The organism is Solirhodobacter olei (assembly GCF_004010155.1).
GTDB classification, from domain to species: domain Bacteria; phylum Pseudomonadota; class Alphaproteobacteria; order Rhodobacterales; family Rhodobacteraceae; genus Solirhodobacter; species Solirhodobacter olei.
The window spans coordinates 1-111,502 of record NZ_RRYH01000009.1 but is presented as its reverse complement, the minus strand read 5'-3'; the positions used below and the strand labels follow the sequence as shown (position 1 = coordinate 111,502).

Genomic DNA, 111,502 nt, shown 5'->3' with positions numbered 1-111,502 from the left:
GCCACGCTTCGCCTCGGTGCTGGGCGAGAAGCTCGCGGCGGAGGCGGTGCCGCTTCTGGGCGCGGTGGCGGGAGCGGGGATCAACTACGCCTTCGTCACCTATTACCAGGAAATGGCACATGTCCGTTTCGGCCTGAAGCGGCTGGCGGAGACCCATGGCGAAGAGGCGGTGCTGGACGCATTCCGCGCGGCGCTGGCCTGAGGCGGAAGGGCCGCTGGCCGGGGGGCTGACTGCCCCCCCTCCCGAGAGTATTTAGGCCAGGAAAAAGAGCGTGGCCTAGGAGCCGTCGCCCTGGCGCGACAGCCAGTCGAGCACGGCGGGGCGCACCGACTGGGCACCGCTGGCGGCGGCTTCCTCGATCACCGCGCGGGCCTCCTTCAGGTCCACGCGGCGGATGAGGGATTTCACCGGGCCGATCGAGGCCGGGCGCATCGAAAGCGAGCGCAGGCCGATGGCGGCGAAGCAGAGCGCCTCCACCGGGCGGCCGGCATCCTCGCCGCAGAACGAAAGCGCGGTGTTGCTGTCCTCGCAGCGCTGCACGATGTGCTGCAGGAAGGACAGGAAGCTTACGTCCAGCGTGTCGTAGCGGCGGCGGACGCGCTCGTTCTCGCGGTCGGCGGCGAAGAAGAACTGCTTCAGATCATTTCCGCCGATGGAGATGAAATCGGCCAGCTCGAAGAAGGCCTTGGGCGCATAGGCGAGGCTGGGGGTTTCCAGCATCGCGCCGATCTCGATCTTCTCGGGCAGGGTATGGCCAAGCTGGCCCTCGCGGTCGATCTCTTCCAGCAGATGCTCGCGCGCTTCGAGGAATTCCTCGAACTGGGCGATGAAGGGGAACATCACCGTCAGCGGCCGGCCATCCGCCGCGCGCAGGAGGGCCTGGAGCTGCATGCGCAGGACGCCCGGCTTCTCCAGCCCGACGCGGATCGCGCGCCAGCCCATGGCCGGGTTCGGCTCGTCCAGGCGCTTCATGAAGGGCAGCACCTTGTCCGATCCGATGTCGAGCGTGCGGAAAGCCACGCGGCGGCCCTTGGCGGCGTCGAGGACGCGCGAATAGAGCGCGGCGAGCTCTCCTCGTTTCGGCACCTTGTTGCGGATCAGGAACTGCAGCTCGGTTCGGAAGAGGCCGACGCCCTCGGCGCCCGAGCCCTCGAGCGAGGGCAGGTCGGCCATTAGCCCGGCGTTCATGTGCAGCCCGACCGTGGTGCCGCATTTCGCCACCGCCGGCAGCATGCGGAGGCCCGCGTAGCGTTCCATCGCCTTCGCCTGCATCGCGATCTTGTCGCGGAAGGCGGCGGCGACGGTTTCGTCGGGGCGCAGGTGGACAAGGCCCTGGTCCCCGTCGACGAGAATGTGATCGCCGTTCAGCGCCTCTGTCGTGATGCGTTCGGCATGGATCACCAGCGGGATCGCCAGCGCGCGGGCGACGATGGCGGCATGGGAGCCGACGGCGCCTTCCTCCAGCACAACGCCCTTCAGCTTGCGGCCGTATTCCAGAAGCTCCCCGGGCCCGATGTTGCGCGCGACCAGCACGGGATCGTCGGGCATGGCGGCACCTGTCTCTGCCCCCTGGCCGGTGAGAATGCGCAGCAGGCGGTTGGAGAGGTCGTCGAGATCGTGCAGCCGCTCGCGCAGGTAGGGATCGGGCACCTGGGCCAGCCGGGCGCGGGTGGCGGATTGTTCCTTCTCGACCGCGGCCTCGGCCGAGAGGCCACGCAGGATGTCCTCTTCCATCCGGTTCAGCCAGCCGCGGGAATTGGCGAACATGCGGTAGGCTTCGAGCACCTGGTGCTGTTCTCCGTCGGCGCTGTCGGCCTGGGTCAGCAGCGTGTCGACCGAAAGCCGCAGCTTCGCGACCCCCTCGCGCAGGCGCTCGCATTCGGCCTGGGGATCGTCGGCGACCGGGTTCGTGACGACGACGCGCGGCTCGTGCAGCCAGACGCGGCCCTCGGCCGTGCCTTCCTGCCCGGTGCCGCCGCGGAAGAGGACGGAATGCTGGTGCGGGGCGGCGAGCGCCTCGCCCTCGCCGGCGAAGGCGCCGAGTTCGGCCATCTCGGCCAGCACCATGGCGACCACTTCGAGCGCGTAGACCTCGTCGTCGGAATATTGCCGCGCGGCTTTCGACTGCACGACGAGGACGCCGAGCATTTCGCCCAGCCGCTGCACCGGCACGCCGAGGAAGGCGGAATAGATCTCCTCCCCCGTCTCGGGCATGTAGCGGAAGCCCTTCTCGGCGGGCGCGTTGGCGGTGTTGATGGCGGTGCCGGAGCGGGCGACGCGGCCGACGAGGCCCTCGCCCAGCCGCAGCCGGGTCATGTGGACGGACTCCGCCTTCAGACCCTCGGTGGCGCAGAGCTCCAGCGTGTCCTCGTCGCGGAAGAGGTAGATCGAGCAGACCTCGCAGCCCATCGAATCCGCGATGAGGTGGGTGATGCGGTCGAGCCGTTCCTGCCCCTCGCCCGGACCGGCGAGGGTGTCGCGCAACCGGCGCAGCAGGCGCCGGCTGTCGCTGTCGGTCCCATCATCATCCGCTGTCTTGGCCATGTCGTCGGCCATATCCCCTCCGGTCGGCGGTCTTCCCGGGGATCAGGAAGGCCTAGGCCGCCGCATCCAAAGCAAAGGCATCATGGAGCGCCTGCACGGCGAGTTCCATATATTTCCGATCGATCAACACCGAAATCTTGATCTCGGAGGTTGTAATCACCTTTATGTTGATTCCTTCAGCGGCGAGTGCCTTAAACATCGCCGCCGCCACGCCGGCGTGGCTGCGCATGCCGATGCCGACGACCGAGACCTTGGCCACGTCGGTATCGCCGACCAGCTCATCATAGCGGATCGAGCCGGAGGTCCTGGCATCCTCCAGCGCCTTCTGGGCGCGGGCGATCTGGTTCACCGGCAGCGAGAAGGTCATGTCGGTCACCGCGGTGGTATGGGTGCCGTAGTTCTTCTCGGAGATGTTCTGCACGATCATGTCGACGTTCACCCCGGCCTCGGCCAGCGGGCCGAAGATGGCGGCGGCGATGCCGGGGCGGTCCTCGACCGAGACCAGCGTCATCTTGGCTTCGTCGCGTGAATAGGCGACGCCAGAGACGGCTTTCGATTCCATGATATCCTCCTCGTCACAAACGAGCGTGCCGGAATTGTCGTCGGTGTCCTCGAAGCTGGAGAGGACCCGCAGTTTCACCTTGTAGCGCATGGCGAGCTCGACCGAGCGGGTCTGCAGCACCTTGGCGCCGAGGGAGGCGAGCTCCAGCATCTCCTCGAAGGCGATCTTCTCGAGCCGGCGGGCCTTGGATGTGATCCGCGGGTCGGTGGTGTAGATGCCGTCGACGTCGGTGTAGATGTCGCAGCGGATGGCGTCGAAGGCAGCCGCGAAGGCCACGGCGGTGGTGTCCGATCCGCCACGGCCGAGCGTGGTGATCCGGCCCTCGGGGCTGATGCCCTGGAAGCCCGCCACGACCGCGACCTTCATGCCCTCGGCGAACTTGGCGTCGATGTTCTCGCGCGGGATGTCGACGAAGCGGGCCGATGCGTGCTGCGACGTGGTCTGGATCGGCACCTGCCAGCCCTGCCAGCTGCGCGCGGGCACGTCCATCTCCTGCAAGGTCAGCGCCATCAGGCCGGCGGTCACGTTCTCGCCCGAGGAGACGACGGCGTCATATTCGCGCGCGTCGTAGAGCGGCGAGGTCTGTTCGACCCAGCCGACGAGTTCGTTGGTCTTGCCGGACATGGCGGAGACGATGACGATGACATCGTGGCCGCGATCGACCTCGCGCTTCACCTTCTCGGCCGCGGCGCGGATGCGGGCCAGGTCGGCCACCGAGGTGCCGCCGAATTTCATCACCAGAACCGGCATCAGGCTCCCCCGTTGCGCCCCGGGCCAAAAAACGTCGGGCGTTTCTTATGCGCGGCGGGGGGCGGGTGCAAGGGGATGCGCGAGCAGAGGCAAAGGAAGCGCGCGGGGTATCGCGGTCAGAACGGGAAGGGGGTGCCGTCCCAGGTTTCGAAGCAGCCGGTGGTGGCCGGGCCGAGGGTGTGGATGCGTTCGATCAGGCCGGCGGCGGACTGAGCCGGCGTGATCGCGGCGGAGGGGCCGCCCATGTCGGTCTGCACCCAGCCGGGGTGATAGATGCCGACGCTGATGCCTTGGCCCTTCAGCTCCACCGCGAGATTGCGGCCGAGGTTCACCGCCGCGGCCTTGGAGGCGCGGTAGATCAGGCTGCCGCCGCTGGCGCGGGTCGAGGAACCCATCTGCGACGAGATGATGGCGATCTTCGCCCCCTTGGCCCGGCGCAGCGCCGGCAGGAGCGCCTGGACGGTTAGGAAGACGCCGGTGACGTTGACGGCGAACATCTCCGCCCAGAGTTCGGGCGGGTAGCCGCTGTCGATGTCCTGGTGGCGGTCCTTCAGAAGTCCGGCGTTGCAGATCAGCGTGTCGACGGCCGTCTCGCCGAGCGAGGGGCCGAGGGCCGCCAGGCTCGCCGCGTCGGTCATGTCGGCTTTCAGCCAGCGTGCGCCGGAGGCGAGCGCTTCGGGCACCGCGCCGCGATGGGTGGCGATGACGGGTTCGCCCGCAGCCGAAAGGTTTTCCACCAGCGCCCGGCCGAGGCCGCGCGCGCCGCCTGTGATCAGTGTCGTCATGGGTCAGTTGGTCTTTCTGGCCGGCAGGAAGGGCAGGGGCGCGACCGGCACGCCCTCTTCGATCAGGGCGCGGGCCTCGTCGGGGCGGGCTTCGCCGAAGATCGAGCGTTCGGGCGCGTCGCCGGCATGGATCGCGCGGGCTTCGGAGACGAAATTCATGCCGACATAATCGGAATTCGCCTCGATCTCCTTGCGCAGGGCGGCAAGCGCCTGCTCCATCGGGTTCTGCGGGGACGTGAGCGGGCCGGGCTGCTTTTCGGCGGGTTTCGGCTTGGGTGCCTCGGTGCCGCCCTGGTTCACGGCCGGGGCCATCAACGATTTCGCGACTCCGGTCGAGCCGCATTCGATGCATGTGATGCGGCCGGTCTCGATCAGCCGGTCGCAGGCCTCCGCCGAGGCGAACCAGCTTTCGAATGCGTGGCCTTTGTCGCAGTGAAGGGCGTAGCGGATCATGCCTGCCTCGATCGGTTTACCCTTTACGAGGTAACGATTTCCGAGGGAGTTTCAAGGCGAAGAGACGGGGCGGGCGGTTCAGCCCCTGCCCGGCGTGAAGCTCAGCAGAAGCTCCGCCAGCTCCGGCTCGTCGACCTTCTGCGCGGCCTTCTCGATCGGGAACCACTTGCGGCGGCGCTGGTCGCATTCGGGAAAAACGTCGCGCAGGCGGCGGACCTCGATCGGGAAGACGGCAACCTCGCAGGGAAAGCCGCGATCCTCGCCCATCACCTTCACGTAGGGGAAGCGGCCGATTTCCGCACTGGCCACCCTGCCGTCCACGCCGGCTTCCTCGAACGCCTCGCGGAGCGCCGAGTTGGCGGCGTCCAAGCCCTTGATCGGCCAGCCTTTCGGCAGGATCCATCGGCCGGTGTCGCGGCTGGTGACAAGGAGAACCTCAAGCTTGCCGCCGCTGGACAGGCGCCAGCAGAGGCCGGCGACCTGGCAGGCCACGGGATCGGCCGCGACCGCCTCGGCGATCGGCATGAGGGGTTTGATCTTTCCTGACATCGACATCGTTTGCTCCCCCGTGCGCCCGGGGTGTTGGAATTTTTTGGAACTGCTCCAATTCAAAGTAACACCGGATCGCATGGACTGCCAGCGGCGGCCTGCAAAAACGCTGTAAACTGTAACGATTTTGACAACTTCGGGAAGACGGACGGGCCGGACGGCGAGGGAGGCGGATGGCGGCAGAGACGCATGCGGCGGGTATCCCCGCCTTCATCGGATCGGAGATCTACCGCCGGTCGAGCTACGGCGCCTGGCATCCGCTCAGGGTGCCGAGGGTCTCGACGGTGATCGATCTCGTCCGGGCGATGGGCTGGCTGGCGCCGGGGCAGTATCGCACCAGCCCGCGCGCCAAGCCGGCCGCCCTGACGCTCTGGCATACGCCGGAGTATGTCGCCGCGCTTCAGCGGGCGGAGGCCGAGGGCGCGGTGAACGATGAGGTGCGGGCGCGCCACGGGCTCGGCACCACCTCGAACCCGGTCTTCCCCGAGATGTTCCGCCGCCCGGCCACCTCCGCCGGGGCGGTGATGCTGGCGGCGGAGCTGGTGCGGGACGGCGGCGTCGTCTATTCGCCCGCGGGCGGCACGCATCACGGGCTGGCCGACCGGGCGAACGGGTTCTGTTACCTGAACGATCCGGTGCTCTGCATGCTCGTGCTGCGCCGCTTCGGCCTGCGCCGGATCGCCTATGTCGACATAGACGCGCATCACTGCGACGGGGTGGAGGCGGCCTTCGCCGGGGATGAGGAGGCGCTTCTGGTGTCCGTCCACGAGGAACGCCGCTGGCCCTTCACCGGCGCGCTGGAGGATGACGGCGGGGGCAACTGCTTCAACCTGCCTGTGTCGCGCGGGTTCAACGATACCGAGATGCGCGCCGCGCTGGAGGGGCTGATCCTGCCCCGCGTCGCGGCCCACCGGCCGGAGGTCGTCATCCTGCAATGCGGGGCGGATGCACTGGCGGAAGATCCGCTGTCGCGGCTTGCGCTGTCAAACAACGCCCATCGTGAGGTCGTCCGGGCGCTCAGGCCGCTTGCGCCCCGGCTGATCGTGCTTGGCGGCGGCGGTTACAACGCCTGGTCGGTCGGGCGCTGCTGGGCCGGGGTCTGGGCGGCGCTGGCGGGGCATGAGGTGCCGGACCGTCTGCCGGCAGAGGCGGAGGCGGTGCTGCGCGGGCTCGACGGCTTCCGCCAGCGGGGCCGCGAGGTGGAAGAGGCGCTTTACACCACCCTTCTCGACCCGCCGCGGGAGGGCGAGGTGCGCGCGGAGCTGCGGGACCGGATCGGGAGGCTCGCGCGAAGATGATCCGGTGCTTCGTCGCCATTGCCCTGCCCGAGGAAGTGCGCGACGCGCTGGCTCTCCTGCAGGCGGGGCTGCCCTTGCCGAGGCCGGTGCCGGCCGCGGGCTTTCACCTGACGCTTTCCTTCCTGGGCGATATCCCCGAGCCGCAGGCGGAGGAGGCGCACCTGGCGCTTTCCGCGATCCGGTCGCCGGGGTTCGAGATGGCGCTTTCGGGCGTTGGCCTCTTCGGCGGCGCGCGGCCGCGGGTGGCCTATGCCGCCGTGGCACCGCAGCCGGCGCTGATGGCGCTTCAGACGAAGGTGGAGACGGCCCTGCGCGACGCCGGGCTCACGCCAGAGGCCCGGCGCTTCACCCCGCATGTGACGCTCGGCCGCCTGAAGGGCGGCCGGGGCGAGGCGGAGCGGATCGAGCGGGCCGCCGCCGGTGCCGCGGGTTTTCGCGCCGGGCCCTGGCCGGTGGCGGCCTTCGGGCTCTGGCGTTCCGACCCGGGGCCGGAGGGCCGGATCTACGAGGAGGTCATGCGCTATCCGCTGACCGCCTGACCGGCTCAGGCGCCGAGGTACTGGGCGTCGGTCACATGTTCCATCCAGTCGACGGTCTTGCCGTCCAGGGCCTCGTGGATCGCGATATGGGTCATCGCGGTTTCGGGCGAGGCGCCGTGCCAGTGCTTCTCGCCCGGGGCGAAGCGGATCACGTCGCCGGGGCGGATCTCCTCCACCGGGCCGCCCCATCGCTGGACGCGGCCGAGGCCGGACGTGACGATCAGCACCTGGCCCAGCGGGTGGGTGTGCCAGGCGGTGCGGGCGCCGGGCTCGAAGGTCACCGCGGCGCTGGCGGCGCGGGCCGGAGGGGCCACGGCGAAGAGCGGGTCGATGCGGACGGTGCCGGTGAACCAGTCCGAAGGGCCCCTGCCCGAGGGCTGGCTGCCGGCGCGGGTAATCTCCATGAGCGATCTCCTGTCGATATGGGCTGCCCCGCTTCTAGCAGGGCAGGGCGGGCGCTGCCATGCCGGGGCGCAGGGCTGGGCCGCCATGCCCGGGTTGCAGGGCCGGGGGGCGCAATTGGACTTGCCATGGCGGCGCATCCCGCTAGGTCCGGGGAGGTCCAGGACGGGGAAGCGGGAATGACGGGTGAGGATCGGCGGCTGCCGGTGCGCAGCATGGCAGTGGCGACGGGTGTCGCGGTGGCGAGCATCTATTACGCCCAGCCGATGCTGGCGCTTCTGGCGCAGGATTTTCCGGGCAACCCGCTGGTGCCGATGATCCCGACCGCGACCCAGGCGGGCTATGCGCTGGGGCTTCTGTTCCTGGTGCCTCTGGGCGACCTGATGGAGCGGCGGCGGCTGATCGTGGTGCAGTTCCTGATCCTGGCGCTGGTCCTGGCGCTGACGGCAGCGGCGCCGGGCGTGGGCGTGCTGCTGGCGGCCTCGGTGCTGCTCGGCGCGGCCTCGACCGTGGCGCAGCAGGTGGTGCCCTTCGCGGCCCATCTGGCGGCGCCGGAGCGGCGGGGGGCGGTGGTCGGTTCTGTCATGGCGGGGCTTCTGGGGGGGATCCTGCTGAGCCGGACGGTGGCGGGCTTCACCGCCGAGGCCTTCGGCTGGCCCGCGATCTTCGCGATCTCGGCGCCGGTCGCGGCGCTGACGGGGCTGTGGCTCGGCCGGGTGCTGCCCGAGGGGCCGGCGGAGAGCCGGCAGAGCTACGGCCGGCTGATGGTGACGCTGATCCACCTCTGGCGCGAGTTCCCGACGCTGAGGCGCGCGGCCTATACGCAGGGGCTGGTCTTTGGCGCCTTCTCGGTCTTCTGGACCATCCTCGCGCTGCAGCTGGCGAGCCCGCAGTACGGGCTGGGCGCGGCGACGGCGGGAAGCTTCGGCCTGCTAGGCATGACGGGCGTGCTGATCGCCCCGGTCGCCGGTCGGGTCGGCGACCGGATCGGGCCGGAACGGGTGGCGGCGCTGGGGGCCGGGGTGGCCTTTCTCGCCTGGCTCGTCTTCGGCTTCTGGGGGTCGTTGATCGGGCTCGGCATCGGCGTCGTGGTGCTCGATTTCGGGGCGCAGGTCTCGATGGTGTCGAACCAGTCGATCATCTACGCGCTCCGGCCCGAGGCGCGGTCCCGCATCAACACGCTCTACATGAGCGTGATGTTTGTCGGCGGGGCGGCGGCCTCGGCCGCGGCGGCGCTGGCCTGGCGGCAGTCGGGGTGGCCCGGCGTCTGCATGCTGGGGGCGGGGCTGACGCTGGCGGCCGTGGCGCTGCAGGCGCATGGCCTGACCCGGACGCGCGGCGCGCGCGGAGTCGCGGGGTAAGGGGCATCGCGGCCTCTTGCCAGTCCCCGTGGCCCGTGCAACCAAATCCGGCAAAAGGAGATCCGCCATGACCGACGCCCGCCGCACCCTCGTTCGCCGCAATCCCTGGCCGGAGGGGGTGAGCCGCCCGGTCGTGCCGCCGCTGCAGATGGCTGTCGTCTATGCCTCCGACAGCCCCGACCAGCTCGACGCGCAATACGCGGGCAAGGTGCCGGGCTATACCTATGCCCGCGAGGGCCATCCGAACGCCGACCACCTTGCGACCATGATCGACGGGCTGGAAGGGGCCGAGGGCGGGCTGATCCTCGGCTCCGGCATGGCGGCGGTCTCGGTCGTGCTGATGGGGCTGCTGAAGGCGGGCGACCATGTGATCGGGGGCGACCAGCTCTACGGCCGCTCGCTGCGGCTTCTGACGCAGGAGATGTCGCGCTACGGGATCGAGACGACGCTGGCCGATTGCACCAGCGCTGCGGCGATCGAGGCGGCGACCCGGCCGGAGACGAAGATGATCCTCGTCGAGGTGATGTCGAACCCGACGCTGCGCCTCGCCGATATGGAGGGGATCACGAAGCTCGCCAATGAGCGCGGCATCCTCCTGGTCGTCGACAACACCTTCACCACCCCGCGCGCTTACCGACCGCTGGAGCATGGCGCGGATATCGTGCTGCATTCGGTGACGAAGCTCCTGGCCGGCCATGCCGACGTGACGCTCGGCTATGTCGCCGCGCGTGACCCGGCGGTGCGCAAGACGATCTACGATTTCGCGGTGACGACCGGCATGACGCCCAGCCCGTTCGACTGCTGGCTGGCAGAACGCGGGCTTTACTCCTTCAACCTGCGCTTCGACCGGGCGCAGGAGAACGCGCGGGCGCTGGCTGATCACCTCGCCGGTCTGAAGGGGATCAAGCGCGTGGTCTACCCGACCCGCCCCGACCACCCCGACCACAACCGCGCTGGCCCCCTGCTGGGCGAGCGCGGCGGCAACATGGTAAGCTTCGAGCTGGAGGGCGGCCGCGCCGCTGCCAACGCCCTGACGCTGGCGATGCCCGAGGTGGCCTTTGCGCCGACGCTGGGCGACGTGGGCACGACACTTTCCCATCCGAACTCCAGCTCGCACCGGGCGGTTCCGGCGGCGGAGCGCGAGGCGGTGGGGATCACCGAGGGGTTCTTCCGCATCTCCGTTGGGGTCGAGGAGATCGAGATCCTGATCGAGGACTTCACCCGTGGCGTGGCCGCGGCGGCCGAAGCGGCGAAGGGCTGAGCCCGGGCGCGGCCCGGTAGGGAGGCCCGGCTAGGAGGGACATGATGCGGATCGGGATGCTCCTTTTTCCGAACCTGACCCAGCTTGACCTGACCGGGCCGCTCGAGGTCTTCACACGGATGGCAGGGGCCGAGGTCTCGCTGATCTGGAAGACCCGCGATCCGGTGCGGTCGGATCGAGGGCTGGCGATGCTGCCCACGCACACGTTCGATGAGGCCGGCTCGCTCGACCTGATCTGCGTGCCCGGCGGGCCGGGGCAGATCGCGCTGATGGAGGACGCCGAGATGCTCGACTACCTGCGCGGGGTGGCGCCGGGCTGCGCCTGGGTGACCTCGGTCTGCACCGGGGCGCTGGTGCTGGGGGCGGCAGGGCTGTTGACGGGGTACCGGGCGACGACGCATTGGGCCTCGCTCGACCAGCTGGCGCTCTTCGGGGCGGAGCCGGTGGAGGCACGGGTGGTGCGCGACCGCAACCGCTTCACCGGGGCGGGCGTGACCTCCGGCATCGACTTCGCGCTGGCGATCGCCGCCGAGGTGCTGGGCGAGGAGGCTGCGCAGGAGATCCAGCTGCAGATCGAATACGACCCGGAGCCGCCGTTCCGCTGCGGCTCGCTCCGGACGGCCTCGCCCGAACTGGTGGCACGGCTGCGCGAGAAGGGGGCGGGGCTGCGGGAGCAGCGCCTGCGGGCCTCCGAGAGGGCGGCGCAGGCGCTGGGCTAGGGCGGCTCAGGCCCCGGCCCAGTTGCCTTCGAAATCGGCCGGGATCAGCAGGTTCTCGCGGCGGAGCGCCTTCACGTCCTTCTCGCCGCAGAGGGCCATCGAGATGTCGAGCTCCTTGCGGATCACCTCCAGGGCCGTTGCGACGCCCTTCTGGCCCATCGCGCCGAGCCCGTAGATGTAGCTGCGGCCGATGAAGGTGCCCTTGGCACCGAGCGCCAGCGCCTTCAGCACGTCCTGGCCGGAGCGGATCCCGCCATCCATGTGGATCTCGACCTGATCGCCCACGGCGCGGACGATGGAGGGGAGCATCCGGATCGAGCTGAGTGCGCCGTCGAGCTGCCGCCCGCCGTGGTTGGAGACGATGATCGCATCGGCACCGAAATCGGCGGCTCGCTTTGCGTCCTCGACGTCGAGGATGCCCTTCAGGATGATCTTGCCGCCCCACATGTCGCGGATGCGCTGGATCTTTCCCCAGTCGAGCTGGGGATCGAACTGCTCGTTGGTCCAGGACGAAAGCGACGAGGCATCGCCCACGCCCTTGGCGTGGCCGACGATATTGCCGAAGAAGCGGCGCTTGGTGCCGAGCATCTCCATCCCCCAGCCCCATTTGGTGGCGAGGTTGAGCATCGTCGGGATGGTCAGCTTCGGCGGCGCGGAGAGGCCGTTCTTGAGGTCCTTGTGGCGCTGGCCGAGGATCTGCAGGTCGAGCGTCAGCACCATGGCGGAGCAGTTCGCCGCCTTGGCGCGGTTGATGATGTTCTCGACGAAGTCCCAGTCCTTCATGACGTAGAGCTGGAACCAGAACGGCTTGCGGGTATGGGCGGCCACATCCTCGATCGAGCAGATCGACATGGTGGAAAGGGTGAAGGGCACGCCGAAGGCTTCGGCCGCCCTGGCGGCCAGGATCTCGCCGTCGGCATGTTGCATTCCGGTCAGCCCGACCGGGGCGAGGGCGACCGGCATCGCCACGCTCTCGCCGATCATATCGGAGGCGGTGGATCGGCCGGACATGTCCACGGCGACCTTTTGGCGAAGGCGCAGGTTCTTGAAATCGCTGGTGTTCTCGCGGAAGGTCTGTTCCGTGTAGCTGCCGCTTTCGGCGTAGTCGTAGAACATCCGCGGGACGCGGCGATGGTAGATCTTTCGCAGATCCTCTATGCAGGTGATGACGGGCATGGGGGCCTCCGCGCGCGACTGGTCAGCCCGGATTACCAATTTGGATCGGGCCGGGCAATGCTGCTCAGGCGCGCTCGAAGCGGCGGTCGGGGATGAACCAGATCGCGGCGACGGTGACGACGCCGAGAAGACCGAGCCAGGAGGAGACGAAGGTCAGCCCGAGGGCCGCGAGATAGATCGCCGGCGAGGCCTTGTCCTTCCACGACCGGCCGAGCGCGCGGGCGAATTCGGAGTCCCGCCCGTGCCGCGCGATCAGGCTGCGTTCGAGCAGGAAATAGGCCATCGCGCAGGCCAGGAGATCCACCAGATAAAGCGCCACGGGGATCTGTGCGAAGTCGTTTTCCCCCATGAATCCAGTGGCAAAGGGCATCAGCGACAGCCAGAACAGCAGGTGCAGGTTGGCCCAGAGCACGCCGCCGCCGACATGTGTGACGCGCTGCAGCATGTGGTGGTGGTTGTTCCAGTAGATGCCGATGTGGACGAAGGAGAGGATGTAGGAGAGGAAGACCGGGACGACCGGCCTCAGGGTCTCCAGCGAGTGGCCGTGGGGGACCTTCATCTCCAGCACCATGATGGTCAGGATGATGGCGATCACGCCGTCGGAGAAGGCTTCCATCCGTCCCTTGGTCACGCGCCGACCCTCCGCTTCGGGGAAGATCAGGCTAGGGGGGAGCGGAGGCGTAATCAAGCGTTCGGTGCTTACCGTGAGAGCACCGCTTTTGCACCGCTTTGGCACCGTGAATGACCGGTGTTGCGGGTGGGCGGCCCGGGGGGGGCGTCAGGCGCGCTCGCGGGCCGAGCGGGGCGGGCCGAAGACCGCGTCGAAGCCCCAGTTGAAGACGAAGGCGTAGAGCGTGAAGCCCAGCGTCATCGTCAGCTGCGCGGCGAAGGCCGTCAGCACCGGCAGCGCCAGCCAGACCGAGAGGAGCGGCGTCAGGATCGTCAGCATCCCGGCCTCCAGCCCCACGGCATAGGCGATGCGGCGGGCGAGGGTGCGGGTGCGGCGGGTCTGGCGGGCCTCCCAAAGCTCGAAGAGGGTGGTGAAGACGAAGCTCCAGCCGGTGGCGATCAGCGTCGAGGCCAGGGCGAAGCTGCCGGCGCGGGGCAGGCTGCTCGCGAAGACCGTGGCGAGGCCGGAGCTGACGAGGACGAGGCCGATCCCCTCGAAGGTGGCGACGTAGAGGCAGCGGCGCAGGAAAGGCGGCATTGGCAGGTCCGGGGGCTGGGGTCGTTCGGCCCGGGGGCGGGCCAGTGGCGACCTTCGCCCGGCAGGCGGGTGGGGTCAAGGCGGGGGGCGGCCTCAGGAGTTGAGCTGGCAGCGGTGCCAGGTTTCGGTGACATCGGGGAAGTGGATCTCTACCGACATCTCGTTCAGCAGGCGCATGTTGACGCGGGTGCCGGCGCCCGGCTCTCCGGCCGGCGCGGTGTAGGAGAAGAAGTGGCGGGAATAGTCCCCCTCTACCGCATGGCCGCCGGGGGTGGTGATCGCCGGGCCGTCGATGTGGAGCGAGCGGGCGCTGCCCGGGGCACACCAGTCGCCGTCGATCTTGTCGGCGAGGGCCGGGGTGGCGAGCGCGAAGGTCGCAGCGAGGATCGGGATTAGGCGGGCGAGGCTGGGCATGGCGGACTGGCTCCCGGCGGGCGAGGGCCAGTCTAGCACTGGTCGAGGGGCTGGCGAAGCGCCTCGCGGCGGGCCGGGGGGACCCGCGCGGGATCAGGCCGAATGCGCGCCTTCGGCGAGGGAGGCGACGAAGGAGGCGACCTCGTCCGGGGTCGCCCCGTCGGCGATGCGCTTGACGATGGCCGAGCCCACGACGCAGCCGTCGGCCACGCCGGCGATGGTGCGTGCGGCCTCCGGCGTGGTGATGCCGAAGCCGACGATGACGGGCAGGTCGGTCGAGGCCTTTATGCGGGCGACCTCGGGGCCGACGTCGGTCGCCTGGGCCGCCGCGGCGCCGGTGATGCCGGTGATCGAGACGTAATAGACGAAGCCCGAGGTGTTCTGCAGCACCTTCGGCAGGCGCTTCGCGTCGGTCGTGGGGGTGGCGAGGCGGATGAAGTTGAGGCCGGCGGCCTGAGCGGGGATGCAGAGTTCGGCGTCCTCCTCGGGCGGCAGGTCGACGACGATCAGCCCGTCGATGCCGGCGGCCTTGGCGTCGGCAACGAAGCGGTCGACCCCGCGCGAGAAGATCGGGTTGTAGTAGCCCATGAGGACGATCGGGGTGGTGTCGTCGGTCTTGCGGAAGGCGGCGACCATGTCGAGGGTCTTCTGCAGCGTCTGGCCACCGGCAAGCGCGCGCTGGCCGGCGAGCTGGATCGTGGGACCGTCAGCCATCGGGTCGGTGAAGGGCATGCCGAGCTCGATGATGTCCACCCCCGCGGCGGGGAGTTTGGCCATGACCGCAGCGGAGGTGGCGATGTCGGGATCCCCCGCCATGAGGTAGGACACGAAAGCCTTGCGGCCCTGGGCCTTCAGCGCGGCGAACTTGGCGTCAATGCGGGTCATGGGCAGTCCTTGGCGGCGGTCCTGGAATAGGCTGGTCCCGATGTGCCGGAAGGGCGGGGGGAAATCAAGGCGGCGCGGGGGGGGCGGGGCGTGGTGCGCAATGAATACGCACGTCTCACGCGGGGTTTCGCGTCAGGTGGGGTTTCGCGGCGAGGAGGGCCCGGGACCGTCCGCGGGTGGGCGCATGTCGCGGTGCGGGTCTGTCCGTTTATGGCGACATCGCTCCCTACCGTTTGCCGAGGCGGCAGACTCACCAGAAGCACCCGCCCCTGGGGGCGGACGGGCGCTGGACCGGCGGTGCTGCGCACCGCTCATTCGGGCCGGGGGCTCCGGTCCCGGTGAGGGCGGCCTCAGCCGCGCTCCGGCTCCACATCCGAGCGGGTGAAGGCGAGATAACCCACCAGGATGAGGATCAGCACCGCAAGGACCGAGCTGACCGGGCCCGTGCCCCAGTCGAGGCCGCCGCGCTGGTGGTTCACGCCCATCCAGTCGGCGAAGGAGGCGCCGAGCGGGCGGGTGATGATATAGGCAAACCAGAAGGCCGGGACCTCCGGCAGGCCGAGAAACCAGTAGGCCAGCGCGGGCAGGGCGATCACCGCGGCGAACATCACCCCGGAGTCGCGGAACCCGAGACCCATGGCCATCGCCGTCATGTCCCCCGCAGCGGTGCCCAGCGCGAAGGTGGCCAGCACGGTCGCCCAGTAGAACGCCTCCCGCCTGCGGCTGTGAATGCTGTGGATGGAGAGCGTGCCCTCGCTGCGGTACCAGAGGGTAAGGATCGCGGCGAGGGACAGGGCGAAGAAGCTGGTCGAGACGGCATAGGGCACGCCGAGCCCGACATGCAGGACATCGGCCGCCATGGTACCGAAGACGCTGACCATGACGAGCGCGAACCAGTAGATCCAGGCATTGTACCTCGGGGCCGCGAATTGCAGCGCCATGGCGGCGAGGAAGCCGAGAAAGCCGATGACGACGGCGATATGCGGATCCATGTGATGGACGAGGAAGTCCGACGTCGTCTCGCCCATGCCGGTGGTCAGGACCTTCACGATCCAGAAGAGCACGGTGATCTCGGGCACTTTCGAGAACGGGCTGCGATGGGGGACGGCGGGCGAGGGGAGCGTGAGGTCGGGCAAGGCCATGCGGTCGGGGGTCCCTTTCTGCAGGACGCCCCGGGCGGGGCGGTCGGGGTCTAGCTAACCCAAACGACCCGGAGGTGCGATGAAAGGGGCGTGAGCTTACGGAATTGTAAGGCCCGGCCTTTCGCCGTCCCGGTGCCGCGCGACGGATCAGCTTGATTGCCGCGCGCGCCTCCCCTAGAAGCGGGCCGCGTCTTCGCCGGAGGGAAACATGGGCTTCAGGATGGGCATCGTCGGGCTGCCGAACGTGGGCAAGTCCACGCTCTTCAACGCGCTGACGCGAACGGCGGCCGCGCAGGCTGCGAATTTCCCGTTCTGCACGATCGAGCCGAACGTCGGCGAGGTGGCCGTGCCGGACGCGCGGCTCGACGTGCTGGCCGAGATCGCCGGCTCCAAGCAGATCATCCCGACGCGGATCACCTTCGTAGATATCGCCGGCCTCGTGCGCGGCGCCTCGAAGGGGGAGGGGCTGGGCAACCAGTTCCTCGCCAATATCCGCGAGGTCGACGCCATCGCCCATGTGCTGCGCTGCTTCGAGGATGACGACGTCACCCATGTCGAGGGCAAGATCGACCCGATCGCCGATGCCGAGACGATCGAGACCGAGCTGATGCTCGCCGATCTCGAATCGATCGAGCGGCGGCTGCCGAACCTCGCCCGCAAGCTGCGCGGCGGCGACAAGGAGGCGGTCGAGCAGGAGCGGCTTTTGAAGCTCGCGCAGGCGGCGCTGGAGGCCGGCAGACCCGCCCGTACCGTCGTGGTGGCCGAGGAGGACCGCAAGCTCTGGTCGCAGCTGCAGCTTCTGACCTCCAAGCCCGTCCTCTACGTCTGCAATGTCGAGGAGGCCTCTGCCGCTTCCGGCAACAGCCTGTCGGCCAGGGTTGCCGAGATGGCCGCGGCGCAGGGCGCAGGATCGGTGGTGATCTCGGCCCGGATCGAGGAGGAGATCAGCCAGCTCGATACCGACGAGCAGGCGATGTTCCTCGAGGAGATGGGCCTTGCCGAGGCCGGGCTCGACCGGCTGATCCGGGCGGGATACGAGCTTCTGGGGCTCGAGACCTTCTTTACCGTCGGCCCGAAGGAGGCCCGCGCCTGGACGATCCGCGAGGGTACGCTGGCGCCGCAGGCCGCCGGTGTCATCCACGGCGATTTCGAGCGCGGTTTCATCCGGGCGGAAACCGTCGCCTATGCCGATTACGTGGCCGGTCGGGGCGAGGCCGGGGCCAAGGAAGCCGGCAAGTTCCGCATCGAGGGCAAGGGCTACGAGGTGCAGGACGGCGACGTGATGCATTTCCTGTTCAACGCCTGACGCCTACCCCCTTGTCCTGCCGCCCGCACGCCGCTAGACACGCCGGCGGAGTGGTGGCCGAGTGGTCGAAGGCACACCCCTGCTAAGGGTGCAGGCGGGAAACCGTCTCGAGGGTTCGAATCCCTTCCACTCCGCCATCCCTTTTGACTTCCTCATCTGTTCCCGGGCCCGCGCTGGTGCAACGTCCGGGCTGACCGGGATCGCGAACGGTAAGGGCGGCGGGCTGTTCCATCACCACGCTCCACCGGACGGCCAAGGGATCGGCTGCCTGCGGTTGTCCGAGCCCGAGGGCTTCCGCGCCGCGCCCATCCCAAACGCCCTCGAAGGTCCTGGTCCGATGTCCGCTCCGCGTCCTTTCGAGCCATTGGCGTCAATCGATTCAGAAAATTCTTGGCGAGATATATCGAGGGTCTGCCGCGTCCATATGCCAGAATTGTCCGGCGCCTTCAGGCAACCTCGTCAGAACTCGCTCGAAGTCCTCTTTGTTCACGTCGCGGCGCAGCGTCGAGGCTGCGGCCTCAATGGCGTTATCAGGCGTCAGGTTGTGGTTCTTGCGGATCTCTGTGACTTCCCGGGTCATGGCACTGCGATCGTCAAACGGAAGAGGCTCCCCCTCGACCCTCCAGGCAGCGACAAATACCGCTCTCTGGACCGAAGGCAGGACGGAGGCAAAATCCAAACCCTGTTGCGCGGTCAGGTGACGCCGGAAAACCTGCAATACGCCGTCCAAGGCCGTATATGCGCTGTTGTCGGAGACGAGCCCCATTCTGCTCTTCAGATCGTCCAGGATCGCCCGCCATTCCTTCGACGCGTGGCGATATGTCCACGGCATAGGCATCGTCATGTCCTTATTCAGTGGCCGGTGGCCTCTTGGGCAATGGTAGGGTTCGATGGCTTCTTTGCCCCGCTGGGCGGACATCTCCCGCCCCACCGTGGCCTTCGCCGTTTCCGGTGTCTCTCGAAGGTACTTTCGGGAGATCTCCGTCGCCGAATACCGGGGGGACAGGTGCCTCGGTCAGGCCGACTTCAACCGTCGGCATTTCGGGCAGGGGGCTGGTGCCCGCTGGGGGAGAGCAGGCGATCTGTGACGGCGACTGGGTCACCTCACTCGACGTCGGGTGGCTGCCGTCGGAGTCGTCCGCCGTGCTTCGGAACGGCGCCCGAGACCGACGAGGCCTGTTCGCCCGCTTGCCTCTCCCGCCTGCCCCTCACCACGGGTTCACGGCCCCTTGACAGTGCCTTGAAGCGCGAGGCTAATTGGCGCGTTCGTCTGGCGGCATGACCGCCGGGCCGTACCAAAATCCAAATCACAGGGGGATGAAATGCTTACCGGAAAGAGCCTCGTTGCCGTGGCCGCCTTCGGCGCGCTCGCGCTCGGTACCGCGGTGCCCGTCGCGGCGGCAACGCCGAAAAACACTCTGGTCGAGGCCTGGACCATCGACGACATGATCTCGCTCGATCCGGCCGAGGTCTACGAGCTTTCCGCCTCCGAAGTGCTGGGCAATACCTACCAGCGGCTGGTTGCCTATGACCTGAAGGACGTCTCCAAGATCTACGGCCAGATCGCCCAGAGCTGGAAGGTCTCGGCGGATGGCAAGACGATCAGCTTCACGATCCGGCCCGGCCTGAAGTTCGCCTCGGGCGATCCGATCACCGCGGCCGATGCGGTCTTCTCGCTGCAGCGCGCGGTCAAGCTCGACAAGTCGCCCGCCTTCATCCTCGACCAGTTCGGCCTGACCAAGGCGAATGTCGACAAGATGGTTGTGCAGACCGGGCCGATGAGCCTCGATTTCCACATGGACAAGGCCTATGCGCCGAGCTTCGTCCTCTACTGCCTGACCTCGACCGTGGGCATGGTGGTCGACAAGAAGCTGGTGATGAGCCACGCCAAGGACGGCGACCTCGGCTACAACTGGCTGAAGACCCATTACGCCGGTTCCGGCCCGTTCGAGATTCGCCAGTGGCAGCCGAACCAGGACGTGGTGCTGGAGCGCAACCCGAACTACTCCGGCAAGAAGCCGGCGATGAAAATGGTGATCTACCGCCATGTGCCGGAGCCCTCGACCCAGCGGCTGCTGCTGCAGAAGGGTGACGTGGACGTGGCCCGCAACCTCGGCGCCGACGACATCAAGACGCTGAAGTCCGATGCGAACGTCAAGTTCGAGAAGGGCACCAAGGGCACGATCTATTACCTCGGGCTCAACCAGAAGAATAAATACCTGTCGAACCCGAAGGTCGACGAGGCGCTGAAGTACCTCGTCCCCTACAAGTCCATTGCCGACACGATCATGGGCGGCCTCGTCAAGGTCCACCAGACCTTCGAGCCGGACGGGATGCTCGGCACGCTCGACAAGAACCCCTATGACCTGAACGTCGCCAAGGCCAAGGAGCTTCTGAAGGAGGCGGGCTATCCCGACGGCTTCAAGGTGACGATGGATGTGCGCAACACCCAAGACATCACCGGCATGGCCACTGCGATCCAGCAGACCATGGCCGAGGCCGGCATCAAGGTGGAACTGATCCCGGGCAGCGGCAAGCAGACGCTGACCAAGTACCGCGCGCGCAACCACGACATCTACATCGGCGTCTGGGGCCCGGACTACCAAGACCCGAACTCGAACGCGCAGGGCTTCGCCTCGAACCCGGACAACGCGGACAACTCGCAGAACAAGACGCTGGCCTGGCGCAACGCCTGGGCGATCCCCGATCTGACCAAGGAGACCGACGCGGCGCTGGTTCAGCCCGATCCGGCCAAGCGGGCCACGATGTATGAGGATCTGCAGCAGAAGGTGCTCGACAAGTCGCCCTACGTGATCATGTTCCAGCAGGTCGAGGTGATGGGCATCCGCAAGAACGTGGATGGCGTGATCGTCGGCCCGAGCTTCGACAACAACCTCGTCTCGGGCGTCGTCAAGCACTGATGACCGAGCTCGCAGATCAGGAGGGGCGCCGCGGCGCCCTTCCGCCCCTTTTCGGACGGATCCTGCGGCTGGCGGTTCAACTTGCCGTCACGCTCTTCGGGCTCCTCTTCGTCACCTTCCTGATCGGCCGCGTGGTGCCGATCGACCCGGTGCTGGCCGCGGTGGGCGACCGCGCCTCCGCCTCGACCTATCACAAGGTCTATATCGAGCTTGGCCTCGACAAGCCGATCTGGGAACAGTTCCTGATCTACGCGGACCATGTGCTGCACGGCGATCTGGGCAAGTCGGTGCTGACCGGGCGGCCGGTTCTCGACGATATCGCCAGTGTCTTCCCGGCGACGCTGGAGCTTTCCACCTTCGCCATCCTGATCGGCACCTGCATCGGCGTGCCGGCCGGGGTCTGGGCCGCGGTGCGCCAGGGCAAGCTGGTCGACCAGCTGGTGCGGGTCCTCGGCCTTGTCGGCTATTCGGCACCGATCTTCTGGCTTGGCCTGCTCGGGCTTCTGTTCTTCTACGCCGATCTCGGCTGGGTCGGGGGGCCGGGCCGGATCGGCATCGCCTACCAGTTCGACGTCACCCGGATCACCGGCCTGATGCTGGTGGATACCGCGCTCGAGGGCCAGTGGGACGCCTTCTGGAACGCGTTTTCCCACATCGTCCTGCCCGGCTCGCTGCTGGGCTATTACTCGATGGCCTATATCAGCCGGATGACCCGCAGCTTCATGCTGGCCGAGCTTGGCCAGGAGTACATCATCACCGCGCGCGTCAAGGGCGTGTCGGAATGGCGGATCGTCTGGGGCCATGCGCTGCGCAACGCGGCGGTGCCGCTCGTTACGGTGATCGCGCTCAGCTACGGGTACCTGCTGCAGGGCGCGGTGCTGACCGAGACGATCTTCGCCTGGCCCGGGATCGGGATGTATCTGACCAACTCGCTGGGGTCGGCCGACATGAATGCGGTGCTCGGCGCAACGCTGGTGATCGGCGCGACCTTCGTCATGCTGAACCTTCTGGCCGACCTTCTTTACACGCTGCTCGACCCGCGGGTCAGGAGGGGCCAATGATGTCCGGTGCCTTCTCCCGCGAATGGCTGCTGACCGACGCCCCCGCCTCGCGCGGGCAGGCGCGGGCCGGGCAGGCCTACCGCAGCTGGCTGGCGCTGAAGTCGAACCGGCTTGCCATGGTCGGGCTCTGCATCATCGCGGCGCTGGTCCTGATGGCGATCTTCGCCGATGTGCTTGCCCCCTACGACCCGATCACCGGCCATCTGAACACCGAGCGGCTGCTGCCGCCATCCTGGAAGCACCTGCTGGGCACGGACGATCTGGGCCGCGACATCTGGAGCCGCATCGTCTACGGCTCGCGGCTGACGCTGATGGTGGTCACCCTCGTTGCGGTGATCGCGACGCCGGTCGGGCTTCTCGTCGGCACGATCTCGGGGTATTTCGGCGGCTTCGTCGATACCGTGCTGATGCGGATCACCGACATCTTCCTGGCCTTCCCGCAGCTCGTGCTTGCGCTGGCCTTCGTCTCTGCGCTGGGGCCGGGGATCGAGAATGCGATCATCGCCATCTCGATCACGTCCTGGCCGCCCTATGCCCGTCTGGCCCGGGCCGAGACGCTGACCATCCGCAATGCCGATTTCATCGCGGCAACGCAGCTTCAGGGCGCCTCGTCCCTGCGCATCATCTGGGGCCATGTGGTGCCGCTGTGCCTGTCATCGGTCGTGATCCGGGTGACGCTCGACATGGCCGGGATCATCCTTGTCGCCGCCGGCCTCGGGTTCCTGGGCCTCGGCGCCCAGCCGCCGCAACCGGAATGGGGCGCGATGATCGCGGAGGGCCGCCAGTTCATCATCGACCACTGGTGGGTCGCCACCATGCCCGGCATCGCCATCTTCCTTGTCGCGCTCGGCTTCAACTTCCTTGGCGACGGATTGCGCGACGTGCTTGACCCGAGGGCCCAGAAATGACGCCCATGTTTTCATCCTGGCAAAACCATTCCCCGCGGAGCGCGCTTCGGCAGCATGCCGGCGCCTTCGGCCGGCCCGTATCGTCGGCGGGGCAGGGCTCCGGGAGGGTGAAATGAGCGCGCTTCTGGACGTCGAGGACCTGCGGGTCAGCTTCCCCTCCCGCTCGGGTCCGGTGGAGGCGGTGCGCGGGGTCAGCTTCACGCTTGGCCGCGAGCGGCTGGGCATCGTCGGCGAGAGCGGCTCGGGCAAGAGCCAGACGGGGCGCGCCATCCTCGGGCTGACGCCGCCTCCGGGCAGGACGGAAGCCAGGCGGCTGACCTTCGACGGCAAGGACCTGCGCCATGCCTCGGCCGCCGAATGGCGGGCGATCCGGGGGAAGCGGATCTCGATGGTCATGCAGGATCCGAAATTCTCGCTCAACCCGGTGATGACCGTCGGCCGGCAGCTGATGGAGGCTGCCGCACGCGGCACCGCGGCGCGGGATGCCAGGGCCCAGGCGCTTGCCATGCTGGAGGCGGTGCAGATCCGCGAGCCGGAGCGCGTCTTCCGCGCCTATCCGCACGAGCTTTCGGGCGGCATGGGCCAGCGGGCGATGATCGCCATGATGCTGATCACCGAGCCGGATCTGCTGATCGCCGACGAGCCGACATCGGCGCTCGACGTCACCGTGCAGATCGAGGTGCTTCGCATCCTCGACCGGCTGGTTCGCGAGCGCGGCATGGGGCTGATCTTCATCAGCCACGACCTGCGGCTTGTCTCGTCCTTCTGCGACCGGGTGCTGGTGATGTATGCCGGCAAGGTGGTGGAAGAGCTGCGTGCCTCGGAGCTGACCAAGGCGCGTCACCCCTACACCCAGGGTCTTTTCAACTGCCTGCCGCGGATCGAGGGCGACCGTCGACCGCTGCCGGTTCTCGAACGCGATGCGGATTGGGCGCGCTGATGGCACTGATCGAGGTCGACAATCTTTCCGTTACCTTCGGGCATGCCGGTAGCCGGGTGCAGGCGGTGCGCGGGGTCTCCTTCGCCGTCGATAAGGGCGAGAGCTACGGGATCGTGGGGGAGTCGGGATCCGGCAAGTCCACCGTGCTGCGTGCGCTGGTCGGGCTGGCGCCGGTGACCGGCGGGCGGCTGACGATCGAGGGGAGGGATCTGGCTGGCAGGAGGCCGGCGGATTTCTATCGCAAGGTGCAGATGGTCTTTCAGGACCCCTATGCGTCCCTCCACCCCCGCCACACGGTGGACCAGGTGCTGGCGGAGCCGCTGTCGATCCACCGCTTCCCCGACCGCGGCGCCCGCATCGCGCGGGCGCTGGAGGATGTCGGCCTCGGCCCTGGATTCCGCTTCCGCTATCCCCATCAGCTTTCGGGCGGCCAGCGCCAGCGCGTCGCCATCGCCCGAGCGCTGATCCTGGAGCCGGAGGTGCTGCTGCTGGACGAGCCGACCTCGGCGCTTGACGCCTCGATCCAGGCGGAGGTGCTGAACCTTCTCGACCGGCTCCGCGCCGAGCGCGGGCTGACCTATATCCTGGTCAGCCATGACCTGGCCGTGGTCGCCCACATGTGCGAGCGGCTTCTGGTCATGCAGCACGGACAGGCGGTCGAGGAGCTGACGCGCGAAGATCTGCGCGGCCGGGCCGCGGCGAAGGAGTATACGAAGGCGCTGCTTACGGCCTCCGAAGGCTATCGGGCGGCGGCGGAGACCGCGACATGAGGCCGGCGTTCGACGGCCACCGCGACCTTCTGCGCCGGCCCTAGCGGGAGGCCGTCTTGCCCGGGGCGAAGGCCCCGCGCCCTCATATTCCACGCGATAGCCCAACTTTTGCCCCAGATCCTAAGGCATGAGGGGGCATGCCCCCTGGTTCGCGGCAGCTCCGGTTCAGTCCCGGTTCTGGCGGGGAGAGGCGGCAGAACCTGGGGCCCCGCGCGTGAAAGTCACATGAAGTCCATAGCCAGACGGACGGTCCTGCAGGGCCTTCTCGGCGCGTCGGCTTCAGGCTGGCTCGTGCCGAGGGCGCTTGCCGCGCAGGTGGCGGGGGGGCGGGATATCCTGATCCTTTCCGGCATCGGACCGGATCTTCCGCTGGCCGAACTGAAGCGCGCCACCGCGCCGCTCCTGCGGGCGCAGATCCCGTTTTCCATCGCGCTGGACCCGGGTCTCTTCCCGCCGCGCAAGCCGGGGGCCGGCCCGATCCTCGTCGCGCTCGCCGCGCTGGCGGGCGAGGGGGTGGAGATCCTGCCCTTTGCCGCCGATCTCGCTGTGCCAGAGCCCTATTTCCAGGCCCGCGCGGCGCGCAAGGCACGCGCGGGGCTGGCGGCGCTGTTTTCCGGAGCCGCCGGGGCGGCGGCGGCCTCTGGCGTCACCATCGTGACGCGGGAGGTGCCGAAGCTCGTCCCCACGGCCGGGCTGCGGGCTGCGGGGTTCCGGCAGCTGCTGCAACTGCCCGCGGGCGCGAAGACCTCGGCACTGAGTGAAGGCGGCGCCGGGGTTCTTGTGTTGTCGGGAGGGCGGACGCTGCCCTATGCCGATGTCAGGACCCGCCTGCTGCCGATGGCGCGGGCCCAGGTCAGCCGCACGGCGCCACAGATCATCGAGATCGACATGAGCGGCCAGCCGGGCCATGACCCCTGGCTGGGGCTGGAACTGCAGCAGACGGATACCGCCAAAGCCGGTGCGGATATCACCTTCACCCCGGCAAGCGCCCTGTCCGGCGGGCTGAGCAAGCGGCGGGAGGCGATGCTGGCCGTGGCGCTGGTTGCGCGCGTGCCGAAGGATCGCCCCTTCGCCGAGGGTTTCGTGGCCGAGCTGGCCGCCGCCGGGATCCCGGCCGGGCTTCTGGAAGGGGCGACCGGGGCCGAGGGGAAGCTTGCGCTGCCCCAGGCGGTCGCAGGGGCGGTCCTGCCGGTGGACCTGCTGCTGCAGGGCGACGGCGTGCCGGGGATCGACGCGCGCGGACGGCTGGAGCTGGGAAGGGTTCGCCGGCTTTCGGCCGTGGCGGACTTGGCGTCGCTTGCCGCCATCGGACGGGAGGGGGCCGACACGGTGCTGGTGATCGAGGCGGAGGCCCTGCGGGCGCCTGCGGACCGGGACCTGCTGAAGCGCGCGATCGTGCAGGTCAGTGCCGGCGGGCAGGTTCGGCCCGTCTCGCTGAAAGCCTATATAGATCAGGTGGTTCCGGCGGATCCGGTGATCGCTGTCCGCTCTGCCGTCGCCGCCGGGGCGCAGGGCAGCGCCGAGCAGTCGGGCGTGCCGCTCGACCAGGACGCGCTGATGGAGGATGCGCGGGCGGCCTGGCGCTATATCGAGCGGTTCACCGACCGGCGCACCGGGCTTTGCATGGCCGCGGTTCAGGTCGGCGGTGGCGACATGACAGTGAACGCCGAAGTGGCGATGTGGGACATCGGCAACCAGCTTGTCGGCATCCGCGGCGCCTATTTCCTGGGCCTGATCCCGAAGGCGGAGTTCGTCAGCCGCTGCACCGCCGTCATAGAGCATCTGCCGCGGCGCCGCATCACCGGGCTGCATCTGCCAAGCAGCCTGGTCAGCGTGCGAAGCGGCCGCACCCTGAGGGCGGATTTCAACACCTCCGACGTGGGGCGGCTCCTTTCGGCACTGGCGCTTCTGCGCGAGGAGCCGGAGCTGGCGCCGGTGATCGCCAAGAAGCTCGACGGCTGGCAACTGGCGGATACGGTCGTGGACGGCCGGCTTACCGAGGTTGTCGACGGCCGTCAGAGCGAATTCAACCTGTCGCAGGGCGCGCATTTCGCGGTGCGGGCATTCGAGCAGTTCGGGATAAATTCCACATCTCCGCTGCCGCGGCGGGGCGACGAGAGCGATGCCGATTGGGAAATGCGGCTGCTTTACGCCACGGCGAAGATCGGGCCGCTGGGGCCGGAGCCGCTGCTTTACGAGATCATGGAGATGCCCTATTCGCAGCCGGCTACCTACCTCGCCCGGATGCTGTTCTCCGAACAGCTTCGGACCCATCGCGAGGCCGGGGTTTATGTCTGCCCGAGCGAATCCTCGATCAGCCATGATCCCTGGTTCGTTTACGAGGGGCTGGATGTCGGCGCCGAAAGCAAGCGGTGGAGCCTGCAATCGGGGCTGGACGCGATCCTGAACCGGAAAGGGCGGGATCAGGCGGTCCCGACCTATATCAGCAGCAAGGCGGCCTATCTCTGGAGGGCCACCCACAGCCATGCCTATTCGCATGCGCTGGTCGAATACGTGCGCGCGCAGGCGCGGATCAAGGACCTGGGCTTCGCCTCCTCCATCCGCGCCAAGAGTGGTGCGCCGAGCGAGGGCTATTCGGACCTCAACACCAATGGCGTGATCCTGTCGGCCATCGCCTACATGCTCGCCTGGCAGGCGCCCGGATAGGGGCGCCGACCAGGGCTGGTGTGCGCCTCAGGCGAGGCCGCCGACGACCTGGAGCCCCTCGAACCCGGCCGCGGGCCGATGCGGGCGGACCGGCCGCGCGGGTTCCACCGGCTTTGCCGTTTGCGGCGTGCCCCAGGAGACATTCGGGACCAGCATGTTCGGGTCGATGAAGGCCGAACGTTTCAGGATATGAGTGGCGATTTCGGGGAAGAAGGCCTCGATGCTTTCCTTGCGCGCGATGCTGCTTTGCACGCCGTAGGTCTGCTTTCTTTGCACGTTCTCTGCCCGCGGATTCTCGCTGCCGACGGTGATTTCAGCCTGGATCCCCATTTTCCGGGCGCTGGCCTGAACCGATTGGGCAATTTCAAGAACCGACATGTCAGATATGGTCACGTGATTGATGAAGCGGTGTCCGCTCGGGGAAGGCGAGGTGGTCAGGGACGAAAGAGACCGCACCGCCGCGCCGAGCGACATCAGCCCGGTTCTTTGATGTCCGGTGCCATAAACGCTGATCGGCAATCCGCTGACCGCCTGTAGAATAAAGCGGTTGAGGACGGTGCCGAACATCGCGTCGTAGTCGTAACGGGTATAAAGCGCATTCTCGCCGGACAGACCTTCTTCACAGACACCGAATATCGTGGATTGCATGACCTCTACGATATTCATCCCCCATTCCCGGCAAGCCATGGAGTTCATCTGGACGTCATTGATTTTCGTCGTGTGATAGATGTCGTCGGCGGACATCGGGAAGAGAATCGGTTGCGAGACTTTCTTCTTGTTGATCTCGGGTTTGAAATACCCGCATTCGATATCTATTCCGCAATTCGCATAAGCGCCGAAGGACGCCATTTTTACAACGGGGATCCGCGGGTCGTAATCCCGAACGGACCAGATGATATTCATGTTCGACAGCTCGTTATTCCGGATCGTCTGCAGCGCCGCCATGCGGCTGCTCATGGAATAGGGCGCCGAGGGCTGTTGCGCGAGATTGTAGATCAGGTCCGGCTTGAAGCTGGAGAAGACCGCGCCGAGGTCCGCCTCGCTGGCGTCGGCTTCCAGGAAGCTGATGTCGCAGCCAAGCCTTTTGTTGGCAAAATCAATGCGTTCCTGCGGTGTTGGCAGGTCGAGAAGAGTCGCCCCGCAGCTTGCCACCAGCTTGCGGCGCAGCAGGTTGTCGATGATCAGAACGCGATGGCCGCCTTGCGCGAGGCGCAGAGACAGAGGCCAACCCAAATAGCCGTCGCCACCAAGAATTATAATGTTCACCCCAGATCTCCCATTCCCGTCCAGGTAGCTGGATTTTTCTCAGTTTATACGATGAGTTCCCAGTGATATATATCACGTGTTCGTTATTGTTTCCGCGTCGAGGCTTTTGTGGTCGAGATATCCCAATATGCCCACAGGGCGAAATGAATACCGGCCGGATTCAGAGATGTAGCCGGTAAACGGGCCGGGGTCGCGCAGGCGATCCTGAATTGCGACGCGAGTTCTGGACCTGTTTCGAGCCCTGCCGAAGTTTCCGGTCGAAGTGATTCGGCGCGGCCCGCTTTTCTTGTTGTCGTTCATGGCCTTGTCTCCCTCGTTTGCTGCGGATCCCCGAGGGGATCCGATTCGGAAACGCGAATATATGTTTCGCTTTTCGTTCCCTTGTGCCGATCTATATAGTTTGAATTGGATCGGCTTCTTTAATTGCTTGTTCAGTGGCCGCCAGGTCAGGCTTCGGTATTCTTGATCCTTACGGTCTGGTAGGTTTGCGGACTCAGCGCGGTCGCAGTTCTATCCATCTTCGTCCAAAGCGCGAGCCTTCCCGTCACTGCGCGCCAGGCCGCCCGAAGCACCGAGATATAGAGGATCTGGCGGTAATAGATTTTCTGCAGAGGGAAATACCACAGAAGGCGGCGGTCCTCGGTTCCGTCAAGCCAGAAGGCGAAGATGGCGGCCGTCAGGTCGAGCAGCGGCAGCAGCAGGTAGCTGAGGATGATCATCTCGTCGGCGTGATCGGGCAGGATCGAGCCGCCATTCAGCGCCGTGTAGGCCAGCGTGAGGATGTTCACGAGCAGCATCGCGTCGACCAGCGGGGCGATCAGGTTCACGAAGACCCCGAAGATGGCGAGATCGGGCAGGGCGATCAGCCCCAGCGGATGGCCCTGGCGGAAGGCGCCGCGATGTTTCCAGCCGGCCTGCATCATCCCGAAGCTCCAGCGCAGGCGCTGGCGCATCACCTGGCTCACCCGGTCGGGGGCCTCGGTATAGGAGATCGCATGTTCCTCGAAGACGATGCGGTAGCCGGCGCGGGCGACGGTGAGAGTGAGGTCTGCATCCTCTGCGAGCGTGTGGTCGCAGTAATGACCGGCGACGTCGAGCGCGCGGATCCGCCAGGCGCCGAGCGCCCCGGGCACGACGGTGATGGCGTTCAGATATTCGAAGGCACGGCGGTCGACGCTTTGCGAGATCGCGTATTCCAGCGCCTGCAGCCGGGTGATCGCGTTGACGCGGTTGCCGACTTTCACATTCCCTGCGACGCCGCCGACGCTGAGGTCGGAGAAATGCGGCATCATCCGGCGGATCGCGCCCTTGTCGATGCTGGTGTCGGCGTCGATGCAGACGACATAGCCGTTGCTGGCGGCGCGGATGCCGGCGTTCAGCGCCTTCCACTTGCCGCCGTTGCGCTGGCGCAGCACGCGGACGCGCGGATCATCGGCGAAGGTGTCCTCCACCAGCGTCGCGGTCTCGTCGGAGGAGCCGTCGTCGATGACGAGCACCTCGAAATCCGGGTAGTCGCTGTCGAGCGCGGCCTGCACGGTGCGGGTGATGACCTTGGCCTCGTTGAAGGCGGGGATCAGCACCGTGACGCCGGGCAGGAAGTCCGGATCGGTCGGCTGGTGCGGCTTGCGCAGCGTCGAGATCACCCCGATGGCAAGGATCCGGACGACGCCGAAGCCGATGCCGGCGGCGAGGAAGATCGTCAGGTAGTCGGCAATGTTGCGGACCAGGAAGAACGCGACGATGTCGGCGAACCAGCCGTCGCTCTGCGGCATCATCTCGGCGCGGGTGGCGCCGATCGCGTCGGAAACGGTGCCGAAGCTGTAGCCGCGGGCCTTCAGCGTCTGGATGATGATCGGCAGCGCGGCCACGGTGGCGGAGCGGTTGCCGCCGGCGTCATGCATCTGGATGATGCTGCCGTCGCCGGCCTCGACCTGAGAGATGACGTAGTTGGCGAGGTCCTGGGCGTTCTTCACCTCCCAGTCGGGCGAGACGATCTGGCTCGACGTGATGATGAAGCCCAGCGAGTCGATCAGCGCGAGCTTGTGCAGGCGGGCGGGTTCCAGCGGCCCAAGGCCGCGGAAATAGGGCGCGCGGAAGAGCACAAGGTGGCGGCCGGTCTCGGTGGCCATCAGGCGTTGCTGGACGTCAAGCTCGGTGCGGACGCGGTAGTCGGAGATCAGCCCCATGTGCGGGTGGAAGAAGGTGTGGGATCCGATCTCGTTGCCGTCGCGCAGCACCTCGCGGACGATGCCGGGGTAAAGGAGCTGGTGCTTGCCGATCTCGAAGAAGGTGGCGTGGACGTGGTTCTCGCGCAGCGCCTTGAGCACGCCGGGCGTGTAGGCCGCGGAGGGGCCATCGTCGAAGGTCAGCGCGATGGTCTTCGGCTTGGTCTGTCCCCAGCGGCGCACCAGGTAGGGCAGCGGCGTCTTGGCGTAGCGTTCGTAAAGCAGGCCGCTTTGCTCGTCATGCGAGATCTGGCGGCGGCCTTCGCGCGGCTCGCTCCTGATGTGAAGGAAGACGCCCTTGCCGTAATAGACGGCGAGATGGCCCAGGTTGATTCCGGTCAGCTGGCTCAGCCAGTCCTGGCCCTGGGGCAGGCGGGCGTTCAGCAGCCGCCAGATGCTGGGGTCTTCCTGGCCGATGTTCCAGACCGCGACATCGGAGATTCCCTGCCGCGCGGCCTCGACGATGCCATTGTAGGTGGTCACGGCGTCGAGCATCCAGATCTTGTGCGGGGCGCCCTTGTCGTCGGTGTAGGTGACATAGGGGTTCATCGAGGCGCGGTCGAAGCCGATGGTCCCGTTGAAGCGGTGGGCCAGGGTCATGGCGCGCTGGAAGGACACCGGTGCAGGGGCGTCGCTGCCGGCTTTCCAGTCGCTGCCGCCCGCGCCGAAGGCGAGAACCAGCCGGCCGGCGCCGATGCGGGCCTTGGCCCGGGCGATCTGCGCCTTCATCTCGGCGGCGGAGGCCAGCGGGGCGGGCGTCGCGCCGCCGTCGCGGGCCTGGTAGAGCTTGACCACCACCTTGTCGGCCGCCGCGGTCAGCGCCGGGTCGAGATCGGCGAGCGTCGCAGCCTGGGCGATCAGGTCGAGCCCGACGCCCTTGGCCTTCAGCGCGGCGTGGAGCTGTGTCAGGAACGGCGCCAGCAGGTTGGCATTCTGGGCGCTGAGGCCGGACAGGTCGATGCCGTAGCCGTCGTAATGCTCGGACTCGGCCAGGGTGGCGAGGGCTGCGATGGCCTTCGGCCCCGGAAGGCCGTTGGCCAGGATGCGCGCGTCGTCCGAGGCGGGCGCATTGGCGACGGTGATGACCGGCACGATGCGAACGTTGTCGTGGATCCGGGCGACCTCGGCCAGGACCTGCTGCTTGGGGTCCTCCGGGTCGGTGGAAGTGCCGAGGGATTCGAGCCCCTTCGGGCTGAGGCGGAACCATTCCGGCATCAGCACGTTCAGGCCGCCGCAGGCGCTGGCGAGCGAGAGGTAGTTCCAGTCCTCGTCATAGGGCAGGAGGCCGTAGACGGTCGGGGCCTTGGGCAGGCCGATGCGGTTGCGGTTTGCCGGGCGCGCCGTGCCGCAGGCGCCGATGTCCTGAGGGGTGACCCCCTTGGCCGCCGGCGCTGCGCCGAGCTTGCCGGTGAGGCGGTAGCGCGTGGTGGAGCCCGTGGTGGCCTGAGCCTCGGCGCCGATCGGTTCCGCCATCGCGCTGGAACGGGCGATGGAGCCGGAGATGGCGCCGCCATTGAGCAGGCCCGGCAGGGTGAAGCTGAGAGCCGAGGCCAGGCAGATGAAGCACACCATGGCCAGTGCGGTGAGAATCGACTTCTTGCGCAGCTTGCTGGAGGTCGAAAAAACGTGGTCCTGGCGGCCCTCCGGCGCCTCCCAGCCCCGGGCCGGAAAGAGACTGAAGGACAAAGGATTGCCCAATTTGGCGCGAAGCCGTCTCGAATATGACATTTTGTGCCGCATAACGGCCACATTTTGGAACGGGTTCCGCCTTGTCGAGCCGCGCGTCGGGGCGCGGAGGGCGGAGAATTCGGGTCTCCGTTCCGCCGGTTAAGTGGGTACAACCAAAGGATGTTTTCTCTTCGGCGCGGGAGCTGGCCCCGGATCGGCCCGGCCGAGCCGGGCGGCGGCGCGTGCCCCGCAGGCGACGTGCAGCGCGGCGTGGAGGTCGGGAGGCATCCTAAGCCATTAATTCTTTGTTAATAAATTCCTGAACATGACAGGCGGGTCCGCGCTTGCCGAGAGGCGGGGGTGGCGAGCGACGCCCCGGGGCGACCGTTTCCCGTCGCCGTGAAGCGTGCGCGCTCCGATGCCTGCGCGGCCGGCTTCAAAACGAAGAATGCTCGTTAAAGTTGAATCGCGTTGTCGAGATTTAGGATTTGCCGGGCGCGCGCAAGATTTCGGGTTGCACGCCAATGCGCGGGTTTCCAAAACATTACCGCGCGAACCGAAAACGATGCCGGTCACGCCTGAGGCGAATCACTTCCCCCCTCCAGTTGACGTTCAGAACGTTAACAGTCGGTAAATTGCCCCATTTCGCCGGGCCGGGCGCCGGGTGCTGCGCAGGTCAGGCCCCAGGCGGTGCAGCGGGAACGTCGCGGACCGGGGGCGACCCCGGTACTTTCCGAATCCTTCCCGAGGTTTTGACGGGTTTCCGCCCTCGTTTCGTCAAAGTCGCCTGCCAGATATCCGGATGGAATATGAACGGGGGCAGAAGATGAGTCAGCCGACCTTATCTCAGGCGCTACAACGGGTGGCCAACCGCTTCGCGGTGCGGCTGCCGGAGCGACTCGATCAACTCGAGGTCGACGCGGGTTCGCTTTCGGCGCGGAGCCCGGAGGAGGCCTTCAGCAAGCTGGAGCGCGACCTGCACGACCTTGCCGGTACCGCACCGACATTGGGGTATTCCGCGCTGGGCGCGGCTGCCCGGGATGCCGAGCGGCGCGTCGGCCTCGTCCGGCTGGAAGATGAGCCCCGCAGAGCCGAGCGGCTTGATATGATCGCCGCTTCCGTGCAGGCTCTTCGACAATCGGTTGCACAACAAGCAGACTGAATGTGTTGAGGTGGGGCAGCAGGATGGCCGTGGCATTCGCCGCGGCCGCCGTTTTCGTCGCGGTGGGGCCGGCGGCAGCTGCCGATGCGCAGGCCGGCGGAGCTGTGACCACGGCATCCGCGGTACCCTCAGCGGCCCCTGCACCCGCTTCCATCCTGACCCGCAACTATTCCCTGGCGGCGCTCGGCTATGCGGGGGGCCTGTCGCTGACAGGGCTTTCGGGGCAGGCGGACCTCTATTTTCCGGTTCCCGTGCCCGGTGCCGTCACCGCGCTGCGGCTGGAGCTGCCCTATAGCGCGGCGTCCTCCGATCCCGCGCGGCGGGAGTTCCGGGTGGAGGTGGATGGCCAGCCCCTTGCCACTGGCGTGCTGCCGCAGCAGATGGCGAGCGGCACGATGATCGCCCTGCCGGTGCCGCTGACGGCTGTCCGGGACGGCTTCGTCCATGTCCGGATCGTCTATGGCGCGAACCAGACCCAAGCGGGCTGCAGCGACGACGGGGCGCCGGGGTCCTATCTGACCTTCGCGCCGGAGGGCGGGCTGGTCGAGGAGCTCGATCCCGCGAAGCTCGACACCGTGGCCGCGGTCGCGGCGGCGATGCCACGGGCCAATGACCTGCTGCTGCCCCAAGCGCCCTCGACCGGGCAGCTGGCGGCAGCGGTTCTGATGATGGCGATGGATCCCGACGCACGGCTGGCGGCTACGGCCGCACCCGCCGATGCCAGCGGCGACTGGCGCCGCGCGGCGATCCGCTTCGCGCCGGAGAGCGCGCCTGCGCTGCAGGCCGTGCGTGAGGGCGGGCGCCCGGCGATCGCGGTCGGGGGCAAGGATCCGGTCGCGGCGATACGGCTGCTGTCGGGTCAGTGGCGGGCGCTGGCGACGGCAGGACATCTGGGCGATGTGGCAGAGTGGGCCAAGGGTGCGCTGCCGGACCGGGTGAGCTTTGCCGCGCTCGGCGCCGACACCGGCCTGCGCGAGGTCCTGCGGCGGGCGACCTGGAACGCTGCACTGCCCGCGGCGCGCCTGCCGGCGGGGACGCGGCTTGCCGGGGCGGATGTCGACGTGGCGGTGGCGGCCGATGGCGAGCCGAGCCCGCCTGTCGTAAGCGTGACGCTGAACGGGCTGCTGCTCGGCAGCGCCGTGGCGCGCAGGGACGGGCCGACGCGTCTCCGCCTCGACGTGCCCGAGGGGCTGCAAACGCTGCAGAACACGCTGGCGGTTACGGTGACGCGCCATGTCGCGGGCGGGGCCTGCAAGCTGAAGCCGCAGGCCTATCCGGCGCAGCTTCTGCCGTCGAGCGCCTTCCGCCTTGCCCCGGCTGGGCCGGTCCGGACCTTCGCCGGGCTCGCGCCGCTATACCGGACGGGCGTGACGGTGGTGACCGGGGAGACCGGGCCCGCGGCACTGACCGGTATCGCGCGGGTGCTGGCCGGGCTGGTCGGGACCGAAACGCCGCTGCGGCTGTCCGAAGGCGCCTCGGCGCCCGATAAGGGGGCCTATGTCTGGGTCTCGGACGCGCCGCCGCCGGGCAGCGATCCCGCCCTGCGCTTCGACAAGGGCGAGGTACGGCTGAAGACGGACCGGGGCACGCTTCTGCTGGGCGACGGAGCGCTCAGGGCGCGCACGGTGGTGCAGCTGGTGCGCCCCGGCGGGCGGGCGGTCCTTTGGATCCGGCCGGGGGCGCAGTTCGGCAAGGGCGCGCCGGGCGCGGAACCGGAACTTCCGGGGCAGGCCAATGTAGCGGTGCTGAACGGTGGCAAGCCGGAGCTCGCGTTTTCCAGCGACCGGGCTTCGCTGTTCGAAATCAGCTATCCTCAGCGGCTGACGCTGCTGGACCGGATCATCCGTTACCGGCTGTGGCTGATCGCGGCGGGCTGGCTCATCCTGAGCCTCGGCTTCGTCTTTCTTCTGCGGGGCATCCTGCGTGCCCGGCGCGGGCGCGGGTGAGCCGATGCGCGAGCTGACCGCCGGGGACAGCTGGACGGGCGACCATCTGATCGAGCAGGGGCTGATCACGCTGCCGCAGCTGGACGAGGCGACGCAGCTGGCCGAGAGCTGGGGGGCGAGCCTGACGGACGTGCTGCTGGCCCGCAGCTGGATCGATCCGGCGAGCTATTACCTGTCACTCGCAGAGCGCTTCGGCACCCGCTACGTGAGCCTGCTGAAGGAGGCGCCGAACCCGGAGTTCCTGCGCGAGGACGAGGTCGCCGATTACAGCCGCGAACTGACCATGCCCTGGCGCAAGGAGAACGGGCGGCTGGTGATCGCCACGGCCCGCCCGGGGCCGGAGGTGATGTTCTTCATCCGCCAGCGCTGGGGGGCCGATGTCTCGCTGGTGGTCACCAGCAAGTTCGACATCCTCTGGGCGCTGCAGAACGTCTTTTCCGCCGATTATTCGCGCCGGGCCGTGTTCGACCTGGCCGAGCACGACCCGGAGATGTCGGCACAGACCGTCTTCACCGTCGGGCAACTGGTGGTGGGCTGGGCGCTGGTGACGGCGCTGGCGCTGGGGCTTGCCTTCGCGCCGATCGTCACGCTGATTGCGATCAACGCGGTGATGTCGGTCTTCTACCTCGGAAATTTCCTGTTCAAGGCGGTGCTTATCTGGGCCGGCGGGCAGGCGGCGCAGCAGCGTGCGCGCGAGGTGAAGGCGGCGGTTCGCGGGATGCGGGACGAGGATCTGCCGATCTACACGGTGCTGGTTCCGATGTTCCGGGAACCCGACGTGCTGCCGATCCTGGTCTCGGCGCTCAGGAAGCTCGATTACCCGACGGCGCGGCTCGACATCAAGATCGTGCTGGAGGAGGGCGACACCGAGACCATCGACGCGGCCGTGGCGCTCGGGCTGGAGGGGATCTTCGAGATCATCCGTGTTCCACCCTCGCAGCCCCAGACCAAGCCCAAGGCCTGCAACTACGCGCTGCGCTTCGCGCGGGGCGAGTACCTTGTCATCTACGATGCCGAGGACAAGCCAGAGCCCGACCAGCTGAAGAAGGTCGTCGCCGCCTTTCGCGAGGCGCCGGACAACATCGGCTGCATCCAATGCCGGCTGAACTACTATAACCGCAACGAGAACTGGCTGACCCGGCTGTTCACGCTGGACTATTCGCTGTGGTTCGACCTGATGCTGCCGGGGCTGGAACGTCTGGGGATCCCGATCCCGCTGGGCGGCACCTCGAACCATTTCAAGATGGACGTGCTGCGCGAACTGCGCGCCTGGGACCCGTTCAACGTGACCGAGGATGCCGACCTGGGCATCCGGATGACGCAGAAGGGCTATGGCGTGCGCCTGGTCGACTCGACCACCTACGAGGAGGCCAACGTCTCGCAGGGAAACTGGATCCGGCAGCGTTCGCGCTGGATCAAGGGCTATATGCAGACCTTTCTCGTCCATACCCGGCGGCCGATTCACCTGGTGCGGACCATCGGGCCGCTGGGGGTGCTGGGTTTCGTCTTCTTCATCGGGGGCACCATGCTCTCGGGCCTCTTGAACCCGGTCTTCTGGGCGCTTTTTGCATTCTGGGCCGTGACCGGGACAACGGCGTTCGACCAGATCTTCCCGCCGGCCATTCTTTACATGGCGCTGTTCAATCTGCTGATCGGCAACGGCGTCCTGATCTTCCTGATGATGCTGGCGCCGTTTAGGCGGAAATGGCTGGAGCTGGTGCCCTATAGCGTGACTGTGCCGTGGTACTGGGCGCTGATGTCGGTGGCAGCCTGGAAGGGGGCTTGGCAGCTTCTGACCAGGCCGTTCTACTGGGAGAAGACCACGCACGGGCTGTCCAAGCATACGGCATCCGAAGTCGCCAAGGCGCTGCAGCCGGCGCGGGTGGCGGCGCGATGAGCGGGCCGCTGCAGAGCGCCGCGCGGGGGGGCGTGCTGGCGCTGTTCCTTGTCGCGCTGGCCGGGTTCATGGCGCTGCTGCTCTGGCTCGGCGCGCAGGGCTTCCGCTCGACGGAGGCGCTCGATCTCTGGGGGCGGGCGCTGCTGGCCGCGGGCGGTCAGACGCCGCTCAGGGAGGTGGTGACGGCCTATCCACCGGCGCCGATCCTGGTGATGGCAGGGGCGGCGGGGCTTGCGCCCATGCTGGGGGCCGCGGCGCCGTGGTTTCCGGTGGCGCTTCTGGCGGCGACGCTGGTGCTTGCCTGGCACGCGACCCTTCGCGACGCCGGGCTGGGGCGGGGCGCGCGGCTTCTGGCGGTGCTGCTCTTGGCGCTGAACCCGCTGTTCCTGCGCGCGCTGGCCGGCGGGGTGGAGCCGATGCTGCTGGCATGGGGCGTCTGGATGCTCGCCTACGGCATGTTCAACATGCGGCTGAAGTCGCGGGTCAACGACATCATCCTGGTCGCGGCCGCGCTGGTGCTGCTGGGCGCGTCGGGGCCCTTCGGGCTGGTGATCGTGCTGGCGGCCCTGCCGTTTCTGGCGCTGATCGTGCTGCCGGACCTGCTGGTGCAATCGGTGAGCGGCTCCTACCTGGTGATCCTCTTTCCGCTGCTGTTCTCCGGCCTGGGGTTCCTGTTCGTGAACTGGATCTTCACCGGCGATCCGCTGCATTTCCTGGTCGCGCCGCAGGGCTGGCCACCGGCCGCGCCCGCGGGGCTTCGGCAGGCGGGGCTCGCGCTTGTCGGCGTGGTGCTGATGAGCCCGCTGTCGATCTGGGCCGTGCTGCGGGCCAGGCGGCTGGCCGGGCTGCAAAGCGGCGCGGTGGCGGCTCTCGGGATGCCGGTGGCGGTGATTGGCCTCGGTTGGGCCACGGGCACGCTGCCCGGGCCGGCCCTGGCGGCAAGCCTGGGCTGCGGGCTGGCGGCCGCCTCGGCGGCGGTCGTCGCGAGCTTTCGCCGGTTGCAGCCGGTGGTCATGCCGGCGCTTCTCTTCACCCTCGTGGCCGGCGCCGCCATCGTCTTCGCCGACCGCAGCGCGGCGACGCTTCGCTGGCGGGCGGCGGCGCAGGGCCATAAGGTCGCCGCGCCCGCGCCGGAGATGGCGGCACTGGGCCGGGCGCTGCGCGGCAAGCACGACATCCTCTTTTCCGCCGCCGACGCGCCTGCGGCGGTGGCAGAGCGCGGCAGCGCCGCGGGCATCGTCGGGCAGCATGCGGAGGCCTTCCAGCTGGCCGCGCAGACGCACCGGCTGACGGCGCGGGTGCTGGTGGTCCGCAGCGCGCAATCCGTGAGAGGCGCAGACGGGCTCGGCCGCGCCTTCCCGAGGCTTTTCACCGCCGGGGCCCCGGGTTATCGGCTGATCTATGACGGCCCGGACTGGCGGGTGTACCAATCAGACCTGGAGGCGCGCCCATGAGTGCCACCGCCAAGATCCTGATCATCGACGATTTCGAGGATTCCGCCGATATCACCGCGGCCTTCCTGGAGGACGGCGGCTTTACCGACGTGGACTTCGCCCGCAGCGCCCAGGAGGCTTACGCAATCCTCGGGATCGAGCCCGCCCCTGAGGCCCCTCCGCCGGCCTTCGACCTGGTGATCTGCGATATCGTGTTGCCCGAGATCGACGGGATCGAGACCTGCGCCCGGATCCGGCTGCACCCGAGCTACCGCGACCTTCCGATCCTGATGCTTTCGGCGATCGAAAACGTGGAGCTTCTGAACCAGGCCTTCATGGCCGGGGCGAACGACTTCGTGCGCAAGCCCGTCGACCAGATATCGCTTCTTGCCCGGGTCCGCTCGCTTCTGCGGCTGAAGCGCGAGCAGGAGCGGCGGCGCGCGCGAGAGGAGCAACTGGAGCGACAGAGCCGGGACCTGCAGCGGGGCGTGCTCGACAAGGCGCTGGTCGATCCGAATACGATGCTCGCCTCCGCGGCGGTGATCGACCTGACGCTGCGGAGCTGCGCCCAGCACGGCGATTCCGCCTGCCTGGCGCTGATCCGGATCGACGCCTTCGCGGCCTACGAGACCGAGCACGGGCGCGAGGAGGCGGATCGGCTGATGCGCACGGTGGCCAGCGTTCTGGCCGCGACGCCGGCGCCGCTGTCGTCGATCCTGACCGCGCTTGACCGGTCGACCTTCATTGTGGTCGGGCCGCGCCCCTCGGGAACGGTTCCGCTGCAGAGGACCTGCAGCTTCGCGCGCGAGGACATGGCCGCCCGCGCATTCCCGCACGGAAATTCCGTCTTCGGCGATTACGTGACGCTGTCGACGGCGGTGGCGATGGCGCCGGCAGAGGAGCTGGACGGGCTTCTCAAGCGCTTGCTGACCGGGTTCGAGGCTGAATGGCGGCAGGGCAACAGCCATATCGACGTGGACTGACCGGCCCCTCCGGGTCTGCCAGACCCTCAGGGATCAGAACCCGTAAAGCTCTGCCGGATTGTCGACGAGAATGCGGTGCTGCTCTGCCCCGCTGGCCCAGTCGGTGCCGGCGAGCTTGAACCGGGCGTTGCCGCGGTCGATCAGGCGCAGGATTTCGTCCATCCGCGCGTCGTCGGAGGGCGCGGGCGGAAGGAACCTGCCGAAATGGTCGGTGACGTAATTCGTCCCGATCGCCCGCAGCGCCACATGCACTGCGCCGATCGGGGCAGTGGCGCTGGTCGCCTAGAGGACGCCGCCCTCCGTTCGGATGCGGCGGATGCGGGCGATCACCTCGGCGCCGATGCCGCGCAGGGCGAGGAGGGTAAGCGCGTCCTCGCCGTCCAGCCGGCTGCAGATGCGGTAGACCTCCAGCACCTCGGCCGGGATCTCACCCCGCTGGTAGAGCGACATGGCGGCCGCGTAGCGGGCGCGCCCGGCCCAGTCGCGCGCGGAGGGGGAGGCGAGGGTCGCCCAGTCGTCCATTAGACGAGGCCGGGCGGCGTCACCGTGCGGCGGCGGAGCTTCAGGAAGGGCCGGGGCACGATGCGGGCGCGTTTCATCAGCTTGTGGTAGCGCAATTCGCGCAGGGCATAGATCTCGACCCAGAGATCTTCGGTGATCCGGCTGCCATAGGGCGCGTCGAGCGAGGCGATGGCGATGTTGCGCTTCAACATCGGCGACCAGATCGCGGAGCTGACGACACCGGCCTCGCGCTTCTTGTGGTGGTAGAGGATCGCGCCCACGGCGGGGGTGTTGTCCTCTACCTCCAGCCCGACGAGGACATGGCGCGGCCCGCCCTTCGCACGCGCTGCCATGATCGCGCGGCGGCCGTTGAACTGGGTCTTGGCCGGATCGACCAGCCAGTCGAGCCCGATCTCGTCCGGCAGGCGTGCGCGATCGGCGCGCAGCGCGAGGTCCGTCGCGATGAAATCGGTGCCGGGGACGATGAATCCCGCCTCGATCCGCGCGCGGTCGAGGGCGTTGTAGCCGATGGGCTTCAGCCCCAGTGGCGCGCCGGCGGACCAGAGCCTGTCCCAGAGCGAGAGCGCGGCCTCGGCTGGGCAGAAGAGCTCGTAGCCGAGATCACCGGTGAAGCCGGTGCGGGAGATCGTGACCTGCCCGCCTTCATGCGGAAGGTCGCGGATATTGAAGGTTTTCAGCGTCTCGAGGCCGGAAAAGCCCGCTGCCTGCAGCACCGCGAAGCTCGCCGGGCCCTGCAGGGCGAGGCCGGCGATGGCCGTGCTCTCGTCCTCCACCGTGCAGTCGAAGCCCTCGGCGGTGTCGAGGATCCAGGGCAGGTGGCGGCCCTGGCTGCACAGGCGGAACTCCTGCGGCCCGGGGCGGAAGAGCGTGCCGTCGTCCAGCACCTCGCCCGCGTCGTCGCACCAGGCGGTGTACTGGACCCGGCCGGGGGCGAGCTTGCGCACGTCGCGCAGCGTCAGGCGGTTCAGCATCGCCTCGGCGCCCGGGCCACGGATGCGGTACTTGATCATCGGGGAGATGTCGAAAACCGCGGCGGTCGAGCGGATCGCGAAATACTCCAGTTCCTCGTCATAGACCGAGTGCAGCGCCTTCTGGCCGGCCCAGTTGTACCAGCTCTCGGTCTCGCAGAGCGCGGCGAGGCGGGGATGGAACGGAGTTTCCGTCAGCGGCTGGCGGAAATGGTCCTGTGCGGGGTGGCGGCGAGGGGCGATCATGGCCGGGCCTCCAGGATCTCGCGGGCGGCGTTGAGGCCGGGCAGGCCGGAGATGCCGCCGCCCGGGTGGCTGCCTGCGCTGGCGAGCCAGAGCCCGTCGAGCGGTGTCCGGTAGCCTGCCGCGGCATGGACGGGGCGGTTGAATAGAAGCTGGTCCGCCGTCATCTCTCCATGGTGCCAGTGGCCGCCGGGGAGTGCGAAGCGCGCCTCGATCTCGGGCGGCGGCAGGAGGTCGGCGAAGACGATGGTTTCGCGCAGGCCGGGGGCATGCGCCTCCAGCCGGGCGAGGATGGTTTCAAGGAGCTTCGCCTTGCCCGCCGCCCAGCCTCCGCGCAGGGCATAGGGGGCGAACTGGACCAGCGCGGAGAGCGTGCAGCCTTCCGCTGCCATTTCTGGCTGGCCGAGGGAGGGCAGGACGACCTCCATCGCCGGGTCGGGGGAGAATTCGGCGTATTTCGCAGGGTTGAAGGCGGTCTCCACATGGTCGGTCGAGCGGGCGAGGACGATGCGGCCGGCGTGATCGGCCTCGGCGACGCCGGTGAAGCCCGGCACCCTGCTCAGCGCGAGATGCAGCTTGGCGACATTGCCGCGGCTGCGGTGGCGGCGGAAGGCGCGGGTGAGACCGGTGCCGATCTCGGCCCGGTCGACCAGTTGCAGGAAGGTCGTGGCCGGGTGGACGGCCGAGACGACGACCGGCGCCTGCACCAGTGTGCCGTCGGCCAGCGTCACGCCGGTGGCGCGGCCCTGCACAGCCTCGATCCGCGCGACGGGAGTGCCGGGGCGCAGCGTGACCCCCGCGCGCTCGGCCGCCGCGGTGAAGGCCGTGGCGAGCGCGCCCATCCCGCCCAGCGGCACGATCTGGGCGCCGGGAATGCCGTTCGCGCTGCCGGTCAGGCGGTAGTAGAGGCCGAGGAGCGATCCGGGCGAGCGCGGCCCCATATGGCTGCCGAGCGTCGCGTCGAAGGCCATCAGGCCCCGCAGCCGGTCGTCGCAGAGGTGTTCGTCGGCGGCATCGGCGACATTGGTCAGGAGCATCCGCATCAGTTCCCGCGCGGCTCCCCGGCCGCCGCGCAGGAGGGCGAGGCCGGTCGTGGTCAGCGGCAGAAGGTCCTTGCGGGTGATCTCGCCCGGCAGTGGCGGGCGGCGGGTCAGGAAGCGGCCGAGGATCGCGGCTTGCGCCATCAGCTTCTGGCGGAAGGCGGCGAAGGCCAGCGCCTCCTCCGCGCTGACCCCATCGAGGGTTTCGCCGTAGCCGCCGCGCAGCACCACGGGCTCGCCCGCACCCAACGTGACGGTCGGGGCCGGCGTGCGGTTCAGGCAGGCGGTGTCGAGGCCGGTGGCGCGGATGACCTCGGGCGCGAGGCGATTGACCAGATGGGACAGCGCGCTGGTGCGGTAGCCCGGCGCGATCTCCACTGTCTGCATCGAGGCGCAGAGCGCCTCGGCCGCCTCGAAGAGCATCACCTTGCGGCCGGACTTGGCCAGCACGGTTGCGGTGGTCAGGCCGTTGTGGCCGCCGCCGATGACGATCGCGTCACAGGACGTCATGGGCGGGCCTCATTTCCTTGGGGGACAGGCGCATGTCGCGCAGGATCTCGCGCGCGGCGTTGCGGCCCGGCGCGCCCATGACGCCACCGCCCGGATGGGTGGAGGAGCCGCAGATGTAAAGCCCCGGGATCGGGCTGCGATACTGTGCATAGCCCGGGACCGGGCGGTTGAAGAGGAGCTGGTCGAAGGTCAGCTCTCCCTGGAAGATGTTTCCCTCGGTCAGGCCGACCTCGGCTTCCAGCTCCCGCGGCGTGCGGACCTCCATGCCGATGATGCGGTCGCGGAAGCCCGGCGAATAATCGGCGATCTGGCTGACCACCGTCTCCGCGAAGGCGTCGCGGTCGGCGTCGGTCCAGTCGCGGCCCTCGACCTTCGGCGGGCAGTATTGCACGAAGCAGGACATGAAATGCTGCCCCGGGGGCGCCATGGTCGGGTCGAGCTGGGTCGGGATCATCATGTCCAGGAACGGATCGGCGGACCAGCGGCCGGCCTTCCAATCGTCGTATCCCCGCTCCAGCCGCTCGATGGAATCGGAGAAGTGCATGTCGCCCATGGTGCAGCGGCAGCCCTCGGGCAGGGCGGGGAACTCCGGCATCCCGTCGAGCGCGATGTTCAGCTTGCCGGAGGAGCCGCGCATCTTGAACTGGCGGACGCGGTGGAGGAACGGCTCTGGCAGGTCGGCGGGCTCGACGAGCTTCAGGAAGGTCCGCTTCACGTCGGCGTTGGAGACGACGCGGCGGGCCGCGACCTCCTCGCCGCTGTCGAGGACGACGCCGGTGGCGCGGCCGCCCCGAGTCAGCACCTTCTCCACCGCCGCGTCGGTGCGGATCGTGCCGCCCGAGGCACGGAAGGAGGAGGCGAGAGCCTGGGTGACCGCCCCCATGCCGCCGCGGGCATAGCCCCAGGCGCCGACCGATCCGTCGACCTCGCCCATGTAGTGGTGCAGCAGCACATAGGCCGTGCCCGGCGACATCGGCCCGAGGGCCGTGCCGATGATGCCGGAGATCGCGAGATAGGCCTTCAGCACCTCTGTTTCGAAATACTCGTCGAGGAAATCGGCGATGGACATGGTCCAGAAGCGGGCGGTCGCCGCCATCTCCTCGGCCGTGAAATTGCCGAAGCGGCGGGCGAGCCAGAGAAGCTCGCCGATATCGCGGGGCTTCAGGCTGACCGGATCGGGCGCGGTGCGCATCAGGAGAGGCTGGATGAAGCGGCACTGGCGGGTGACGTCGCGGGCGTAGGTCTCGTAAGCCTCGGCGTCGCGGGGCGAGAAGCGCGCGATTTCGCGCCGGTGCGCGTCGTGGTCGCGGTAGGCGGCGAGGTAGTCGCCGTCCTCGGTGAAGACCACACCGCCCTCGTAGGCGATGACCTGAAGGCCGTGCCTCGGCAGCTCCAGATCGCGCATGATCTCGGGCCGGAAGAGCGAGCAGACATAGGAGCAGTTGGAGAAGGTGACCCCGGTGCCGGTGTCGCGGCTGGTCGCGGCGCCGCCGACCCAGGCGTTCTTCTCGAGCACGAGGACATCGAGCCCCGCGCGCTGCAGGTAGCAGGCCGCGACAAGGCCGTTATGACCACCGCCGATCAGGACCACGTCGTGTCGTTTCATCTTAAATCCCAAGTATATTTTCAAAAAATTTGCATGTTTGGCAGTGTGTTGTCTAGATATTTTGAATGAGCATCCAACAAGTATATTGAAATGACCGGATAATCTTGTAGAGTTTTCGCAACTTGGAGCTGCCGATCGGGCGGCGGGAGACAGGAGAATGGTGGCGTCGGCCCCGACTGGATGCGCGCCCTCTGCGGGGTGGGGGAGGCGGGCGTGACGGCGATCCCGGATCCCGGCGGGCGTGCCCGCAAGGCGCCGCGCGAAATGCGCCGCCAGCAGCTGATCGAGGCCACGATCGACTGCCTCTCGCGCCGCGGCTACGCCGATACGACCATGGCCGATATCGCCGACCGGGCGGGCCTCTCGCGCGGGATCGTGAATTTCCATTTCGAGAGCAAGGACAACCTGCTGATCGCGACGCTGCAGTTCATGGCCGACGAATATGCCACCCATTGGATGGGCGCCTACGACCGCGCCGGGCCAGCGGCGGCGGCGCGGCTGCAGGCCCTCGTCGCCGCGGATTTCGACCGGCGGGTCTGCACCCGCCGCAAGCTTGCCGCCTGGTTCGCCTTCTGGGGCGAGGCCAAATCCCGCCCCACCTATCAGGCGCTCTGCGGGGCGCGCGACAAGGTCTATCAGGAGGCCCTTTCGGGCCTCGTCGAGGCGCTGAAACAGGAAGCGGGATACGGCTACGACGCGCCTTCGCTGGCGCTGTCGCTCTGCTCGATGCTGGAGGGGCTGTGGTTCCGGCTGATGATGGGCGATGGGCTGACCCGAGACGGGGCCCACGCCGCGGCGCGCGCCTGGCTGGGCGTCGCCTTCCCGAGACATTTCGCGCCGGACGGCGCGCGCGTGACCTGAGAGCCAAGCAAACGAAGCAAACAGGGAGAACTGCAATGATGAACAAACTGCGGATGGGGGCGCTGATCGCCCTGGCTGTCGTGACGGCGGGGCCGCCTGCCTGGGCCCAGAACCTGCGCGTCTTCGATTGGTCCGGCTACGAAGACCCGGTCTTCTACCCGAACTACATGAAGGACCATAAGCAGAAGCCCGACTTCTCCTTCTTCGCGGACGAGGATGAGGCCTTCCAGAAGCTCACCGCCGGGTTCAAGGCGGATGTGGCGCATCCGTGTTCGCAATCGGTGGTGAAATGGCGCGAGGCCGGGCTGCTGGAGCCGCTCGATCCGAAGAAGCTGAAGTGGTGGAACGACGTGCTGCCGGGGCTGAAGGGCATCAAGAACCTGATGACCGGGCCGGATGGCAAGGCCTGGCTGATCCCCTTCGAATGGGGCAACACGGCGCTGGTCTACCGCACCGACAAGCTCAAGCCCTCCGACGTCGCCTCGCTGCAGGCCTTCGCGGATCCGAAGTACAAGGGAATGGTCTCCATCGGCGACAACGTGGATGACGCCTATGCGCTGGCCAGCCTTGCCATCGGGGTGAAGGACTGGGCGACGATGACCGACGCGCAGTTCAAGGCGGCCTCGGATTTCCTGCGTAAGGTGAACAAGAACGTCCGCTTCTACTGGACGGACGGTGCCCAGCTCAATCAGGCGATGGCCTCGGGCGAGGTGGAGCTGGCCTGGGCCTGGAACGAGACGCCGGCGCAACTGCAGGCCCAGAAGGTGCCGGTGGCGATGAACCGCGACACCAAGGAAGGCCTGTCGACCTGGGTCTGCGGCTACGTGCGGCTGAAGGGCGGCACCGCGCCGGACAGCGAGGTTTACGATTATCTGAACGCGGTCACGGCGCCGGACGTGTCGAACTACCTCGTGACGCAATGGGGCTACGGGCATTCCAACAAGCTCGGCATGGCCAAGGTCGATCCGAAGGTGCTGAAGGCGGACGGGTTCGACAATGTCGAGAAATACACCGCGAAGACGCTGTTCCAGTCGCCGGTGCCGATCGCGCTGAAGCAGAAGATGATCGCCGAGTTCCAGAAGATCAAGGCGGGGTTCTGACACCGGGGATCTGGCCGCGCGCCGGGGGTGGGATGCCCCGGCGCAGGCCTTCCCGGGGCCGAAGGAGAATGGCAAAAGGCGGTCCTTCGGGCCGCCTTTCCTCGTTTCGGACACTTGGGGGCAGGCGCCCGTGCTTCAGGCGGCGGGGTCGGAGACCAGTACCAGCGCCTCCGGGTCGTAGGCCAGCCGGATCTCTGCGCCGATCTTCAGCTCGTCGGCGCCATAGTCGTTGGTCTCGACGATGGAGAGCGGTGCGTCCAGCCCCTCGATGGCGACGGCGAGGCTCGTCGTCTCGCCGAAATAGGCGCGGCTGGCGATGCGGCCGGTCAGCATATGCGGCGCGGTCTCGTCGTCCCAGAGGACGCGCAGCCGTTCCGGCCTAATGCCGACAGTGGCGCGGTTGCCGCTGGCGGTGAAGCCTGCGGGCTTTCGCAGCACCGCAGTGCCGAGGCGGTCCGTCTCTACCGTCAGCGTCTCGCCGGTCTCGCCCGCGATTCTGGCCGACAGGAAATTCATCCCGCCCAGGAAATCGGCGACCTGCCGGGTGGCCGGGTGCTGGTAGATCTCCATCGGTTCGGCCACCTGGGCGACGCGGCCTGCGAACATCACCGCGATCCGGTCGGAGAGCGCCAGCGCCTCGTACTGGTCATGGGTGACGAGGACGAAGGTGATGCCCACGCTCTGTTGCAGCGAGCGCAGCTCGATCTGCATCTCCTCGCGCAGCTTCTTGTCCAGCGCGGAGAGCGGTTCGTCCAGCAGCAGCACCTTGGGGCGCATCACCAGAGCTCGGGCGAGGGCCACCCGCTGGCGCTGGCCGCCGGACAGCTCGTTGCCCTTGCGCCTGCCGAAATCGGGCAGGCGCACCATCTCCAGCGCCTCTGCCACGCGGCGATCCTCCTCGGCGCGGCCGAGACGCAGGCGCTTGAGGCCGTATCCGACGTTCTCCGCCACGTTCAGGTGCGGGAAGATCGCGTAGGACTGGAAGACCATGTTGGTCGGCCGGGCGTTGGCGCGGATCTCGGTGCAATCCTCGCCGTCGATACGGATCGTGCCGGCGCTTGGCACATCGAGCCCGGCCAGCAGCCGCAGCAGCGTGGTCTTGCCGCAGCCCGAGGGGCCGAGCAACGAGAAGAACTGGCCCTCTGCGATCGTCAGGTTGATGTCGTCGAGCGCGCGGAAGGTTCCGAAGTTCCGCGAGACCCCGGCGATCTCTATCATCGGTCTGTCAGGCATGCGGGCCTCCCTGCGCCGTCACACGCTTCTCGGCGCGGCGGCGGGCAATCTCGGCGATGGTGAGCAAGGTGATCGACAGGAGCATCATCAGGCTCCCGAGCGCCATGACCTCCGGAAGTTTCGAGGCGAAGCGAAGCTGGCCCCAGATGTAGACGGGCAGCGTGGTGCGGGTGCCCGACAGGAAGAAGGCCAGCAGGAACTCGTCGAAGGAGACGGTGAAGCACAGAAGGAAGCTCGACAGGATCGCGGGCGCCACCACCGGAAGCGTGACCCGGCGGAAGGTGCCGAAGGAGGTCTCGCCCAGGTCGAGCGAGGCCTCCTCCAGGCTACGGTCGAAGCCTTCGAAGCCGGCGATCAGGACGGACATCGCGTAGGGCAGGCAGAAGATGATCTGGCCGAGGACGACGGTGCCGAGTGACAGCTGGATGCCGATCTGCAAGAGGATCAGCAGCATCGCCACGGCGACGATGATCTCCGGCAGGAAGAGCGGCGCCATGATCAGCCCGGTGGCGGGCCGCTTGCCCGGAAAACGGTACCGGGTAATCGCGCGCGAGGCGCTGATGGCGAGCGTGGTGGTGACCAGCGAGACGGCGAGCCCGACGGTCAGGCTGTTCATCGCGGCGTCGATCATCGTCGCGTTCTGCAGGAGCTGGGCGTACCAGTTCAGCGTGAAGCCGCGCAGCGGGAAGGCCACCGTCGCGCCGCTGTTGAAGGAGAAGAGCGGCAGCAGAAGGATCGGGAAATACAGAAAGAAGATGAAGCCGCAGAGGTAGACGGGCAGCAGGCGGATGCGGGCGAGCCTTCTCATCTGCGCACCCCGTTCACGAGAAGGCGCAGCAGCAGCACCATGATCCCCGCCGCGAGGCTGACCAGCACCATCGCGCTGACCGACAGCGCGGCCCCCATCGGCCAGTTCTGCGCCTGGCCGAAGTTGGTCTGGATGATATTGGCAATCATCATGCCGTCCCGCCCGCCGACCAGCGTCGGCGTGACGTAATCGCCGATCGTCGGGATCATCACGATCACGAAGGCAGAGATCACGCCGGGCAGCGACAGCGGCAGCACGATCCGGCGGAAGCTTCTGAACGCGCTGTCGCCAAGGTCGCGCCCGGCCTCGACCAGCGAGCGGTCGATCTTTTCCATGGACACGAAGATCGGCAGGATCGCGAAGGCGACCCAGCTGTGGACCAGCGTGATGACGACGGAATTCGCGGTGTAGAGCAGCGCCTCGATCGGCTGGTGGATCAGGCCGAGCCACATCAGCGCCGAATTCACCACCCCGTTGTGTCCGAGGACGACCTTCCAGGCCATCACCCGCAGCAGGTAGGAGGTGAGGAAGGGCACAGTGATGACGAAGAGCCAGAGGTTCTTGTTCCGCCCGCCGTGGAAGGAGATGTACCAGGCCACCGGATAGGCCATCACCACCGTCACAAGGCTCACCGTCAGCGAGATCCAGAGCGAGCGCAGGAAAAGTGCGCGGTAGATCGGCTGGGTGAACGCGGCCTCGTAATTCGACAGGCGGAACGTGTGGTCGATGGTCATGAAGCTCTGCTTCCAGAAGCTGTAGAGGATGACCATCGCCACCGGCACCAGAAGGAGCGCCAGCGCGTAGAGGACGGTGGGCGAGATCAGCGCGAGGCCGCGCAGGTCTTCTCGATCCCTCCAGGAGCGGGTTGTCCGCTTCATCCGTCCTCTGCCCTCCGTCTGCCGGCGTTCCCTGCGCCGTTGCCGCCAAGCGTTGCGCCAAGCCGGCGGTAAATCAAGTGTTATCTCGCAAATCTCTGGCTGAACAGCCATTCAAAATACGAAAGATTTCGTGAGCTATATCCGTATTTTGCTGGGCAACGGAAACGGCGATAGCGGGTTGCTATCCGTGTCCCGTGTCCCGTGCCCAGTCGCGCGGTCAGCCGGTGATTTGGTCGTTGGCCTCCGCCATGCGGTCTTCGCCCGGGCTCTGGTCGAGCGTCATCACCGGCAGCGCGCGGCGCAGGTGGTCGTGATGTGTGCGCACGCCGTATTCCAGATCCGACAGGTAGAAGCCGGCGAAGGCCTTCGAGGTCATCGCCTCGTTCGACCAGATGGTGAGCTGAACGTCCTCCGCCTGGGTGTCACGGTCGATGCGCATGGCCAGGTAGCGGGCAAGCCGCTGGGCGCGGTTTTCCTCGCGGTAGCGGTAGATCGCGCCGCGCAGCAGGGTGCGGCCGACGGAAAGCGGAAACTCCTGGTAGAACTGCATCGATTCCGGCGTGGCCGCGAGCACCGCGTTGGGAAAGAGGCCCCAGTAGACCCAGGCCTGGCGGTGGCTTTCGGGCAGGGCCGGGTTCTGCTGCGCGATGCGCACGTAGTTGCGCACGCTCCAGCGCCGCACCGCCTGCGGGTTCCAGCTGGCGAAGCTGCGCGAGAGGTTCTGCGAGAACGGCTCGTCATAATAGGTCGCGCCGTAGAGGTCCTGCAGCGCCGGATGCGCCATGGCGACGTGGTAGCCCTCGTTGTCCACGTCGCGGACGGATTTCCAGTTCACCGGGCTCTCGCCGGTCCAGATGCCGCCGGTGGGGACCATGTCCTCGAAGCCGTAGGGCGCGATCTCTTCGGCGAAGGGGGCCATCTGCTCGGCCACCGAGGGCTGAGGACCGGGGCGGAAGCGCAGGAAGACGAAGCCCATCCAGAGCTCGCATTCGATCGGGGCAAGGCCGAAGGCTTCGCGGTCCATCGGGGGAAAGCTGCGCGGGCGGGCCGGGCCGCGCAGGCTGCCGTCGAGGTTGTAGACCCAGCCGTGGAACGGGCAGACCAGGGCGCCGGGGCAGTTGCCTTTCTCGGCGGTGACGAGGCGTGATCCGCGGTGGCGGCAGATGTTGTGATAGGCACGGATCGTGCCGTCCGTGCCGCGAATGACGATCGCGCGTTCGCCGAGGATGTCGAGGGTCAGGTAATCGCCCGGCTCCGGCACGTCGGAGGCATGACACGCAATCTGCCAATGGGTGCGGAACACCTCCTCCTTCTCCAGCTCCAGCAGGGCGGGGGAGTGATAGGTCCAGCCCGGAAGGCCGCGGCGGTCCCAGTCGTTCGGGATCGAGATGTCGCGCGGAGATAGGGACATGAGATCAATCCTTGTTGAATGTTCATTCAATACTAACGGGCTTTTGCAAAAAAGAAAAGTCCGCGTAGCCGGGCGGGGCCTGCGCGGACTGGTGCTGCGGGTCAGGTCGGATCGGGCGGCGGGGTGGCGGGGCAGAGCGCCGCGTCAGCCGAGGTCCCGCGCCGGGCCGGACTGTTCGAAGAGGTCGGGGTTGGCCAGGGCGATCTCGGGCAGGTCGCTGAGGATCTCGCGCAGGTGGTGGCGCATCGCGGCCTCTGCCGCGGCCTCGTCCCCGGCCTCGATCGCGCGGGCCACGGCCTCGTGCTGGGCCAGAAGCTTTTCCATTGGAAAGCGCATGACCGAGAGGTAGCGGACCCGGTCCATCTGCAGCTTCAGCGTCTCCAGCACCTGCCAGGCGCCCGAGACGCCCGCCGCCTGCGCCAGCGTCTGGTGGAAGCGTTCGTCGAGCTGGATGAAGCGTTCGAAGCCTTCCTCCACCGCGCGGCGCTGGTCGTCGATCTGGCGCAGCAGGTCTGCCGCCACTTCCGGATCATGGGCGCGTGCGGCGGCGCGGACCACGTCCGATTCCACCGCCTCGCGGACAAACCGTGCATCCATCACGGCCTTGATCGAGATCTTGCGCACGAAGGTGCCGCGCTGCGGGCGGACCTCCAGCAAGCCTTCCTCGGCGAGCTTGATGAAGGCCTCGCGCACTGGCTGGCGGCTGACCTCGTAATCCGCGGCGGTGTCGATCTCCGACATCCGCGTTCCGGGGGCCAATTCATTGCGAAGAATGCGCCGGCGCAGGGCCAGGTGCATCCGTTGGCCGACCCCCGAGGCTGACGCCCGCCTATGTGTCGTGATGCTCAGAATTCGATCCTCCCGATGGGTCTCTCGATTAAGTCAAAGCGGATTTCTTGACAAGTACTATACTACCATTCTAGTTGTCACGAGGGAGTTGCGAAGACCAAAGAAACCGAAAGGGAGGATGTGATGAAGAATCTTGGACTGCGGGCCCTCGTGCTCGCACTGCCGATCGCGTTTGCCGGCAGCGCCGTGCTTGCGGCGGAATACACGCTGAACGTCAACACCGCGCTGACCACCACGGACCCGCTTTACAAGGGCCTGACCGCGTTCCAGCAGATGGTCGCCAAGGATTCCGGTGGCAAGCTGCAGGTGAAGCTGTTCCCGAACTCGCAGCTTGGCCCGGATGAGGATGTGATGGTCCAGGCCCGCTCCGGGGCGCCGGTGGCGGTGATCGTCGACGGCGGACGCCTGGCCAATTACACCAAGGCCTTCGGCATTCTCGGCGCGCCCTACCTGGCAAGCGGCTACAAGGGCATCCGCAAGGTCGTCACCTCGCCGCTGTTCGATGGCTGGGCCAAGGATCTGCACGATCAGGGCAAGCTTCAGGTGCTGAGCTTCAACTGGTGGCAGGGCGAGCGCGAGCTCTGGACCAACGTGAAGGTCACAAAGCCTTCCGACCTGAAGGGCGTGCGGATGCGCACCCCGGGCGCCCCGGTCTGGACCGAGACCGTCCGCGCCATGGGCGCGACGCCGACCCCGATGCCCTGGGCCGACACTTATTCGGCGCTGCAGCAGAAGGCGATCGATGCGGCCGAGGCGCAGCTTCCGGCGGGCGAGGGTTCCAAGCTCTACGAGGTCACGCATTACCTGACCATGACCGGTCACATCAACCTCATCACCGGCATGATCACTTCGGCGAAATGGTATGATAGCCTGCCGAAGGACCTGCAGAAGGTGCTGACCACCGATGCGCTTAAGGCCGGCGACATCGGCTCCTACGCCACGAAGGACTCACTCGCCGCGCTGGAAAAGACGCTGAAGAAGCAGGGCATGGAGGTCGACCACATCGATACCGCGCCCTTCAAGAAGGCGACCGAGGTGGTCTACGAAAAGCTGGGCTACGGCAAGCTGCACGCCGAGGTCGAGAAGATCCTCGCCCAATAAGCCGCTTCCCCTCTGCGCCGGCTGCCCCGCACGGGGCGGCCGGCGTTCCTGCAGCACCATAATTTCCGGAGTCCTGCCGTGCTGAAACGACTGTCTCAGCTTGAGTTCGTGGTCGCGGCCCTGATCCTGGTCACGATCGTGGCCCTCGTCTTCGTCGCGGCGGTCCTGCGCTTCTTCGATCATCCCCTGATCTGGTCGGTCGACATGGCGCAGCTTCTTTTCATCTGGCTATGCATGATCGGCGCCACCCGCGCCATGCGCGAGAAATCCCACCTCGGGATCGACCTCCTGGTCAGACGCCTGCCGTCCCGCTTCCGGTTCTGGCTGGAGCTGGCGCTGTCGCTGCTGATCCTCGCCTTCCTGTCCATGCTGATCGTGAAGGGGCTGCAGCTGACCTTCGACAACCTGCAGCGCCGCTTCGGCGACAGCGGCATCAGCTATGGCTTCGTCACCTCGGCGGTGCCCGTCGGCGCGCTGATGATCGCGATCGCGCTGATCGGCAACGTTGTGGGCGCGATCCGGGCGCGCCGCGCGGGACGCGACGCGCTGATCTATTCCCGCGAGGACGCCGCCGTGGCGGCCGAAGGCTCGGAGCTCTGAGACATGCTAGCCCTCACCGTCATCTTCTTCGTACTGATGTTCGTCGGACTGCCCGTTGCCTTTGCCATCGGCATCGCGGGCTTCTGGTTCTTCCTGACCAATCCGATCATGCCGACCGAGATCGGCGTTCAGAAGATCGCCACGATGAGCCAGAGCTTCCCGCTTCTCGCCGTGCCGTTCTTCGTCTTCGCCGGTCACCTGATGAACGAGAGCGGGATCACCAAGCGGCTGTTCCGTTTCTCCTCGCTCGCCGTCGGCTGGATGGCGGGCGGCCTCGGCCAGATCGCCATCGTGCTCTCGACGCTGATGGGCGGTGTCTCGGGCTCCGCCGTCGCCGATGCGGCGATGGAGGCGCGGATCCTCGGCCCCTCGATGATCGAGCGCGGCTATGGAAAGGGCTTCTCCGCCGCCGTGATCGCGGTCGGTTCGCTCATCACCGCGACGATCCCGCCCTCGATCGGGCTGATCCTCTATGGCTATGTCGGCGACGTCTCCATCGGGCGGCTGTTCCTGGCGGGCGTGATCCCCGGCCTGGTGATGATGCTCGGCCTGATGATCACGACCTACCTGATCGCCAAGCGGCGCGGCTATGTCGTGGCCAACTCGGAAAAGCCCACCGCCCGCGGCCTCGGCGCGGCCGCCTGGGGCGCCCGCTGGGCGCTGATCTTCCCGGTGGCGCTGCTGGTGGCGATCCGGGGCGGGGTCTTCACGCCTTCGGAGGTCGGCGCTTTCGCCGTGGTCTACGCGATCTTCGTGGGCTTCCTGCTGCACCGCGAGATGACCTGGGAGACGCTCCTGCGCGCGATCTCGGCCACCGTCTCGGACATCGGGCTGATCATGCTGATCATCCTGATGTCGGGCATGGTCGGCTTCGCGATCATCTTCATGCAGGTGCCGCAGACGATCTCGTCCTGGATGCTGCACGGGGTGCATGAGCCGCATCTGATCATCCTGACGATGCTGCTGTTCATCCTGATTGCCGGCTGCTTCATCGAAAGCACGGTTCTGGTGCTGCTCCTGACCCCGATCTTCGTCCCGGTGGTGAAGGCGGCGGGCTACGACCCGGTGCATTTCGGCATCCTGATGATGTCGATCGTCACGCTCGGGGGGATGACCCCGCCGGTGGGGGTGGCGATGTACGCGGTCTGCTCGATCCTCGACGTGAAGATCGAGGAATACACTGTCGAGGCGCTGCCCTTCATCGCGACCATCCTGCTGGTCATCTGCCTTCTGGTCTTCGTGCCAGGGCTGGTGATGTGGCTGCCCGATTACGCCTTCGGCGGGCCGGGCTGAGGGGGCGCAGGCAATGAGACAGACCTGGCGTTGGTTCGGGCCGCCCGATCGGGTGAGCGTGGACGACATGCTTCAGGCCGAGGCCGAGGGCGTTGTCACCGCCCTCCACCACATCCCGCCCGGGGTGGCCTGGAGCGCCGATGAGATCGCAAAGCGGCAGGCCGAGGTCGGCCACCGCCGCGACGGCTCCGCCTCCGGCCTCGCCTGGGAGGTGGTGGAGAGCATCCCCGTCTCCGAGGACATCAAGCGCCAGTCCGGTGACTGGCGCGCCCATGTCGCCGCCTGGCAGCAGAGCCTGCGCGCCGTGGCTGCCGCGGGCATCGAGGTGGTGTGCTACAACTTCATGCCCGTGCTCGACTGGACGCGCACCGACCTCGCCTGGCGCCTGCCGAGCGGGGCGACCTGCATGCGCTTCGACCTGATCGATTTCGCTGCCTTCGACATCCATATCCTCGCCCGCCCCGGTGCGGCGCGGGACTTCTCCGAGGAAGTCGTCGAGGCTGCCGCGCGCCGCCACGGCGAGATGGACCCGGCCCGGCAGCAGGCGATCACCCGCTCCGTCCTTTTCGGCCTGCCGGGGGAGACCGAGGCGATCACCCCCGCCAAGGTGCGCGATCACCTCGCGCTTTATGCCGAGATCGGGCCGGAGCGGCTGCGCCGCAACCTGTTCGATTTCCTCGAGCAGGTGGCGCCGCTCGCGCAAGATCTCGGCCTGCGGCTCTGCTGCCATCCCGACGATCCGCCCTTCCCGCTGCTCGGCCTGCCGCGGATCCTGTCGACCGAGGCGGATTACGCCGCGATGCTGCGCGCCGTCGACCTGCCGGCGAACGGGGTGACGCTCTGTGCCGGTTCGCTCGGGGCACGGCCGGACAATGATCTGCCGGGGATGATGCGGCGGCTGGGCGACCGGGTGCATTTCCTGCATCTGCGCAACGTCACGCGGGAAAGCGCGGAGGTCGGCGGTTCGTTCTACGAGGCCTCTCATCTAAGCGGCGACACCGACATGGTGGCGCTGGTCGCGGAGGTGCTGGCCGAGGAGGCCCGCCGCCGCGCTGCCGGCCGGGGCGATGCCGTGATCCCGTTCCGGCCCGACCACGGGCAGGACATCGTCGACGACCTCGCGCGCCAGGCCCAGCCCGGCTACCCGACGATCGGGCGGCTGAAGGGGCTGGCAGAGCTTCGCGGCGTCATCGCGGCGCTCTCGCATCAGCAAGCGTAGAAGGTCGGTAAGGGTCCGCGGGGCCGGACGCGGTTAGAGCAGAGACCTGAAATCGCAGGAATAATCCCGACGTGCCGCGGCGGGATTGACCTTGCCGCGCCGTCGGTGTGATCTGGGCCGAGCCGGCGCCGGCCCGGGGCCGGCCCGCGCCACCGAAGGACCTTTTCCATGACCCGACTGCAGGGCATCGTCTGCCCCATCGCGACCCCGTTCAACGCCGACGGCAGCCTTGCCCGCGACCTCTACGCCGAGCATGCCAAGCGGATGCTGGAGCAGGGCGCGCATTACCTTTCGCCCTTTGGAACAACGGGGGAGGCGCTGTCGCTCGGGGTGCGGGAGAGGCGGGAGGCGCTGGAGGGGCTGGTGGCCGACGGGGTGCCGGCGGAGCGGCTGATGCCGGGGACCGGGGTACCGTCGCTCACCGAGACGCGGGAGCTTTCGGCCCATGCGGTGGAGCTCGGCTGTGCGGCGGTGATGGTGCTGCCCTCGTTCTTCTACGGCGCGGTGGGCGATGCCGGGCAGGCGCGGTTCTTCGGCGAGCTGATCGAGGGGCTGGCCGATCCGAGGCTGCGCGTCCTCCTTTACAACATCCCCCAGAACAGCGGGGTGGCGGTGACGCCGGCGCTGGCCGCCCGGCTGAACGCGGCCTATCCGGAGACGGTGGTGGCCTACAAGGACAGCTCCGGCGACTGGGAGAACACCCGGAGCGTGATCTCGGCGGTGCCGGGGATCTCTGTCTTCCCCGGCTCGGAAAGCTTTCTTTCCAAGGGTTTGGCGGCAGGGGGCGGAGGCTGCATCTCGGCCACGGTGAACCTCAACGCCGCCGCGATCCGCGCTGTTTACGACGGAACCCGCGCGGGCCGGGACGTGACCGAGGCCGAGGACCGGATGAAGGCGGTGCGGCTGGCGGCGCAGGCGGCGGGGCTGATAGGCGGGATCAAGGCGGTGCTTGCCGTGCGCACCGGCGACCGGCGCTGGCTGAACCTGCGGGCGCCCCATCTCGATGTCAGCTGGGAGCTGGGCGAGGCGCTGGAGGCCCGGATCGCGGCCATCGAAGAGGGCGCCGAGGCGGCCGGCTGAGGCGGGCCGAAACGCTTAAGGAAATCTTGCAGAGCTGCGCGGCGGGGCTGGGGCCCGGCCGCGCCGGTCGTCTGCAAGCCGCTGGGATTTCTGAAAAAACCGCCTACCGTTTCCGCACCGATTTGGCACCGCTTTCGCACCGTAAGATACCGTAAATCGGGCCTTCGGCTTCATCAGATCTAAATCAAGCTGCGCTGGAGCGGGGCTGGCCAGCCCGGCCGGGCGGCGGCCCTGGCGCGGGCCTGGCGCGGCATCTCGGCCCGGATCAGCGCGTTCCAGGCGGAGTGGCACATCGCCTCCAGCCCCCGGGTGGCGCGGAAGCCGAGCAGGCGCTCGGCCAGGGCCGGATCGGCGACGCAGCGCGCCACGTCGCCGGGGCGGCGGGGGGCGATGCGATAGGGGATATCCCTCCCGCTGGCGGCGGCATAGGCGCGGATGACCTCCAGCACCGTGTGGCCTTGGCCGGTGCCGAGGTTCACCCGGTGGCCGCGCCCGTCGTCGAGCAGGCGCCGGAGCGAGAGGACATGGCCGGCGGCGAGGTCTTCGACATGGATGAAGTCGCGTTCCGCCGTGCCGTCGCGGGTCGGGTAGTCGCTGCCGAAAAGCTGCAGCGGCGCGCCCCGGCAGAGGGCGGCGCGGGCGATGGCGGGGAAGAGGTTCGTGGCGCTTTCCACCGGCGCCTCTCCGATCAGGCCGGAGGAGTGCGCGCCCGCCGGGTTGAAGTAGCGCAGGGTGCCGATGGCCCAGCGGGGATCGGCCGTCGCGACCATTTCCAGGATCTGCTCGGCGGCGAGCTTGGTGAAACCGTAGGGATTGGTGAAGCCGCGTGCCGCGTCCTCTGGGATCGGCAGCCGCTCGGGCGTGCCGTAGACGGTGGCGGAGGAGGAGAAGACCAGTGCCCGCGGCCCCACCGCCTCCATCGCGCGCACGAGGCTGACGAGGCCACCGAGGTTGTTGTCGACATAGGCGGAGGGGTGGAGGAGGGACTCCGGCACCGATTTCAGCGCGGCGAGGTGGATGACCCCGGCGAAGCGGCCCTGGGCGAGGACGGCGGAGAGGGCCGGACCGTCGCGCAGGTCGATGCGGGTGCAGTCGACCGGCTGGCCGGTGATCTCTTCCAGCGCGCCGAGCACGGCGGGATCGGAATTGGAGAAGTTGTCGAGGATCGCGGGGCGGAACCCGGCCCGCAGAAGTTCGATATAGACATGCGTGCCGATGTAGCCGGCCCCGCCGGTCAGGAGAATCCGTTCAGCAATCGGGCATCCTTCCGTTTCGGGCGGCGCGGCGGCGGTGGGCGGCGCGCCGCTGGCGCAGGGGGGTGTCGATCGGTTCGAGCAGCGACCAGCGATGGGCCTTGCCGTCGATCAGGGTCTCTGTCCCGAAGGGGCTGATGGTGTGCAGCCCCTCGTCCCAGGGGCCGGGAAGCGGGCCGATCCGGCGGTAGGGCACCTCGTGGAAGACCTCGTCGGTGAGCTGTTCGATCCGGTGGATGACCAGCGCGCCGCCGTAGCTTTCGCGGCAGTCCTGCCCGGGGCGGTAAAGGCGCCGGTCCCGGCCGCGGAAGATCGGGCCCGCGGGGCGGGCGGAGCCGCGGTCCACCTTCACCGGGGTGGCCGGGTGCGGGTGCCAGGGGCCGAGCGGATCGGGCGCGGTGAAGAGGTGCAGCCGTTCGAGCGGGCCGTCGTCCTGCCGGGTGCAGAACAGGAACCACAGCCCGCCGTGTTCGACCAGCGTCGGGTCGACCACCGGCACGCCGGGCAGCATCCGGCTGTGGAGCCGCCAGGGCCCCTCCGGCCCCTCGGCGGTGAAGGCCAGGAGGCCCTCCGCCTCCCAGCATTCGGCGAACATCAGCCAGCGCCCCGCGTGACGCATGACCGAGGGGTAGGAGAGATGGTGCCCCGTCCTGAGCGCCGTCGTGAAGCGGGGCGGCGCGGCGGCGCTTGGCGGGCCGAGGGAGGCGGCGGCAATCTCTCCCCGCCCATTGGCGCGGCCGGCGCCGGAATAGGACAGGCGCTCGGCATAGATGAAGCGGCTGCCGTCGGGAAGGACGAGGCCGAACGGGTCGGCGAGGAAGCTGTGCGGGCCGGCCGCGATCCAGCGGGTGGGGGCGGTCAGGCCGCCCTCGATGATGCTTTGCAGCGATTGGGACACGATGCCGATGGCCCAGAACTCGCGCCGGAAGCGGTGCAGGCCGGGGATGTGGGGCAGGCTGGGGCTTGGCGTGTCCATCTCAGCCCCCTTCCGGGGCCGGCCGGCCCGCGGCCTGCGGCGCGGGGGCGGGGCGGTCGGCTTCAAGCGTGGCGATCATGCGCGCGGCGATGGCGGGCCAGGAGCGGTCGGACAGGATGACCTTCCGGCCGCGCCGGGCCATGGCCTCTGCCGCCTCCGGCGCGGCGAGGAGATCGGAGATGGCGCGGGCGAGGGCCTCGGGGTCTTCGGGCGGCACGAGGCGGCCGGTCACGCCATCCTCCACCGCGTCGGCGAGGCCGCCGGCGCTGGTGGCGACGACCGGGCGGCCGAGGCTCATGGCCAGCGCCAGCGCGCCCGAGGAGGTGGCGGAGCGGTAGGGGAAGACCACCACGGCGGCGCGGCGGATGAGGGCGCCGAGCTCGGTCCGGCCGAGGTAGCGGAAATCGAGCGTGGCGCGTTGGGCGAGGCCGAGACGGGCGAGGCTTTCCTGCGCGGCCCCGGTGTCGAACTCGCGGCTGGGGTAGCCGGCGATCAGCAGCCGCGTGCCGGGGGTGTCGGGCAGGCGGGCGAAGGCCTCGATCAGGTCGGAGACGCCCTTGGACGGGCGCAGGCCGCCGAACATCAGCACGATGCGGTCGGAGGGCGCGAGCGCGTAGCGGGCGTCGAGCGCGGCGGCGTCCCCGGGCGCAGGGTCGAAGATCAGCTCTGGCCCGTGGGGCAGGGCGCGGACCTTTCCGGCGGCCTCGGGGACGGCGCGGCGGAAGGCGCGGGCGGCGGGGGCGGAGAACAGGAAGATCGAGGAGAAGAACCCGTAGGGGCTGGGCAGGAGCGCCCCGGCCAGGCGGGCGGCGGGGCCGGGGGCGGCCTCGCGGTTGGCGAATTCGTGGCAGAGCTGGGCCAGCGGGATGCCGTCGCGGGCGAGCGCGCGCAGGAAGAGGGCGAGGAAGCGGAAGCGGATCGAGGAGAAGAGCGCCACATCGGGATGGATGCGGCGGATCTCCCGCGTCAGGCGGGCCCATTCGCGGGCCAGGACCGCCGCGCGCCACGCCCGGCGGAGCGGCCAGAGGGTGCGGCGGAGGCGGGCCGCGAGGGCACTGCGCGGGGGCGGCTCGACCGGCGGCCAGAGGCGGAGGATCGGCCTGACCCGGCAGCGGTGGGGGAGGGACGCAAGCTCGTAATCGCGGCCGGTGATCAGGGTGACATCGGCGCCCGCCGCCGCCAGCGCCTCGGCCAGCTGGTAGGCGAAATGGATCAGGCCGCCCATGCTGTCGGTCTCGACGATCACGATCTTCATGGCCGCACCTCCCGTGCCGCGATCAGCCGGTCGTAGAGGGCGCCGAGGCGGGAGATCTGGCGGTCGATGGAGAATTCGGCCTCGGCCCGCGCGCGGCCCGCCTCGCCGAGCGCGCGGGCGCGGGCCGGGTCGGCCAGCAGCGCCGCGATGGCGGCGGCCAGCGCCGCCGGGTCGTCGCGCGGCACGAGAAGCCCGCTGCGGTCGTCCACCATGTCGGGGATGCCGCCGGTGCGGGAGGCGACGACGGGCAGGCGGGCGGCCATGGCCTCCATCACCACGGTGGGCTGGGCGTCGAAGAGGGTCGGCAGCACGAAGAGGTCGGCGGCGCGCATCAGGTCCGCCACGTCGGCGCGGTGGCCGGTGAAGCGGAGGCGGGGACCGAGGCCGAGGTTGCGGGCGAGGGTTTCGAGCGCGGCGCGCTCCGGCCCGTCGCCGACGACCAGCAGATGCGCATCGGGCAGCTGCGCGAGGACGGCGGAGAAGGCCTTCAGCAGGCGGTCGACGCCTTTCAGGGGTCTCAGCACGCAGACGGTGAGGACGAGCGGGGCGCCGGGCGGGATCGACAGGGCCGCGCGCAGTGCCGTGCGGCCGGTGGCGGGCGGGGCGTCGAACAGCGCCATCTCCACCCCGTTCGGCAGCACCTCGATCGGGGCGCGGGCGAGGCCCCCGGCGCGGACGGCGCTGGCGTTGGCGGCGGTGAGGCAGAGGACACGGTCCATCCCCAGCGCCATCGCGCGGTACATCAGCCAGCGGCGCAGGTCGCGGCGGCTGGCGAGGCCGGGGGCCTCCAGCGTGTGGAGCGTCGTGACCGTGGGCAGGTGCAGGAGCCGTCCCGCAGCCGCGCCGAGGAGGGTGGAAAACTCCAGGTGGGCATGGAGCAGCGCGGGCCGGTCGGCCTGCATCGCGCGCAGGAAGCGCGCAACCTGCCGGAGGTTCCTGAGCTTCGTCACCTCGATCTGGCGGACCGGGATGCCCGCGGCCTCCAGCGGCGCGCGCATGGTGCTGCCGTCGCGGTCCTGAAGCGAGACCACGTCGACAGAGAATCCCTGCGCAGCGAGGCGGGGCAGGGTCGCGGCCAGCAGCCGCTCCGCCCCGCCGTGGCCGAGCCCGTCGATGACGTGGCGGATGTGGCCCCTCGGGCCGGGCCGGATCCCGGCCTCGGACGCAGAGCGCAGCGCGGTGCGGGGCAGCGGGAGGGGGAGGGAGAGATCCGCCATCGCTGCCCCCTAACCCTGCGCCGCCGGTGCGTCCGGTGCGGGTGGCGCATCCGGTGCGGGCGGCACGCGGCGCAGCAGCAGGCGCAGCTCGGCCACGCTGCCGCGGTCCAGCGCGAGGATCAGCCCGGCGTAGACCGCCGCGCCAAGCGCGATCAGAAGCGCCAGCCGCAGCGCTGGGGCGAGCGGCTGGAGATGCAGCCCCGCGCCGAGGACCAGCGCGGCCATCAGCACGCCGGCCAGCAGGCTCGGTGCGACGGCGCGGAGGGTTTCGCCGATCCCCACCCCCTCGTACCGCGCCATGAAGCGGAGGCGGACGAGGCAGCTTGCCGTCTCGCAGGCGACCATGGCGGCGGCGACCCAGCGCAGGTCATGGATGAAGAGGATGGCGAGAGCGAGGACCGGGATCGCCAGCCCCACCTCGATCAGCGTCACCGCCGTCAGCAGGTGCGGGCGGCCGGTGGCCTTGAAGACATCGCCCGAGCTCCAGCCCAGGGTCAGGGGAATGCCGCCCAGCGCGAGCACGGCGAGGATCGGGGCGGCCTGATCGAACCGGGCGCCGAAGAGGACCTCGACGATGGGAAGGCTGGTGGCCGCGATGCCGAGCGAGACGGGTACCATCAGCAGCATCGCGGCGCGGATGGCGCGGATGTATGCGGCGCCGAGGTCTTCGGGCCGGCCCGCCCTGCCGCCCTCGCGGGCGATGTGGGCGAAGGTGGGGAAGACCACGTTGGTGATGGAGACATTGGCGGCGAAGATCGCCATCTCCGGGATCCGCGCGGCAAGGTAATAGGTGCCCAGCGCGGAGGGCATCAGCAGCGCCGCGACGAGGTACTGGTCGGCCTTCGCCCGCAGGAGCGAGAGCAGGTTGACGAAGACGATATGCCGCCCGTAGCGGTAGAGCGTCAGCAGGATCTCGGCGGCGGGGCGACGCAGGGCCGGGCGCCAGGTCGATCGCACCCAGAGATAGACGGCCCGGGCCACCACGCCGGCGAGCATCCCGGCGACAAGGCCTGCGATGCCCCAGCCGAGCTCGATCAGGGCGATCGCCACCACGGCCTTGACCGCGACATTCAGAAGTTCTGCCGAGGCCCGGCGGATGAAGCGGCCCTGGCGCGCCAGCATCGCCTCCTGCGGGGTGCCGAGCGCGGTCAGCGGGAAGATCAGCGCGAGCCAGGGCAGAAGATGCGCCAGGCGCGGCTCCATCCCCAGCGCGGCCCCGGCGATCCCCGCGGCGACCATGCACAGCGCCTGCAGCAGCGCCACGGCGAGGATGACGAGGAAGGCGGCGTTGAAATAGCGCCGGTCGAGGTCGGGTTCATAGATCAGCGCCTCGCGCAGGCCGAGGTTGCGGACCGTGTCGATCATCTCGACCGTCAGTAGCGCGGCGGCGACCACGCCCATCCCCGTCGGGCCGAGGTTGTGGGCCAGGACCACCGTGACGGAGAGGTTGACGAGGCTCGCGCCGTAATTCGCGATCAGCGTGAAAGCCGCGCCGCCCACCACGGCGCCGGGCCTGAGGGCCCCGGATGCCGGCTCGCCAGTGTCGGGGGCAGGGGGGAGTGGCGCCCCGGCCTTCACCGGGGTGACCGCGGCCGGCGTCTCCATCTGTTTCATTTTCCGGTTGCCCAGAGCACGGCCTTCGCCGTCCGGATCAGGATCCAGAGATCCCGGGCAAAGCCGAGGCGGCGCTCGTATTCCACGTCGAGGCGGACACGGTCGTCATAGGACAGGCTGTTGCGGCCGGAGACCTGCCAGGCCCCGGTGATGCCGGGGCGCAGGCGGATGTAGGATTCCGCATCGGCGCCGTAGCACTTCAGTTCCTCGGCCAGAACGGGGCGGGGGCCGATCAGGCTCATGTCGCCGCGGATGACGTTCCAGAGCTGGGGCAGCTCGTCGAGGCTGGTCTTGCGCAGCAGGCCGCCGAGCCGGGTGATGCGGGGATCGTTGGAAAGCTTCTGGTTCTCCGCCCATTCGGCGGCGGCGGCCGGGTCCGTCTCCAGCAGGCAGGCGAGGCGGGCCTCGGCGTCCACCGCCATGGTGCGCAGCTTGTAGCAGGGGTAGAGGCGGCCGCCGCGGCCGACGCGCAGCTGTGCGAAGACCGGGCGGCCGCCGTCGAGGGTGATCAGGCCGGCCAGAACCAGCAGGGCAGGCGCCGCGAAGACCAGCAGCACGAGGGCGAGCGGCAGGTCGAACAGGCGCTTGCCCCAGTTGCGGTAGACCGGCCTGAACCGGATTGGCGCGAGAGCCGGCCGCGCCGTCCTTTTCTCGGTTGTCGTGTTTCCAAGATATGTCATGGCATCCGATTTGGAAATGGAACCGGGCAATGCAGCGCGCCTGGCGCCGAATTGAGGACAAACCTTTATTGGAGGCAAATAACCATGTTATAAGCCCCGGTGACTTTCAAGCGTTCAGGCAGAAAGAGACGACCCTCGCCAGCTTTCCGATTAGGCCGAGAATCGGCCTGCCGTATTGACGGCCATCAACGGGGGATGCTTTTGCGGACGGGCGGGGTCGGGCGGCGGTGGGCCGCGGGGCTGTCATCATATCCCTATGTTACTGTGATTAAGTAGATAAATGCGATACGGGGCGGGCCTCTCCGCGCGGTGATCTGCGGCGCGGGGGCAACGGGCGGACGGCCTCGCGCGCCAGGCCGCCCGCCCGGCCATTATTTCTCCTATTCAGTCCGCCATCCCGAGTTAATAATTATGTCGTGGTCGGTGAGACTCCGCGAGTCGCGTAAAGACGAGGTCCGGTGCCGCATATCCTGCCCGGTCGGTATGAATTGGCGCCAGGGCATGTCGTGACCTTTCTTCTTTCCGTCCGTAATTCCTTGCGGGGCGGCGGGTGAAATATCATGGGGTAAATGGGGTCTTTCGTGCCGGAACCAGGGGCGGCAGAAGCGGCCGGGCGGTCGCAGGCGGAGCTGGAGGCGGCGGCGCAGGCGGCGTGGATGCTGCTTGGGCTGTCGCTGGTTGCGGCCGCGGCGGGGCTCGCGCTCGGGCCCGCGCGGGTCCTTTTGCTCTGCGTGGCGCTGGCGGCAGCCTGGATCGGGCTGACCCGGCCGATGATCCTGGTCGCGGGCTATGCCGCGGTGATCTGCTCCAACGCCGCCGATGTCGCGACAACGGCGCATCACCTGCCGCCTATCGGCGGAACCATCGTGCCCTTCCTCGCCGTCGTCCTGCTGGCCCGGGCGGCGGTGATGCGCGAGCATCTGGGCGGGGTGCTGAAGCTTGCCCTGCCGGTGGCGCTTTACCTGTTCGGGCGGGCCTATTCGCTGCAGCAGGTGACCGACACCGAGGCCACCGCCACCGCGGTGATCGGGCTGGCCAAGGACCTAATGATCGTGGCGGTCTTCGCGGGGTTCCTGACCCAGATGGCGCGGGTGCGCGCGGTGGTGGCGGCGGCGGCGGTCGCGGTGGGGGCGATGGCCGCGCTTTCGGTCTTCCAATATGCGACGCGCAGCTTCGAGAGCACCTATTTCGGCTTCGCCAATGCCGTCGTCCGCCAGATCGTCGTCGGCCAGTCGGACGGCTGGCGGCTGACCGGGCCGCTGCCGGACGCGAATTTCTACGGCCAGCTGCTGGTTCTCGGGCTGCCGCTGGTCGCGACTTTCGCGGTGATCGGAGAGCGGCGGCTGACGCGCCTTGCGGCGCTGGCGGGGTCGGCCGCGGTGCTGGCGGCGACGGTCTTCACCTATTCGCGCGGGGCGCTGATCGGGCTGGCGATCGTCGGGCTGGTCGCGCTGCTGGCGCTGGGAAGCCGCCGGACGATCCTGCGCATGGCGCTGGTCGGCGTGCTGGCGTCGCTTGGCGGCGCGGCGCTGCTGCCGGCGCGGGCGTTCGAGCGGCTCGCCCCGGTCTGGCAGGCGCTGCATGCCGCGCTGACCGGCGGGCAATGGGTGATGGACCCGGCGCTGCAGGAGCGGCTTTCGGTGGTCGACGCGGCGCTGAGGATGTTCCGGGCCAACCCGATCTTCGGGGTCGGCACCGGCCAGTTCGGGGTCGAATATTCCCAGGTCGCGCTGCGCTACGGCTTCAACGTGGGCGCGCCCGCGCAGGCGCACAGCCTTTACCTGGAGATCCTCGCCGAGGGCGGGCTCGTCGGGCTTGCCCTCTTCACCGGCTTCGTCGGCACCGCGATGGCGCTTGCCATCCGGGCCCGGCGGGGCCTCGCCGCCGAGGGGGAGACGCGGGATGCCGCGCTCGTCCTCGGCATCCTGTTGAGCACGGTCGGCTACCTGGCCACCTCGATCTTCCTGCACGGCGCCTACCAGCGCTTCCTGTGGCTGGATGTCGCCCTGCTCCTGTCCGTCTGGTCGGCCGCGCAGTTTCGCCCGTCGAGCGGCCGGGAGAGCTACCGAACGCGGAGAAGATCCATGATCAGTGACCGAGAGTATATCCTTCAGGCCGGTGCGGTGCTGTGGCGGCGCAAGCTGGTGATCCTGGCCTTCACGCTGGCCGGGCTGGGCCTTGGCTGGTGGCAGGTGCAGACCTCGCCGCGCGACTACCAGGCCGAGGAGACGCTGATCTACCGCTTCGGGCGCGAGTATTTCCCGGTCACCCCGGGCGAGGCGCGGCGCGACTGGGGCGAGAACGTCATCGTCACGCTGGACAACGCGCTGTTCACCGAGATGCAGCTTCTGAGCGCGCGCGACCTGTTCACCAAGACCGCAGACGAGATCTGGCCCATCGCCGGGCGCAAGCGCGGGGCGAACGGGATGCCGACCTCGACCGAGGCGCTGGCGAGCGCGCTGTCGCGGGCCTTCCGCGTGACCCGGGTGCAGGGCGCCACGATGGTCGAGGTGAGTGCCCGCAACCCCGATCCGGCGGTGGCCGACCGGATGGTGAAGCTGCAGGTGGAGAACTACCTCGCCAAGCGCAAGGCGCTGTTCGAGACGGACGCCACCGGCTTCTTCGACGGCCGCATCACCCGGGCGCTGGGCCATCTGGCAGAGCTGACGCGGCAGCGCGACGCGATCCTGGCACGCTACGGCCAGGGCAGCGGGGCGACGCCCGGCGGCGCCACCGGCGGCGTGATGGGCGGCGGGGTGGAGGCGCTGAGCCAGGTGTCCGCATCGGCGGATGGCGGCGCGGGCGGCAGCGGCGCGGCTGGCGATGCCGAGCCGGGCGGCACGGCCGGGCTTGCCATCGCGCTGCAGCCGGTCGACGCGCAGATTTCCGAGGTGAACCGCAACCTGAGCCTGCTGGTGCAGGAGCGGACCTCGGCCGATATCTCCTCTGCCTATCGGCGCGAGGTCGCCCCGGCGGTGGAGGTGGTCGACCGGCGCCCGGCGGCGGGCAACCCGATCGGGCCCTCGGCCAAGCTGCGCATCGCCATCGCGGGGATAGCCGCGGCGGTGATCGCCTGCCTGCTGATCTTCCTGACCACCGCGCTGGTGAAGTTCCGCGCCTCGCTGCCCGGCGCGCCGCTGAACCCGGCGCATGGCCCGGCGTTCCAGAGCCGCAAGGGAGGCAAGTCGCGATGAGCCCGGTTCCCTCCGCCGGTCCGATCCCGCCTCCGCCGGTCGCGGCGGAGGAGAGCCCCCGCGTGGTGCCCTTCCCGGGCACCGCCGCCGTGCCGGACCGGGCCGGGGAGGCGCGGCTGAAGCTGGCCTTCATCGTCACCGAGTTCCCGAAGACGACCGAGACCTTCATCATGCGCGACGTGATGGAGATGCACCGGCTGGGCTGCGAGGTGCGGATCTTCCATCTGACGCATTTCAACCGGCGGGGCACGGTTCACGATTTCGCCCGGCCGACGCTCGACTGGGCGGTGGACTATCCCTATTTCGCCTCGGCCGGGGTGCTGGGGGCCTGTCTCGCGGCGCTGCGCCGCAAGCCCGGCGTGATCCGCGCGATCCTTCGCGACATCCTGCGGGGCTGCCGGCGGGATCCGGTGATGTTGCTGAAATCGCTGTTCATCCTGCCGAAGAGCCTGCGCATCGCGCGCGCGCTGGAGGCCTGGGGCTGCGATCATATCCACGCCGCCTATGCCGGCCATCCGGCGACGGCGGCCTGGATCGCGGCGCGGATGACGGGGATCCCGTTCAGCCTGTCGAGCCATGCCCATGACCTCTACGAGACCCAGGCGCTTTTGGCCGAGAAGCTGCCGGAGGCGGCATTCGTGCGCACCATCAGCGACTATAACCGCGCCTTCATCCTCGACCATGTCCCGGCACTGGCGGGGCGCCCGCCGGTGGTGATCCATGTCGGAGCCGAGCTGGGCCCGCCGCCGATGCGGTTGCCGCGGGCGCGGGACCGCGGGACGTTCCGGCTGCTCTATGTCGGCTCGCTCGAATACCGCAAGGGGGTGGACCTGCTGCTGCAGGCGCTGGCGCGGCTGCAGCTGCCGGACTGGCGGCTGGACATCCTCGGCGACGGGCCGGAACGGCCGCGGCTGGAGCGGATGGCAGAGAGCCTCGGCCTTGGCCCGCGCTGCCATTTCCATGGCCGGCAGAGGAACGAAGAGGTGCGCCAGGCGATGGCCGAGGCCGCGCTGCTGGTGGTGCCGAGCCGGATCGGGCCGCGCCGCCAGACCGAGGGCTTGCCGACGGTGATCGTGGAGGCGTTCGCGGCCCTGCTGCCCGTGGTGGCGACGCGGCTGACTGGGATCCCCGAGATCGTGCGCGACGGCGAGACCGGGCTTCTGTTCGAGCGCGAGGACGGCGTGGGCCTCGCCCGGGCGATCCGGCAGGTGCATGACGATCCGGAGGCGGCGGCGGACCGGGCCCGCGCCGGGCGCGCGCTGGTGGAGCGGGAGTTCGACCAGAAGGCCAGCGCCGCACGGCTTTTCGCGCTGATCCGCGACACCAGCCGGCCGGGTGGCGGCACAGAGACGGGCGGCGCGACGGGCGGCCAGACAGGCGGCGCTTCAGGCCGCAATTCAGGCGGGGAGGCGCGGCAGGTTCGATGACGCAGCACGCCCCGCCCCCGACCGCCGCCGCGTCGCTTGCCGCCGCCAACGCCGCGCTCGCGCCGGAGCGCGCGCTGCGCATCCTGATGGTCTGCACCCGGGATCCGCGCGGGCGGATGTCGGGGCGCAAGATGGTGCTGCGGACGATCCTCGGCAGCCTGACCGGGCTTGGCCACCATGTGACCGTCTGCCATTTCGGCAGCTCTTCCGGGCCGGAGCCGGTGGGGGGTGCCGCGACCTTCCTGCGCCTTCCGCTGCCGCGCAGCCGGGAGCTGGCGCTGAACGCGGCGCTGGCGCTGGCCTTCGGCGACCGCTCGATCAACGAGGCGCTCTATGACAGCCGCCGCGCGCACCGGATGATCGCGGAGCTGATCGCGGGCAACGATTACGACCTGGTGCTGACCGACATGATCCGCACCGCCGGCTATGGCGAGAGGAGCGGGCTGCCCTGGATCGCCGATCTCGACGACCTGCTCTCTGCCCGCTACGCCCACCTGGCGGAGGCCGCGCGGCGCGAGGACAACCTCTTCGGCTATCACCAGGCGCCGCTGATGCGGCGGGTGATGCCGCTGCTCGGCCGGGTGCAGCCGCTGATGATGCGGCTGGAGGCGGGGATCCTCGCCCGGCGCGAGGCGGAGGTGGCGCGTGCGGCCGACCTCGTCAGCCTGGTCAGCGAGGCGGAGGCCGCGCGGCTCGCCCGCCGGGCGGAGCGGGTGGTGGCCGACACGCCGATGGCCATCGAGGGGCCGGCGGAGCTGCCGGAGCTCGGCGCGCGGCCGGAGGAGGCGGTGTTCCTTGGCGGGCTCGACTACGGGCCGAACCTCGTCGCGCTGAGGCGCTTCGATCGCGAGGTGATGCCGGCGCTGGCGGCGGGCGGGATCGCGGATCTCGCGGTGAGCGTGGTGGGCGTGGCGGAGGAGCGGCACCGCGCGGCCCTGTCGCCGGCGTTTCGCTTCCGCGGCTATGTCGAGGCGCTCGACGCGGAATTGCAGCGCTATCGCTGGATGCTGGTGCCGGAGGTCACGCCCGGCGGCATCAAGACCAAGATCATTACGGCCGCGCTGAACGGCACGGTGGTCCTGGCCCATGTCTCCGCGCTCGACGGGATGGCGATGGCGCCGGGGCGGAACGTGCTGGCCTGGGACAGCGGGGTGGATCTGGCGGCGCATGTCGCCGGGCTGCGCGGCGGGACAGTCGATGCGGAGGCGATCGCGCGGGCGGCGCGGGACTGGGCGATCGCGCGGCATGACCCGGTGGTGCTGCGCGAGCGCTGGCGGCGGAACGTTGCGCTTTGCCTTTCGGACGCGCGGAGCCGGGCGGTTCCACGCCCACGCGCGACGCGCGGTCATGCGCTGACCAATGTGATCGTGTAGTCTGCATGAACGACCTTCCGGACCGATCCGCGAGAGGTGCCCGATGGCCTGGCTTCGACCGACTGTCCTGACCGCCCTGGCCCTCGGCCTGATGCTGGCGTTCGGAGCCGCCGCGGGCGCGCGGACGATCCATGTCGCCCTCGACGGGCAGGACAGTGCCGACGGCAGCGCCGCGCATCCGGTGGCGGGCCTCGACGCCGCGGGGCGGCTGGCGCGGCCCGGCGACACGGTGCTGGTCCATCCCGGGATCTACCGCGGCGTGCAGGTCTTCCGCCGCTCCGGCCGGCCGGGCGCGCGGATCGTGATCCGGCCCGAGCGGGTCGGAACCGTCGCCTTCGAGGGGCGCGGCACGCCCTGGAACAGCGACCTTGTCACCATCGCGGGGAGCTACGTGACCTTCACCGGCTTCGCGCTGCGCGATGCCACCCGGTCCGGCATCAGCGTCTGGGAGGGGCAGGGGGTGACGATCTCCTACAACACCGTCACCGGGAGCCGGCGGAACGCGATCTGGGTGGGGGCGGGCACCACCGGGCGCTCGGCGCGCAACCTGGTGACGGGGAACGTCGTCTACCTCAACTGCCTGGAGAACGCGGCGCGGACCTGGGACAGCGGCTGGCCCTTCGCCATCGGGATCGCCATGTCGGACGGCACGGTGGTGGAGCGCAACGTGGTGGAGCGGAACTATTGCGAGGGGATCGGGCTGTTGTCGGTGAGCGGCGTCCAGGTGCGGCGCAACGTGGTGTGGGACAATTTCAGCGTGCAGATCTATGTCGACAACGCCCCTTATTCGGTGGTGCGGCACAACGTGATCTTCTCCACCGGCAACAGCGATTTCTACCGCTTCGGCAAGCCCGCGCCGGGGGTGGTGATGGCCAATGAATACGCCCGCTTTCCCCTGCCGTCGCGCGGGATCGTGGTGCAGGACAACACATTGGTCGGGGTCGGGCAGATCCATTACTCCGATTTCGGCCGGGGCGGCGGGATGACCGAGACGGTGATCACCCCGAACGACGTGCGCAGCTCGGCCAGCTGGGCCTATCTGGCCGGCCGGATGTGGGCGGAGACCCGCATCCACCTTGCCCCGGGTCTGCATTGCGGGCCGGTGATCCTCTGCGCGGGCCAGTGAGCGCGCGCCGGGGCGGACCTCCGCCGGCGGGCCTTGCGCTGGCCGTGGCATTGGCGTTGAATGACCGAGCCCCCCCATCGGACAGAGCTGGACCCCTTGCGACAGACCCCGCCGATGACCGAGAGCTGCGCGCCGCGTGCCGCGCCTTCGCCCGGCCGCATGCTGGCCTGCCCGGAATGCGACCTGCTGCTTGCCCGGCGCGAGATCGGGCCGGGGGAACGCGCGCGCTGCAGCCGCTGCGGGCATCTTCTCTTCTCGCCCCGGCCGGAGGCGGCGGCGAAGATCGTGGCGCTGTCCTTGACCGTGGCGATCCTGATGGGGGGCGCGATGTTCTTTCCGTTCCTGTCGGTCGCGACCGGCGGGGTCAGCCATGAAAGCTCGATCTTCGGGACGGCGCTTGCCTATTCCGAGGGCTTTCTCGCGCCGCTTTCGGTGGCGGTGATGCTGCTGATCGTGCTTCTGCCGGTGGCGCGGGTGCTGGCGCTGATCTTCGCGCTGGGGCCGCTGGCGGCGGGGCGGGCGCCATTCGCCCAGGCGCGGCGGGCCTTCCGGCTGGCGGGGCGGATCAGGCCCTGGGCGATGGCGGAGGTGTTCCTGATCGGCACCGTTGTCGCCATCGTGAAGATCGGCGGGCTTGCCAGCGTGGGCCTCGGCCCCGCCTTCTGGGCCTTCGCGCTGCTGGTGGTGGCCGCCGCCGCCATGGACAGCCTGACCAACGATTGGACGATATGGGACGCGCTCGACCCGACATCCCCGCTTTGACGGCGCGCCGCGCCGGGCTGGTGGGCTGCCGCGGCTGCGGCCAGGTCGCGCCCGCGGGCCAGCACGCCTGCGCGCGCTGCGGCACCCGGCTGGAGGCCGACCGGCGGATCTGCCTGCAGCGGGTCTGGGCCTGGCTGAGCGCGGGGGTGATCCTCTATGTCCCGGCCAATCTCTACCCGATGCTCGACACCTCGACGCTGACGACGGGGGCGAGCCAGAACACCATCCTCGGCGGCATATTCGAGCTTGCCCGGGCGCAGGACTGGGGGGTGGCGGCGATCGTCTTTGTGGCCTCTGTCGTGGTGCCCTTGGGCAAGTTCATCGCCATCGCGCAGCTTGCGCTGACGCTGGGGCGGCGCGCGCCGGTTTCGCTGCACCGCCGGCACCGGCTGCTGAGGCTGGTGGATTTCATCGGGCGCTGGTCGATGATCGATGTCTTCGTGGTGGCGATCTTGTCGTCGCTGGTGCAGCTGGGCAAGCTGGCGCAGATCCACCCCGGGCCGGCGGCGGTGTTCTTCGCGCTGTCGGTCGCCTTCACCATGCTGGCGGCGCAGAGCTTCGATCCGCGGCTGATCTGGGATCGCGGCGGGGCGGATGCAGGGCGCGGGGCAGAGGCGGCATGAGCGAGGATCCGGACCCCCCCGAGACGCCCCATGAAATGGACGTGACCCCGGCGCGCGGGCGTCTGCGCGGCAGCCTGTCGATCGTCTGGATCGTGCCGGTGATCGCGCTGATCGTCTCGCTCGCCGTGGCCTGGCGCGCCTACAGCGACCGCGGCGTGCTGATCGATGTCACCTTCGAGAACGCGGCCGGCCTCGTGCCGGGGCAGAGCGTGCTGAAATACCGAGACGTGACCGTGGGCAAGGTCGAGAAGGTGGGCTTCACCCCGGACCTGAGCCGCGTTCTGGTCAGCGTGCGGGTGGACAAGCAGGTGGCCCGCCGGATCGGCCAGGACGCGCAGTTCTGGATCGTGCGGCCGCAGATCGGCTTCGGCGGCATCACCGGGCTCAACACCGTCCTGTCCGGCGTCTTCATCGAGGGGCAGTGGGGCAAGCCCCCCAATGGGCCCGCGCCGACCTGGTTCACCGGGGTCGAGCAGGCGCCGCTGGCGGTGACGCCGAACGCGGGCATCTGGGTGACGATCTCTGCCCCCGACGGCGGCGCGCTGATCGACGGGGCGCCGGTCCTGCTGCGCGGCATCAAGGTGGGGGAGCTGCGCAACATCAGGCTCGACCCGTCGGGGCATGGCGTTCTCGTCGATGCCTTCGTCAAGGCGCCCTATGACAAGTGGCTGACCTCGGCCAGCAAGTTCTGGGATACCTCCGGCTTCTCGGTCTCGCTGGGCGCGAGCGGGGTGAAGCTGCATGTCGGCAGCCTGTCCGCGCTGATCCAGGGCGGGGTGGAGTTCGAATCCTTCGCCGGCGGCGGCACGAAGGTGAAGCCGCACCATGTCTTCCGGCTCTATTCCGACGAGGCCAAGGCGCGCGAGAGCGTGTTCCTCGACACCGGGGCGCCGCGGGTCAGCCTGTCGATCGTGCTGGAGCATGCGGTGGAGGGGCTGAAGGCGGGCGACGCCGTGACCTTCCGCGGGCTGAAGGTGGGCGAGGTTTCGGACCTGGCCGTGCAGATGGCGCGGGCGCCGAACGGCCGGCGGATCGTCAAGCAGCGGGTGGATTTCACCGTCAGCCCCGAACGGATGGGGCTGGGCGGGAGCGCGGGGCAGCCCGAGCTGATGAGCTTCCTGCGCAACGAGGTGGCCGGTGGCCTGCGCGCCAGGGTGACGGCGATGGGCTTTCTGGGCGGCTCGCTTGAGATCGCGCTGGTCGATGTGCCGAACGCGACCAGGGCGGCGCTCGACACCGGGGCCAAGCCCTATCCGGTGCTGCCCTCGGTCGCGCCCTCGATCCCGGATATCTCCACCTCCGCCGAGGGGGCGCTGGCGCGCATCAAGGCGCTGCCGATCGAGCAGCTGATGAACTCCGCGATCTCGGTTCTGGACAGCGTCAACAAGCTGGTGAACCAGAGCGATACCCAAAAGGCGCCCGGCGCGCTGATCGGGCTGCTGGACGACATGCGCGGCGTCGTGGGCTCGCCCGCGCTGCAATCGGCGCCGGAGGCGCTGAACAAGGCGCTGACCGGGGCGGACCAGTTCTTCGCGGCCCTCAAGAAGGCCGATGCGGTGGGCAGCATCGTCTCTGCCATGAACCGGGCGAGCGAGGCGGCGCAGGCGGTGAGCGACAGCGCCAAGGGCGTGCCGAAGCTGGTGGACACCTATACCGCGCTGGGCGAGAAGGCGTCGAAGCTGCCGCTCGACGCGCTGGTCTCGAACGCCAACGACCTGGTGGTGTCGCTGAACCGGCTGACCGCCTCGGACCAGATGGCGAAACTGCCGCAGTCGCTGAACCAGGCGCTGGGATCGCTGAACCGGATGCTGGACGCGCTGCGCCAGGGCGGGGCGGTGGAGAACCTGAACAGCACGCTCTCCTCCGCCGACCGGGCCGCCGAGGCGGTCAAGCAGGCAAGCGACCAGCTGCCGGCGCTGGTCAAGCGGCTGGACGCGGTGGTGGCGCAGGCGGACGGGGTGCTGTCGTCCTACGGGCCGCGGTCGTCCTTCAACGCGGATACGCTCGACACGCTGCGCAAGCTGCGGGATGCGGCGGAATCCATCGCCGGGGTGGCGCGGATGATCCAGCGCAACCCCCAGGCCTTCATTCTCGGACGTTAGGAGAGATCCCATGGCGCTGCGGCCCGTTCTCGCCCTCACCTGCCTGATGCTGTCGGCCTGCGTCGGGACCCAGCCGACGCTGCACCTGATGGACCCGCCGTCGGCGGCGCGGCATCTGCCCGACAGGCTGGGGCGGGTCGAGGTGCGCGACGTGTCGCTGCCGCAATACGCCAAGGCGCCGGAGATCACGCTGCAGGCTGCCGACGGGTCGCTGAAGAGCTATCCGAACCAGCTTTGGGCGGATGCGCCCGCCGCCGCGATTACCCGGATCCTGGCCGAGCAGATTTCGGACCAGAGCGGGGCGACGGCGATCGCCGAGCCCTGGCCGATGAGCCAGGGGCCGGACCGGCGGCTCGACGTGCGCATCACCCGGCTCTACGCCGGGGCGGACGGGCGGATGCATGTCGCGGGTCGGTATTTCGTCACCCCCGCCGGGGCGGGCGGGCGCGACCTGACGCGGCGCTTCGACATCGCCGTGCCGCTGGCTTCCGAGAATGCCGACGGCGTGAGCCGGGCGCAGGCCAAGGCGCTGACGGAGCTTGCCGCGCAGATCGCCCAGCTGAAGTAGGGCCCCGGGCCGGCGGAACCGGCGCCTTACCGAATTCAGGCCCGCCGCGCCGCGCGAGGGTTCCTGCATCAGGGTTCCTGCATCGCCGAGGGGATGTGTGCCGCCTGACGTGGGCACTGCCTGCGAATTGGGCAGTTTCGATCCGCCGGCCGATCATTTTCCGAATCCGGCCCGCGCAGGGTTGACAAGGGCGTGAACCTTTTTGCCAATGGTTCGCGAACCAATTCGGAATTGATCCGGGAGCCAGCATGTCAGCGGATGCCCAGAAGGCGCTTTCCCAGCTTCGCCGTCTGATCACGTCGAACGAGATCGGCGCGGACGGCCAGCTGCCGACGGAGCGGGCGCTGGCCGAGCAGCTGGGCATCGGCCGCCGCGCGCTGCGCGCGGCGATGGAGGTGCTGGAGGAGGAGGGCCTGGTCTGGCGCCGCCAGGGCAAGGGGACCTTCATCGGCCTGCCGCCCGATCCGCATGGCCAGATCGCCGCCGATATCGTCTCTGCCGTCGATGCCGCGGCGATCATGGAGGCGCGGATCTGCATCGAGCCGGCGCTGGCCGAGCTTGCCGCCGCGCGGGCGACCGGGGAGGACGTGACCCAGATGCGCCGGCTGGTGGAGCATATCGGGCTGACGCCGTCCTCGGAGACGGCCGAGCTCTGGGACGGCGCGCTGCACCGGATGATCGCGCGGGTGGCGGGCAACGCGATCCTGCTGACCGCGTTCCAGCTGGTCGACGAGGTGCGCATCCGCGAGGACTGGCAGGCGCTGCGCGACCGGGCGCGGTCGCCGGAGTCGATGGCGCTTTCGAATGCCGAGCATGGCGCGCTGATCGACGCGATCGAGGCGGGCGACGGCGCGGCGGCGCGGGCGGCGATGGCCGCGCACCTGAGGCGGCTGGCGGGGGCGATCTACGCGCCGGCCTCGGCCCCCGGAACGGCGGCCCTCCCGGCCCGGGCCAGCACGGCGGAGGCGGTGGAATGAGCGGCGCGCTGCTGGAGGTCGACGACCTCGCGATCCGCATCCGGGGGGCGGAGAAGAACCTCGTCGACGGTGTCTCCTTCTCGGTCAACCCGGGCGAGACGCTCTGCATCGTGGGCGAATCCGGCTGCGGCAAGAGCCTGACGGCGCTGGCGCTGATGGGCCTTCTGGCCAGCCCGCCGCTTGAGATCGCGCGCGGCCGGGCGCTGTTCGAGGGGCGCGACCTCTTCGCGATGTCGCAGGCGGAGCTGTCGCAGTTCCGCGGCGACCGGATCTCCATGATCTTCCAGGAGCCGATGAGCGCGCTGAACCCGGCGATCCGGATCGGCGAGCAGATCGCCGAGGCGGTGCGCCGTCACCGCGGCCTGTCCCGCCCCGCGGCCGAGGCCCGGGCGCTGGAGATGCTGAAGAAGGTGCGCATCCCGGCGCCGGAAAAGCGCCTGCGCGAGTTCCCGCACCAGCTTTCGGGCGGGATGCGGCAGCGGGCGATGATCGCCATGGCGCTGGCCAACGACCCGGCGCTGATCGTGGCGGACGAGCCGACGACGGCGCTGGACGTGACGATCCAGGCGCAGATCCTCGACCTGATGCGCAGCCTGCGCGACGAGGCGGGCACCGCGCTGATCATGATCACCCACGACCTTGGTGTGGTGGCGGAGATGGCCGACAAGGTCGCCGTCATGTACGCCGGACGCGTGGTCGAGGCCGGGCCGATGGCCGAGGTCTTCAACGACCCGCAGCACCCCTACACGATCGGGCTGATGAGCTCGATGCCAACCTTCGGGGGCGAGAATTCGCGCCTCGTCACCATCCCGGGCATGGTGCCGCCGATCGCGGAGATGCCGCCGGGCTGCCGCTTTGCCGGGCGCTGTCCCTTCCGGGGCGCCGATTGCGCCGAGGTGCCGCCGCTCGTCCCGGTGGGCGGGCACGAGGCGGCCTGCTGGCGCGCCCCGCTGGAACGTCTGGAGGCGAGCGCATGAGCGAGGTGATCCTTGAGGCCCGCGGGCTCGAACGCCGCTTCGTCACCGCATCGCCCGTGTTCGGCGAGCCGACCGTGGTCCATGCCGTCAGCGGCGTCGACCTTGCCGTGCGGCAGGGGGAGACCTTCGCCATCGTCGGCGAGAGCGGCTGCGGCAAGTCCACACTGGCGCGCGTGCTGACGCGGCTGATCCCGGCCTCCGGCGGCAGCGTCAGCTATGCCGGGCGCGACCTTTCCGGCCTCAGGCCCGCCGAGATCCGGGCTTTGCGGCGCGAGGTGCAGTTCATTTTCCAGGATCCGTTCTCCTCGCTCAACCCGCGCATGACGGTGGGCGCGCTGATCGAGGAGCCGCTGCGCACCCACAAGATCGGCACGAAGGCCGAGCGGCGGGCCCGGGTGGCGGAGCTCTTGCAGCGGGTCGGCCTGCCGGTGCAGGCGGCGACGCGCTATCCGCACGAGTTCTCCGGCGGGCAGCGGCAGCGGATCGGCATCGCCCGGGCGCTTGCCTCCGGACCCAAGGTCGTGGTGGGGGACGAGCCGGTCTCGGCGCTCGACGTCTCGATCCAGGCGCAGGTGGTGAACCTTCTGGCGGAGCTGAAGGAAGAGCTGGGGCTGACGCTGGTCGTCATCGCCCATGACCTCGCCGTGATCCGGCACATGGCCGACCGCGTGGCGGTGATGTATCTCGGAGAGATCGTCGAACAGGCCCCGGCGCATGCGCTGTTCGCCGCGCCGCGCCATCCCTATACCGAGGCGCTGGTCTGGGCGATCCCGCTGCCCGACCCGGGCGCGCGGCGGGCGCAGTCGCGGGTGGCGGGGGAACTGCCGAACCCGACCGCGCCGCCCTCGGGCTGCCGGTTCCATCCGCGCTGCCCCTATGCCATCGCGCGCTGCTCGGCCGAGCGGCCGGTCCTTTCCGCCCCCGACGCCGAGGGCCGCCAGGTCGCCTGCCACCGCGCGGGCGAGCTGACGCTCGACGGGCTCGCTTCCGTCCAGAGCGCGCGCAGCGATGCCGCGCGCGCCCGTTTCGACCTTTACCGCCAGGCCCGCGAGGCCGAGGCCACCCCAGACTAACCGCCCGCAGAAGACGGCCATTCCAGCAAGGAGACGCACATGAAGAAGTTTTCGTACACACTCGGTCTGACGACCGCGCTGTTGGTGATGGGCCACATGGCCCATGCCGCCGACCTGCGCATCGGGCTTCAGGACGATGCCGACACGCTCGACCCCGACCAGTCGCGCACCTTCGTCGGCCGGATCGTCTATGCCTCGATGTGCGACAAGCTCGTCGACATCACGCCGGAGCTGAAGATCATTCCGGCGCTCGCGACCGGCTGGAAATGGTCGGACGACGGCAAGACGCTCAGCATGGAACTGCGCAAGGGCGTGACCTTCCAGGACGGCGAGAAGTTCGACGCCGAGGCGGTGAAGTACAACATCGAGCGCAGCCAGACCCTGCCCGAGAGCCGCCGCAAGTCGGAGGTGAAGTCGATCGCCTCGGTCGAGGTCACCGGGCCCTATAGCGTGGCCTTCCACCTGAAGGGGCCGGATGCGACGCTGCTGGCCCAGCTCGCCGACCGGGCGGGCATGATGGTGGCCCCCGATGTCGCCAAGAAGGAAGGCGCGAAGTTCGGGCTGAACCCGGTCTGCGTCGGCCCCTACAAGTTCAAGCTCCGCGTGCCGCAGGACAAGATCGTCCTGGTCAAGGATCCGAACTACTACGACGCGAAGGACTACCATTTCGACAGCGTCACCTTCATGCCGATCCCGGATACCACCGTGCGCCTCGCGAACCTGCGCGCAGGCGATCTGGACCTGATCGAGCGTGTTGCCGCGACCGATATCAGCTCGGCCAAGGCGGATCCGAAGCTGCGCGTGGCCTCGGCCACCTCGCTGGGCTACCAGGGGGTGACGTTCAACGTTGGCAACGGTCCGCAGAGCAAGAACCCGTTCGGCCAGGATGCGCGGCTGCGCGAGGCCTTCTCGCTGGCGCTTGACCGCAGCGCGATCAACAACGTGGTCTTCAATGGAACCTTCGCGCCGGGCAACCAGCCCTTCCCGCCGACCTCCAAATGGTTCGACAAGGACTTCCCGGTGCCGGCGCGCGATGTCGCCAAGGCCAAGGAACTGCTGAAGCAAGCCGGTGACGTGCATCCGGAGCTGACGGTGCAGGTGACCAACAACCCGGTGCAGATGCAGCTGATGCAGGTGATCCAGTCGATGGAGGCCGATGCAGGCATCAAGGTCAAGATCGTCGCCAAGGAATTCGCGACGCTGCTGAAGGACCAGACCACCGGCAACTTCCAGGCGAGCCAGATCGGCTGGTCCGGACGGGTCGACCCGGATGGCAACCTCTACGGCTTCGTCGTCACCGGCGCCGGGCTGAACGATGGCCATTACTCGAACCCGAAGGTGGATGCGCTGATGAACAAGGCGCGGACCTCGACCGACGACGCGGTGCGCAAGGCCTCCTATGACGCGGCGCAGGCGATCCTGCTGAAGGACCTGCCGATCGTCTACCTCTACCACCCGGTGTGGTTCTGGGCGATGTCGAAGAAGCTGGAGGGCTTCACGCCCTATGCCGACGGCATGATCCGCCTCAAGGGCGTCAAGTTCGCGGGCTGACGCCGCGATCCCGGCCCGGTGGCGGCACGCCCGCCGCCGGGCCTTCTCTGCAAGACACTCACGGGGCGCCCCATGCTCGGCTTCATCCTCCGCCGTCTCCTGATCGCCGTGCCGACGATCCTGATGATCTCGATGTTCGTCTTCGGGATGCAGAAGCTGCTGCCGGGCGATCCGGTGCTGGCCATGGCGGGCGAGGAGCGCGACCCCGCGACGCTGACCTTCCTGCGCCAGAAATACCACCTGAACGACCCGATCCCGGTGCAATACGCGCATTGGCTGCTCGACGCGGCGCAGGGCGATCTTGGCATCTCGCTGCGCAACAACCAGCCGGTGGCGCAGCTGATCGAGGAGAAGCTGCCGGTCACCATCCAGCTGTCGATCATGGCGCTGATCGTGGCGCTGGTGATCGGGATCCCGACGGGGGTGCTGTCGGCCTATCGACGAAACACCTGGGTCGACTGGATATCGAACGTCTTCGCCCTCTCGGGCCTCTCGATCCCGAATTTCTGGCTGGGGATCATGCTGATCCTGCTGGTCTCCGTCCGGCTCGGCTGGCTGCCGGCCTCGGGCTATGTCTCGCCCTGGGTCGATCCGCTGAAGTCGATCGAGACCATGCTGATGCCGGCCTTCGTGCTGGGGACCTCCATCTCCGCCTCGCTGATGCGGCACACGCGCTCGGCCATGCTCGGGGTGCTGAAATCCGACTATGTCCGCACGGCCCGCGCCAAGGGCCTGCCGGAGAAGACCGTGCTGGTGAAGCACGCGTTGAGAAACGCGATGGTGCCGGTGGTGACGGTCACGACGCTGCTGTTCGGCGAGCTGCTGGGCGGCGCGGTGCTGACCGAGCAGATCTTCACCATCCCGGGCTTCGGCAAGCTCGTCGTCGATGCGGTCTTCTCGCGTGACTACGCCGTGGTGCAGGGGATCGTCCTTTGCACCGCCGTCGCCTTCATCGGCATGAACCTTCTGGCAGACATCGCCTATCGCCTGCTGAACCCGCGCATGAGGAACCAATGAGCGCCGCCGCGACCGACATCGCCACGCTGCCGAAGCGTGAAAACCGAGCCTGGAAGAAGCTCAGGGCCAATCCGGCGGCCCTGTTCGGCTTCGTGCTGGTGGCCTTCTTCATCATCATCGCCGTCGCCGCGCCGATCCTGCCCATCGACTCTCCGATCAAGACCAGCTGGTCGGCGATCCGCAAGGCGCCCTCGGCCGCGCACTGGCTGGGGACCGACGACATCGGGCGGGATATCCTGTCGCGGATGATCTGGGGCGCGCGGGCCTCGCTTCTGGCCGGCGTGATCTCGGTCGCCATCGCGGTGGCGCTGGGCGTGCCCTTGGGCGTCGCCGCGGGCTACCTGCGCGGCTGGACCGATGCCGCGATCAGCCGGATGACCGAGGCGCTTCTGGCCGCGCCTTTCCTGATCCTCGCCATCGCGCTGGCGGCCTTTCTGGGTCCGTCGCTGTCGAACGCGATGATCGCCATCGGGCTGTCGGCCATGCCGGTCTTCATCCGCCTTGCCCGCGCCCAGACAATGGACGTGCTGACCGAGGATTACGTCGAAAGCGCCCATGCGGTGGGTGTCGGCCCCGGGGCGCTGGTCTGGCGCTACATCCTGCCCAACATCTTCCCGCCGATCCTGGTGCAGGCGACGCTGACCATCGCAACCGCGATCATCGCCGAGGCGTCGCTGAGCTTCCTCGGCCTTGGCCAGCAGCCGCCGGCGCCCTCCTGGGGCTCGATGCTGAACGTGGCCAAGAATTTTCTCGACCAGGCGCCCTGGATGGCGCTCTGGCCTGGGCTCGCGATCTTCCTCGTCGTGCTCGGCTTCAACCTCGTCGGTGACGGTCTGCGCGATGCGCTCGACCCGCGCGACATCTGACCTCTCCGTTTCAAGGGCCTGATCCATGAGCTTCACCACCCGTCCCGAAATCCTCGGCACCTTCGGCGTCGCCACCTCGACACACTGGATTGCCTCCGCCGCCGGCATGCGGATGCTGGAAATGGGCGGCAATGCCTTCGACGCCGCCGTGGCGATGGCCTTCGTGCTGCATGTCGTGGAGCCGCATCTGAACGGCCCGCTGGGCGACCTGCCGGCGATCATCTGGCCGGCGGGGGACGAGAAGCCCACCGTGATCTGCGGCCAGGGCACCGCGCCCGCCGGCGCCACCATCGCGCATTACCGCGCCGAGGGGCTGGACATGATCCCGGGCTCCGGCCTGCTGGCCACCGTCATCCCCGGCGCCTTCGACGGCTGGATGCTGATGCTGCGCGACCATGGCACGATGCGCCTGCGCGCGGTGCTGGAGCCGGCGATCCACTACGCCCGCTCCGGCCACCCGGTGCTGCCGCGAGTCGCCAACACCATCGCCGGCCTCGCGCAGTTCTTCCGCGACGAATGGCCGACCTCGGCCGCGACCTGGATGCCCGGCGGCGCGGCGCCCGAGGCCCACAGCCTGTTCCGCAACACCGACCTTGCCGACACCTGGGACCGGCTTCTGTCCGAAGCCGAGACCCGGGGGTCGCGCGAGGCGCAGATCGATGCGGCGCGCACGGCTTTCTACAAGGGCTTCGTCGCCGAGGCGATCGACGGCTGGATGCGCGAGGCCTGCGTCATGGATGCCGCGGGCGGGCGCCGCAAGGGCGTGCTGACGGGCGAAGACATGGCCGGCTGGCAGGCGAGCTACGAGGCGCCTGTATCCGTCGACTACAACGGCTGGGAGGTGTTCAAGCCCGGCTTCTGGGCGCAGAGCCCGTCTTTCCTGCAGTCTCTCCGGACGCTCGAGGGCACCTCGGTCGCGGATATGGATCCGAACAGCGCCGATTTCGTCCATACCGTCACCGAGGCGATGAAGCTGTCCTTCGCGGACCGCGACACCTATTACGGCGACCCGGACTACACCGAGATCCCGGGCGATGTCCTCCTGTCGCGCGACTATGCGAAGACCCGCAGCCCGCTGATCGGGCCCGAGGCGTCGCTGACCCAGCGGCCGGGTGAGATCCCGGGCTACGAGGCCTGGGTGAAGGCGGCCATCGCGCGGTCCGTCGCGGAAGCCGCGGATGCCGGCGTCGGCGCGGGCGAGCCGACCATGGCGCATCTGACCGAGAAGCACCCGACCGAGAAGCGCGGCGATACCGTCCATATCGACGTGGTCGACCGCTGGGGGAACCTCGTCTCCGCCACGCCCTCGGGCGGGTGGCTGCAAAGCTCGCCTGTGGTGCCGGGGCTGGGGATGCCGCTCAACTCGCGCGCGCAGATGTTCTGGCTGCAGGAGGGGCTGCCGACCTCGCTGATCCCCGGCGCGCGGCCGCGCACCACGCTTTCGCCCTCGATGGCCGCGCGGCCCGGCGGGGCTCGGCTGGCCTTCGGCACGCCCGGCGGCGACCAGCAGGACCAGTGGCAGCTGATCTTCTTCCTGCGGCTGGCCCATTCCGCGGCGAACCTGCAGGAGGCGATCGACGCGCCGCTGTTCCACACCGCGAGCTTCCAGGCCTCGTTCTACCCGCGCGCGTTCCAGCCCGGCCACCTGATGATCGAGCCCTCGATCGGCGAGGCGGTGATCGCCGATCTGCGCGCCCGCGGCCACCGGGTGGAGGTCGCAGAGCCCTGGACCGTCGGGCGGCTGACCGCGGCGCAGCGTGACGCCTCCGGCCTGATGCGCGCGGCGGCGACGCCGCGGCTGATGCAGGCCTATGCTGTGGGCCGCTGACATGGCGGCGGGGATCGGCCCTTCGGACGTGGCGGCGGCGGAGCGTCTGGCCGGCGTCGCCTATTCCGACGCCGAGCGGGCGCTGATCGCCGAGACGGTGGAGCAGCAGATCCTGCTTGCCGCCGCCCGCCGCAAGATCACCTTCCGCAACGACGAACCGATGGCGATGCGCTTCGACCCGCGTCTGCCGGGCTTTGCCATGCCCGAGCCGGGCACGCTCGCCTTTTCCGCCGAAGATCCCGGCCCGCTGCCGCAGGACGCGGAGGAGATCGCCTTCGCCCCGCTGCCGAAGCTGTCTGCCTGGATCGCCTCCGGCGCGCTGACCAGCCGCGCGCTGACCGAGATCTATCTGGCCCGGATCGAGGCGCTGAACTGCAAGTTTCTCTGCTACGCCGCCGTCGTGCCGGAGCGCGCGCGGGCGGAGGCCGACCGCGCCGACGCGCTGATGGCCGCGGGCACCCGTCTCGGGCCGCTCCACGGCATCCCCTATGCGGTAAAGGACCTGTTCGACACCGCCGGCATCCCCACCGCCTGGGGCGCGGAGCCCTTCGAGGGCCGCATCCCCGAGGCGGATGCCGCCATCGTCGAACGGCTCCGCGCCGCGGGCGCGGTGCTTCTGGGAAAGGCGAGCGTGGGGGCGCTGGCGCTCGGCGATGTCTGGTACTGGGGGATGACGCGCAACCCGTGGAACCTCAACGAGGGGTCGGGCGGCTCCTCGGCGGGCTCGGCCTCGGCCACCGCCGCCGGGCTTTGCGGCTTCGCGATCGGGACGGAGACGCTGGGTTCCATCACCAACCCCTCCGAACGCTGCGGCACGACGGGGCTGCGCCCGACCTTCGGGCGGGTGCCGCGGCGGGGCGGCATGGTGCTTTGCCCCTCGCTCGACAAGATCGGGCCGATCTGCCGCGGGGTCGAGGACACCGCCATGGTCCTTTCGGTGCTGAACGGCGCGGAGCCGGGCGACCGCGACGGGATCGACGCGCCCTTCGGCTTCGACGCCGGGGCGGGGATCGGGGGGCTTCGGCTCGGCTATCTGCCCGAGGCCTTCGGCGAGGGCGCGCTGCCCGAGGATCACGCCGCGCTGGAGGCGGCGCGCGGGCTGGGGATCGAGCTGGTCGAGGTCTCGCTGCCGGATCTGCCCTACCGCGCGCTGATGGACATCCTGCACGCCGAATCCGCCGCGATCTTCGAGGAGCTGACGCTCTCGGGCGCGGACGACAGCCTGACGCGGCAGGACGCCGGGGCTTGGCCCAACCGCTTCCGCCTTTCCCGGTTCCTCTCGGCGGTGGATCATGTGCAGCTCGACCGGCTGCGCTACCGGGTGATGGCCGCGCTCGACGCGGTGTTCTCTGACGTCGACGCGATGATCGGGCCGTTCAACACCGGGCCGATGCTGGTCGCCTCGAACTTCACCGGCCATCCCTGTCTGCACCTGAGGTCCAGCTTCATGACCTCGGGCACCCGCGCGCGCGGCCTTCTTGGCGCTCAGGCGCCCATGGTCGCGCCGGGGCAGCCGTTCCGGGTGCCGCATGGCATCTCTCTCTGGGGGCGGCTCTATGACGAGGGCACGATCCTGCGGCTCGGCCTGGCGCTGGAACGCGCCTTCGGGGTCGCTTCGGAAAGGCCCGGCTTCGCGGAGTAAAGCCGGGCTGACGGGGGGCCGGGGCAGGGGACGCTCTGCTCCGGCCCGCCGTCGCTTTTCCTCCCCCAGGCCCCCCCTGCGCGCGCCCCTTGCACCTTTGGCGCGGCACGGCTATTCCCGGCCCCTCCCCGATCCTGAGAGACGAGGCCCGCGATGCCTGCCGACACGCTTGCCGTCGACTTCGGCACCTCCAACTCCGCCGCGGCGATTGTCGAGGGCGGCGCGCTTCGCCGCATCCCGATCGAGGACGGCACCGACACGCTGCCCACGGCGGTCTTCTTTCCCGGGGACGGCGGTGCGATGCGGATCGGCGCGGCGGCGACCGAGGCGCTGATCGCGGGCGAGGAGGGGCGCTACATGCGGGCGCTGAAAAGCGTGCTCGGCACCGGGCTGTTCCACGAACAGCGCCTGATCGCGGGCAGGCGACGGACGCTCTCCGACATCGTCACGGCCTTTCTTGTCGCGGTGAAGACCCGGGCCGAGGCCGCGACGGGGCGGCGGTTCGAGCGGGTCCTCTCTGGCCGGCCGGTGAACTTCCACACCGCCGACCCCGCCCGCAACGCACGGGCCGAGGCCGACCTCGCCGCCTGCTACCGCGCCGCCGGGTTTACCGAGGTCGCCTTCATGCTGGAGCCGGAGGCGGCGGCGGTGGCGAGCCACGGCCTCGGCCGCGCCGGGGGCGTCGGGCTGATCGTCGATATCGGCGGGGGTACCTCGGACTTTTCCCTGTTCCGGACCGAGGCCGGCCGGGTCCGCATCCTAGCCAGCCACGGCATCCGCCTTGGCGGCACGGATTTCGACCATGCGATCTCGCTCGCCCATGTCATGCCGCTGCTGGGCCACGGCGGCAGCCTTCGGCGCGAGATGGGACCGGGCCTGCTGCCGGTGCCGAACGCGATCTACGTCGACCTCGCCACCTGGGCGAAGATCCCCTTCCTCTACGCCCCCGAGACGCGCCGCACGGCCGCGCAGATGGCCGCGCTGGCGGTGGACCCGCGGGCGATGGGCCGCCTTGTGCGGGTGCTGGAGGAGGAACTGGGCCACGACCTCGCCTTCGCCGTCGAGCGCGGCAAGATCGCCGCCAACTCGGGCGAGGCGGCACGGATCGCCATGGGGCCGGTCGAGCCGGGGCTGGCGGCGCCGGTGACGGCGGCCTCGATGGAGGCGGCGCTGGAGGGCTACCGCCCCAAGCTGCGCGAGGCGGCCCAGGATTGCCTTGCCGCGGCGGAGGTTGCGGCGGAGGAGGTGGCGAGCGTCATCCTCGTCGGCGGCTCCAGCCTGATGGCGCTGGTCTCGGACGAGATGGCGGCGCTCTGCCCCGGGGCGGAGATGCGCTATTCGGAAGCCTTCACGGCGGTCGTCGACGGGCTGGCGCTGGTCGCGGCGGCCTGAGGGGGGCTGCCGCGCGCGGGGCCTTGACGGCGCCCGCCCGGGGCCGCATGGCCCTAGGGCAGGGCGGCGCGGGAGAGCATCATGGACTACGGCCATTCGCTTCTGGGGGAGTTCCACCTCGACCCCGCGATCCGGCATCTCAACCACGGCTCCTTCGGCGCGGTGCCGAAGAGCGTGCTGGCCGCCGCGCAGGGCTACCAGATCGAGGCCGAGCGCCGCGCCTCCACCTTCTTCCGCGAGGCGTACCACCGGCTGCTGGGCGAGCGGCTGGCGCTGGTCGCGCGCTGCTACGGCGGTGCCGCGGAGGACTGGGCCTTCGTCGAGAATGCGACGGCGGCCAGCAACGCGGTGTTCCTGTCGGAGCGTCTGGGGCCGGGGGACGAGGTGCTCTTCACCTCGGCGATCTACGGCGCGGTCAGAAAGGCCGTGGTCCACTGGCTCGGCGGACGCGGGGTCAAGGTCACCGAGCTGCCGCTGGCGCTGCCGGTGGAGGACCCCTCGCAAGTGGTCGCACTGGTCGCCGCGGCGCTCAGGCCGCAGGTCAAGCTGCTGGTGATCGATCATATCACCTCGACCTCCGCGCTGGAGCTGCCGGTGGCGGAGATCGCCGCGCTCTGCCGGGCGAACGGCACTCGGGTCTTCGTCGATGGGGCGCATGCGCCGGGGCAGATCGCGCTCGACGTGCCGGCGCTGGGGGCGGATTACTACACCGGCAATGCGCATAAATGGCAGTTCGCGCCGAAGGGCTGCGGGGTGCTGTGGGTGCGGCCGGGGCTCGGCGGCGAGGTGCATCCGACGACAATCTCGCATGGCTACGGCACCGGGCTTCAGGGCGAGTTCAACTGGATCGGCACCCGCGACGCCAGCGCCTGGTTCGCCTTCGCCGAGGCGGTGGAGGCGCATGCCCGGCTCGGCGGGGCGGAGGCGATGGCGCGCAACCGGGCACTGGCGGCGGAGGCGGGGGCGATGATCGCCGAGGCCTTCGGCACGCCGATCTCCGGCCCGCCCGGGATGCGCGCGGCGATGGCGACGGTGCTGCTGCCGCTTGGCGCCGGGGCGGAGAGCGAGCGCTACCACCGCGAGATCAGCGCGCGCTACGGGATGGAGGCCTGCCTGATGCCCTGGGGCGAGCGGCTGGCGGTGCGGATCTCGGCGCAGGTCTATAACGAGATGGAAGACTACGAGGCGCTGGTGGCGGCGCTGAGGGATTATTTCGAATATAATTGAGCGGGTCAGGTTGTCGGTGGTGCGCAATGAATGCGCACCCTACGCTCTTCTTCAGCGCCCACCCTCGGACGGGCGCTGGCCCTTCTCTGCGCGCGCTTGATCGCGCCGCTTGCAAGAATTGAACTGATGTTCAATTATCTTCGCAGACCCCGGAACGGACTCACCCCCGAGCGCGCCGCCGGGGCCGCCAGGGAGGATGACATGACCACGCCTGCGAAAGGGGAGGCGCCTTATGGCATCGCCCCGCGCCGCGGCCTCGCCCATGTGGCGGGTGCCACCGACACGCCGCTGATCGAGGAGACGATCCCCGCGCTCCTCGCCGCCACCGCCGCCCGCTTTCCCGACCGCGAGGCCGCCGTCTTCACGGCCGAGGGCATCCGCTGGAGCTGGGCTGAATTCGCCGCCCGCGTCGACGGGCTCGCCGCGGGGCTTCTCGCCCTCGGTCTTGCCCATGGCGACCGGCTGGGAATCTGGGCGCCGAACCGCTCCGAATGGCTGCTGGTGCAATTCGCGACGGCGCGGATCGGGGTGATCCTCGTCAATATCAACCCGGCCTACCGGCTGCACGAGCTCGACTACGCGCTTCGCAAGACCGGCTGTCGCGCGCTGATGCTCGCCGAGGCGTTCAAGACCTCCGACTACATCGGCATGATCAACCGCCTCGCGCCGGAGCTGGCCACGGCGCGGCCGGGCCATCTCGCCTGTCCGGGCCTGCCGGACCTGCGCCTCGTCATCACGCTGGGCGAGACCGCGCACCCCGGCTGCCACCGCTTCGCCGATGTCATGGCCCTGGGGGCGGAGACGGGAACCGAGGCGCTCGACGCGATCACCGCCACGCTTCGGGCGGACGAGCCGATCAACATCCAGTTCACCTCGGGCACCACCGGATCGCCCAAGGGCGCGACGCTGACCCATCGCAACATCGTCAACAACGCCCATTTCGTCACCGCCGCAATGGACGCGACCGAGGCGGACCGGATCTGCATCCCGGTTCCGTTCTACCATTGCTTCGGCATGGTGATGGGCACGCTGGGCTGCGCGACCAAGGGGGCCACAATCGTGGTGCCGGGCGAGGGGTTCGACGCGGCCGCCACGCTTTCCTGCGTTGCCGGGGAGCGCTGCACCGCGCTTTACGGGGTGCCGACGATGTTCGTCGCCATGCTGGAGCATCCGGGCTTCGCGACCCACGACCTTTCCTGCCTGCGCACTGGCATCATGGCCGGCGCGCCCTGCCCGATCGAGGTGATGAAGCAGGTGCAGTCGAAGATGCACATGTCCGAGGTAACGATCGCCTATGGCATGACCGAGACGAGCCCGGTCTCCTTCCAGTCCGGCACCGACACGCCGCTGGAAAAGCGCGTGGCCTCGGTCGGCCGCATCCAGCCGCACCTGGAGGTGAAGATCATCCGCGAGGACGGCTCCACCGCCAATGTGGGCGAGCAGGGTCAGCTGCTGACCCGCGGCTATTCGGTGATGTGCGGTTACTGGGCGGATCCCGAGCGCACCGCCGAGGCGGTCGATGCCGAGGGCTGGATGCACACCGGCGACCTGGCCGTGATCGATGCCGAGGGCTATTGCAACATCACCGGCCGGGTGAAGGACATGATCCTGCGGGGCGGCGAGAACGTCTATCCGCGCGAGGTGGAGGAGTTCCTCTACACCCATCCCGAGGTCAGCCAGGTCCAGGTCTTCGGCATCCCCGACCACAAGTTCGGAGAGATCGTCGTCGCCTGGATCGTTCCCCGCCCGGGCACCAGCCCGACGGAGGAGGGGATCCGCTCCTTCTGCCGCGACCAGATCGCCTATTTCAAGGTGCCGCAGCTGGTGCGCTTCAAGGACAGCCTGCCGATGACCGTCACCGGCAAACCGCAGAAATTCATCATGCGCGAGGCGATGATCGAGGAGCTGGGGCTGACGGTCGAGCAGACCGCCTGAGGGGGCACCGCACGCGGCACCCGGCCCGAAACAGCGGGCGAAGCCCGCCGGGCCAGCGCCCGACCGCCCGGACGGGCGGGCGCTCCGTCACCCGCGCGGCGGGGAATGGCGGAGGGGGAGCTTCGCCGTAAACGGACGAACCGGGGGCGTGGTCTGCGCCCACCCGCGGTCGGGCGCTGGCCCTCTGCCGCGCGTGGGCCGGGGTCAGCCGGCCTGGACGCTCCGCCTGGCCTCGCGGTATTCCCTGACGACCATGTCCGTCAGTTCCTCCACCGAGGTCTCTGAGGTCTTCTTGTCGAAGACGATCCTGCCGCCCTCGACCAGGTTCACCCGGTCGCAGACGTCGAAGATCTGGGCATAGTTGTGGGCGATGATGATGATCCCCATCTCGCCCTCGTCCTTCAGCCGCTGGATCACGTCGAGGATCAGCGCGCTTTCCTTCGCCCCCATCGCCGCCGTCGGCTCGTCGAGCAGAAGAAGCCGCGCCTTCTGATAGACCGAGCGCGCCACCGCGATCCCCTGCCGCTGCCCGCCGGAGAGCTTGGCCACCGGCACGTCGACCGAGGGGATGCGCACGCCCATCCGGTCGAGCTGCTCGATCGCCGCCGCGCGCATCTTCTTGTCGTCGAGGATGCCGAGGAAGCGCCCCTTCACCGGCTCGCGCTGCAGGAACATGTTGCGGTAGACGTTCAGCTCGTTGATCAGCGCGAGGTCCTGGTAGACCGCCTCGATCCCCAGGCTCCGCGCGTGGGAGACCGAGCTCAGCTCCACCGGCTTGCCGTCGAAATGCAGCTGGCCCGAGCTTGGCTTCACGAAGCCGGTGAAGATCTTCATAAGCGTCGACTTGCCGGCGCCGTTGTCGCCCAGAAGGCCCAGGACCTCGCCCCGGTCGATGCGCAGGTTGATGTCGGTCAGCGCCGTCACCTGGCCGTAGTTCTTGGCGATATGCTCGGCCCGCAGGAGTTCCCTGCCCGTGCTTGCGTCGGCCATCAGCCCTCTCCCTGGTCGCGCCAGATGCTCAGGCGGACGTTGATTGCCATCGTCACGAGGATCGCGGCGCCGAGGATCATGTCGAAGGTGTAGGCGCTGACGCCGAGCAGCGTGAAGCCGTCCTTCAGGATCCCCAGCACGGCCGCGCCCAGAAGCGCACCGATCACCGTGCCGGAGCCGCCGGTCAGAAGCGTCCCCCCGATCACCGCCGCCGCCATGGCCGCAAACATGATGTCGTTGCCCCCGGCGAGCGGGTCGATTGAGCCGATGCGGAAGGCGTCGAGCACGCCCGCGAAGCCGCCGAGCGCGGCGCAGAGCACGAAGTTTCCGGTCTTGATCAGCCGCACCTTGATGCCGACCTCGGCCGCCCCCACCGGGTTGCCGCCGGTGCCGATCGTGTGCAGGCCCCAGCGCGTCTTGTTCAGCACGAACTGCAGGACCAGCGCCAGCAGCACGGCCCAGCCGAGCTCTGCCAGCGGGCTGGCCCCGAAGAGGCTGGTGAAGGTGCCGCTTGCCGTCGGCTGCACCGGGAAACCGCCGGAGATCGTCAGCGTCAGCCCGTTGACGAGGAAGAGCGTCCCCAGCGTGGTCACGAAGGCGGGAAGCCCGAGGACCGTGGTGACCACGCCGTTGACGAGGCCCACGGCCCCCGCCGCCAGCAGGCCTACGATGACGGCAAGGCCCACCGGCAGCCCGGCGCCTGCGGCGAAGAACATCACGAAGGGCGTCAGCGCGTAGACCATGCCCACCGAGAGGTCGAGCTCGCCCGAGACCAGCACGAAGACCTCGCCTGCGGCGATGATCGCGGTGGTGGCGGAGAACTGGACCAGGTTGGCGAGGTTGTCGGTCGACAGAAAGGCCGAATTGGAAAACTGGAAATAGAGGACGAGCAGCACCCCGGCGAGGAAGATGCTCACCTCGCGCTGGCGCAACGCCAGTCGCGCCAGGCGGCGCCAGGCCGGTGAGGCCTGGCGCGTGGCGTCGGGGCCCTCCCCGGGCGTCGCGCCGGGGGAGGACCGTGTGTCGAGGCTCTGGCTCATGCCTTGCGATCAGCCCGCGATCGGCCCGGAATGGGGCAGCAGCTTCTCGGCCCGGGCATTGCCCTCGTAGCGGCTCTTGGTCTGCAGGTAGGGCCCGACATTGCCCTGGGTCACGAACTTCAGGCCGGTGTTGATCTCCGACGGGCCGGTCAGGCCGCCCGACATCTTCCACAGCGCCATCTCCATCACCGTGTAGAAGCCCTGCAGGTAGGGCTGCTGGTCGATGGTGAAATCGAGGTTGCCGGCCTTGATCTCGTCAAGCGTCTTCGGCAGCAGGTCGAAGCCGCCGGCGCGGACGCCCTTGGCGTGGAGCCCGTATTTCGCCATCGTCTCGGCCACCGCCATGGTGGAGCCGGCATCGACGGCGAACATGCCTTTCAGGGTCTTGTGGCCGGTGTAGTAGGAATCGACCCGGCTCACCTCTTCGTTCACCGTCGGGCCGGTCGCGATCTGCTCGAAGTTGATCTTCTTGCCGGATTTCTTGATCGCCGCCACCGCGCCGTCGAGCCGCGGCTGGATGTTCAGCTGGCCGGGCGTGGCGATGAAGCCCACCACGTCGCCGCTGTCGACGAGGCTGACGATCCGTTCGCCCAGCGCGACGCCGGCCTGGTAGAGGTCCTGGCCGATATAGGCGAGGCGGTCGTTGCCGGCGGCATCGGCGTTGTAGGAGAAGACCGGGATGCCGGCCTTCAGCGCCTTGTCGGTCGGCGCGTTGAAGGCGGTCCTGTCGACGAGGCAGACGGCGATGCCGTCGGCGCGCCCGGCGATCGCGGTGTTCATCGCGTTCACCATTTCGGAGGCGATCGACTTCTGCGAGCCGGTCCACTGATAGGTGCAGCCCAGCAGCGCGCAGGCATCCTGGATGCCGTATTGCGTCGGCACGAAGAACGGGTTCGTGGTGACGTGGTTCACGAAGACGAACTTCCATTTCTTGTGCTTGGGGAAGTTCCCGTCGCCGCCATCGGCCGCCAGCGCCGGGGTGGCGCCGAGCGTGGCGAGCGTCGCCAGGGCGCCCGCGCCCAGCGCGCCGTTCAGAAGCGCGCGGCGCGAGGCCTTGATTGCGCGGTCCTTGTCCTCGTCGGGATGTTCGAAGCTCATGGTGTCCTCCTCACTTGCTACCGGGATGGTCCTTTGCCCAAGGGGCAGGCAGGCCGGGCGCGAAAGCCCCCGGCCCGCCCCGATGGGCGGGATGTGGATCGGCGCTCTGGTCCGATGTCCTCCCCCGTCTCCTCCGCCGGGTGGAGGGTCCCCGCGCGGGCGGGCCGGACCTGTCTCCCGGCCGCCACCGCGCGGGGCACCCTGCCGGGCCCCGACCTCGGCCGCGATGTTAGCACCCATCGGCCACGACCATAGACCCGCGGTAGCTGAGGAGCGCGAATGTGATGCAATGTGAAGGAGAGCGCCGCCCGCCCCACCGCGCGCCCGCCGCGCCGCCACCGCACCGCCGGCGGGGCGGACGGCGGCACTTTCGGGGCTGCCCACGCCGAATCGCGGGCCCACCGCCGCGGGGCGGATGCAGGCAGCGAAGCCAAGCCAGGAGAGCCGCCGGAGGGGCGAAACCGGGGCTGTCGGGCGCAGGATCAGGCGGGGAAAAGATGGTGCTGCAAGAGAGGATTGAACTCTCGACCTCTCCCTTACCAAGGGAGTGCTCTACCACTGAGCTACTGCAGCGCCGTTGCGAGCGGCTGATTAGACGGAACGGCGGCGGGACGCAAGCGCATTATGGACCCGGTCGGGCCCTTCGGATAGGAAGGGCCATGGACCGCAAGAATTCGTCGCCGCCACAACGACCGGGCGGGCCTGACAGCCGCGAAGACCGGCTGAAGGCCGCATTGAAGGCCAATATCGCCCGGCGCAAGGCACAGGCACGGCTGCGACAGGCGGGTGAGGCCGACAAGAAGACCGGCGAGACCGAGGATTGAGGGCAAAGGCATGGATTCCATTCTGGTGCGCGGCAATGGGCCGCTGAACGGCAGTATCCACATCGCAGGTGCGAAGAACGCCTGTCTGGCGCTGATGCCGGCGACGCTGCTCTCGGACGAACCGCTGACGCTGACAAATGCGCCGCGCCTCTCCGACATCCGCACGATGGCGCTGCTGCTGCAGTCCCTCGGCGCCGAGGTGACCAGCCTGCAGGAGGGCAAGGTGCTGGCGATGTCCTCGCATGACCTCACCAGCCACACTGCGGATTACGACATCGTCCGCAAGATGCGCGCCTCGTTCCTCGTCCTCGGGCCGCTTCTGGCGCGGGCGGGGGAGGCCTCGGTCTCGCTGCCCGGCGGCTGCGCCATTGGCGCGCGGCCGGTGGACCTGCACCTGAAGGCAATGGAGGCGCTGGGCGCCGATCTGGAACTGCGCGACGGCTATGTCCATGCCAAGGCCCAGGGCGGGCTGAAGGGCGCGGTGATCGACTTCCCGATGGTCTCGGTCGGCGCGACCGAGAACGCGCTGATGGCGGCGACGCTCGCCAAGGGCACCACCGAGATCCGCAACGCCGCGCGCGAGCCGGAGATCGTCGACCTCGCCCGCTGCCTGCGCGCCATGGGTGCGCGGATCGAGGGCGAGGGCTCCGCCACCATCACCATCGAGGGGGTGGACCGGCTGGGCGGCACCACGCATCCGGTCGTCACCGACCGGATCGAGCTTGGCACCTACATGCTGGCGCCGGCGATCTGTGGCGGCCAGGTCGAATGCCTCGGCGGCCGGATCGAGCTGGTCGGCGCCTTCTGCGAGAAGCTCGACGCCGCCGGCATCTCGGTCGAGGAGACCGAGCGCGGGCTGAAGGTCGCGCGCAAGAACGGCCGCGTCGGCGCCGTCGACGTGAAGACCGAACCCTTCCCGGGCTTTCCGACCGATCTTCAGGCGCAGATGATGGCGCTTCTCTGCACCGCCGAGGGCAGCTCGGTGCTGGAGGAGCGGATCTTCGAGAACCGCTTCATGCATGCGCCCGAACTGACCCGGATGGGCGCTAATATCGAGGTCCACGGCGGCCACGCCACCGTCCACGGGGTGGAGAAGCTGCGCGGCGCGCGGGTGATGGCGACCGACCTGCGCGCCTCGGTCTCGCTGATCCTCGCGGCGCTGGCGGCCGAGGGCGAGACCGTCGTCAGCCGCGTCTACCATCTTGACCGCGGCTACGAGCGTGTGGAAGAAAAACTCGGCGCCTGCGGCGCCCTCATCGAAAGGATCAGCGGCGGATGAGCGACGCGCGATTCGAGGATGCTGGCGAAGGCCCGCTCTACCTCGCGGCGGAGACGGACGAGGATCTGAAGATCATCGCGTCGCTGACCCAGGACGCGGTCTTCCCGATCACCGAGATGAGCTGGCAGCCCGGCCGACGCCGCTTCGCGCTGCTTCTCAACCGCTTCCGCTGGGAGGACAAGGCCGCAGCCGAGAAGGCCGGGCGGCCCTATGAACGGGTGCGCGCGCTTCTGGTCGTCGACGGCGTGCTGAAGGTGCAAAGCCAGGGCATCGACCGGACGGACAAGGACATCGTGCTCTCGCTCCTCGATATCGGCTTCGCGCCGGGCGATGACGGCGCGGGCCGAGTGACGCTGACGCTGGCCGGCGACGGGGCGGTGGCGCTCGACGTCGAGGCGCTGGAGGTCACGTTGAAGGACGTGACCCGTCCCTATGCCGCGCCTTCCCACCGGGCGCCCGGCCACCCGGAATAGCGGCCCTTCCTGCACGCGGAGCCATCCGTGCCCGACGGACGGCGGCCGCGCGCCGCGGCCAGGAATGCCTGCGGACGGCGTGGTGGCGGAAACATCACGCGCGACGCCAAATTCGCCGTCTTCGGGCCTGCCATCATTCCGGCATAATTCGTCCCCAGTTCCGCCCCGAGTGCAGGCGCATAACCATAGCTGCCGTAGGGTCAGGGGAAGCCACCCGAAACCTGTGATCGGCAGTCACATATGGTATGGCCGTCCCCCGGCCCGAGTGTCATATCATGCTGCATTGCCAAGATGCGCAGATCCCGTGCAGGGCCGATGCCCTGGGCGCCAAAGTCCGTAAATTCTCCACCGATGAAAGCGGCTCGCTGGTCGTCTTCGGCCTGATGATGTTCGTCATCATGCTGATCGTCGGCGGCCTCGCCGTCGACGTGATGAACTTCGAGGCCCGCCGCCTCCGGGTGCAGGACACGCTCGACACCTCGGTGCTGGCGGCTGCCAACCTCAACCAGTCGCTCTCGCCCAGCTCGGTGGTGAGCGACTATTTCCAGATCGCGGGGCTTTCCAGCTCGCTCGGCACGATCACCGCCGACAAGACCCAGACCTCGAGCATCGTCACCGCCGCCGCCAATGTAGACGTGCCCACGCTGTTCATGCGGATGCTGGGGTTCCCCGCGCTGAAGACGCCGGCCGCCGCCACCGCGCAGGAGACGATCGGCTCGGTCGAGATCTCGCTGGTGCTCGATAACTCCGGCTCCATGGCGCAGAACAGCAAGATCCAGAACCTGCGCATCGCCGCGCAGCAGTTCGTCAACCAGATGTTCAGCACGGTAGATCCGGGCAAGCTGACGATCTCGCTGATCGGCTATTCGGCGCAGTCGAACATCGGGCCGGCGATGATGGCCCAGCTCAACGCCACGAGCCAGCAGACCACGGCGAGCTGCATCGATTTCACGACCGCCGATTTCCTGTCGACGACGCTGCCCTCCGGCACGCTGAACCGCACCAGCCAGTTCGACCCCTGGGACGGGAGCTCCTACCTGCCGAACGCGAACGGCTCGTCCGAATATTACCACACCTGCCCGACGGATACCGTCAGCTACCGGCGCGACCTGTTCTTCCAGACCGACCAGAACACGCTCGACACTGCCATCAACGCGATGCAGGCGACCGACAACACCTCGATCGACCTCGGGGTGAAATGGGGCGCCGTCGCGCTCGACCCCTCGATGCAGCCGGTCGTGTCGAACCTGATCTCCAGCGGCTACACCACCTCCGCCGCCACAGGCCGCCCGGCCGCCTACAGCGACCATGACACCGCCAAGGTGATGGTGGTGATGACCGACGGCGAGAACACCGCGCGCCCGACGATCAACGCGCCCTACATCACCGGCAATTCGCTGCTGTGGTACAACGCCTCCACCAATTCCTACTCGCTCTATGACGCGAACATGGGCGCGACGCCCTACTGGTCCTCCTACGAGAACGCATGGCTGGCCGAGCCTTACGGCAACAACCCGGCGTCGGGCTGCACCACCACCACGAAGCACGGCCGGACCACGACGAAATGCGCCTATCCCGCTGACGCGGGCTATCCGAACGGCGCCACGAACTGGACCTGGCCGCAGGTCTGGAACGTCTTCCCGGTGCAGACCTTCCTCGATGCCATCGTCGCCAGGGCCTATGGCTACTCGACCTATGCCTATTCCAACGCCGACACGACGATGAGCTACTGGGACAGCTCGATGAACGCCTGGCTGAACGCGATCGAGACCCAGCAGACCGAGGAGCAGATGGATGCGAACCTGCACAACATCTGCGCCGCGGCGAAGGCCAAGGGCATCATCGTCTACTCGATCGGGTTCATGACCACCTCGCATGGCGCCTCGGTGCTGACCGACTGCGCCACCGCGCCGAGCTACTACTTCAACGTCACCTCCAGCCCGAACATCGCGGATGCCTTCTCGGCCATCGCGACCAACATCAATCAGCTGAGGCTGACGCTGTGATCGGCCCGCGGCGGGTCGCCCGCGCCCTGCGCTGTTCCCTCGGCCGCCCCCTGCGGGCGTTCCGGCGGGCGGAGGCGGGCACCGCTTCGGTGGAATTCGTGGTGGTCTTCCCGATCATCATGCTGAGCTTCTTCATGGCCATCGAGACGGCGACCTACGCGCTGCGCATGTCGATGCTGGAGCGCGCGCTCAACATCACCACGCGCGAGCTGCGGCTGGGCCAGATGACGGACCCGACCAGCGCCAAGATCGCGCAGTCGATCTGCAGCCGCGCGTCGGGCTTCATAGCCGATTGCAACAACGTGGTGATGGTCGAGCTGCAGGACGTCTCCACCTCGGGCTGGACGCCGCTTGCCCCCGCAGCCACCTGCGTCAACCGCGACGCCAAGGTCCAGCCGGTGACGACGGTGAACCAGGGGTCGGGCAACGACATGATGATCATCCGCGCCTGCGCCATCATTCAGCCGATGTTCCCCTGGGTGGGCGTCGGTCTCGCCCTGCCGAAGGACAGCAAGGGCGGCTACGACATCGTCGCCACCTCGGCCTTCGTGAACGAACCGGATTGAGCCATGAAAGCGGTCTTCCCCAAAGCCTTGCGCAGCTTCGCCCGGGATCGCAGCGGCTCCGTCTCGCTCGAGGCGCTGATCGTGCTGCCGATCCTGCTCTGGGCCAACCTTGCCACCTTCGTCTATTTCGACGTCTTCAATAAGATCTTCATCAACGAAGCCGCCACCTACACGCTGGCCGACATGATCTCGCGCCAGACGCAGACGGTGACGCCCTCCTATATCCAGGGCATGGCCTCGCTCTACGACTACCTGAACGGGCAGACCTCGCCCACGGCGGCGGCGCAGACCTGGGTGCGGGTGACCTGCATCACCTATTCCTCCGTCTCCAAGGAATATTCGGTGGTCTGGTCCTACGGCACCAACAACCAGCCGGCGCTGACCACCGCGATGCTGCAGTCCACGGTGAAGAGCCTGCCGGTGATGAGCGGGGGGGACACGCTGATCCAGGTCGAGACACAGATGCATTACGTGCCGAAGTTCAACATGGGTCTGACGCCGCGCGATCTTTACCAGCTCGTCCTGACCCGTCCGCGGATCGCGCCGCAGGTGGCCTTCTCCTCAAGCTGAAACCGGCGACCACCCGGCCAGTCCCGGCCGCCCCGCGGCGGCGCCATCCGCCGCCGGTTGCGGGGGGCAGGCCGGCGCGCTATCTGGGGCGCGTCCAAGGAGTGCCGCCGATGCCTGTCTTCCTGTCCACCGCCGATGCCGGCTTCGAGGCCGATTTCAAGGCGCTGCTCTCCACGAAGCGCGAGGATGCGCCCGACGTGGACGAGGCCGTGGCCGCCATCATCGCCGACGTGCGGGCCCGCGGCGACGCGGCGGTGATCGCACTGACGGAGCGGTTCGACCGGCTCGCGCTGACCCCCGAGACGCTGGCCTTCTCGGCCGAGGAGATCGAGGCGGAATGCGCCAAGGTCCCCGCCGCCGAGCGTGATGCGCTGGAACTCGCCGCCGAGCGCATCCGCGCCTATCACGTCCGCCAGCTGCCGGAGGACCAGCGCTGGACCGATCCCGAGGGTGCGAGCCTCGGCTGGCGCTGGACGCCGGTCTCGGCCGCGGGCCTTTACGTGCCGGGGGGGCTCGCGTCCTACCCGTCCTCGGTGCTGATGAACGCGATCCCGGCCAAGGTGGCGGGGGTGGAGCGGCTGGTGATCTGCGCGCCGACGCCCGGCGGGCAGGCCAACCCGCTGGTGCTGCTCGCGGCCCGCCTCGCCGGGGTGGAGCGGGTCTATCGCATCGGCGGCGCGCAGGCGATCGCCGCCATGGCCTATGGCACCGAGACGATCGAGCCGGTCGACAAGATCACCGGCCCGGGCAACGCCTATGTGGCCGCCGCCAAGCGCCGCGTCTTCGGGCGTGTCGGCATCGACATGATCGCGGGGCCGTCCGAGATCCTGGTGATCGCGGACGCCGACAACGACCCCGACTGGGTCGCGCTCGACCTGCTCAGCCAGGCCGAGCATGACGAAAGCGCCCAGTCCATCCTCGTCACCCCCGATGCGGGCTTCGCACGCGCCGTCGCGGCGGCGGTGGAGAAGCGGCTTGAAGGGCTGGAGCGGCGCGCCATCGCAGGGGCGTCCTGGCGCGACTACGGCGCGGTGATCGTGACCCGCGACCTCGCCGAGGCGGCGGCGCTGTCGAACCGCGTCGCGCCGGAGCACCTGGAGCTTTGCGTCGCCGATCCGGAGGCGCTGTCGCAGGCGATCACCCATGCCGGCGCGATCTTCCTCGGGCAATGGACGCCGGAGGCGATCGGCGACTATGTCGGCGGGCCGAACCACGTCCTGCCCACCGCGCGCTCGGCCCGGTTCTCCTCCGGCCTTTCGGTGATGGATTTCCTCAAGCGCACCACGCTGGCGCGGATGACGCCCGCGGCGCTGGCCGCCATTGGCCCGGCGGCGGAGCGGCTGGCGATCTCCGAAAGCCTGGAGGCCCACGGCCTTTCCGTCCGTGCCCGGCTCGACAAGCTGAACGGCGCGGGCTGAGGCGCGGCTTGAGCAGGGCGAGCGCCTGCCCGCGGGCTGGCGCTCGCCCTGCGCCTTCGGCGCGCACCGGGCGGAACGGCGCATAGCTTGGCCTCGGCGGGTGCGCGATGAATGCGTACCCTACGGGGAAGAGCGCCCCGCCGGCGCATCCGTCCGCCACGTCCGGCTTGCGCCGCCGCCTCTCCTCGGGCATCACGGGGGCTTGACCAGGGGCCCGCCATGACCGACCGCATCTGCGCCATCGAGATCGACGACACCGGCCTCGCCCCGCCGACGCCCGAGATCGAGCAGGAGCGGCGGGTGGCCGTCTTCGACCTGCTGGAGGAGAATTCCTTCGCGCTGCCGCCCCGCGACGGCCAGCCCGCGCCGCCCGGGCCCTACCGGCTGAACCTCGCCATCCGCGACGGCCGGCTGGTGGTCGACATCGCCTCGGAAACAGGAGAGCCGCTCCGCGCCTTCCACCTTTCCCTTGGCCCGTTCCGGCAGGTGGTGAAGGACTATTTCCAGATCTGCGAAAGCTATTTCGAGGCCGTGAAACGCCTGCCGCCAAGCCAGATCGAGGCGATCGACATGGCCCGCCGCGGCATCCATGACGAGGGCGCCCGGGTCCTGATCGAACGGCTGGAGGACAAGGCTGTGGTCGACCGCGCCACCGCCCGGCGGCTCTTCACGCTGATCTGCGTGCTCCATTGGGGATGAGCTTGGGCAAGCTGCCGACATCGGTCCTGTTCTGCTGCGACCACAACGCCGTGCGCTCGCCGATGGCCGAGGGGCTGATGAAGAAATTCTACGGCCATGCGCTCTACGTCCAGTCCGCGGGGGTGAAGAACGACCTGGAGGTGGACGGGTTCGCCGTCGCCGTCTGCCAGGAGATCGGGGTGGAGCTTGCCCGCCACCGCGCCCGCAGCTTCGAGGAGATGCGGGAATGGGGCGACGACCTTTCCGGCTTCGATCTGGTGGTCGCGCTTTCGCCCGCCAGCCAGAGGCAAGCCCTTGAGCTGACGCGCTATTATCACCTCGAGGTGGAATACTGGCCGATCCTCGACCCGACCGGCCTGGGCGAGTCGCGGGAGGCGAAGCTCGCCGCCTACCGCCAGTCCCGCGACCAGATCCGCGACCGGATGGTCGCCCGCTTCGGCCCGCCGACCCAGCCGGGCTGAGCGCCGCTTCAGTCGCGGTCCGGCGCGCCGAGGGGGAAGAGATGCCGGTAGGGCCGCGCTTCCTCCACCGCCCGCGCCACCGAGGGCCGCGCCAGCAGTCGGGCACGGTAGGCCCTCAGATGCTCGTGCTCCGCCGGGATCTCATGCGTCCAGTCGGCGTAGAAGAGCGACGGCGCCGCCGCGCAATCCGCCATCCCGAAGACCTCGCCCGCGGCCCAGGTCCGGCCGGCCATGACCCCGTCGAGCCAGACGTAGATCCGGTCGAGCAGCCGGCGGCCCTCGACCACGGTCTGCGGCGCGCGCACGTCCGGCGCGCGCAGGCTGTCGTTCACCATCCACTGCACCGGGGTCATGACGTAATTGTCGAACACGCGGTCCATCATCCGCACCTCGACCGCCGTCCCCGGATCCTCCGGGATCAGCCGCGCGGGTCCGGGGTGGGCCGCCTCGAGATATTCGATGATCGCGGTCGCCTCGAAGACCCGCCGCTCGCCCTCCACCAGCACCGGGAACTTCGCCAGCGGCCAGAGTTCCCTCAGCGCGCCATAGGTCGCGCCATCGTCGTCGAGCGAGCGATACTCGAAGGCTGTCCCCCGCTCGTAAAGCGCGATCAGCGCCTTCTGGCTGTAGGACGAGAAGGGATGGGCGATCAGCGAAATCATGGTGCACTCTCCGTTAACCCGAGTGCCCTTTCGATGGCGCTGAAATGCTCCTCGGTGCCTTCCACCCGCAGCGCGGTGCCGTCACTGCCGTCGAGGAAGACAATCTGCTCGGTATAGGCCGCCCGCGTGCCGCCCGCCCGGGAGGTGAGGGTCAGGCTCGCCAGGGTGATCGAATGGAAGAGGTCCGACAGGTGCAGGTCATAGGCGAAGACCAGCCGCGCGTCGGGCTCGACAAGGTGGTAGCGGGCGTGGAACCGGGTCCGCAGGCCCGTCGCGGCGATCAGGCCCTCCGTCCGCTCCTCGCCGCCGGGGCGCACGTCCATCTCGCGCCGCTCCTCCTGCCAGCCGGGCGGGCCGGTGAACCAGCGCGCCTTCAGCGCCGGGTCGGTCCAGGCGCGGAAGACCCGCTCCGCCGGGGCGGCCCAGTCGCGGGTCAGGGTGAAGGTTCCGTGGCAGATCGGCGCGGTCATGGGTTTTCTCCGCTATCGCCGGATGCCTCCGGCCCTTCCTCCGGCGCCGCAAGCAGGGCGCCGAGCGCGTCGAAGCGCCTTTCCCACAGCTGACGCCGGGCGGTGAGCCAGGCCTCGACCTGCTCGAACCCGCTGCCCGCGATCCGGCAGGTCCGGGTGCGGCCGCGCTTCTCGGTCTCGATCAGCCCGGCGCGTTCCAGCACCTGCACATGCTGCACGATTGCCGCCAGCGTCGCCTCGAACGGCTCCGCCAGCGCGCTGACCGAGGCGGGGCCGCGGGCCAGCCGGTCCACCATCGCCCGGCGGGTCGGATCCGCCAGCGCGTGGAAGGCCTTGTCGAGGGAATCGCTACGGTCAAGCATATGCTTTACTATCATCCGGGCGGGGAATACTCAAGCAATCCCTTCAGTGTTCCTGCCATGCGCCCTGCGCCGCACCGCCGCGGCACGACTTTGCCCTTGATAAATGCCCGTTTCGGGAGCATTTAGAGCGCGCCCGCGCCCACGCGGAGCTTGCTACGGAGTGACCATGGCCAAGGAAGAACTGCTCGAATTCCCCGGCGTCGTGAAGGAACTCCTGCCGAATGCGACATTCAGGGTCGAGCTGGACAACGGCCATGAACTGATCGCGACGATGGCAGGGAAGATGCGCAAGAACCGCATCCGCGTTCTCGCCGGCGACAAGGTGCAGGTGGAAATGACCCCCTACGACCTGTCGAAGGGGCGCATCAACTACCGCTTCAGGTGAAATTCATCCTCGGCTCCGCCTCCCCGCGGCGGCGGGAGCTTCTGGCGCAGCTTGGGCTGGTGCCGGACGAGATCGTCCATCCCGACATCGACGAAGACCCCGCCAAGGGGGAGCTTCCGCGCCCCTATTGCCAGCGCATGGCGCGGGAGAAGGCGGCCGCCGTCGCGGCCGGCCCCGATGAGGTGGTGCTCTGCGCCGATACCACCGTCGCCCTCGGCCGCCGCATCCTCGGCAAGCCGCGCGACGCGGGCGAGGCAGCGGAATTCCTCGTCGCGCTCGGCGGGCGGCGGCATCAGGTGATCACCGCCGTCGCCGTGAAGCGCGGCGAGCGGCTCTGGCAGCGCGAGGTGGTGACGGCGGTGAAGATGAAGCGGCTCTCGGACGCGGAACTGAACGGGTATCTCGCCAGCGGCGAATGGCAGGGCAAGGCGGGCGGCTACGGCATCCAGGGCCGGGCAGGGGCCTTCATCCCCTGGATCTCCGGCTCCTTCACCGGGGTCGTGGGCCTGCCTGTGGCCGAAACCGCGGCGCTGCTGACGGCCGCGGGCCTCCTCGTGCACGGAGCGGGCGCATGAAGGGCCGCACCGTCGCTCTGGGCCAGATCGCCGGCCGCGGTGCCGCGGCGTTGATCGTCGACGGACAGCTGGAGGACCTGCTGCTCGATCCGCCAGAGGATGCCGCCACCGCCGCGGGCGCGATCTTCCGCGCCGTCGCGGACCGGCCGGTGAAGGGCCTCGGCGGCGTCTTCGTGAAACTGCCGCAGGGCAGGGGTTTTCTGCGTCAGGCCAAGGGCGTGGCGGCGGGCAAGCCGCTGCTCGTCCAGGTCACGGGCCCGGCCGAGCCGGGCAAGGCGCTGCCGGTCACGACCCGGCTCCTCTTTCGCTCGCGCTACTGCATCCTCACCCCGGGCGCGCCCGGCCTGAACATCGCCCGTGGCATCCGGGACGAGGACGCCCGCGCCCATCTCGCCGCCTTGGCCCAGGAGGGCATGGAGGGCGCCGATGAGGAGCTGGGCCTGATCCTGCGCTCCGCCTGCGCCTCTGCCGAGGCGGAGGAGATCGCGGCCGACCTGGCCGAGACCCGCGCGCTGGCAGAGGCCGTGATGGCCGATCTCGACGGCCCGCCCGAACTGCTGCTCGACGCACCCGACGCGGCGCTTTCGGCCTGGCGCGACTGGGCCGAGCCCGCGCCCGACGAGGTCGACGACAGCCCCACCGCCTTCGCCGATCACGGGGTGGAGGAGATGGTCGACGCGCTCCTTTCCCCCGCCGTGCCGCTGCCGGGCGGCGCGAAGATGTTCATCGAGCCGACCCGCGCCCTGATCGCGGTCGACATCAACACTGGCGCCGACACCTCGCCCGCGGCGAGCCTGAAGGCCAATATCGCGGCCGCCCGCGCGCTGCCCCGCCAGCTGCGCCTGCGCGGCCTCGGCGGCCAGATCGTGATCGATTTCGCGCCGATGCCCAAGCGCGACCGGGCGACGCTGGACCAGGTTCTCAAGGCCGCCTTCCGCCATGACGGGGCGGAGACGGCGCTGGCCGGCTGGACGCCGCTGGGAAATTACGAGATGCAGCGCAAGCGCGATCGCCTGCCGCTGGCGGCGAGCCTTGGCGAGGGGGGCGCGGCATGAGCTGCCCGATCTGCGGAAGGCCGGCGGACGAGAAATACCGCCCCTTCTGCTCGCGCCGCTGCGCGGATATCGACCTCGGCCGCTGGCTGAAGGGCGATTACGTCATCCCCGGCACGGCGCTGGAGGAAGACGACGAGATCGGCGAGCAGCGCCCCGAAGACCCGCCGCCGCGCCCGCATTGACGGCGCCGCACGCGGCGTTGGATTTTTCGTTCGATCCCTCTGGACAGCCCCCCGCTGCTCCCCTAATACACCGCAACCCGGAACGCCGATGCGTTCCCCCGTGCCCGGGTAGCTCAGGGGTAGAGCAGTGGATTGAAAATCCTCGTGTCGGTGGTTCGATTCCGCCCCCGGGCACCACTTTTCCAAGCTAGATCAGATGATTGGTTCTGCTGCTGCCAAGTTTTCCCTCGGTGGGTTCTGTCAGGACAGCACAGCGTCGTTTGCGATCCCGAACAGAAGCGCCTCTGTCGACCAATGCCCCCTTGGCCCTGACGGAAACTTCCTTTTGCGCTCGGGCCAAAGGCAGGCGTCGGGAGGGGACACACTTCGATGCCTGTTCACAGCCGATGACGGCCCGATGAAAATCGCACACCCTGGCGCAGACCCCCTGACCCGTTGACCGGCATCGGTTCCGTCTGCGACCGTGGGGCGGAATGCGGCTATCCTTCCGCGCAGGCCATCCTACATTAGAGGGTGTCGGCAACGGACAGCGAGATATGGGATGAAACGTGCCTTGCTCACTGTCGTCTGGAAGCTTCGCAGGGCATGCAGCCTCGGGCTGGGCGTCCTCATTCTCGCATTTCTCGTGGTACCGGCATCTGCGCAACAGCGCCCCAAGGTCTATGTCCTGTCGCTGGACAGCGCCGTGGGACCGGTGAGCGCGGGGTATGTCGTCGACGGTTTCAAGCAGGCGGCGGCGGGGCGGGCGGATGCCGTCGTGTTGCAGATCGACACGCCGGGCGGGCTTGATACCGCGATGCGGCAGATCATCCAGGCGATCCTGGCGTCGCCGGTTCCGGTCATCGGTTATGTGTCGCCCAGCGGGGCAAGGGCGGCCAGTGCCGGGACCTATATCCTTTATGCCTGTCAGCTGGCCGCGATGGCGCCCGGCACCAACCTTGGCGCGGCCACGCCGGTGAGCCTGTTCGGCGGCACCAAGCTGCCGGGGAAGGCCGCCTCCGGGGACGGGGGGGCCGCAGCCGGGTCGCAGCCCCCTGATGCCGAGGCGACGAAGGTGACGAATGACGCCGTCGCCTATATCCGTGGCCTCGCAAAGCTGCACAACCGCAATGCCGACTGGGCCGAGAAGGCGGTCCGCGAGGCCGCGAGCCTGCCCTACGATCAGGCGCTGAAAGAGGGGGTGATCGATCTTGTCGCGCCGAACCTGCCCGCGCTTCTGCGCGCCGCGGACGGCCGGACCGTCACCCTTGCCAGCGGGCCTGTGACGCTGCACCTCGCCGGGGCGGAGCTGGTGCATATCGCGCCCGGCTTCCGCATTCGCCTGCTCTCCGCGCTGACCGATCCGAACATCGTGCTGATCCTTCTGTTGCTCGGGGTCTACGGCCTGGTGTTCGAGTTCAGCCATCCCGGCCTCATCGCCCCCGGCGTCATTGGCGCGATCAGCCTGCTTGTGGCGCTCTACGCCCTCAGCATCATCCCCGTCGATCTTGCGGGCCTTGCGCTGACGGTCCTCGGCCTTGGCCTGATGGCGGCAGAGGCCTTCGTGCCCTCGTTCGGGGCGCTGGGGCTTGGCGGGGCAGGGGCCTTCCTGCTGGGCGCGCTGATGGCGTTCGACACGCCGGGCTACCGGCTTTCCCTGTTCGTCGCCATCGGTGCCACGCTTTTTGCCGCCGGACTGTTCCTTATCGTGCTTGCCATGCTGATCCGCGCCCGCAGGAAGCCGAAGACCTCGGGCGATACGCGGCTCCTGGGCGCCACGGCGCGCGTCATCGACTGGTCCGACGCGACAGGCGAGGTCGAGGTTCTGGGCGAACGCTGGTCGGCCAGGGGGCCCGCGGGCCTTGTCGCGGGCCAGCCGGTGCGGATTGCGGGACGCCAGGGACTGACGCTTGACGTGGTACCAGAATGAAAACGCCCGGCCTGTGCCGGCCTCATAAGTCAGGAGTTCAACCATGCCGATCACCATGACGATCTACCTCGTCATTGCCCTTCTCGCCATTCTGGTGCTGGCCTCCGCCATCCGCGTTCTCCGGGAATACGAACGCGGGGTGATGTTCACGCTGGGCCGCTACACCGGCGTCAAGGGACCGGGCCTGATCCTGATGCTGCCCTACGTCCAGCAGATGGTGCGGGTTGACCTGCGCACGCTGGTTCTGGACGTGCCGAGCCAGGATGTCATCTCGCGCGACAACGTCTCCGTGAAGGTGAACGCGGTCCTCTATTTCCGCGTCGTCGATCCCGACAAGGCGGTGATTCAGGTCGAGGACTACATGGCCGCCACCAGCCAGCTTGCGCAGACCACGCTGCGGTCGGTCCTCGGCAAGCACTCTCTGGACGAGATGCTGTCCGAACGCGACAAGCTGAACGCCGACATCCAGGAGATCCTCGATACCCAGACAGAGGCCTGGGGCATCAAGGTGACCAATGTCGAGATCAAGCAGGTCGACATCTCCGAAGGCATGATCCGCGCCATCGCCAAACAGGCCGAGGCCGAGCGCGTGCGGCGCGCGAAGATCATCAACGCCGAGGGCGAACAGCAGGCCGCGCAGAAACTGGTGGAGGCGGCCCAGATCATGGGCGAAGCGCCAGCCTCGATGCAGCTGCGCTATCTTGGCGCGCTGCACGACATTGCGAGCGACCGCACCAACACCATCGTCCTGCCTCTCCCGACCGATCTGATCGAGGCGCTGGCCGCACGATCCGGCCAGACGGGCGCACCGTCCAAGTAGCGCCCTTCACGCCATCACGGTGACCGGCTCCCATTGCCGGGGCTTCGATTTGAGCTCGGTCCGGGCCGATGCGGGCCCGGTGCATCCACTGAAAGGGGCCGGGTTGCGCAAACCGGCTGACGGCCGGGCGTTCGCCTTTCGTGGGCGGACATCTGCGATCACTGTGACGGGTCTGCTGCCGGCGGCTAGGCCGGCAGGACAGCCGAGGCGTCGACCACCCGCGCGAAATCCGCTTCCAGGTGAGCCATCGTGACGTCGAATATCACCTGTGCCGACTGCCCCGCTGCAGGCAGATCAAAGCCGATCACCGCATCACGGACGACGGTCATGTTGAAGCCCAGATCGGCCCCGTTCCGAACCGTGCTGTTGACGCAAAACCCGGCGACCGCCCCCGTTACGACAAGATCGGTAATGCCAGCGCCCTGCAAATGCGCCGCAAGCCCGGTCGAGGCAAAGCCGGAAGACGTCCGCTTCACGAAGACAGGCTCGCCGTCGGCGGCCTCGGCGCAGGACATCGGGGGAAACCCCGGCGCGCCCGCATTGAGGGGCGAGGCCGGATCGTCGTCACGATGCCTGATGTGAACAACCGGCAGGCCCCTTTCGCGGAACGCATCGGCGAGGGCGGCGATCCGCCGTGGAGCATCCGGGTTCACACAGTCCCGGCCGGCCTCGATGCGATGCTGCATCTCCATCTGAATGTCGATGATGACCAACGCCTTCACGATCAAGCCTCCTGCGCTTCTGTGGGGTGAGCTAGCACTTTCGGCAGCGCGCCGGCAACGTCTGCGCGCGGCCGCAATTCCATGCCGCGCCCGACGTGCTGCAACCCGCCTTACGAGGCCCGCCGCAGACCGGGTGACCCCGCTTTGCTGGTATCCTGAAATAAACAAGGATGCCGGGGTCGGTGGTCCCTTCAGGCCGCGTCCCGGGCCTCTCGCTGCAGCGGAAGTTCAATGCAGAAAGTGGTCCCGACCCCCTCGGCGCTGGTCAGCTGGATGGTGCCGCCATGATCCTCGACGATGGCCTTGGCAATGCTCAGGCCCAGGCCGGTCCCCTTGGGCCGGCCGTCCTCTGCCGGGTATGCTTGCGCAAAGCGCTCGAACACCAGACCCTGCATGTCTTCCGGGATGCCCCTCCCGCGGTCCCGCACGAGGATCTGCACCGTCTGCGACATGTCGCGAAGCTCGACGTCGACGACCTGGCCGACGTCCGAAAACTTGGAGGCATTCGACAGGAGATTGTTCAGGACCTGGATCATCCGATCCTGATTTGCCCTCACGACATGGGGTTTCCCGGTTCCGATGCTGTTCAGCGTCACACCGAGTTCGGCGGCATAGCTGGCATTGGCGGCGACCGCTTCCCTGACGATGTCCGACAGGTCGGTGGACTCCAGCTGCATGTCCAGGCGCCCGGACGCAATCTTTTCCAGATCCAGCAGGTCGTTGATCATCGCCACGAGCCGTTCGACATTGCGCAGCGCGATGCCGAACACGCCATGCGCCTTGTTCGGCAGCGGGCCGAGCGTTCCGGCCATACCAAGTTTCAACGCGCCCAGCACCGAGGTGAGCGGCGTGCGCAGTTCATGGCTGACATTCGCGAAGAAGGCCTTTTGCTCCGCTTCGATCTTCTTGCGGCGCGTGATGTCGCGGACGACGGCGACGAAGCGCCTCTTGCCGTCGAGCCGCTCGACCACCTGAAGGTTCACCTCGATCGGGCGCCCGTGATGGAAGGACTCGTAGGTCAGCGCCTCCTCCTGCCCCGAAAGAAGGGGGGCGGCGCGCTCGCGAAATCTGGCCTCCACGAAGTCGATTGCCGTGTCCGCCAGAGTCTTTCCCACCACGTCCTCTTCGGACCAGCCGAGAAACCGGCGCGCCCGGTTGTTCAGATATTCCAGCCGCAGGTCGCTGATGGAGAAGACATAGACCTCGTCGCTGAGGCGGCCGAGCAGGTTGCGGCTCTCCCGCTCCGCCTGCCGTTCCTTATGCGCCGTGATATCGGTCCTGAGCGATACCGTGCGAACCACCCTGCCGGACGCATCGGTCATCGGGACGATCGTCGTGCTGGTCCAGAGCGGCGAGCCGTCCTTGCGGATCAGCTTCGTTTCGCTTGACCATTTCTGGTCAGCCGAGAGATGCCGCCTGATCTCGGACGCGCCGGCCGAGCCCGGGGCCAACAGGAAGTCCCCCAACCGGCGGCCTAGAAGTTCCTCTTCCGCGTAGCCGGTCGTGGCGGTGAAGGCTTCGTTGACATAGACGAGCTTTCCGTCCGCATCGGAGATATTGACCATCGCATGGCTGTTCATCGCGGACCAGAGAACCAGCAGGTCATCGGTCGTCCCGGCCGCATCCGTTTTGACACCCCGGGATTTGACGAGGCTTTGCCAGACGATCTGGGCCAGCAGGGTCAGGAGGCATCCGATGCAGGCAAATGCGGCGCAAAGAACCACAATGGTCTCGGCGTGACTGAGACCTCTCAGCTCCAACAACTGCACTGCCTTAGCCCCTCTGCAACTTCGCATGCTTCGATCTGACTGTGCCGGCCCGCCCGGACCGCAAGACGAAACCGAAATATGCGTCGCGTCGTTTCTGATGCTGGGACAATCACGGTCCAGCGCAGGCAATGTCATACCGAATTGCGCAAAAAGTATGACCATTCCATTCGAGCGGGGGGTAAACGGTCCGCGCCCTGCCTTTGACGGGCGCTCTGGGGGTGACCTGCGCCTGGGGCGTGCCGTCGGGTCATCGCGGGTTCCAGCTTGCCGTCCGCGCAGCGCGAGCTGACCTGGGCACGGGCCTTGCCCCTTCTGCCGCGATCCAGGCCGCCCTGGCATGTTCGGGCTGCCTGCCTGTGGTTTCGATGCTACAGCCGTGGCCGCTTTGTCGGCCTGCGGGCAGTTAGGCCTCTTGGCGACGGCGGACGACGCAGTAGCGTGCCGCGCATGCAGGACGATCCGCTCGCCGCTTATCTGAACGACGTCGCCGAAAGGGATCGCGCAGCGTTCGACGCGCTTTATTCGGCCGCCTCCGCGAAACTTTTCGGTGTCTGCCTCCGTATCTTGGACAATCGCGCAGAGGCCGAGGAGGCCCTACAGGAAGTGTTCACACGCGTCTGGATTAATGCCGGCCGGTTCGATGCGGACCGGGGCAGGGCGATGACATGGTTGATCGCGATCGCGCGCAACCACTGCATCGATCGTCTGCGCGCCCGCACCGACGAGGTCCTGCCCGACGACACCGGCGATCCCTTCGCCCAGATGCCCGACCCCGCGCCGGGGGCCGAGGCGCGCACGATCGCGCGCGGCGAGGCGCGGCGGATATCGGACTGCTTCGACACGCTCGAACCAGCCCGCGCCGAGGCGGTGCGCGGCGCCTATCTCGACGGGTTGAGCTATGCCGAGCTCGCCACCCGGCACGCGATCCCGCTCAACACTGTCCGCACATGGCTGCGCAGGGGGCTTCTTCGGCTGAAGGAGTGTCTGGAAGCATGAGCACGCCGCACCCCCCCATCCCCGACGAGGGCGACGACCTGCTGGCCGCGGAATACGTGCTGGGCGTGCTGTCGCTGCCCGAGAGGCTGGCGGCCGAGGCCCGGTTGCGGGACGATCCCGCCTTCGCCGCGCGGGTCGCGGCCTGGACCGCCCATCTTTCCCCGCTCGACGCCGATTACCCCGAGGTACCCGCGCCGAACCTTCTGCCGCAGATCGAGGCGCGGCTGTTCGGGCGGGCGGAGCCGGCCGCGCGGCGCGGCTGGGGCCGCAGCGTGGGGCGGCGCTGGCTGCTCGGCGGGCTCGGCGCAGGCGCGGCGGCGGCGGTGGTCGGGGTTTTCCTGGCCCGTCCGGGCAAGCCGCCCATGCTGACGGCAGAGATCGCCACAGCGAATGGCGCGCTGATCTTTCAGGCGCGCTACGATGCCGGGACCCATGTCGCGACGATCACGCGCACCAAGGGGCAGGGCCCGGGGGCTGCGAAGGATTACCAGCTTTGGGTCATCCTGCCGGGGAAGGCCCCCAGCCCGGTCGCGCTGGTCAGCGCGCCGCGCCTGCGGGTGACGCTGCCGAAGCTGGTCGCGGGCGACACCCTGGCCGTCAGCCTCGAACCCGCGGGCGGCTCGCCGAACGGAAAGCCCACGCAGGTTCTCGGGGCAGGCGTCCTGACGCGGGCCTGAACGCGCCCGGGCGCCGCGCTGCATCCGCCACGCCGCACCGGCCGTCACGCCTCCCGTTCACGCCTTCGTGTTCTGGCCATCCGAAACTTCGCGCCGCGGCCCTCCGTAACTCCGGGCATGGATCGGGATAATCCGGTCCGCTTCCTCAGGAGGACCAGACATGACCATGACTTTCCGCGGCCTTGCCGCTGCTACCGCTCTGGCCATCAGCACCGTGGCCGCGCAGGCCAACCCGATGGTCGGCGGCGCGCCGATGTATGCCAACAAGAACATCATCCAGAACGCGGTGAACTCCAAGGATCACACCACCCTCGTT

Annotated in this window: 101 protein-coding genes and 3 tRNA genes (1 of these 104 cut by a window edge); 63 read left to right on the top strand and 41 right to left on the bottom strand. The window is 68.8% G+C overall.

The genetic code is table 11. From position 1 onward, the window contains the following. On the top strand, window positions 1-202 hold the 3' portion of the coding sequence (locus tag EIP85_RS08425) for an EcsC family protein (protein WP_127901732.1). 551 nt of this gene lie to the left of the window's left edge; 202 of the gene's 753 nt are visible here — the last part of the coding sequence; its start codon lies beyond the left edge, outside the window; it ends in the stop codon at window positions 200-202. 75 nt (window positions 203-277) lie between these two features. On the opposite strand, the gene ptsP is transcribed toward EIP85_RS08425, so the two are convergent. The 5 genes from ptsP to EIP85_RS08400 form a co-directional block, all read right to left on the bottom strand. Continuing rightward, complete coding sequence (ptsP, locus tag EIP85_RS08420; protein ID WP_241559929.1) at window positions 278-2,557, bottom strand: phosphoenolpyruvate--protein phosphotransferase; 2,280 nt, start codon at window positions 2,555-2,557, stop codon at window positions 278-280. Window positions 2,558-2,597: 40 nt separating this feature from the next. Continuing rightward, complete coding sequence (locus EIP85_RS08415) at window positions 2,598-3,857, bottom strand: aspartate kinase (RefSeq protein ID WP_127901731.1); 1,260 nt, start codon at window positions 3,855-3,857, stop codon at window positions 2,598-2,600. Between the two features lie 116 nt (window positions 3,858-3,973). Continuing rightward, window positions 3,974-4,642, bottom strand: coding sequence for an SDR family oxidoreductase (locus EIP85_RS08410; RefSeq protein WP_127901730.1), 669 nt, complete (start codon window positions 4,640-4,642; stop codon window positions 3,974-3,976). A 3-nt stretch (window positions 4,643-4,645) separates the two neighbouring features. Further along, window positions 4,646-5,095, bottom strand: coding sequence for a DUF1178 family protein (locus EIP85_RS08405; protein ID WP_127901729.1), 450 nt, complete (start codon window positions 5,093-5,095; stop codon window positions 4,646-4,648). A gap of 78 nt (window positions 5,096-5,173) precedes the next feature. Next, window positions 5,174-5,620, bottom strand: coding sequence for an NUDIX hydrolase (locus EIP85_RS08400; RefSeq protein ID WP_127901764.1), 447 nt, complete (start codon window positions 5,618-5,620; stop codon window positions 5,174-5,176). Window positions 5,621-5,817: 197 nt separating this feature from the next. Between EIP85_RS08400 and EIP85_RS08395 the strand changes: the two genes are divergently transcribed. Together EIP85_RS08395 and thpR are read left to right on the top strand one after the other, a co-directional pair. Continuing rightward, the gene (locus EIP85_RS08395; protein WP_127901728.1) at window positions 5,818-6,942 is read left to right on the top strand and encodes an acetoin utilization protein AcuC; all 1,125 of its coding nucleotides are present in this window, start codon (window positions 5,818-5,820) and stop codon (window positions 6,940-6,942) included. Further along, a complete protein-coding gene (thpR, locus tag EIP85_RS08390; RefSeq protein WP_127901727.1) occupies window positions 6,939-7,481 on the top strand; it encodes an RNA 2',3'-cyclic phosphodiesterase in 543 nt (180 codons plus the stop codon). Before EIP85_RS08395 ends, thpR begins: the two co-directional genes overlap by 4 nt. Window positions 7,482-7,486: 5 nt before the next feature. On the opposite strand, the gene EIP85_RS08385 is transcribed toward thpR, so the two are convergent. Continuing rightward, window positions 7,487-7,885 (bottom strand): (R)-mandelonitrile lyase, encoded by a 399-nt coding sequence (locus EIP85_RS08385; RefSeq protein ID WP_127901726.1) that lies wholly within the window; start codon window positions 7,883-7,885, stop codon window positions 7,487-7,489. A gap of 177 nt (window positions 7,886-8,062) precedes the next feature. On the opposite strand from EIP85_RS08385, the gene EIP85_RS08380 reads away from it, so the two are divergent. The 3 genes from EIP85_RS08380 (at window position 8,063) to EIP85_RS08370 (ending at window position 11,224) form a co-directional block, all read left to right on the top strand. Beyond that, a complete protein-coding gene (locus EIP85_RS08380) occupies window positions 8,063-9,244 on the top strand; it encodes an MFS transporter (RefSeq protein ID WP_206615484.1) in 1,182 nt (393 codons plus the stop codon). Window positions 9,245-9,311: 67 nt separating this feature from the next. After that, window positions 9,312-10,505, top strand: coding sequence for a trans-sulfuration enzyme family protein (locus EIP85_RS08375; RefSeq protein WP_127901724.1), 1,194 nt, complete (start codon window positions 9,312-9,314; stop codon window positions 10,503-10,505). A 44-nt stretch (window positions 10,506-10,549) separates the two neighbouring features. After that, a complete protein-coding gene (locus tag EIP85_RS08370) occupies window positions 10,550-11,224 on the top strand; it encodes a DJ-1/PfpI family protein (RefSeq protein WP_241559927.1) in 675 nt (224 codons plus the stop codon). 6 nt (window positions 11,225-11,230) lie between these two features. Here the strand turns inward: EIP85_RS08370 and EIP85_RS08365 are convergent, their stop codons facing one another. The 6 genes from EIP85_RS08365 to EIP85_RS08340 all read right to left on the bottom strand — a co-directional run bounded on the left by EIP85_RS08365 (window position 11,231) and on the right by EIP85_RS08340 (window position 16,048). Further along, window positions 11,231-12,400, bottom strand: a complete 1,170-nt coding sequence (locus EIP85_RS08365) for an alpha-hydroxy acid oxidase (RefSeq protein WP_127901722.1) — start codon at window positions 12,398-12,400, stop codon at window positions 11,231-11,233. 64 nt (window positions 12,401-12,464) lie between these two features. Beyond that, a complete protein-coding gene (locus EIP85_RS08360) occupies window positions 12,465-13,031 on the bottom strand; it encodes a TMEM175 family protein (RefSeq protein ID WP_127901721.1) in 567 nt (188 codons plus the stop codon). Between the two features lie 147 nt (window positions 13,032-13,178). Further along, entirely contained in the window at window positions 13,179-13,607 is a 429-nt protein-coding gene (locus tag EIP85_RS08355) for a PACE efflux transporter (protein WP_127901720.1), read from the bottom strand. 93 nt (window positions 13,608-13,700) lie between these two features. Beyond that, on the bottom strand, window positions 13,701-14,021 hold the full coding sequence (locus tag EIP85_RS08350) for a hypothetical protein (RefSeq protein WP_127901719.1): 321 nt from the start codon (window positions 14,019-14,021) through the stop codon (window positions 13,701-13,703). A 93-nt stretch (window positions 14,022-14,114) separates the two neighbouring features. Continuing rightward, window positions 14,115-14,906 (bottom strand): tryptophan synthase subunit alpha, encoded by a 792-nt coding sequence (gene trpA, locus EIP85_RS08345; protein WP_127901718.1) that lies wholly within the window; start codon window positions 14,904-14,906, stop codon window positions 14,115-14,117. 350 nt (window positions 14,907-15,256) lie between these two features. Then, on the bottom strand, window positions 15,257-16,048 hold the full coding sequence (locus EIP85_RS08340; protein WP_127901717.1) for a COG4705 family protein: 792 nt from the start codon (window positions 16,046-16,048) through the stop codon (window positions 15,257-15,259). Window positions 16,049-16,256: 208 nt separating this feature from the next. On the opposite strand from EIP85_RS08340, the gene ychF reads away from it, so the two are divergent. Together ychF and EIP85_RS08330 are read left to right on the top strand one after the other, a co-directional pair. Continuing rightward, window positions 16,257-17,354 carry a redox-regulated ATPase YchF gene (gene ychF / locus EIP85_RS08335; protein ID WP_127901716.1) on the top strand — a complete coding sequence of 366 codons (1,098 nt, stop codon included), beginning with the start codon at window positions 16,257-16,259 and terminating at the stop codon, window positions 17,352-17,354. A gap of 47 nt (window positions 17,355-17,401) precedes the next feature. Beyond that, window positions 17,402-17,491: transfer RNA gene (locus EIP85_RS08330), tRNA-Ser, on the top strand. A gap of 242 nt (window positions 17,492-17,733) precedes the next feature. Here the strand turns inward: EIP85_RS08330 and EIP85_RS08325 are convergent. Continuing rightward, complete coding sequence (locus EIP85_RS08325) at window positions 17,734-18,198, bottom strand: DUF2267 domain-containing protein (protein WP_338325343.1); 465 nt, start codon at window positions 18,196-18,198, stop codon at window positions 17,734-17,736. Between the two features lie 478 nt (window positions 18,199-18,676). Here EIP85_RS08325 and EIP85_RS08320 point away from each other — a divergent pair, with 478 nt between their 5' ends. The 6 genes from EIP85_RS08320 to EIP85_RS08295 all read left to right on the top strand — a co-directional run bounded on the left by EIP85_RS08320 (window position 18,677) and on the right by EIP85_RS08295 (window position 26,621). Further along, window positions 18,677-20,275 carry an ABC transporter substrate-binding protein gene (locus EIP85_RS08320; protein ID WP_127901715.1) on the top strand — a complete coding sequence of 533 codons (1,599 nt, stop codon included), beginning with the start codon at window positions 18,677-18,679 and terminating at the stop codon, window positions 20,273-20,275. After that, a complete protein-coding gene (locus EIP85_RS08315; protein ID WP_127901714.1) occupies window positions 20,275-21,336 on the top strand; it encodes an ABC transporter permease in 1,062 nt (353 codons plus the stop codon). Before EIP85_RS08320 ends, EIP85_RS08315 begins: the two co-directional genes overlap by 1 nt. Then, window positions 21,336-22,244: a nickel transporter permease gene (gene nikC / locus EIP85_RS08310; RefSeq protein ID WP_127901713.1), complete on the top strand. Its 909-nt coding sequence runs from the start codon at window positions 21,336-21,338 to the stop codon at window positions 22,242-22,244. Before EIP85_RS08315 ends, nikC begins: the two co-directional genes overlap by 1 nt. Window positions 22,245-22,356: 112 nt before the next feature. After that, window positions 22,357-23,184 carry an ABC transporter ATP-binding protein gene (locus tag EIP85_RS08305; RefSeq protein WP_127901712.1) on the top strand — a complete coding sequence of 276 codons (828 nt, stop codon included), beginning with the start codon at window positions 22,357-22,359 and terminating at the stop codon, window positions 23,182-23,184. Further along, window positions 23,184-23,954: an ABC transporter ATP-binding protein gene (locus EIP85_RS08300; RefSeq protein ID WP_127901711.1), complete on the top strand. Its 771-nt coding sequence runs from the start codon at window positions 23,184-23,186 to the stop codon at window positions 23,952-23,954. Before EIP85_RS08305 ends, EIP85_RS08300 begins: the two co-directional genes overlap by 1 nt. A 225-nt stretch (window positions 23,955-24,179) precedes the next feature. Next, the gene (locus EIP85_RS08295; RefSeq protein WP_127901710.1) at window positions 24,180-26,621 is read left to right on the top strand and encodes a DUF3131 domain-containing protein; all 2,442 of its coding nucleotides are present in this window, start codon (window positions 24,180-24,182) and stop codon (window positions 26,619-26,621) included. 27 nt (window positions 26,622-26,648) lie between these two features. On the opposite strand, the gene EIP85_RS08290 is transcribed toward EIP85_RS08295, so the two are convergent. The 3 genes from EIP85_RS08290 to EIP85_RS08280 form a co-directional block, all read right to left on the bottom strand. After that, entirely contained in the window at window positions 26,649-27,887 is a 1,239-nt protein-coding gene (locus EIP85_RS08290; protein ID WP_164871678.1) for an NAD-dependent epimerase/dehydratase family protein, read from the bottom strand. 72 nt (window positions 27,888-27,959) lie between these two features. Beyond that, on the bottom strand, window positions 27,960-28,187 hold the full coding sequence (locus EIP85_RS08285) for a hypothetical protein (protein WP_127901708.1): 228 nt from the start codon (window positions 28,185-28,187) through the stop codon (window positions 27,960-27,962). A gap of 146 nt (window positions 28,188-28,333) precedes the next feature. Continuing rightward, the gene (locus tag EIP85_RS08280; protein ID WP_164871677.1) at window positions 28,334-31,798 is read right to left on the bottom strand and encodes a glycosyltransferase; all 3,465 of its coding nucleotides are present in this window, start codon (window positions 31,796-31,798) and stop codon (window positions 28,334-28,336) included. Between the two features lie 784 nt (window positions 31,799-32,582). Here EIP85_RS08280 and EIP85_RS08275 point away from each other — a divergent pair. From EIP85_RS08275 to EIP85_RS08255, 5 genes are read left to right on the top strand one after another with little or no spacing between them, the layout of a single operon-like run. Then, window positions 32,583-32,942: an Hpt domain-containing protein gene (locus EIP85_RS08275; RefSeq protein WP_127901706.1), complete on the top strand. Its 360-nt coding sequence runs from the start codon at window positions 32,583-32,585 to the stop codon at window positions 32,940-32,942. 29 nt (window positions 32,943-32,971) lie between these two features. Further along, window positions 32,972-34,888: a cellulose biosynthesis cyclic di-GMP-binding regulatory protein BcsB gene (locus EIP85_RS08270; RefSeq protein ID WP_164871676.1), complete on the top strand. Its 1,917-nt coding sequence runs from the start codon at window positions 32,972-32,974 to the stop codon at window positions 34,886-34,888. Window positions 34,889-34,892: 4 nt separating this feature from the next. Beyond that, window positions 34,893-36,785, top strand: coding sequence for a glycosyltransferase family 2 protein (locus tag EIP85_RS08265; protein ID WP_127901704.1), 1,893 nt, complete (start codon window positions 34,893-34,895; stop codon window positions 36,783-36,785). Beyond that, window positions 36,782-38,239 (top strand): hypothetical protein, encoded by a 1,458-nt coding sequence (locus EIP85_RS08260; RefSeq protein ID WP_127901703.1) that lies wholly within the window; start codon window positions 36,782-36,784, stop codon window positions 38,237-38,239. The genes EIP85_RS08265 and EIP85_RS08260 overlap by 4 nt, the downstream gene beginning before the upstream one ends. After that, a complete protein-coding gene (locus EIP85_RS08255) occupies window positions 38,236-39,201 on the top strand; it encodes a response regulator (protein ID WP_127901702.1) in 966 nt (321 codons plus the stop codon). The genes EIP85_RS08260 and EIP85_RS08255 overlap by 4 nt, the downstream gene beginning before the upstream one ends. A gap of 33 nt (window positions 39,202-39,234) precedes the next feature. On the opposite strand, the gene EIP85_RS08250 is transcribed toward EIP85_RS08255, so the two are convergent. The 5 genes from EIP85_RS08250 to EIP85_RS08230 are packed head-to-tail and all read right to left on the bottom strand — an operon-like array spanning window position 39,235 to window position 44,090. Beyond that, a complete protein-coding gene (locus EIP85_RS08250) occupies window positions 39,235-39,453 on the bottom strand; it encodes a hypothetical protein (RefSeq protein WP_127901701.1) in 219 nt (72 codons plus the stop codon). Window positions 39,454-39,483: 30 nt separating this feature from the next. After that, window positions 39,484-39,723 carry a hypothetical protein gene (locus tag EIP85_RS08245; RefSeq protein WP_127901700.1) on the bottom strand — a complete coding sequence of 80 codons (240 nt, stop codon included), beginning with the start codon at window positions 39,721-39,723 and terminating at the stop codon, window positions 39,484-39,486. Further along, window positions 39,723-40,937, bottom strand: a complete 1,215-nt coding sequence (locus EIP85_RS08240) for an aminomethyl transferase family protein (protein WP_127901699.1) — start codon at window positions 40,935-40,937, stop codon at window positions 39,723-39,725. The genes EIP85_RS08245 and EIP85_RS08240 overlap by 1 nt, the downstream gene beginning before the upstream one ends. Further along, window positions 40,934-42,484, bottom strand: a complete 1,551-nt coding sequence (locus EIP85_RS08235; protein WP_127901698.1) for a phytoene desaturase family protein — start codon at window positions 42,482-42,484, stop codon at window positions 40,934-40,936. Before EIP85_RS08235 ends, EIP85_RS08240 begins: the two co-directional genes overlap by 4 nt. Continuing rightward, entirely contained in the window at window positions 42,471-44,090 is a 1,620-nt protein-coding gene (locus EIP85_RS08230; protein ID WP_127901697.1) for a phytoene desaturase family protein, read from the bottom strand. Before EIP85_RS08230 ends, EIP85_RS08235 begins: the two co-directional genes overlap by 14 nt. 213 nt (window positions 44,091-44,303) lie before the next feature. On the opposite strand from EIP85_RS08230, the gene EIP85_RS08225 reads away from it, so the two are divergent. Together EIP85_RS08225 and EIP85_RS08220 are read left to right on the top strand one after the other, a co-directional pair. Next, on the top strand, window positions 44,304-44,951 hold the full coding sequence (locus EIP85_RS08225; RefSeq protein WP_206615483.1) for a TetR family transcriptional regulator C-terminal domain-containing protein: 648 nt from the start codon (window positions 44,304-44,306) through the stop codon (window positions 44,949-44,951). Window positions 44,952-44,986: 35 nt separating this feature from the next. Beyond that, complete coding sequence (locus tag EIP85_RS08220; RefSeq protein WP_127901695.1) at window positions 44,987-46,051, top strand: extracellular solute-binding protein; 1,065 nt, start codon at window positions 44,987-44,989, stop codon at window positions 46,049-46,051. 135 nt (window positions 46,052-46,186) lie between these two features. Here EIP85_RS08220 and EIP85_RS08215 read toward each other — a convergent pair whose 3' ends face one another. The 5 genes from EIP85_RS08215 to EIP85_RS08195 form a co-directional block, all read right to left on the bottom strand. Beyond that, window positions 46,187-47,284 carry an ABC transporter ATP-binding protein gene (locus EIP85_RS08215; RefSeq protein ID WP_241559926.1) on the bottom strand — a complete coding sequence of 366 codons (1,098 nt, stop codon included), beginning with the start codon at window positions 47,282-47,284 and terminating at the stop codon, window positions 46,187-46,189. After that, window positions 47,277-48,092: an ABC transporter permease gene (locus EIP85_RS08210; RefSeq protein ID WP_127901694.1), complete on the bottom strand. Its 816-nt coding sequence runs from the start codon at window positions 48,090-48,092 to the stop codon at window positions 47,277-47,279. The genes EIP85_RS08215 and EIP85_RS08210 overlap by 8 nt, the downstream gene beginning before the upstream one ends. Further along, window positions 48,089-48,970, bottom strand: a complete 882-nt coding sequence (locus EIP85_RS08205; RefSeq protein ID WP_127901693.1) for an ABC transporter permease — start codon at window positions 48,968-48,970, stop codon at window positions 48,089-48,091. Before EIP85_RS08205 ends, EIP85_RS08210 begins: the two co-directional genes overlap by 4 nt. 217 nt (window positions 48,971-49,187) lie before the next feature. Continuing rightward, the gene (locus EIP85_RS08200) at window positions 49,188-50,381 is read right to left on the bottom strand and encodes an aromatic ring-hydroxylating oxygenase subunit alpha (protein ID WP_127901692.1); all 1,194 of its coding nucleotides are present in this window, start codon (window positions 50,379-50,381) and stop codon (window positions 49,188-49,190) included. Window positions 50,382-50,525: 144 nt separating this feature from the next. After that, window positions 50,526-51,179, bottom strand: coding sequence for a GntR family transcriptional regulator (locus EIP85_RS08195; protein WP_127901691.1), 654 nt, complete (start codon window positions 51,177-51,179; stop codon window positions 50,526-50,528). Window positions 51,180-51,353: 174 nt separating this feature from the next. Between EIP85_RS08195 and EIP85_RS08190 the strand changes: the two genes are divergently transcribed. The 5 genes from EIP85_RS08190 (at window position 51,354) to EIP85_RS08170 (ending at window position 56,523) form a co-directional block, all read left to right on the top strand. After that, a complete protein-coding gene (locus EIP85_RS08190; protein WP_127901690.1) occupies window positions 51,354-52,331 on the top strand; it encodes a C4-dicarboxylate TRAP transporter substrate-binding protein in 978 nt (325 codons plus the stop codon). A gap of 78 nt (window positions 52,332-52,409) precedes the next feature. After that, window positions 52,410-52,931: a TRAP transporter small permease gene (locus EIP85_RS08185; protein ID WP_127901689.1), complete on the top strand. Its 522-nt coding sequence runs from the start codon at window positions 52,410-52,412 to the stop codon at window positions 52,929-52,931. 3 nt (window positions 52,932-52,934) lie between these two features. Further along, a complete protein-coding gene (locus EIP85_RS08180; RefSeq protein WP_127901688.1) occupies window positions 52,935-54,224 on the top strand; it encodes a TRAP transporter large permease in 1,290 nt (429 codons plus the stop codon). Between the two features lie 13 nt (window positions 54,225-54,237). Next, entirely contained in the window at window positions 54,238-55,443 is a 1,206-nt protein-coding gene (gene uxuA, locus EIP85_RS08175; protein ID WP_127901687.1) for a mannonate dehydratase, read from the top strand. 168 nt (window positions 55,444-55,611) lie between these two features. Next, a complete protein-coding gene (locus EIP85_RS08170; protein WP_127901686.1) occupies window positions 55,612-56,523 on the top strand; it encodes a dihydrodipicolinate synthase family protein in 912 nt (303 codons plus the stop codon). A 179-nt stretch (window positions 56,524-56,702) separates the two neighbouring features. On the opposite strand, the gene galE is transcribed toward EIP85_RS08170, so the two are convergent. The 6 genes from galE to EIP85_RS08140 are packed head-to-tail and all read right to left on the bottom strand — an operon-like array spanning window position 56,703 to window position 63,518. After that, complete coding sequence (galE, locus tag EIP85_RS08165; RefSeq protein WP_277749292.1) at window positions 56,703-57,761, bottom strand: UDP-glucose 4-epimerase GalE; 1,059 nt, start codon at window positions 57,759-57,761, stop codon at window positions 56,703-56,705. A 10-nt stretch (window positions 57,762-57,771) separates the two neighbouring features. Then, the gene (locus EIP85_RS08160) at window positions 57,772-58,752 is read right to left on the bottom strand and encodes a glucosamine inositolphosphorylceramide transferase family protein (protein WP_127901684.1); all 981 of its coding nucleotides are present in this window, start codon (window positions 58,750-58,752) and stop codon (window positions 57,772-57,774) included. 1 nt (window position 58,753) lies between these two features. Further along, window positions 58,754-60,007, bottom strand: coding sequence for a glycosyltransferase family 4 protein (locus EIP85_RS08155; RefSeq protein ID WP_127901683.1), 1,254 nt, complete (start codon window positions 60,005-60,007; stop codon window positions 58,754-58,756). Beyond that, complete coding sequence (locus tag EIP85_RS08150; RefSeq protein WP_127901682.1) at window positions 60,004-61,224, bottom strand: glycosyltransferase; 1,221 nt, start codon at window positions 61,222-61,224, stop codon at window positions 60,004-60,006. The genes EIP85_RS08155 and EIP85_RS08150 overlap by 4 nt, the downstream gene beginning before the upstream one ends. A gap of 9 nt (window positions 61,225-61,233) precedes the next feature. Next, window positions 61,234-62,838, bottom strand: a complete 1,605-nt coding sequence (locus tag EIP85_RS08145; protein WP_127901681.1) for an oligosaccharide flippase family protein — start codon at window positions 62,836-62,838, stop codon at window positions 61,234-61,236. After that, window positions 62,835-63,518, bottom strand: coding sequence for a sugar transferase (locus tag EIP85_RS08140; RefSeq protein WP_127901680.1), 684 nt, complete (start codon window positions 63,516-63,518; stop codon window positions 62,835-62,837). The genes EIP85_RS08145 and EIP85_RS08140 overlap by 4 nt, the downstream gene beginning before the upstream one ends. 581 nt (window positions 63,519-64,099) lie before the next feature. On the opposite strand from EIP85_RS08140, the gene EIP85_RS08135 reads away from it, so the two are divergent. The 19 genes from EIP85_RS08135 to EIP85_RS08045 all read left to right on the top strand — a co-directional run bounded on the left by EIP85_RS08135 (window position 64,100) and on the right by EIP85_RS08045 (window position 89,178). Beyond that, complete coding sequence (locus EIP85_RS08135) at window positions 64,100-66,712, top strand: O-antigen ligase family protein (RefSeq protein WP_164871675.1); 2,613 nt, start codon at window positions 64,100-64,102, stop codon at window positions 66,710-66,712. Further along, on the top strand, window positions 66,709-68,139 hold the full coding sequence (locus EIP85_RS08130; protein WP_127901678.1) for a glycosyltransferase family 4 protein: 1,431 nt from the start codon (window positions 66,709-66,711) through the stop codon (window positions 68,137-68,139). The genes EIP85_RS08135 and EIP85_RS08130 overlap by 4 nt, the downstream gene beginning before the upstream one ends. After that, window positions 68,136-69,512: a glycosyltransferase gene (locus tag EIP85_RS08125; RefSeq protein WP_127901677.1), complete on the top strand. Its 1,377-nt coding sequence runs from the start codon at window positions 68,136-68,138 to the stop codon at window positions 69,510-69,512. Before EIP85_RS08130 ends, EIP85_RS08125 begins: the two co-directional genes overlap by 4 nt. A gap of 43 nt (window positions 69,513-69,555) precedes the next feature. Continuing rightward, a complete protein-coding gene (locus EIP85_RS08120) occupies window positions 69,556-70,638 on the top strand; it encodes a right-handed parallel beta-helix repeat-containing protein (RefSeq protein ID WP_127901676.1) in 1,083 nt (360 codons plus the stop codon). A gap of 114 nt (window positions 70,639-70,752) precedes the next feature. Then, complete coding sequence (locus EIP85_RS08115; RefSeq protein WP_127901761.1) at window positions 70,753-71,400, top strand: paraquat-inducible protein A; 648 nt, start codon at window positions 70,753-70,755, stop codon at window positions 71,398-71,400. Beyond that, complete coding sequence (locus EIP85_RS08110) at window positions 71,367-72,023, top strand: paraquat-inducible protein A (protein WP_127901675.1); 657 nt, start codon at window positions 71,367-71,369, stop codon at window positions 72,021-72,023. Before EIP85_RS08115 ends, EIP85_RS08110 begins: the two co-directional genes overlap by 34 nt. Next, window positions 72,020-74,125, top strand: coding sequence for an MlaD family protein (locus EIP85_RS08105; protein ID WP_127901674.1), 2,106 nt, complete (start codon window positions 72,020-72,022; stop codon window positions 74,123-74,125). The genes EIP85_RS08110 and EIP85_RS08105 overlap by 4 nt, the downstream gene beginning before the upstream one ends. A gap of 10 nt (window positions 74,126-74,135) precedes the next feature. Beyond that, window positions 74,136-74,693, top strand: a complete 558-nt coding sequence (locus tag EIP85_RS08100; protein WP_127901673.1) for a PqiC family protein — start codon at window positions 74,136-74,138, stop codon at window positions 74,691-74,693. 248 nt (window positions 74,694-74,941) lie between these two features. Continuing rightward, window positions 74,942-75,670: a FadR/GntR family transcriptional regulator gene (locus EIP85_RS08095; protein WP_127901672.1), complete on the top strand. Its 729-nt coding sequence runs from the start codon at window positions 74,942-74,944 to the stop codon at window positions 75,668-75,670. Beyond that, complete coding sequence (locus tag EIP85_RS08090) at window positions 75,667-76,647, top strand: ABC transporter ATP-binding protein (RefSeq protein WP_127901671.1); 981 nt, start codon at window positions 75,667-75,669, stop codon at window positions 76,645-76,647. The genes EIP85_RS08095 and EIP85_RS08090 overlap by 4 nt, the downstream gene beginning before the upstream one ends. Continuing rightward, the gene (locus tag EIP85_RS08085) at window positions 76,644-77,720 is read left to right on the top strand and encodes an ABC transporter ATP-binding protein (RefSeq protein ID WP_127901670.1); all 1,077 of its coding nucleotides are present in this window, start codon (window positions 76,644-76,646) and stop codon (window positions 77,718-77,720) included. Before EIP85_RS08090 ends, EIP85_RS08085 begins: the two co-directional genes overlap by 4 nt. 39 nt (window positions 77,721-77,759) lie before the next feature. Beyond that, entirely contained in the window at window positions 77,760-79,271 is a 1,512-nt protein-coding gene (locus EIP85_RS08080) for an ABC transporter substrate-binding protein (RefSeq protein WP_241559924.1), read from the top strand. Between the two features lie 72 nt (window positions 79,272-79,343). Next, window positions 79,344-80,288, top strand: coding sequence for an ABC transporter permease (locus EIP85_RS08075; protein ID WP_127901669.1), 945 nt, complete (start codon window positions 79,344-79,346; stop codon window positions 80,286-80,288). Continuing rightward, window positions 80,285-81,154 (top strand): ABC transporter permease, encoded by an 870-nt coding sequence (locus EIP85_RS08070; RefSeq protein WP_127901668.1) that lies wholly within the window; start codon window positions 80,285-80,287, stop codon window positions 81,152-81,154. The genes EIP85_RS08075 and EIP85_RS08070 overlap by 4 nt, the downstream gene beginning before the upstream one ends. Before the next feature lie 25 nt (window positions 81,155-81,179). Next, window positions 81,180-82,982: a gamma-glutamyltransferase family protein gene (locus tag EIP85_RS08065; protein WP_127901667.1), complete on the top strand. Its 1,803-nt coding sequence runs from the start codon at window positions 81,180-81,182 to the stop codon at window positions 82,980-82,982. Then, window positions 82,966-84,624 (top strand): amidase, encoded by a 1,659-nt coding sequence (locus EIP85_RS08060; protein WP_241559923.1) that lies wholly within the window; start codon window positions 82,966-82,968, stop codon window positions 84,622-84,624. The genes EIP85_RS08065 and EIP85_RS08060 overlap by 17 nt, the downstream gene beginning before the upstream one ends. A gap of 153 nt (window positions 84,625-84,777) precedes the next feature. Further along, entirely contained in the window at window positions 84,778-86,016 is a 1,239-nt protein-coding gene (locus tag EIP85_RS08055; RefSeq protein ID WP_127901666.1) for an Hsp70 family protein, read from the top strand. An 81-nt stretch (window positions 86,017-86,097) separates the two neighbouring features. After that, window positions 86,098-87,243 (top strand): aminotransferase class V-fold PLP-dependent enzyme, encoded by a 1,146-nt coding sequence (locus EIP85_RS08050; RefSeq protein WP_127901665.1) that lies wholly within the window; start codon window positions 86,098-86,100, stop codon window positions 87,241-87,243. Window positions 87,244-87,444: 201 nt separating this feature from the next. Continuing rightward, a complete protein-coding gene (locus EIP85_RS08045; RefSeq protein WP_127901664.1) occupies window positions 87,445-89,178 on the top strand; it encodes an AMP-binding protein in 1,734 nt (577 codons plus the stop codon). 204 nt (window positions 89,179-89,382) lie between these two features. Here the strand turns inward: EIP85_RS08045 and EIP85_RS08040 are convergent, their stop codons facing one another. The 4 genes from EIP85_RS08040 to EIP85_RS08025 form a co-directional block, all read right to left on the bottom strand. Then, a complete protein-coding gene (locus EIP85_RS08040) occupies window positions 89,383-90,168 on the bottom strand; it encodes an ATP-binding cassette domain-containing protein (RefSeq protein WP_127901663.1) in 786 nt (261 codons plus the stop codon). Then, window positions 90,168-91,208 (bottom strand): ABC transporter permease, encoded by a 1,041-nt coding sequence (locus EIP85_RS08035; protein ID WP_127901662.1) that lies wholly within the window; start codon window positions 91,206-91,208, stop codon window positions 90,168-90,170. The genes EIP85_RS08040 and EIP85_RS08035 overlap by 1 nt, the downstream gene beginning before the upstream one ends. 9 nt (window positions 91,209-91,217) lie before the next feature. Further along, complete coding sequence (locus tag EIP85_RS08030) at window positions 91,218-92,306, bottom strand: sugar ABC transporter substrate-binding protein (RefSeq protein WP_127901661.1); 1,089 nt, start codon at window positions 92,304-92,306, stop codon at window positions 91,218-91,220. A 498-nt stretch (window positions 92,307-92,804) separates the two neighbouring features. Further along, a tRNA-Thr gene (locus EIP85_RS08025) sits at window positions 92,805-92,879 on the bottom strand. A gap of 86 nt (window positions 92,880-92,965) precedes the next feature. Here EIP85_RS08025 and EIP85_RS22755 point away from each other — a divergent pair. The 9 genes from EIP85_RS22755 to EIP85_RS07985 all read left to right on the top strand — a co-directional run bounded on the left by EIP85_RS22755 (window position 92,966) and on the right by EIP85_RS07985 (window position 100,602). Next, window positions 92,966-93,130: a hypothetical protein gene (locus EIP85_RS22755; protein WP_164871674.1), complete on the top strand. Its 165-nt coding sequence runs from the start codon at window positions 92,966-92,968 to the stop codon at window positions 93,128-93,130. A 10-nt stretch (window positions 93,131-93,140) separates the two neighbouring features. After that, window positions 93,141-94,409, top strand: a complete 1,269-nt coding sequence (gene murA / locus EIP85_RS08020) for a UDP-N-acetylglucosamine 1-carboxyvinyltransferase (RefSeq protein ID WP_127901660.1) — start codon at window positions 93,141-93,143, stop codon at window positions 94,407-94,409. Next, on the top strand, window positions 94,406-94,882 hold the full coding sequence (locus EIP85_RS08015) for a DUF2948 family protein (RefSeq protein ID WP_127901659.1): 477 nt from the start codon (window positions 94,406-94,408) through the stop codon (window positions 94,880-94,882). The genes murA and EIP85_RS08015 overlap by 4 nt, the downstream gene beginning before the upstream one ends. Before the next feature lie 275 nt (window positions 94,883-95,157). Further along, window positions 95,158-96,888: a pilus assembly protein TadG-related protein gene (locus EIP85_RS08010; protein WP_164871673.1), complete on the top strand. Its 1,731-nt coding sequence runs from the start codon at window positions 95,158-95,160 to the stop codon at window positions 96,886-96,888. Next, a complete protein-coding gene (locus EIP85_RS08005; protein WP_127901657.1) occupies window positions 96,885-97,454 on the top strand; it encodes a TadE/TadG family type IV pilus assembly protein in 570 nt (189 codons plus the stop codon). The genes EIP85_RS08010 and EIP85_RS08005 overlap by 4 nt, the downstream gene beginning before the upstream one ends. Before the next feature lie 3 nt (window positions 97,455-97,457). Further along, window positions 97,458-98,024: a TadE/TadG family type IV pilus assembly protein gene (locus EIP85_RS08000; RefSeq protein WP_127901656.1), complete on the top strand. Its 567-nt coding sequence runs from the start codon at window positions 97,458-97,460 to the stop codon at window positions 98,022-98,024. 110 nt (window positions 98,025-98,134) lie between these two features. Further along, entirely contained in the window at window positions 98,135-99,442 is a 1,308-nt protein-coding gene (gene hisD / locus EIP85_RS07995; protein ID WP_127901655.1) for a histidinol dehydrogenase, read from the top strand. Between the two features lie 219 nt (window positions 99,443-99,661). Further along, window positions 99,662-100,141, top strand: a complete 480-nt coding sequence (locus EIP85_RS07990) for a UPF0262 family protein (protein WP_127901654.1) — start codon at window positions 99,662-99,664, stop codon at window positions 100,139-100,141. Window positions 100,142-100,203: 62 nt separating this feature from the next. After that, a complete protein-coding gene (locus tag EIP85_RS07985; protein ID WP_422067209.1) occupies window positions 100,204-100,602 on the top strand; it encodes an arsenate-mycothiol transferase ArsC in 399 nt (132 codons plus the stop codon). An 8-nt stretch (window positions 100,603-100,610) separates the two neighbouring features. On the opposite strand, the gene EIP85_RS07980 is transcribed toward EIP85_RS07985, so the two are convergent. The 3 genes from EIP85_RS07980 to EIP85_RS07970 are packed head-to-tail and all read right to left on the bottom strand — an operon-like array spanning window position 100,611 to window position 102,096. Continuing rightward, window positions 100,611-101,264 carry a glutathione S-transferase family protein gene (locus EIP85_RS07980; RefSeq protein ID WP_127901652.1) on the bottom strand — a complete coding sequence of 218 codons (654 nt, stop codon included), beginning with the start codon at window positions 101,262-101,264 and terminating at the stop codon, window positions 100,611-100,613. Continuing rightward, on the bottom strand, window positions 101,261-101,734 hold the full coding sequence (locus EIP85_RS07975; protein WP_127901651.1) for an SRPBCC family protein: 474 nt from the start codon (window positions 101,732-101,734) through the stop codon (window positions 101,261-101,263). Before EIP85_RS07975 ends, EIP85_RS07980 begins: the two co-directional genes overlap by 4 nt. After that, window positions 101,731-102,096 (bottom strand): ArsR/SmtB family transcription factor, encoded by a 366-nt coding sequence (locus tag EIP85_RS07970; RefSeq protein ID WP_127901650.1) that lies wholly within the window; start codon window positions 102,094-102,096, stop codon window positions 101,731-101,733. The genes EIP85_RS07975 and EIP85_RS07970 overlap by 4 nt, the downstream gene beginning before the upstream one ends. A gap of 166 nt (window positions 102,097-102,262) precedes the next feature. Here EIP85_RS07970 and infA point away from each other — a divergent pair, with 166 nt between their 5' ends. The 7 genes from infA (at window position 102,263) to EIP85_RS07935 (ending at window position 107,022) form a co-directional block, all read left to right on the top strand. Then, a complete protein-coding gene (gene infA / locus EIP85_RS07965) occupies window positions 102,263-102,481 on the top strand; it encodes a translation initiation factor IF-1 (RefSeq protein WP_127901649.1) in 219 nt (72 codons plus the stop codon). After that, window positions 102,478-103,056, top strand: a complete 579-nt coding sequence (locus tag EIP85_RS07960) for a Maf family protein (protein WP_127901648.1) — start codon at window positions 102,478-102,480, stop codon at window positions 103,054-103,056. The genes infA and EIP85_RS07960 overlap by 4 nt, the downstream gene beginning before the upstream one ends. Beyond that, a complete protein-coding gene (locus EIP85_RS07955) occupies window positions 103,053-104,111 on the top strand; it encodes a ribonuclease E/G (protein ID WP_127901647.1) in 1,059 nt (352 codons plus the stop codon). Before EIP85_RS07960 ends, EIP85_RS07955 begins: the two co-directional genes overlap by 4 nt. Next, window positions 104,108-104,293, top strand: coding sequence for a DNA gyrase inhibitor YacG (locus EIP85_RS07950; protein ID WP_127901646.1), 186 nt, complete (start codon window positions 104,108-104,110; stop codon window positions 104,291-104,293). Before EIP85_RS07955 ends, EIP85_RS07950 begins: the two co-directional genes overlap by 4 nt. Window positions 104,294-104,395: 102 nt before the next feature. Next, window positions 104,396-104,470: transfer RNA gene (locus EIP85_RS07945), tRNA-Phe, on the top strand. 364 nt (window positions 104,471-104,834) lie between these two features. Then, window positions 104,835-106,202 carry an NfeD family protein gene (locus EIP85_RS07940; RefSeq protein ID WP_127901645.1) on the top strand — a complete coding sequence of 456 codons (1,368 nt, stop codon included), beginning with the start codon at window positions 104,835-104,837 and terminating at the stop codon, window positions 106,200-106,202. Between the two features lie 43 nt (window positions 106,203-106,245). After that, the gene (locus EIP85_RS07935; protein ID WP_127901644.1) at window positions 106,246-107,022 is read left to right on the top strand and encodes a slipin family protein; all 777 of its coding nucleotides are present in this window, start codon (window positions 106,246-106,248) and stop codon (window positions 107,020-107,022) included. A 185-nt stretch (window positions 107,023-107,207) separates the two neighbouring features. Here EIP85_RS07935 and EIP85_RS07930 read toward each other — a convergent pair whose 3' ends face one another. Continuing rightward, entirely contained in the window at window positions 107,208-107,744 is a 537-nt protein-coding gene (locus EIP85_RS07930) for an isochorismatase family protein (protein ID WP_241559931.1), read from the bottom strand. 191 nt (window positions 107,745-107,935) lie between these two features. Beyond that, entirely contained in the window at window positions 107,936-109,513 is a 1,578-nt protein-coding gene (locus tag EIP85_RS07925) for a PAS domain S-box protein (protein WP_164871672.1), read from the bottom strand. Between the two features lie 447 nt (window positions 109,514-109,960). Between EIP85_RS07925 and EIP85_RS07920 the strand changes: the two genes are divergently transcribed. Both EIP85_RS07920 and EIP85_RS07915 read left to right on the top strand, forming a co-directional pair. After that, entirely contained in the window at window positions 109,961-110,509 is a 549-nt protein-coding gene (locus EIP85_RS07920) for a sigma-70 family RNA polymerase sigma factor (protein WP_127901642.1), read from the top strand. After that, a complete protein-coding gene (locus tag EIP85_RS07915; protein WP_164871671.1) occupies window positions 110,506-111,186 on the top strand; it encodes an anti-sigma factor in 681 nt (226 codons plus the stop codon). The genes EIP85_RS07920 and EIP85_RS07915 overlap by 4 nt, the downstream gene beginning before the upstream one ends. The last annotated feature ends 316 nt before the right edge of the window (window positions 111,187-111,502 follow it).

What these genes read in the sequence shown, in the direction of transcription:
- infA (WP_127901649.1), top strand. Translation starts at nt 102,263, where the DNA reads ATGGCCAAGGAAGAACTGCTCGAATTCCCCGGCGTCGTGAAGGAACTC.
- EIP85_RS08200 (WP_127901692.1), bottom strand. Translation starts at nt 50,381, where the DNA reads ATGTCCCTATCTCCGCGCGACATCTCGATCCCGAACGACTGGGACCGC.
- EIP85_RS07940 (WP_127901645.1), top strand. Translation starts at nt 104,835, where the DNA reads ATGAAACGTGCCTTGCTCACTGTCGTCTGGAAGCTTCGCAGGGCATGC.
- EIP85_RS07975 (WP_127901651.1), bottom strand. Translation starts at nt 101,734, where the DNA reads ATGACCGCGCCGATCTGCCACGGAACCTTCACCCTGACCCGCGACTGG.
- EIP85_RS08180 (WP_127901688.1), top strand. Translation starts at nt 52,935, where the DNA reads ATGCTAGCCCTCACCGTCATCTTCTTCGTACTGATGTTCGTCGGACTG.
- EIP85_RS08015 (WP_127901659.1), top strand. Translation starts at nt 94,406, where the DNA reads ATGAGCGACGCGCGATTCGAGGATGCTGGCGAAGGCCCGCTCTACCTC.
- EIP85_RS08220 (WP_127901695.1), top strand. Translation starts at nt 44,987, where the DNA reads ATGATGAACAAACTGCGGATGGGGGCGCTGATCGCCCTGGCTGTCGTG.
- EIP85_RS08260 (WP_127901703.1), top strand. Translation starts at nt 36,782, where the DNA reads ATGAGCGGGCCGCTGCAGAGCGCCGCGCGGGGGGGCGTGCTGGCGCTG.
- EIP85_RS08120 (WP_127901676.1), top strand. Translation starts at nt 69,556, where the DNA reads ATGGCCTGGCTTCGACCGACTGTCCTGACCGCCCTGGCCCTCGGCCTG.
- EIP85_RS08040 (WP_127901663.1), bottom strand. Translation starts at nt 90,168, where the DNA reads ATGGCCGACGCAAGCACGGGCAGGGAACTCCTGCGGGCCGAGCATATC.
- EIP85_RS07955 (WP_127901647.1), top strand. Translation starts at nt 103,053, where the DNA reads ATGAAGGGCCGCACCGTCGCTCTGGGCCAGATCGCCGGCCGCGGTGCC.
- EIP85_RS08195 (WP_127901691.1), bottom strand. Translation starts at nt 51,179, where the DNA reads ATGCACCTGGCCCTGCGCCGGCGCATTCTTCGCAATGAATTGGCCCCC.
- EIP85_RS08405 (WP_127901729.1), bottom strand. Translation starts at nt 5,095, where the DNA reads ATGATCCGCTACGCCCTTCACTGCGACAAAGGCCACGCATTCGAAAGC.
- EIP85_RS07920 (WP_127901642.1), top strand. Translation starts at nt 109,961, where the DNA reads ATGCAGGACGATCCGCTCGCCGCTTATCTGAACGACGTCGCCGAAAGG.
- EIP85_RS07935 (WP_127901644.1), top strand. Translation starts at nt 106,246, where the DNA reads ATGCCGATCACCATGACGATCTACCTCGTCATTGCCCTTCTCGCCATT.
- EIP85_RS08385 (WP_127901726.1), bottom strand. Translation starts at nt 7,885, where the DNA reads ATGGAGATTACCCGCGCCGGCAGCCAGCCCTCGGGCAGGGGCCCTTCG.
- EIP85_RS07985 (WP_422067209.1), top strand. Translation starts at nt 100,204, where the DNA reads ATGGCCGAGGGGCTGATGAAGAAATTCTACGGCCATGCGCTCTACGTC.
- nikC (WP_127901713.1), top strand. Translation starts at nt 21,336, where the DNA reads ATGTCCGGTGCCTTCTCCCGCGAATGGCTGCTGACCGACGCCCCCGCC.
- EIP85_RS08300 (WP_127901711.1), top strand. Translation starts at nt 23,184, where the DNA reads ATGGCACTGATCGAGGTCGACAATCTTTCCGTTACCTTCGGGCATGCC.
- EIP85_RS08350 (WP_127901719.1), bottom strand. Translation starts at nt 14,021, where the DNA reads ATGCCCAGCCTCGCCCGCCTAATCCCGATCCTCGCTGCGACCTTCGCG.
- EIP85_RS08060 (WP_241559923.1), top strand. Translation starts at nt 82,966, where the DNA reads ATGCTGTGGGCCGCTGACATGGCGGCGGGGATCGGCCCTTCGGACGTG.
- EIP85_RS08155 (WP_127901683.1), bottom strand. Translation starts at nt 60,007, where the DNA reads ATGAAGATCGTGATCGTCGAGACCGACAGCATGGGCGGCCTGATCCAT.
- EIP85_RS22755 (WP_164871674.1), top strand. Translation starts at nt 92,966, where the DNA reads ATGGACCGCAAGAATTCGTCGCCGCCACAACGACCGGGCGGGCCTGAC.
- EIP85_RS08170 (WP_127901686.1), top strand. Translation starts at nt 55,612, where the DNA reads ATGACCCGACTGCAGGGCATCGTCTGCCCCATCGCGACCCCGTTCAAC.
- EIP85_RS08320 (WP_127901715.1), top strand. Translation starts at nt 18,677, where the DNA reads ATGCTTACCGGAAAGAGCCTCGTTGCCGTGGCCGCCTTCGGCGCGCTC.
- EIP85_RS08365 (WP_127901722.1), bottom strand. Translation starts at nt 12,400, where the DNA reads ATGCCCGTCATCACCTGCATAGAGGATCTGCGAAAGATCTACCATCGC.
- EIP85_RS08285 (WP_127901708.1), bottom strand. Translation starts at nt 28,187, where the DNA reads ATGAACGACAACAAGAAAAGCGGGCCGCGCCGAATCACTTCGACCGGA.
- EIP85_RS08210 (WP_127901694.1), bottom strand. Translation starts at nt 48,092, where the DNA reads ATGAGAAGGCTCGCCCGCATCCGCCTGCTGCCCGTCTACCTCTGCGGC.
- EIP85_RS07990 (WP_127901654.1), top strand. Translation starts at nt 99,662, where the DNA reads ATGACCGACCGCATCTGCGCCATCGAGATCGACGACACCGGCCTCGCC.
- EIP85_RS08050 (WP_127901665.1), top strand. Translation starts at nt 86,098, where the DNA reads ATGGACTACGGCCATTCGCTTCTGGGGGAGTTCCACCTCGACCCCGCG.
- EIP85_RS08315 (WP_127901714.1), top strand. Translation starts at nt 20,275, where the DNA reads ATGACCGAGCTCGCAGATCAGGAGGGGCGCCGCGGCGCCCTTCCGCCC.
- EIP85_RS08085 (WP_127901670.1), top strand. Translation starts at nt 76,644, where the DNA reads ATGAGCGAGGTGATCCTTGAGGCCCGCGGGCTCGAACGCCGCTTCGTC.
- EIP85_RS08125 (WP_127901677.1), top strand. Translation starts at nt 68,136, where the DNA reads ATGACGCAGCACGCCCCGCCCCCGACCGCCGCCGCGTCGCTTGCCGCC.
- EIP85_RS08000 (WP_127901656.1), top strand. Translation starts at nt 97,458, where the DNA reads ATGAAAGCGGTCTTCCCCAAAGCCTTGCGCAGCTTCGCCCGGGATCGC.
- EIP85_RS08190 (WP_127901690.1), top strand. Translation starts at nt 51,354, where the DNA reads ATGAAGAATCTTGGACTGCGGGCCCTCGTGCTCGCACTGCCGATCGCG.
- EIP85_RS08100 (WP_127901673.1), top strand. Translation starts at nt 74,136, where the DNA reads ATGGCGCTGCGGCCCGTTCTCGCCCTCACCTGCCTGATGCTGTCGGCC.
- EIP85_RS08415 (WP_127901731.1), bottom strand. Translation starts at nt 3,857, where the DNA reads ATGCCGGTTCTGGTGATGAAATTCGGCGGCACCTCGGTGGCCGACCTG.
- EIP85_RS08375 (WP_127901724.1), top strand. Translation starts at nt 9,312, where the DNA reads ATGACCGACGCCCGCCGCACCCTCGTTCGCCGCAATCCCTGGCCGGAG.
- EIP85_RS07980 (WP_127901652.1), bottom strand. Translation starts at nt 101,264, where the DNA reads ATGATTTCGCTGATCGCCCATCCCTTCTCGTCCTACAGCCAGAAGGCG.
- EIP85_RS08370 (WP_241559927.1), top strand. Translation starts at nt 10,550, where the DNA reads ATGCGGATCGGGATGCTCCTTTTTCCGAACCTGACCCAGCTTGACCTG.
- EIP85_RS08105 (WP_127901674.1), top strand. Translation starts at nt 72,020, where the DNA reads ATGAGCGAGGATCCGGACCCCCCCGAGACGCCCCATGAAATGGACGTG.
- EIP85_RS08110 (WP_127901675.1), top strand. Translation starts at nt 71,367, where the DNA reads ATGGGACGCGCTCGACCCGACATCCCCGCTTTGACGGCGCGCCGCGCC.
- EIP85_RS08075 (WP_127901669.1), top strand. Translation starts at nt 79,344, where the DNA reads ATGCTCGGCTTCATCCTCCGCCGTCTCCTGATCGCCGTGCCGACGATC.
- EIP85_RS07915 (WP_164871671.1), top strand. Translation starts at nt 110,506, where the DNA reads ATGAGCACGCCGCACCCCCCCATCCCCGACGAGGGCGACGACCTGCTG.
- EIP85_RS08305 (WP_127901712.1), top strand. Translation starts at nt 22,357, where the DNA reads ATGAGCGCGCTTCTGGACGTCGAGGACCTGCGGGTCAGCTTCCCCTCC.
- EIP85_RS08265 (WP_127901704.1), top strand. Translation starts at nt 34,893, where the DNA reads ATGCGCGAGCTGACCGCCGGGGACAGCTGGACGGGCGACCATCTGATC.
- EIP85_RS08410 (WP_127901730.1), bottom strand. Translation starts at nt 4,642, where the DNA reads ATGACGACACTGATCACAGGCGGCGCGCGCGGCCTCGGCCGGGCGCTG.
- EIP85_RS08115 (WP_127901761.1), top strand. Translation starts at nt 70,753, where the DNA reads ATGACCGAGAGCTGCGCGCCGCGTGCCGCGCCTTCGCCCGGCCGCATG.
- EIP85_RS08240 (WP_127901699.1), bottom strand. Translation starts at nt 40,937, where the DNA reads ATGATCGCCCCTCGCCGCCACCCCGCACAGGACCATTTCCGCCAGCCG.
- EIP85_RS08035 (WP_127901662.1), bottom strand. Translation starts at nt 91,208, where the DNA reads ATGAGCCAGAGCCTCGACACACGGTCCTCCCCCGGCGCGACGCCCGGG.
- EIP85_RS07970 (WP_127901650.1), bottom strand. Translation starts at nt 102,096, where the DNA reads ATGCTTGACCGTAGCGATTCCCTCGACAAGGCCTTCCACGCGCTGGCG.
- EIP85_RS08080 (WP_241559924.1), top strand. Translation starts at nt 77,760, where the DNA reads ATGAAGAAGTTTTCGTACACACTCGGTCTGACGACCGCGCTGTTGGTG.
- EIP85_RS08070 (WP_127901668.1), top strand. Translation starts at nt 80,285, where the DNA reads ATGAGCGCCGCCGCGACCGACATCGCCACGCTGCCGAAGCGTGAAAAC.
- EIP85_RS08150 (WP_127901682.1), bottom strand. Translation starts at nt 61,224, where the DNA reads ATGGCGGATCTCTCCCTCCCCCTCCCGCTGCCCCGCACCGCGCTGCGC.
- EIP85_RS08140 (WP_127901680.1), bottom strand. Translation starts at nt 63,518, where the DNA reads ATGACATATCTTGGAAACACGACAACCGAGAAAAGGACGGCGCGGCCG.
- EIP85_RS08380 (WP_206615484.1), top strand. Translation starts at nt 8,063, where the DNA reads ATGACGGGTGAGGATCGGCGGCTGCCGGTGCGCAGCATGGCAGTGGCG.
- thpR (WP_127901727.1), top strand. Translation starts at nt 6,939, where the DNA reads ATGATCCGGTGCTTCGTCGCCATTGCCCTGCCCGAGGAAGTGCGCGAC.
- EIP85_RS08275 (WP_127901706.1), top strand. Translation starts at nt 32,583, where the DNA reads ATGGAATATGAACGGGGGCAGAAGATGAGTCAGCCGACCTTATCTCAG.
- EIP85_RS08065 (WP_127901667.1), top strand. Translation starts at nt 81,180, where the DNA reads ATGAGCTTCACCACCCGTCCCGAAATCCTCGGCACCTTCGGCGTCGCC.
- hisD (WP_127901655.1), top strand. Translation starts at nt 98,135, where the DNA reads ATGCCTGTCTTCCTGTCCACCGCCGATGCCGGCTTCGAGGCCGATTTC.
- EIP85_RS08230 (WP_127901697.1), bottom strand. Translation starts at nt 44,090, where the DNA reads ATGAAACGACACGACGTGGTCCTGATCGGCGGTGGTCATAACGGCCTT.
- ptsP (WP_241559929.1), bottom strand. Translation starts at nt 2,557, where the DNA reads ATGGCCGACGACATGGCCAAGACAGCGGATGATGATGGGACCGACAGC.
- EIP85_RS08010 (WP_164871673.1), top strand. Translation starts at nt 95,158, where the DNA reads ATGCTGCATTGCCAAGATGCGCAGATCCCGTGCAGGGCCGATGCCCTG.
- EIP85_RS08255 (WP_127901702.1), top strand. Translation starts at nt 38,236, where the DNA reads ATGAGTGCCACCGCCAAGATCCTGATCATCGACGATTTCGAGGATTCC.
- EIP85_RS08145 (WP_127901681.1), bottom strand. Translation starts at nt 62,838, where the DNA reads ATGAAACAGATGGAGACGCCGGCCGCGGTCACCCCGGTGAAGGCCGGG.
- uxuA (WP_127901687.1), top strand. Translation starts at nt 54,238, where the DNA reads ATGAGACAGACCTGGCGTTGGTTCGGGCCGCCCGATCGGGTGAGCGTG.
- EIP85_RS08095 (WP_127901672.1), top strand. Translation starts at nt 74,942, where the DNA reads ATGTCAGCGGATGCCCAGAAGGCGCTTTCCCAGCTTCGCCGTCTGATC.
- EIP85_RS08325 (WP_338325343.1), bottom strand. Translation starts at nt 18,198, where the DNA reads ATGACGATGCCTATGCCGTGGACATATCGCCACGCGTCGAAGGAATGG.
- EIP85_RS08340 (WP_127901717.1), bottom strand. Translation starts at nt 16,048, where the DNA reads ATGGCCTTGCCCGACCTCACGCTCCCCTCGCCCGCCGTCCCCCATCGC.
- EIP85_RS08295 (WP_127901710.1), top strand. Translation starts at nt 24,180, where the DNA reads ATGAAGTCCATAGCCAGACGGACGGTCCTGCAGGGCCTTCTCGGCGCG.
- ychF (WP_127901716.1), top strand. Translation starts at nt 16,257, where the DNA reads ATGGGCTTCAGGATGGGCATCGTCGGGCTGCCGAACGTGGGCAAGTCC.
- EIP85_RS08400 (WP_127901764.1), bottom strand. Translation starts at nt 5,620, where the DNA reads ATGCCGATCGCCGAGGCGGTCGCGGCCGATCCCGTGGCCTGCCAGGTC.
- EIP85_RS08235 (WP_127901698.1), bottom strand. Translation starts at nt 42,484, where the DNA reads ATGACGTCCTGTGACGCGATCGTCATCGGCGGCGGCCACAACGGCCTG.
- EIP85_RS08215 (WP_241559926.1), bottom strand. Translation starts at nt 47,284, where the DNA reads ATGCCTGACAGACCGATGATAGAGATCGCCGGGGTCTCGCGGAACTTC.
- murA (WP_127901660.1), top strand. Translation starts at nt 93,141, where the DNA reads ATGGATTCCATTCTGGTGCGCGGCAATGGGCCGCTGAACGGCAGTATC.
- EIP85_RS08130 (WP_127901678.1), top strand. Translation starts at nt 66,709, where the DNA reads ATGAGCCCGGTTCCCTCCGCCGGTCCGATCCCGCCTCCGCCGGTCGCG.
- EIP85_RS08395 (WP_127901728.1), top strand. Translation starts at nt 5,818, where the DNA reads ATGGCGGCAGAGACGCATGCGGCGGGTATCCCCGCCTTCATCGGATCG.
- EIP85_RS08055 (WP_127901666.1), top strand. Translation starts at nt 84,778, where the DNA reads ATGCCTGCCGACACGCTTGCCGTCGACTTCGGCACCTCCAACTCCGCC.
- EIP85_RS08205 (WP_127901693.1), bottom strand. Translation starts at nt 48,970, where the DNA reads ATGAAGCGGACAACCCGCTCCTGGAGGGATCGAGAAGACCTGCGCGGC.
- EIP85_RS08045 (WP_127901664.1), top strand. Translation starts at nt 87,445, where the DNA reads ATGACCACGCCTGCGAAAGGGGAGGCGCCTTATGGCATCGCCCCGCGC.
- EIP85_RS08355 (WP_127901720.1), bottom strand. Translation starts at nt 13,607, where the DNA reads ATGCCGCCTTTCCTGCGCCGCTGCCTCTACGTCGCCACCTTCGAGGGG.
- EIP85_RS08090 (WP_127901671.1), top strand. Translation starts at nt 75,667, where the DNA reads ATGAGCGGCGCGCTGCTGGAGGTCGACGACCTCGCGATCCGCATCCGG.
- EIP85_RS08030 (WP_127901661.1), bottom strand. Translation starts at nt 92,306, where the DNA reads ATGAGCTTCGAACATCCCGACGAGGACAAGGACCGCGCAATCAAGGCC.
- EIP85_RS08245 (WP_127901700.1), bottom strand. Translation starts at nt 39,723, where the DNA reads ATGGACGACTGGGCGACCCTCGCCTCCCCCTCCGCGCGCGACTGGGCC.
- EIP85_RS08160 (WP_127901684.1), bottom strand. Translation starts at nt 58,752, where the DNA reads ATGGACACGCCAAGCCCCAGCCTGCCCCACATCCCCGGCCTGCACCGC.
- trpA (WP_127901718.1), bottom strand. Translation starts at nt 14,906, where the DNA reads ATGACCCGCATTGACGCCAAGTTCGCCGCGCTGAAGGCCCAGGGCCGC.
- EIP85_RS07950 (WP_127901646.1), top strand. Translation starts at nt 104,108, where the DNA reads ATGAGCTGCCCGATCTGCGGAAGGCCGGCGGACGAGAAATACCGCCCC.